The sequence below is a fragment of the Flavobacterium sp. MMLR14_040 genome (assembly GCF_033657265.1).
Lineage (GTDB): Bacteria > Bacteroidota > Bacteroidia > Flavobacteriales > Flavobacteriaceae > Flavobacterium.
Window position 1 is genome coordinate 115344 of sequence record NZ_JAWVWO010000003.1, and the last position, 115343, is coordinate 230686.

A 115343-nucleotide genomic window follows, 5' to 3' on the forward strand; every position below is an offset into this window, starting at 1 on the left:
TGAATAAAAGTTCGCAAAACAAAAGGAGGATTTCCTTTTTTCGAACGATTTGATATAAATAATTTAAAGAGAATCGGGTAAAAGATAAAAGTGATAATCAATGCGGCAAAAACCCCAATTAACGAAACCGAAGAAATAGATCTAAGTGCCGGATGCTCTGCAAAGATCATGGCGCCAATTCCTAAAATAGTGGTGATAACGGCCAAAATTATTGACGTTCTGTAAATCGCAATTTCGTTTTTTCCGTTTGTATATTCTTTTTGAAGCGCACTTGTCATGAAAATACTAAAATCGACACCATGTCCAAAAATCAAAGTGCAGACAATCATACTGAAGATATTCATTTGAATGCCAAAAATGCCCATAATTCCTGCGGTGACAATCCCAGTTAAGGCAATCGGAATACAACTTACAATGACCAATTCGATTCTTCGGAAAAAGAAAAACAAGATCAGAATTACAGCAACAAAAGAATAATTTACCAGCGAATTAAAATCGGTTTTTAAAGTACTAAAAAACGTTTCGTTCATTTGTTGACGGTCAATCGCAATAATATTATTTTTAGCTGTAGCTGATTTTACAAAAGTATCCCGTTGGTTCGGTTTTACTTTTACTAAAGTTGAAATTGTATAAAAACCATTTTTTTCCGTTACAAATTCTTTTAGCTGTAACGCCTGAATTTTTAAATAATCGTTTGCAGCAATTGGTTTGAAATCAAAATTTAAATGCTCAAAAAAGATAGAATAAGTTGTTGGTTTAAAACCAAGTTTTGAACCTTCGGCAATTAATTGAGATTTTAAAAGTTCTTTTTTATTGGTGTTCCAAAAAGAATTCCATTGTTCTATTTTTTGTTTTTGTGCTGCCTGCGAAAGCATAATTCCGCCAACTGAACTGAAATTTAAAATTTTATCCTGCTGTTTTGCTGTAGATAAAGATGAAAAAAGCTGGTTGTTGTTTTGCAAAACTTCTTCCATACTGTTTCCATAAGCAGCAACATAAATGGTTTTTGAAGTTAAACTAGTGCTTTCTTCCAAATCTTTTTCGGCAGCTTTAATTTCCTTCGGAACAAAATTCAATTGAGACAAATCGTTATTGAAGCCAACATTATTATAAGTAAAAAAGCAAACAATGGTAATTAGAACGCAAAAACCAATCAGGAATTTATTGTTGTGAAACGAAAAATGGGCCAGTTTATCGATAACATTTTTCTTATGATCAAAATTATTTTCTTTTGGTTTGTACAAATGCGGCACAATCAAAAGAGAGAAAAATGCCGAAGCCATAACAATCACGGCAGCAAAAATTCCCAAATCATTTAGGGCGTCAGATTTTACAAAAAGCAAACATAAAAACGCAACGGCAGTTGTTGAACTGCTCATAATTACGGGCATCGTAATGTCTTTGTAAAGTGTTTTTACATCGCTGTTATGTTTGTAATGAGTAAGGATATGAATGGAATAATCGATGGTGATTCCTAATAAAATAGAACCAATTCCGAGTGAAATCGCTGAAATAGTTTCTTTTACGAAATATAAAAACGCAACGGCAAACAAAGCGCCAAAAACCGTGGGAAGAAAAATAATAATTGGGATGAATATCTTTCGATAAAATAAAATCAAAATCAACATCAGTGTAAACATCGCGATTGATGTTGTTAAAATAATATCGCTTTTAATTTGATTGGCATTGGCAACGGCAATCAAAGCCGAACCAAAATAACTGATAGACGTTTTGGTTTTATATTGCTGATTTAAATGATCCTGAATCGATTTTAATTTAGCCGCAAAAATGGTGTTTTTTTCTGTTTCACTCGACGGAAGATTTGACGTAATAAAAAGCAATAATTTCTTTTTGTCTTTTGTCATCACAAAACCATTGTCGAGCGTAAAATCGTCGCCAATATTTAATTGTTGTAATTTTTTTAAAGCGATAAATGAAATCCCCAGCGGATCCTGCAGAATAAAATCTTTGGTGATAAATCCTGAAGGTGAAATAATAGATTTGTAATTTCCCTGAACCGTTGCAGCAATACTGTCTTTCTGTAGTTTATTCTGAATCGCTGCATAATCTTTATTATCTAAAAAAAGCGGTAGATTATTATATACAAAATCAATAGTTTCCTGAATGTTTTCTTCGTCAATTTTTCCCTGAATTCCGGTTACGTAAGGTTTACAAGATTTGGCAACGCTGTCTGAAAATGCGGTTGCCATTTGTTTTAAATCTTCGTCTGTTCCGTTTTTATCGAGTTTGAAAATGACGGTGATTTTATCAGCAAAATTAAGTTGTTTGAGGACTTTTGCCGTAACATCCGCTTTGTCATTTGTTGGGATAAGTTTGGTAATATCTTCTTCAAATTTAATTTGAGAAGCAAAAAAACCGAAAGCAAAAAGCATCAAAATGGCCAGAAAAACCGACAAGGATTTTCTTCGGTTTACAAATAAATGAATGGCGTAGAAATAGTGATGCATGATTGTTTATTATTGTTTTTGCCACAGATTACAAGATTAAATTGATTTTATAATGCTGCGTTATTTTGCCACGAATTTCACGAATTTTCACGAATTAATTTGTGTAAATTCGTGAAATTCGTGGCGAAAAAATCTTTTCAAATCATTTTAATCTGGGGCAAAATGTCTATGTATTACTTTTATTAGAACTAAAAACGCTTAAAAGCATGTAACTTAAAAGACCTGACGATAGCGCTAAAACGGATGCTAAAATAAGACTTCCGACGATATATTGTGTGGCATTTTTTTGAATATCGTCGAGCGTAAGTGAACTATCTAAGATTAATGGCGCATCTGCTGAGACAAAAAAGCTTCCCATTTTTAGCGAACCGTAGATAACAAAAGGGATAAAAGGGGGAAAGCTTACATTGGATGCCATATAAGCGATGACTTTATTGAGCTTAAAAATTGTCGCAAAAAATAAGAGCAAAACAGTCTGAAACCCCCAAAATGGGGAAATTCCTATAAAAACGCCCAACGCAATTGCAGCCGATTTTTTAAAATTAGAATCACCGCTTTCTAAAATGTCTTCAAGAAAGAATTTTTTAAAGCCTTTTTTTTTTGCTCTTCTAAAAAAATCTCTCGGTTTGATGTACAGCAAAGCGTTTAAAACCAAAACCGTATTTAAAATACTGATTCTGGTAAAATCCTTAAACGGACGAAAATGCGAAACCCGCTCTGCAGGATCGTATAAAATCTGGATTGGAATGTTTTTTACTACAATTCCTTTCCACGCCGATCGTACAATTACTTCAATTTCAAATTCAAATTTATTGGTGTAAAATTGCTTTGGAATTAATTGGAGCGGATATAATCTAAAACCTGATTGTGTGTCTTCGAGTTTGATTGTGGTTTCGAACCAAAACCAAAAATTCGAAAATTTGTTTCCAAAACTGCTTTTTCTAGGCACATTTTCCTGTGTCATGTTGCGGCTTCCAATCAATAAAGAATTGGGTTTTTTTTGAATTTCGGCAATAAAATTCGGAATGTCAGAGGCAAAATGCTGTCCGTCAGAATCGATTGTGATAGCATATTCGAAGTTCATTTCGATTGCTTTTCTAAAACCATTTCTTAACGCTCGCCCTTTTCCTATATTTTTTGGATGATGAATTTGCGTGAATTGCGAATATTGTTTTAAAATTTCGCTTGTTTCATCAGTAGATCCATCATTAACAATAATGATATTTTGAGTGAAATCTAAAATAGAATCCAGCACTTTTTTTAGCGTTTTGTGATTATTGTAGGTTGGCACAATAACACAAAAATTAGTAGAATTAAGTAATTCCTGCTGAGATAAAGTTGGTTGCATGGGGGGATTTTTTCTTTATCTACTTCACAAATTGCTTCTCTTTTTCAGAGAAACTTTTCGATTGTAAAACAAAGTCTTTTAGATATTCTTTCAAGGCACCGCTTTGTTCTGCATAATGCGTTGTAATGAATTTTTTGTCTTCTTTAATATTCTTTTTATAACCCGTAATTCCAGGTACATCTTCCTGAATACTTAAACGAATCATTCTGATTTCGATATTGTTCGGATCGCTTTTTAAAGTTGCCTCAAGAAGTTTTGCACCTTCTTTAAAACGCGAAATTTTACTTCCTATTAAATTTTCAAACTTAGAATCGACCAAAATTGAAGCTGCTTTGTAGGCCACTAAAATTTTCTCGTCACTGTTTGAAATTCCGGCAAGTTTTTCTGTAAATTCTTTAGCATTTGCTTCTGATTTAGCAACATCAGGATACATTTTTCGGATAGCTGCCAAATCTGGATTTACGGCAAAATTGATCCATAAAAGTAGTGAGAATAGTAATTTCATAATTATAATTTTTTGTACACATTGCTTAATTTCAAGGCAATGGTGTCGTTAAAATAAGTCGTGTTTTTCACTTTAACCAAATCATCTTCGGTTGTAACAATGTCAAGTTCCAGGCGCAATTCCGGAGTTGCCTCGGGATTAATCAGCGCCATGAATTTTACATTCGACAGCGTTTGAATCATCAAAGTACTTTCAGTTATTTTCTCTGTAAGTTCTTTGATAATCTGAATCATGCAAACGCCGGGCATGATAGGATTTCCAGGAAAATGGCCTTTAAAAACATCATGCTTTCCATTGACCAAAATCGTAATTGTATATTTAGAATCAGTTGTTTTTTCTTCTGACAGAACTTTATAAAAGTCTTTTAAAACCATATTTATTTTTTATTTTACTTTAAAGGTATAGCTAATACCAATCTGGAAAACCTGATTTAAAATTAAATCTTCGTAATAATAATTGTCGTCATTATCATATTCAATGCCATCATAGCCATAAATATCAATAAAGCCCTGTTTAAATCTTGCTTCAAATGTTAATCCGTTTGGCAAAGAATAACCCACTCCTGCGATTATAGAAAAATCAAAATCGATAGGATCAAAACCATATCTGCCAAAATTATCACTTGTTTTAAAATCTGCAGATGGACCTGCCAAAATATGAAAACCTTGTCCGCCAAAATGAAATTTAGCCACGGCATCTAATGAAAGATAATTTAATTCATATTTTGCTCTCGTTCCAAAATCAGGATTTTGTTCGCTATAATATCGACCTTCAGAACCTTGTCGCGAATAGGTTAATTCAGGTTGAAGCGTAAAATATCTATTGAATTTTATAGCAACTAAACCGCCGGCATAAAAATCAGATTTTAAACCATTGTCATCAATATTTGTTAATCTTGAAAGATTTAAACCTCCTCGCAAACCTGGGCTAACCGTTACCTGAGCTTGAGATGATAGAATTCCGATAAATAAAATAAAAGCAAGTGTAGTTATTTTTCTCATTTTAATTTTGGTTTAAATTTCTACTCTGATTTAAAATAATTCAATTCAATTTTCAATTTAATATTCTGATGGATAATCTCAATTTTTTCGGCAAAAATATCGTTTTCCGAATTAAAAAGAAGCGTTATTTTTTCTTTTGTTTTCGACGAATTAATGACTTTCTCTAATTTACGATCTTTTTTTGATATAAAAAGATAATTATCTCGTTTTCCGTATTCAGATTTGTAAATATCGTCTGACTCATTTTCAAATTGCTCCTGAATTTGGTAGTCTTTCTTTAAAAGCAAACGAAAATCGTCTCTTAAAGTATTCACCAAAATTTTGCGATCTAACTCAGAAACAATCGAATTGACTTTGAAATCTTTTTCAGAAATTTCAAAATCTAATAACTTGTTTCCAAACTCTGTGGTAAAAACTACGCGATGCGTAGTGTCGTTTATTTTCTTGGCAATAAAAATTCCCGTTAAATCATGACCATAAACCGTAATGTTTGCTTTATAAACATAATCGGTTTTAGAATCTTTAAAATAGGGAACTTCGTAAGATGTTTTGTCTAGTTTTTTGGGAGTATAGTTTTTTGTGACCGAGCCACAGGAAACCATAATAATTGCCAGTAAGCAATTAATTAGTAAAAACTGAATCGTCGATTTTTGCATTGATCACTTTATTTTTAAGTACAATTCTGGTATAATCTTCAGATGATTCCAATAGTTTTACCTGTTCTACAGTAGCTTCTTCTTTATCAAAAGTAAGTTCAATTTGTTTGATGTATTTTTTTAAAGTAGCATCTTTGGGAATAAACTTTGCAATATTTTGTCCTTTCGATTTAAAATACGAAATAGTAAATTCTTTATCGTCAAACATGTTTCCGCTAACACTTCCGATAATTAATTTATTGATGCGGCTAAAAATTTTGCTGTTGCCAATATCGACTGCACTTTTTTTGCCTTCGTCATTAATAAGGATTTTTCCGTTTTTGAAAACGATACTATAATTGTATGGTTTTTTATATTGCCATTGAAGTAAATTAGGTTCCTTAAAAATCATTTTTCCTGATGTTTCAATATCCTTAGATAAAAAATCCAAATGTTTGTACTGAACAAAATCAGTGCTTAAAGTTTTGATTTTTTTAGAAACCACATTTACATCTTCCTTAAAAGATGCAATTTCTGCAGCCGTCATTTTTTGTTCCTGAGCAAACAAATTGCCTGAAATAAATAGAATTAATAGTGCTATTTTAGTTTTCATATTTTGTAAAAATTGTGCTTAAAATATTTTGCCACAGATTCAATGATTTACACAGATTATTTTAACACATAGAAACATAGAATATTGAACTTAAAAAAGGCGTTTCACTTGCATTAACAAACATAGCTATGTGTGAGAAACTAGTTTCTTTTTGATTACTTTTTCAAAAGCATAAAATCTATGTTTCTATGTGTTTAATTAATTTTTATACTACATCCAATTGCTTGAATTAAAATCCGTTTTTATCTGTGTCTTCGCTTTAGCGAATCTGCTTTATCCGCGTTCAATATCATAAGCTTTAAGATTCAAAAGTTCTTCGGTCGAAATCACTTTATAATTGTTTTGCTGTAAAAATTGCAAAAACTGTTCCAATACAAAAACAGAGTGAGGTGCCGTATCATGCAAAAGTACGATTCCGCCGGGAGAAATGCGTTTTATTATGCGATTGAAAATTAAACTTTGATTTTTTGTTCCCCCGTCAAGCGAACGAATATTCCAGCCAATAACTTTATGTCCGGTTTTTTTAAGAGCTCTCCGAATCGAAGGCGTCGTGACTCCGTAAGGCGGACGAAAGAAATTTATTTTTTTTGAAGTATATTTTTCTAAAAGCGCATCCGTTTTTTCAATTTCTTCCCTGATTTTTTTTGCATTATAAAAATCAAAAAAAGGAGAATGGTTGTACGAATGATTTCCAACCAAATGTCCTTCGGCAATAACTTGTTTTAGAATTTCAGGATGGGTTTCAATATTTTTTCCGATACAGAAAAATGTAGCTTTTACATTGTATTTTTTTAGAAGTTCTAAAATTTCCAAAGTAAAAACACTTGGCCCGTCATCAAAAGTAATGGCAATTTTTTTTTCTGTTTCAGATGGATTATTGCAGTATGCTTTTACGTGATAATCAGAAGATATTCGGGCAGAACCAACAGCATTAATTCCTAACCAAATCAAAATAATAAAAACAAACCACCATATATTTATTGCTGTATAAAAATTCAAAAGAAACAATAAAAGCAATAAAAGGACAAAAAATAGTGATATGTTTTTGTGCGTTATCATTTTGAGATTAACGTAAAACTATGATTTTTTCCGTTTAACTGATTGTATAATAAAATGGTTTTATAAGCTGGTTTTTCAACCGAATTCACTTTTATAATTTCCGGAATTTCCTGAGTTTTCAAAACTTTAGCTGCCATCCACAAAGCGAAAGCCGAAGCCGTATCATATTCGCCGCTTAAATGTTTGTAATACAATTGAGGTGTATTTGCAAAAGCATTTTCGCCAAGATTTTTATAATAATTTTCAAAATCTATGTTTCCGTCAAAGCCTAAAACCAAGGCGTCAATATCTGAAATGTCTAAATTATTTGATTTTAAAAAAGATAATGTTTCTGCTTCAACTTCGTTTGCTTCCAAAGTATTTAGAATATTGACATCCAAAATTTCTGCATAAGTAGTTTCTTTTCTTTCATTTTCTAAAACAAAAAAACTAGCGCCTTCTCCATAAACCGCTCCGCTTGTATCAGAATCTAAAAGATTGTAAGGCTGTTGATTGTCTGGTTTTATTCTTCCTGACAATTTAAAAAGTGCCGTTGTATAATCACCATTTTCATCAACTCCGCCAACCAAAACCGATTGCGCTTCGTCTTCTTCGATTTGCATTTTAGCATCAATAAGAGCAGATTCAAAAGAAACAGCCCCGTTTACATATGTAAAATTATACCCTTTGCATTGTTGTAAAAGTGCAATTTGCGCACCAACAGTATTATGCGTAGATTGAATAAAAGATGTTGGTGTTAAAAATTCTTCGTTATTATCTAAAATGTTTTTCAGGAATTTTTCAGAATCTTCGATACATCCTAAACCTGTTCCGGTAATAATGGCGTCTACATTTTCAATATTTGCATCTTTCATGGCTATTGCCGAAGCTACAATTCCGTTTTTTACTCCTTTTGCCATTCTTCGGGCGGCGGCAGGCGAAATAAAATCTTTGTAAACCGGCGGAACGATTTTAAGCACGTTCTCGTCATGATTGTGTACCGCTTCTTCTAAAAAAACAGTATCAAATGTTTTTTGAGTCGAAATACAGCCGATTCCATTTATATATGTTTTTTTTAATTGCATTTTGAAAATATAAGAGTAGAACAATTTCCTCCAAAACCAAAAGAGTTGGATAAAACGTGATCGATATTTTTATTTAGTAATGAAGTTTGTGGCTTCAAATCAAATTCTTCCATTGGCGTTTCAAAATTCAAATTCGGGTAAACCACGCCATTTTGAATGGCCAACACACTGTAAACTGCTTCAATTGCTGCAGCTGCTGCCAATGTATGTCCGGTAAAAGGTTTTGTCGAGCTAAAATCGGGAACTTTTTCATCCTCATAAATTCTCTTTATAGCTCTTCCTTCAGATAAATCATTATTGGGAGTTGCAGTTCCGTGCACGTTGATGTAATCAATTTGAGACGGTTTTAAACCCGAAACTTCAAACGCTTTTTTCATAGCTAAATAAGCGCCATCTCCATTTTCTGAAGAAGCAGTTTGGTGAAAAGCGTCGTTTGCATTTCCATAACCGGAAACACGCGCCAATACTTTTTTATTTTGGTTCTGAACAACTTCATCAGATTCTAAAACCAAATATGCAGCGGCTTCACCAAGATTTAATCCTTTACGGTTATTGTCAAAAGGTTTGTTATAATCATCAGATAAAATCATTAAAGTTTTAAATCCGTTGATGGTAAATTTCGCCAAACCATCAGTTCCGCCCACGATAACGCGATCCAGTTTTCCGGTTTTGATTAAACGAGCACCCAACATAATGGCATTTGCTGCAGAGGAGCAAGCGGTACTTATGGTAGTAACAATTCCCTTTAAACCTAATTCTTCGGCAATCTTATCAGCGACATCTCCTCCATCATGACAAGTAATGTATTTAACAAGTTCAGGATGAGTGAAATAATTGTAATAATGTTTTTCAGTCATGTCCATTCCGCCCACACTTGTAGCCGAAATAAGTCCGGTTCTGAATTCATTTATAGATGTAATTCCTGCATTTTCAACAGCTTGTCTGGCAGCTAAAGTACCAATCATAGCCGTTCTCGAAAAATTATTATCTTCTGTAAGGTTCAATTCGGTAACCAATTCTTCATTGGTTTTTTTAATTTCACCTACTTTAATAATATCGGCGTGAACAGTCGAAATATTATCGATATGGGTAACGCCAATTTTATTTTTAATTAACGAAATATAATTTTCTTCGACTGAATTTCCAATCGAAGAAATAATTCCCATTCCCGTTATAGCAACACCTTTATTCATTTTAGATTTCTGATTTTAGATTGTAGATTATTCAATCTTTGTCAAAGTTTAAAACTTTGACAAAGATTTTTAAAATTTTAATTTAGACTATTGTTTAGGTTTGCAAAAACGAAACCATTGAATTAGAATTTTAAATATTCGCTTTAAGAATCTAAAATCTAAAGTCTAAAATCTACAATACTATTTAGTTCTGTTAGCACTAATATAAGCAGCCATACTTTCTATAGATTGGAAAATGGTTTTTCCTTCTTTAGGGTCAACCAATTTAATACCATAATCTTTATCTAAAATCACGATCAATTCAAGCGCATCAATCGAGTCTAAACCTAAACCGTCTCCAAACAAAGGATCGTTATCAGCAATATCCTCAATTGCAATATCTTCAAGGTTAAGAGTGGTAATGATTTTGTTTTTTAATTCTTCTTTTAATGCTTCCATGATTATTTATATAATGTATTGATAGTTTCGTTTTTATATTTTTCGTTTTCTTCTTTACTAATGGTGCAAAGAAATGCTTTATAATTGTCATTAAAAAATTCAACCCAGCCGCAAAGCACTGTTTCTGCTTTGTTTGAATTCAGTAAAATATTAGAATAATTCGACATAAATTCAGGATTGAAGGCCTCAAATATAAAGAAAGAATTTTCACTTTTCAGCTGATGACGAATACTTATTTCGCCCAGACAAATATTTGGCAGTGTATAAACGAAAACCGCCGGACTCGGAAAATAGTTTTCTTTGTCAGAAATAGATTCCTGATACTTAACATCTGTATCTAAACTCGACGACTTATTGGCCAAAACCAAAGCAATATTATTTTCTTTTTCCGCAGAAATCATTGGACTCAAAAGCAATTCAGATCCTAAAAAAGCTAATTTGCTCAAAGCATCCATTTTGAAAAACTTTGGGTATTGCATGTCAAAATTACGATATGTCTGCTTGGAAAAATCACCGAAATCGGTTGGTTCAATTTTGAATACAGAAGTTCCGTTCAAAACAATTTCGTTGTTTTGGATGGTGATGTAATCTTGTATGTAGGTTTTATTTTGAGTCATTGTTTTTATTTAACACTAATTCCACAAATTGGCACGGATTCTTTTTTGGTTTAAAATTTCACAAATTAATTTAAGAAACCCAAGTTTGATTAATATTTGTAATATGCCATTTACCGGATTTATTTTCAATTGTAATTTCAAATCCTCTTCCACATTTTCCACCTCCGCATGAAGCGCTGGCAATGATAGTTCCCAAAGATTTATTTTTATTAAACTTAATATTAGAAATCTCAATCGTACCAACTGGCATTCCGCTTTTTTTATCTTCTATATTCCAAAATCGTTCTTCGGGAAATTTGGAGGTATATTGAAAATCAAATTTTTTATTATTTTGAAAAGGCGTTAAATCAAATTTATCATTCCTAATTTTATTGTTTACTACAAAATCATAAACGCCAATTAAAATTCTGTTTTTGTCATTTTTAATACTGTCTTGCTCAATCTGATATCTTTTTAATTTTTCATGATATCCGATTGTGTCTTCTTCATTAGTTTTAAAATCTAGCCTTGGCATTTGCGGTGGTTCCATTGTTCTTCGATCCATATAAATAGAATCTACAATTTCCACAAAAACACTATTCAAGACCTCTTTTTCAAAATCAGATTCAGACACTTCTTTCTTTTTACATCCAAAAGATGAAAGAAGGACTAGAGATATAAATATGAATTTTGATAATCTCACTTTTTAATTCAGTTATTTTGAACTTGTAAATTTTCCTTACAAGTTGAAATTTTTCTTGCTGAACTGTTCGGAATTTCCGAACAGTTCAAAAGGATAGTATTTAAACAAAAATTCAAAGAATTTAATCCGTGAAAATTAGTGTAATTCGTGTTTTATTTTATCTTTTCAAAAACCACGGCCGTATTGCAACCTCCAAATCCGGAAGCTGTTTTCAGGAAATAATTAATAGTGGCCTCTTCATTTTTCTCAATAACATTTATCGTTTCGCTTACGCCGATTTCGTCAAAACCCTTCGATTCAAAAAGCATATTTTTATTCGCGGATTCAATGGCAATTACGGTTTCTAATAATCCCGAAGCGCCTAATGTGTGACCGTAAAATCCTTTTAAACTATTTATGGGAGCATTTTGCAAATTTAAACGGCTTAGTGCAATCGCTTCCATTTCGTCATTAAAAGGAGTTGCGGTTCCGTGAGCCGAAATATAATCTAATTTATCGGCATCAATTTGAGCTTCTTTCAACGCATTCTGAATACTTCTAAACAAACCTTCTCCCGTTCTTGACGGACCCGAAATATGATTGGCGTCGTTTATCGAACTGTCTCCAATCACTTTTATTTTAGCGTCTTTGGCTTCCGCCGAAATTAAAACTGCAGCCGTTGCTTCTCCTAAACTTACGCCGGTTCTGTTTTTAGAATACGGTTTACAAGGCAAATCGCTCATCGCCTGAAAAGCATTAAATCCGGATAAAACAAACTCAGAAACTTCGTCGCCGGCAACAACAAAAATGTTATCGTAAAGCTCTGACTGAATCATTCTTTTGGCAACTGAAACGGCTAAAATTCCGGAAACGCAGGCATTTGAAACTACAATTGGCTGTGTTTGGAATCCAAAGAAATCAGCAATATTTTTTGCTAAAACATCTAAATGTGCGTTATTGAAACTTGCTTCAGAATCCTCTTTTAATGCCGTAACATTTCCTTTTGTTGTCGAAAGAATAAAAGCAGTTTTTGAATTTAATTCAATTCCAGAATTTTTGATAATCGGCTCTAGAGCCAAAATCATCATTTTCTCTAAGCGGGAATATTTTTGGTCAGTGCTGATTTTTTCAAAAGCACTGTTTATTTTTTCAGTAAAAATAATAGAGGCGTAGAACGAATTTGGCATTAAAGAAACATCTCCGTGCAATTGAATTCCGGATTCACCACGTAAAATAGCTTCAACATTTGATTGAACATCAAAACCTAGAGGAGTAATGCAATTGGTTTCGGTGATGTATATTTCTCTTATCATTTTATCTTTTTTTCTTGCCTTAAAAATGGGTCACAGATTGTACGGATTAAACAGATTTACACAGATTTTTTTATTTCTTAATTCGTGAAAATTAGCGCAATTCGTGTTTATCTTTTATTTTAATAATCCAACTTTTCGTTTCCATTCTTCATAAAAAGGCGGATTCGTCAACATTAAATTTCCGTCTTTATCTAAAAATACCTGAACCGTTTCTCCTGTACAGGCAACTTCTCCTTTGGCGTCAATTATTCTAAAACGATAAATCATTTTTGCAGCAGGAGTATCGACAACCGTTGTTTCGATTGTGACCACATCGCCGTAGCGCAGAGATAATTTATGTTGGCATTTTGATTCTACAATTGGAGTAGTGTAACCCGTGTTACCAATATCTAAATAAGTAAGTCCGTGTTCGCGTCCAAAAGCTTCTCGTCCATCTTCAAAATAGGTAATATAATTGCCATGCCAAACGATTCCAAGCGGATCAGTTTCGTTAAAACGAATTCTGATTTCGTGAGAAACGGTTAGGGAAGTGGCTTCGTTATACTGTTCTTTTCTTTTTGTCATAAAATAATGCGATGGATGTTGTGATAATAAAAAACAAAAACAATAAACTTATTTTTGGTATGATTTCTAAGAAAGAGGTGTTGCGCAATAAAACATCATAAAAACCTTCTAATGCCCAGTTCATTGGTGATGATTTGGCAATTATCTGCATGATTTTTGGCATCGCAAAAACAGGAACCCAAACACCGCCAATTGCCGCTAAAATAATAACACTTGTCGCGCCAAACGGAGCAGATTGTTCCTGAGTGCTGGCAACGGTTCCTAATAAAATTCCGAAACCGATTGCTGCAAATCCGGAGAATAAGGCAACAATGCTCATCAAAAATAAATGACCTTCGATATTTAACGGAGGCAAACCAATATGCGGAAACAAAAATATTGCTACAGCAACCATCATATAAAACTGAATCATGCAAATGATAGAATATGTAATGGTTTTTCCGATAAAGACAATTAGGTTGGATACCGGATTTGTTCTTAATCGAACAAAAGTTCCCTGCGTTTTTTCTTTTACAATATTAATAGACAACGGAATTACGATAAAAAATATCGCAAAAAGTGTCCAGGCCGGAACGTTATGCTGAACCGAATTTGGCAATACTTCTTTGTTGTTTATTTTCGGAATTATTTCTTTGAAAGTAATGAAACTTTTTTGTTCAAATTTGGCATTTCCTTCTCCCAATTGATTTTGAAAAGTAGTATAAATTGATTTTGTTTCGATTTGAGAAATCATTTTGTCAATCGAATTCATCACAGCATTTTTAAAACTCAATTGAACCGCCGGATCAAAATAAAGTTTTACCTCTTTTTGTTTGATATCTTTTGGAGCCGCTAGTGGAGCGTCGCTACTTGTTAAACCGATGCTGCTCACAATGTTTTCTACATTCTGATCAATTTTTGCCTGTAAATCTGTACTTAAGTTTTCGGGAATTACAATCGCCAACTGAAACTTTCCTTTGTAAACGGCTTCTCTGGCAACATCTTCTGTAATGGGTTTATTGTCTATTTGCGTGACAACACTAAACAACTGACTTTTTTCAAGGTTATCAAAAACAGTTTTAGAAACAGAACCGTTGTCTTTATCGACCAATAAAATCTGAATTTTATTATCGCTAATGGTTTTAAAAGTACTGTCTTGTATTAAGGTAACCGTGATTACAAGTACCAATGGCATGATAAACAAAATAATCAATCCGCCTAAATCTCGTTTTAGCAACAAGAATTCTTTTACAATCGACATCCAAATTTTATTGACCATCTCTAAATTCTTTACCGGTTAATGAAATAAAAACGTCTTCAAGATTTCGTGCTTCATTTGTAGAAGCAATCAAACTTGACGGTGTTCCCTGGGCGTAAATTTGGCCCCGGTCTAAAATGGCAATATTGGTGCAAAAATCTTCGGCTTCAGCCAAATGATGCGATGTATATATAATAGTTGTTCCGTTTTGGTTTAAAAATTTCAAATAATCGATTATAGCATTTTTCGACTGGACATCAACACCAACGGTTGGTTCATCCAAAAACAAAACTTTAGGATTGTGCAAAATACCTGCAATCAGATTAATTCTGCGTTTCATTCCGCCCGAAAAAGTTTCAATGCGTTTGTCGGCAAATTTTAATAATCCCAAAAGGTCTAAAGTTTCAATTACTTTATCTTTTAAGTAAGCGCCTTTTAAGCCATACATACTTCCAAAATAAAGCAAATTTTCGCGTGCCGTAAGGGTAGGATACAAAGCATATTCCTGAGGAACAACGCCAATAATTTTTTTGATTTTTCTGGAATGATTCGCGTAGTTCAAATCATTAATGGTAAAATGCCCCGAAGTTGGTTTGACCAATCCGCAAAGCATGGAAATTAAAGTGGTTTTTCCGGCGCCGTTTGGACCTAGTAAACCAAAAATTTCACCTTCGTTTATGTTTAGCGAAAAGTCGTTCAAAGAATACATTTCTGCATTTTTGTACTTTTTCGAAAGGGATTCTATTTTAATTATTGGCTGCAAAATATATTAGCTAATGGCTTGTTTTAGTTTTTTGAAAAAGATTTCTTCTCTGTTGGCGATATCCAAAAGTTCATCTGCGATGGTATTGTACGCATCTTCTTTTGCACTTCGATTTTTATAAATACGAGAAGCTTCAACGGCAAAATCACGCCATGAATCTCCAATTTGAGTCATTTCTTTCGAAAGTACTTTTAATTCTTCGTTATTTAAAATAACCGATGCTTCCTGTAAAAAAGCCGCATAAATAAAACGGAAACCGCCGCCCCCGGTTCCTATTTCTTCCTGCATACGCACCATTTGTGCCAAATAATGATTGGCTTTTTTAGTACCGTGTTTTATAGGCCATTTTCTAATTTGTTTCGATACAAATTTAATTCCGCGAACACCAACAATTGGCATAGGCGCCAGCATATCGCGACAGGTATTTTTGATTCCTTTAATGATCGCGCTTTTCAAATCAACGTCTTTCGGAATTTGAATTGGATAATACATTTGGCCTCTTGGAGCAAAAGCACCTTTGGCAAAACGAACTTTGTCCAATTCATCATGCGTAAGTGTGGTAACGGTTTCCATAACAGGATCACTCACTAAATAATCGGTTTCGGTTTTTCCGTAAACGACTAAATTGTGTGCGTTAAAATGAAAGCGATATTCATCAGGAAAATAACTTAAATGATACACGCCAACTTGTAATCCGGTTGGAATATTATTTTTTAGATTTTCATCCAATGCTTTGTTTGCATTTGTTGTCGATGAAAATTTTTGTCTTTTTATTTTTAAGTTTAAACGACTTGCCAGTTTATTAAAAATTTGTCCAGGCAAAGTTCTATAACTAATTGCGGGTGCATGATTTACTTTTATAAAAGGCAAATACACAAAAAAAAGTCCAGAACCAATACCAAAAACCATCGGTTCACTAATGTTGAGACCGTTGTTTTTTAACAAATTCGAAGCTACTCCGTTTTCGCAATGAGCAGATTGATGATGTGTGAAATTAACTTGCATTAGTCTGTTTTAATATTTTTTAATTCTTCTACCGAAATGTCAAAAGCATCGGCATATTTTTTTAAAATTTTATCGTTTAATTTAGCAAAATTAGCGGGTTTAAAATGTCTTTTTACACGCCATTTCCAAAGTCCAACGTAACTTGCCAAAATAGTCAAATCCATTTTGTTAAGTTCCATATAATAACAAATCGGACTTGCCTCGCCGGTTTCGACCTGCATTTTTGCTTCGGCGATTCGTTCGTTTATATCGTCAATAGAATTGGAAAGTGCAATTGTTTTTGGCTCCCAGCCTGTACTTAAAGTCGTGGTATAGTTTCCGTTTTCATCGGTTGCATACAAAAGTTCTTTAACGTTGTTTTTAGTTAAGTTGCTTTTGTCCTGCGGTACTTTTTCTTTTTCCATAGCATGTAATTTAATTCTTCAGAAATATAATGCCAATGCAATACATAAACTAATTATTAAAAATCCCAGATTAGCGAGCGCTAAATTTCTTTCTTTTTTTACAAATAAATAAATCATTTCTACGAGCAATCCCAAATAGAACATCTGACTTATTAGAAATATCATAATAAACATTCCCAAACCTCCATCAACATGTTTATGTCCGTTTTCGTCACAAAATTTATGAGGATCGAAGGTGAAATACCAAAATAAAAAAACCGATCCTGTCAGTAAAATCAAAATTCCAATTCGGATCAAAAGATGTAAAATGATCTTTTTAGAACTCATTTACACCGACATTGTTTTTTGAATGAACAAATTAATTTCGCATTCTAAAAGTTTTTTATCGTCTGATAAACTCTGGCAGCTCATCGTACATAAAGTATAATCTTCACCTACGAATTTCGAAACCAAATTTGCTTTGGTTATAATGGTATCACCCACTTTTGGCAATTCGTGTATTTTTAAATTTTTGATTGCGCTGATAAAACCAAGAACATTTACGTTTTCATTTTCGGTTCCGTCATCTTCAAAAAAATATTTTTTACCTACAATTGACGAACAGGTTTGTGCTGTATTTTCGATTAAACCGGCTTCAATAAAAACACCTTTATCAACAAAAATATTGTCGTCTTTTATCAAAAAGATAGTTTCTACAAAGTCTGATTCAATTTCCAAAATTAAATCCACCATAAGCAACGGTGCCCGGTGTGGTAAATAATTCTGAATGTCGACAGCAGCAATATTCATACTTCTATTATTTGGCTAAAACGGTTTTCATTTGTCCTTTAGCGATTTCTTCATTGTTTAAAGTCGTAACGATATCAACCAAAGTAATTCCGCCAAATTCTTGTAAAATAGTTACGGTTGACTGAATTGTATCGTTTATTTCGGGTAATTTTTTTATTTCAATGTCTTTAATAGAACCAATGTATCCTGTTGGAGCAATTTCGTTTCTTAAAAAAAATCCGTAACCGGTATGCAATGCAACAGATTGCGCCATATGTTCGATTAAACCGGCTTCTAAAAAAGTATTATTATCAAAAAAAATATTGTCGTTTTTAATCTGTAATCCCGAAACCAATGAAGTTTCGGTAAACGAATACATTTTATCTACCATAACAAAAGGAAACTTTTGAGGCAGTAAATTTTCGACAGCATTTTTTTCTAAAAGTAAAGTTCTTTCCATTAACAAACGGTTAAATAAGCATACGCAAAAGAAAATCTTCCACTTTCAGGAACAGATAAAAGAATACGATCGCCTTTTTTTAGTTTTCCAGAATTCATCAATTCTTCTACAGCCAAATAAATAGAGGCAGAACCTACATTTCCTACTCTTGAAAGGTTCATAAACCATTTCTCATCAGCCATTCCTATTCCTTTTTCGCTTAATCCTTTTTTTAATCCTTCGACAAAAAAGTTAGATGAAACGTGCGGAATAAAATAATCAACCTGATCTGATGTAATATTATTTTTAGTCATGGCATCATACATACTGTCAGCTCCTTTAGAAAGTATAAATTCGTCCAATAATTTTACGTCTTGTTTAATAGCAAAAACAGATTCGTTTAGCAATTCTTCCGGCTCATAATCGCTCCACGATTTAATCTCACCGTTTTCTAATTTGTCTCCACCGGCATACATACAAGTCTCTAATTCAAAGGCATAAGAAAAAGCTTCCATCCATTCGATTTTTAGGGAAATGTCTCCGCTTGGTTTATTTTCCAATAAAAAAGCTCCGGCACCATCTGATAACATCCAACGTAAAAAATCTTTTTTGAAAGCAATAATTGGCTGCTCTTCAAGGGTTTTTAAGTTGCTTACTTCCTGACTGTATTTTTTAGCAATTAGCCAGGTCGAAACTTTTTCTGATCCTGTACAAACAGCGTTTTTAGAATTTCCTGATCTTACAGACAGGAAACCAAATTTTAATGAATTCATTCCGGCACAACAAACTCCTGTTGAAGAGTTTAATTCTACCGATTTATTTTGAAGTAAACCATGAACCATTGCGGCGTGTGACGGAAGGAAAATATCAGGTGTTGAGGTTCCACAAGAAAGTACTTCTAAATCCTGAGCTGTGAAATTTTCATCAAATAACTGCACAATTGCATTGCGGGTTAATTCGGCATTGCTGTGTGTGCTTTTTCCCGTTTTGTCTACGGCATAATAGCGGCTTAAAATTTTATTATTGCGTAAAATAATACGTCTTGCTTTAGAAGCGGTATCATTAATAAGACCTAAATAACTTTCCATTTCATCATTTGAAACAGCTTCGTTTGGCAAAAATTTTGCGGCTTTGGTAATATATACTTCAAACATAATCTACTTTCGTCTTCTAAACTCCTTTATAATATTGAGTTTCTTTTTTTATGGTTTTTAACTTAATGGGGTATGTAATAAGGTGCAATATATACACTATTGGTGAGATTAACCATATCGCAAGGAATAAATAAACATTAAATACTTTAAGAAGCAGTTTTCTGTTATTTTTATTTTTATAAATCAGATTTGACCATTTATTAAAAATTTTATTCGCTGTTTTGTCAACAGTAACAAGATATGAGCTAATTTTTACCGCACCTATTCCTGTTAATTTTGGTTGTAAATTCCTGAGATTGTCTTGTTGAAACTCAGAAAGCATCACTTTTCCAAATTTTTCCGATTCCTGTATGTCTTTTTCTGAAACTCCCGGTAGTGGGAAAATTCCCAGATATTTTTTCTTTACTCCGGAGAACATCCATTCGACAATCGTAATAACACTAATCAGGTTTCCAACTCTGTCAACCAAAGCTACATTCCCTACTAATTGTGCGTTGGCTTCTTTTAGTAAAACTTTAATTTTTTCCTGAGCCATAATCCACATATTACGAGAACCGCTAATGGTAATAACCGGCGTATCGTTTAATAGTTTTTTTCCGTCGGCACTTTTTAGAAATGAGTTTATCGGAATTGATGGTGACAAATACCAAACCTGATAATGAAAAAGAACCAGGTCAAATTTTGTATTTAAAATTTCTTCCGGTACTGGTTTTAGTTCTCGTGGAATTTGAAGAAAAGATTCCGGAAAAGCATCAAAAAAAGAATCCTTGTCCCACGGAAAGGGGAAGGGTTTTTCTAATTGAATTTCGTGAAATGTCACCTTTATATCTTCTGAATTTAAGAAGGGTTTTGCAATATTTCGTGCAATTTCTTCCAATTGTCCGGATTGGGAGTAATAAACAACAAGAACATTTTTCATTTTAGATTGGTGGCTTTTTGGTTTAGTTGCAAAAGTAATTAATTTTATGAGACAAATTTCCTGATTTTATCGCTTCGTTTTGTATGAACCCAATCGGGCCATGAAGCAGCATCTTCGGCATCATAAATTCTGATTTTTTGGTTTTCATCTTCAATTAATAAATCGTCTGAAGTGCATCCTAAAATGGCTGCAGCGGCTGCAACACCAGAGTACGAAGCACCTGCAACGCCGTGAGATAAAGTACATGAACCGCAAAGAAACAAATTCTCAATTTCGGTTTTGTTTTTATACGCAAAAGGGCCAACCTGATTTAAGGTTTTTTCGGTTCCGTAAACATTTCCTTTTGTCGAATTAATGTAAAACTCGTTTGTTTTTGGAGTTCCTAATTCTGCCTGAATAATATGCTGTTTTGCATTCGGAATTATCTTCTCAACATTATTCAGCAATTTATTAGTGATTTTTTCCTTAAAGATTTTATACTCTTCGTTATGATAATCTTCTAAACCATTAAAATCTTTTAAATGATCGTAATTGACATAAGTAACAATTTCGAAATTATGATATCTTCCGTTAAAACTGGCAGGATCTTTAAGCGTTGTACAACTAATAAAAACGGCAGGAAATGAATCTCCTTCGTCAATATTATTGCTCATTAAATTTTCGAAATTCTCATCGTCATGTTCATCTTTCATCATCCAGATGTTTCCGGAATCTATTTGAAACTGCGTAACGTCAATATCCAATGTCAAAAATAAAATTAGTGATGTAACAGAATATTTTGTTTTCTCTAATTTCTTAATCAGCGATTTACTTAAATGTTCTTTATCAATTAAATTTAAATAAGTGATGGAAGGATCAGCGTTTGAGACAATATTTTTAGCCAGAATTCTCTCGCCATTTTCAAGCTCAACGCCAAATGCTTTTTTATTTTCGATTAAAATTTTCTTGACATTTTGCTTAACCCTTACTTCTCCGTTATGTCTTTTTATTCCGTTTGTCATGGCTTTAACGATTCCGCCACCGCCGCCCATCGGATAAAAACCGCCATCAAAATAATGGTTCATAACAGAACAATGAACAGGAAAACACGCTCTGTTTGGAGGAAGTCCGTGATCGCCGCATTGAATATTGAGAACAGATTTTAACTTCGCATCTTTTACATGCCAGCCAATGACTTTTTTTAGAGGAAATAAGGCAAACTTACCAAAATGTTTGGTTCGGAAAGGAACCGTAATATTTTGCCAGAAACCTTTTAATTTTGGAATCAACTGCAGTTCATACGCTACTTTTTGAACAACAGTAAGATATTCATTTATATTTTTTTCTTCGTGTGGAAAATGAGAAGAAAGTGTTTTTTTAAGATTGTCGATTCCTGCCGGTAAGTCGAAAACTTCATCTCCAATTAAACAATGTTCATAGGCATTTTTGTTCATTCGAAAGAAAACCATGTCGTTTGCAATTCCCAAACCGCGATATAATTCATTAGTAGATTGGCCTTCTTCCATCAATCCTACATAATGAACACCGGGACTAAAACGCTGACCATTTAATGTAAAACTATGACTCCAGCCACCGGGAACGTAATGCTGTTCGAGTACTAAAACTTTTTGTCCTTCTCTTGCCAGACATATTGCAGTTGCTAAACCTCCAACTCCTGAACCGATGATAATTGTGTCAAATTCCTGCATATTCTGTTTTAAGCGTTTTAAGTATGAAAGAATGACTTTTAATTAAAAATTGAGAATTAAAAATTAAAAATTGTTTGGTGTGATCGCAAAGCTCGCAAAGTTTTTATGTAATGCTATGTTTAGAAAACACAAGTTCGCAAAGCTAAATTAATACAAAGCTTTGCGAACTTTGTATTTTTATAAAATCCGATTTGTATAAAAAACTTTGCGGACTTTGCGGTTAAATTATATGTTTATTTTGACTTTAACTGATTCCAGAAATCAAAATAATTAAACCATTGCAACGGATATTTTTGAAGCATAGATTCTACGCTTTCAACATATGATCTTAATAGTGCTTTTTCGTCACGATGTTTTACAACGGCCTCACGTGCGTATAAATGATAGTGTAAGTTGGTTTCTTTCATTACATAAACAAAAACAACCGGAACTTTTAAGCGCGATGCAATTAAAAACGGACCTGCCGGAAAATGAGCTTCTTCGCCTAATATTTTTTCTGACAGCGATTTTGTTCCTTCAAAATAACGATCGCCAGTAAAACAAACCAATTCATTATTGGCCAAAGCTGCATTTATCTCAAAAATATGAGACAAATCATCTTTGATAATGATGAATTTTACGGTAGGTTTTTGAGTAACACTTTCCAGATAATTCTTTATAGCAGAATGTTCTAAATCTGTAGTGACCAGATTAATTTGAAAATCGATGTCGATATCACCTAAAAAATGTTCGGCGATTTCAAAATTTCCAATATGGGCGCTAATTAAAACACCACCTTTTTTTTCTGCTAAAAGGTTTTTTAAAATTTCGATTCCGTCAAATTCGTAGGTAAATTTATTTCGCATTCCTGCCGAAATAGAAATTTTATCAATGATAGTTTGCCCAAAAGTGTAATAACTTTTGAAAACCATTTTTTTAGATTTGAAATTGGAATATTGCAGTCTTTCTTTAAAATAATAAGAAATTGCCCTGTTGCTTTTCTTTAAGAACAAAAAGTAATAAGAAGCAACAAAATAAAGTAACACATAAGCGGACTTGACACCCGCTTTTTGTATTAAAAAAACGAATATTTTATAGCCTAAAACTGTTCCTTTTGATTTGCCATCCCATTGACTCATTAAGCAGTTTTAGCTTTTAGTTTGTTTTCTATAAGGTCGTAGAAAGTTTGAAAAGAGGAAATCCCAACAAAATCAGCTTCAACTAATTTTACACCAAAGGTTGCTTCAATAGAAACAACTAAATCAACATAGTCTAAACTATCTAACCCTAGTGTATCTTTTAAATTTGCGTCTGGTTCAATGTCATCATTGTCTACTTCAAATTCATCAACCAAAAAACCATTAATTTTTTTTATTATTTCTTCTTTATTCATCGCTTCATTTAAACTTTTTAACTACCAGTGCAGAATTGGTTCCTCCAAATCCGAAGGAATTCGACAAAAATATATCAATTTTTCTATTTAACGTAGTTTTAACTAAATTTAATTTAGCAGAGTCTTCGTCTGTGTTTTCCAAATTGATATTGGGAGCTATAAAATCGTGCTGCATCATCAATGTTGAATAGATAATTTCGCTTGCTCCGGCCATCCAGCATTCGTGGCCAGTCATTGATTTTGTGGAGCTTACATAAGGATTACTTTCGCCAAAAACTTCAAAAATAGCTTTTGCTTCATTGCTGTCTCCAACAGGCGTTGAAGTCGCATGTGCATTGATATAATCGATATCGGCAGCTTTTAATTGTGCATCATCAAGCGCTCTTTGCATAGCAGTAGCCGGGCCTTCAACATTTGGAGTCGAAATATGACCGCCGTTTGAAGAGAATCCGTAACCGGCAACTTCTGCAATAATCGTTGCGCCACGAGCAATTGCCGATTCGTAGCTTTCTAATATTAACGTTGCACCGCCACCACTCGGGATTAATCCGTCGCGATCAGCATCAAAAGGTCTTGACGCTTTTTGAGGTTCGCCTTCTCTTGCAGAAAAAACACCCAAACCATCAAAACTGCACATGGCATATTTGTTGATTTCCTGTGCGCCTCCACAAATAATAATATCCTGAAAACCGCTTTTTATTAAAAAATAAGCCAATCCAATAGAATGGGAACCACTTGCACAAGCGGCACTTATGGTAAGATTAATACCACGAAGTTTAAAAATCGTAGACAAATTCATCGTTACTGTTGAATTCATCGATTTAAAAATTGCACCAGAACCAATTAGGGCTGTATCTTTTTTCTCACGAACAATATCTGTAGCATCGATAATAGCTTTTGAGACACTATCATTTCCGTACATAATACCCACTTCGCGATCGTCAAAAAAAGCGTCATCAATATTGGCATTTTTTAGTGCTTCGATGGTAGCCATGTACGCATATTCGGTTTCTTCACCAATACTCATACGTTGTCTTCTGGTCAATAAAGATTTTAAATCAGTTTTAGGCACCATACCCGTTAGGGCTGATTGAAAACCAAATTCTTTTCTTTCAGAATCAAACTGAATACCAGATTTTCCGTTATATAAAGACTCCTTTACTTCATCTAAAGAAGTACCTATACAGGAATAAATTCCCATTCCGGTAATTACAACTCTCTTATTCATGGTCTTTTTATAAGTAATTTTTTAATCCTTAAGTATATTTTTTAAACAAAGTAACCAAAGTTTTTTTAAATCTATTCTTTAATATTTAATCTCGCAAAGACGCTAAGTCGCAAAGGGTTTTCTTTATTCAATTATAAATTAAAATTTTGCGACTTTGCGAGCAATTTTTCGCATTAAAGAAAAAAACTTAAAAATAACTTCGCAAACATAATATTGTTAAGAATATATTCCTCCGTTGATGTTAATAATTTCTCCGGTAATATAGCTTGATTTTTTTGAAATCAAAAAGCTTACCAAATCTGCGACTTCTTCGGCTTCGCCAAAACGATTTACGGGAATTAGTTTTAGTAATTCTTTTTCGTCTAATTGGCTCGTCATATCAGTTCGTATAAAACCTGGCGCAACTGCATTAACAGTAATATTACGTTTTGCAACTTCCTGGGCAAGTGCTTTTGTAGCTGCAACGATAGCCCCTTTTGCTGCCGAATAATTGGTTTGCCCGGCAGTTCCTTTTACTCCCGAAACAGAAACCATATTTACAATTCGGCCATATTTATTGCGCAACATTTTTTGAATAAAAAACTGTGTTACATTAAAAAAGCCGTTAAGGCTTGTATTTACAACGCCGTTCCAGTCTTCGGGAGTCATCCACATAAAAAGACCATCTTTTGTAATTCCGGCATTGTTTACAATTGCTTCAACGATGGCTTCAGGATTGGCGTCCTGCCATTGCGTTAAAGTTGCTTGCACTTGTTCAAAATTAGAAACATCAAAACCTAAGATTTCTCCGGTTGCTCCTAATTTTTGAATTTCCTGCAAAGTTTCTTCTGCAGCAGTTTTGTTCGAATGATAATTAATCAGAATATGATAGTTGGATTCAACCGCTAATTTTTTGCAAATAGCACTTCCAATTCCTCTTGAACCACCCGTTACTAATACACATTTCATTGATGTAAATTTTATTTTTTAGAACACAAAATGTGTTATTTTTTCTTTTTAGTTGCTGGTTTTGATCCTGCTTTAGCTGGTTTTGTTTCCGCTTTTGTTTCCGCTTTTGCTTTTTCAGTAACGACTTCGTTTGGAGTGTTTTTTTCTGCTGTTTTAGAAAATAATTCAGCATTTTCAAACCATTGATTGCCTACAACAGTTCCATCTGGTTTAAGAAATCCCCATTTTCCTTCGTTTTTTACTCTGGCAAGACCATCGATAAATCCTTTGTCTTGTTGTACAAATAGAGCAATGACGAATCCGTTTGAGGTAATACCATATTGTGTTGGAATAACTAATTTTCCTGTTTCATTGATAAAACCCCAATTTTTTTCTTTTATAGGAGCCAGTCCGTTTGAACTGAAAACTTCTGCATCGCTATAAGTTGGCGGAATAACAAATTCTGCTTTTGGGTTTATATATCCCCATTTAGATCCTACACAAACCGGAGCTAAATTTTTTGAGAACGCTTTTGCTTTATCATAAATAGGAGTAATTACCCAATTTCCTTTAAGGTCAATGAATCCAATTTTACCGTTCTTTTTGGCATAAGTGAGATCTTGTGTTTCAAAGTCCCAGATTTTTTCTGCACCATCAACAGCAATAAAATTCCCGGCACTTACAATTCCAAACGTCTTATCTTTTCTTGCCCAGGTTGTGTTTTTAACATAGTTCCCTATTTCGTCATACGAAGGTTCTATGAGTTCCTTACCGGAAGCATTAATGATTCCCCATTTTTTATTGTTTTCAACTCTTGCAAAACCATTTTCAAAGGGTTTTATCTGATCGTATTTTGGTTCTAAAACAACGGCCATTTTTGAATTGATTAATCCAATTTTATTGGCTTGTTTTATAAAAGCAACGCCATTATTAAAATCAAATAATTTTTCGGAAGCAGGCGCTTTAAGGATTTCTCCTTTTGTATTGATATAAACCCATTCCTTATCTTTTTGCACGATAGCAACTCCGCTGTTAAAATCTTTCGCATTTTCAAAAGATGCAGGAATTACCCAGCTTCCTTTAGTATCAATAAATCCCCATTTTCCACCATTTTCCACAGCTGCTAAACCATCAGAAAAGCTTTTTGCAGATTTGTATTGAGGTTCTATTTTAAAAGATCCGTCTTTGGAAATATATCCAATTTTTGAATTCTTTTTAACTAATGCCAATTCCTGACTATTAACAAATTGAATAACGAATAGCAACAAAAAAATAAATGGTTTTTTCATGGTTTTAAAATTCAATATTAATAAAAAAGTAACGCTTAACTATTGATAAGATAATCTTTTACCTGCTGAACAAACGGATACATTACCTGATCTTCCTTAAATACAGGAATGATTTTTCTAACATCGTCGTACCATTTTTTGGTAACCGATGAAATTTTATCTTTTTGCTGTAAATAATCAATCGCCTGAACAATTGTGATTAATTCGATAGCCAAAACTTCAAAAGAATTCTCGATTACTTTTGATGTAATTACTGCCGAATTGGTACCCATACTTACAATATCCTGATTGTCATTGTTGTTCGGGATACTATGAACGTACATTGGGTTTGATAACATCTGGCTTTCTGCCGTTGTTGAGGTTGCAACAAACTGAACTCCCTGCATTCCGAAATTAAATCCTAATGTTCCTAAATTAACAAAGGGAGGAAGAATTTCGTTGATTTTTGAGTTCAGCAAATAATTCAACTGACGTTCTGCCAACATTGTTAATTTGGTAATAACAATTTTTAATTTATCCATTTCAAGCGAAATATAATCGCCGTGGAAATTACCTCCGTGATAAACGTGTTTGTTTTTTACGTCGATAATTGGGTTGTCGTTTGCCGAGTTAAATTCGTCTTCTAAAATAGAAGCAACATTATTTATAGTTTCCAAAACGGGACCTAAAATTTGAGGCACGCATCTTAAAGAATAATACTCCTGTACTTTTTCCTTGAAAATTTCTTCGGTATTTTCTCCAGAATATAAGTGGTCTTCTCTTTTACGTATTAAAGTACTGTCAGAAAGATTGGCTCTCATTTTTGCAGCCACTTCCTGTTGTCCTTTATGACGTTTAGTTTGGTTTAATTCTTCTGAAAAGTGATCGTCATAAGCCTGAACCAATTCATTAATAGCGCAAGAAGCTTTTAATGACCAGTCTAATAATTTATTGGCATGGTGAACGTTTACAACTCCAATTCCAGTCATTACAGATGTTCCGTTAATTAACGCAAGACCTTCTCTAATTTCTACCTGAATAGGTTTTAAACCTTCAATTTCAAAAACTTCTGAAGTTGGTCTTCTGTCGCCTTTATAAAAAACTTCACCTTCTCCAATTAAAACCAAAGCTAAATGAGATAGTTGTACTAAATCTCCACTTGCTCCAACACCGCCGTGTTCAAAAATTAACGGAGTAATATCTCTGTTAATTAATTCGGCCATTAAGTGAATTACAGAAGGGTGAACTCCTGAATTACCTAATGATAAGGTATTTAATCGCGCCAAAATTGCTGCTTTTGCACAAACCGGACTTAACGGTTTTCCTGTTCCTGAAGAGTGGCTTCTGATTAAATTATATTGTAACTGAATCTGATCTGATTCCTTAATTCGATATTGAGCCATTGGGCCAAAACCAGTATTCACTCCATAAATAACTTTGTTTCCAGAAAATTCTTTCAGGAAATTAAAGCTTTCATTTACTCGATTCAATACAACGTCGCTCACAACAACCTTGTTATTTCCAAATATTATGGACTCGAATTCTGCTAAACTTAAATATTCATTAATTGTATTCATTAAATTGTTTTTGGTTGTGCTAATTTAATTTTATTTATCAAAATAATTGTAGTTATTTTGATGATGGCAAATGTAGTTTAATAATTGATAACATTTTTAATATGATAAAGGAGTTTGTAGATGTTTTAGTAATAGGTGCAGGACCATCCGGATGTGTTTCGGCATCTTATCTACACAAAAACAATATTAAGATAAAAGTTGTAGAAAAAACAAAGTTCCCAAGACTGGTTGTTGGCGAAAGCCTTATTCCCAGAGTAATGGATCATTTTGCTGAAGCTGAACTTTTTGAATGTCTTGACGCAATGAATTTTGAAAAAAAACTCGGAGCTCGTTTTATCAGAGGAGAAGAAATTTGTGTTTTTGATTTTAGCCAGAAGTTTGGAGAAGGCTGGGACTGGACATGGCAGGTGCCAAGAGCTGATTTTGACAACACAATGGCTCAGGAAGTTATTAGAAAAGGAATAGATTTGGAATTTGAAACAGAAGTTCTGGAAGTTTCTTTTGAAGGAAAAAATTCTAAAACAATTGTAAAAGATAAGGACGGAAATTTAAAAGAAATCCACGCTAAATTTATTATCGATTCCAGCGGATACGGACGTGTATTGCCAAGACTTTTAGATCTCGATACGCCATCAAAATTAGATCCGCATTCGTCGATATTTACACATGTAAAAGACATCAACAGACCGGAAGGTGAGGAAGGAACTCAAATTTCGTTTGATATTCTGGAAACCGAAGTTTGGTTATGGGTAATTCCTTTCTCTAACGGAAATACAAGTTTGGGAGTTGTTGGACCAACAGATTTTATCAATTCGCTTTCAGAAAATAAAGATAATGCTGAGGCTTTACGAAATGCCATTCAAAAATCTGATTATTATATTAAAAGATTTAAAGGAACCGAGTTTTTGTTTGAACCGGTAAAACTGGAAAATTATTCAAGAGCCGTAAAAAGAATGTATGGTGATGGTTTTGCTTTAACAGGAAACAGTTCTGAATTTTTAGATCCTGTTTTTTCATCAGGAGTTGCTTTTGCGACAGAATCCGGAATGCTGGCAGCAAAATTATACATCAAAGAATCACAAGGAATTCAAGTAAACTGGGAAGTTGAGTTTACAGAATATATGAAGCGCGGAATTGCTGTTTTTACCACTTACGTGAAAGAATGGTACACCGGAAATCTTCAGACTTTATTCTTCCACCAACCGGAAAACCCTGAAGTAAAAGAGAAAATATGTTCTGTTCTCGCAGGTTATGTCTGGAACGAAGAAAATCCGTTTGTTAAGAAACATGATCACGTGATTCAGAATATGGCGTATTTGCTGAATATGCAAAAAGAACAAAACGAAAACCCTAGTGTAAACTAGGGTTTTTTGTTTCTTAAATTTTATTTATAAGCTTTTTTCAGAATCATTTGCGAAAGTGATTTTGCTGTTTTAGCGTATCCTTCTCCAAGTCTTGATTCATTACTATAATTATTTCCCCATTGATCTCCCGGAGCTTCTTCGCTTGTAATTTCCAGCAAAACATTTGATTTATTTGCAGTTTCAACAAACTTTAAATTAGTGCTCACTTTTGCTGGCTGTTTCATTATTCCGGCATCCCAACCCGGATAAAGCCACACTGTTTCAACAATTAAGGTATATGGTGTGTTTAAACCTTCCTGAAAATTTAGATCCTTTTTCTTTTTAGCTAAAACCACATTGGCTAATTCTAAAAATTTTGGACTCCAGATTAATTCCGGTGAAGAGGTCCATCTCTTTTTCCAGGCATCTCCGTTTCCTTTTATTTTCGTATTTAATTCTGCAGTTCTTTCTTCTACATATTGAGCTTCAGATTTTTTTTCTTTCATCATAGTAAAATGACTATAATCAAATTCTACGTTGATTTCTTTTTGGTCTTTCAAAAAATCAAAATTTCCTTTTGCGATATTCATATCCTGAGCAAACGCAGCGCCAGAAATAAACAATAATGATAATACTAGTTTTTTCATAAAATTGGTTAAAAGTTAAGGACCAAATGTAAACGTTTTTTGATAATAAACTATTTTATAAACCATTAATTGTGCGTAAAATAAAATTATTTCAACTCAAATATTTTTTCCATTAAAACCCATTTATCATCCGGTTTTGCCCACGGTAAAGCTTGCTGGAATTTCCACATTAAGTTTTCCCATTCCTGAACTTTTGGGTTAGCAGCATCTGCTTTTGATTTTTTTTCGAATGAAAAGTCAGCATCGGCTTCGATGATCATAAAGAGTCTATTTCCTGTACAATAAATATCCAGAACAGAGATTCCGGTACTTTTTATGCTTTCTGCAATTTCCGACCAAATGTTTTGGTGGAGTGTCTTGTATTCTGCAATTAATGCGGGATCGTCTTTTAGGTCTAGGGCTAGACAGAATTTTTGTGTGGTCATAATATATAGGTAGAAAAAGTTAGGTTATTCAAATAAAGTATCTGAAGAGTAATTTACAAAAAAAAGACCGTCGTTTATAGACAGTCTTTTTATACTTCAAAAAATAATATAGTGAAAAATTATATTACCAAAATTTAACATATAAAGCCACAATAATCAATAATGTAATTACGATTAAAACTGTAGTTTGTGGTTTTACTTTAAACATTTCAGAGTCAATTTCAAACGCTTTAGGATTTACTTTTGGACCAGCGAAACTAATCAAAATCATTGCCAACATGGTGAAGAAGAATGATAATCCCATACAAATATGGAACGGAATTTCGAAAGCACCTTTTCCGTTAGGGTAAGCTGTATATAATAATGTTTCGTTTCCAAATAACATTGGAGCATATTCGTTGAATAATACGGATAATACAAATCCTAATATTACACCTACAATGGCAGCAGTTCCAGTAGTTCTTTTCCAGAACATACCAAGGAAGAACATAGCAAAAACTCCAGGGCTAATAAATCCGGTGTATTTTTGGATGTAAGTGAATCCACCAACTCCGCCAATTCCTAAAATATCATTCCATGTAAATAATACTGCTAAAAGCATTGCAGCAAAAACGGCAATTCTACCAATATTTACCTGTTGTTTTTCGCCAGCTTCTTTTTGAATGTATTTTTTATGAATGTCTAATGTATAGATCGTTGAAATACTGTTTACTTTTCCAGCCAATGAAGCTACAATTGCAGCCGTTAAAGCCGCAACAGAAAGACCTTTTAAACCTGTTGGCAAGAACGTTAATACAGCAGAATAAGCTCCGTCTTTTCCTCCAACCAGTTGAGGTAAATGTCCGTTTTGGTATAAAACGAAAGCTGCGATACCTGGCAACATTACGATTAATGGCATTAATAATTTTAGCATACCTGCAAATAAGATACCTGTACGTGCTGTTTGTAAATCGGCACCAAGAGCTCTTTGTGTAATGTATTGGTTACATCCCCAATAGTTTAAGTTGATGATCCAGATACCTGCAACATACGACATTAAGCCCGGGAAAGTTAAATATTTGTCGATTTCAAGCTGAGATGAAGTTGCAGTTGGTTTTGGAATAATCATTTTGAAATGCTCAGGAGCCTCTCTCATTAAAACTTTAAAGCCTGCAATTGCATTTTCGCCAACGCCAAAATATTGTCCAACAGTTGTAAGTGCAATATAAGAAGTTACCAAACCTCCGATAATTAAAACGGCAACCTGAATAACGTCAGTATAAGCTACAACTTTCATTCCTCCCAGAGAAATAAGCAAAGCAAATAAAGCCAGTCCAACCATAATAACATGAAGATATTCTCCTCCGGCAAGACCATTAATAGCAACAGCTCCTAAATATAATATGGAAGTTAAGTTTACAAATACATATAAAAACAACCAGAAAACGGCCATAATCAATGCAGTCGACTCGTTATAACGTGTTTTTAAAAATTGAGGCATCGTGTAAATCTTATTTTTAAGATATACAGGAATAAACCAAACGGCAACAATAATTAACGCAACAGCAGCAAGCCACTCGTATGCAGCAACGGCAATTCCTAAAAAGAAACCTTCACCACTCATCCCGATGAATTGTTCTGCCGAAATATTTGAAGCGATTAAAGATGCTCCAATAGCCCACCAGGTTAAATTTCCTTCAGCCAAAAAATAAGCTTTAGCATCTTGTTCGTCTTTTTTACGTTTGTGGTAAATCGTATAACCGTAGACCGATACTACGATAAAGTAGATAATAAATACCGCATAATCTGCGAAAGCAAGGTTCTGGTTCATTGTTAGTAGTCTTTTAAAAAATTAGTATAGGGTGATTGTTTGTTTAATTTGTTTTAAAAAGTTTTAATTTCTAAAACTGGTTTTTTTATTGTTTAATTCGATTTTAAATATGATATGTGTTTTTATTCTCTTATTTTTTTATGAAAAAAAGAACGAAAGCCAAAAGTAAAATAAAAATTCAGATTATAGTCACAAACAAATGTGTTTTTTACATTTATAAGAGACGTAATTGTGTTAAATTTATTTTTTTTATTTACTTATGCTTCTTCAAAGCGGCTTTTTTCTTTGTTTTTATAATGTACAGTTGATAATTCTCTTAAAATTTCGGCACTTTTTTCTGGAGTAATATCTCGTTGCGATTCGCCCAACATTTCGTAACCAACCATGAATTTTTTTACGCTTGCAGATCGTAGCAAAGGCGGATAAAAATGCATGTGAAAATGCCATTCAGGATGCTCAAAACCATCGGTTGGTGCCTGATGAATTCCTGATGAATATGGAAAAGAAGTGTTGAATAAATTATCGTATTTTGTTGTTAATTCTTTTAGAATTGTAGCGTAAGCACGAGCTTCCTCTTCTGTAAGATCAGTGATTTTACCAAAAGATCTTTTGCTGATAATCATTGTTTCATATGGCCAGATTGCCCAAAACGGAACCAAAGCCACAAAATGATCATTTTCAATAACAATTCTTTCGCCGGATCTTAATTCGGCCTGAAGGTAATCGGAGAGTAATGTTTTCTGATTTTTATCGTAATAGGCTTTTAAACTGTTATGTGTTTTTTCAACCTGAGTTGGCAATGATGACTGCGCCCAAATTTGTCCATGCGGATGCGGGTTACTGCAACCCATAACACTTCCTTTATTTTCAAAAATCTGAACGTGATTAATGTATTTGATATTTCCTAAATCTGTGTATTCTTTTTGCCATGTTTTAATGATGTTTTCAATTTCATTAATACTCATTTCCGGCAAGGTAAGGTCGTGTCTTGGTGAAAAACAAACCACTCTCGAAATTCCGCGCTCAGGCTGTGCTTTAAAAAAGGTGTGTTTAATATCTTCCTCAAAAATAATTTCATCCTGTTTCATTGCGGCAAAATCATTTTCAAATACAAAACTGTCTTTGTAGTCTGGATTGCTCACTCCGTTTGCACGAACATTTCCGGGGCATAAATAACAGGTTGAATCGTATTTTGGCAATTCTTCTGTTGCTACTGTTTCATTTTGTCCTTGCCACGGACGTTTTGCGCGATGAGGTGAAACTAAAACCCATTCATTAATTAAAGGGTTGTAACGTCTGTGCGGATCTTCGTTAATGTCAAAATTTTTCATTGTAATTGTTGTGGTATTAAAGTAGTGTTGTTCCGTTTGCGATTTTTACATCATAAAATTTTAGTTCGATACCAAATATATCTAAATAAAGATTTGCAAACTTATTTTTCACCTCATTTTCGTGACCTTTTTTTATTAAATTTATGGTACAGCCACCAAAACCACCTCCCATTAACCTCGAACCAATCACGTTATCATCTGCTTTTGCAGTATCTACAAGCATATCCAGCTCTTCACAGCTTACTGCATACTCCTGAGAAAGACCATAATGCGTTTCAAAAAGCAATTGTCCTAAAAGTTCTATATTTCCGTTATCCAGAGCTTCGCAGGCTTTGGTAACACGATTAATTTCTTTAACAACAAAGTGAACTCTTTTAAAAACAGTTTCATTCATTTTATCGCGAATGCTCAAAACCTGTTCTTCTGTACAATCCCTGAAACTTTTTACTTCAGGAAAATTATTTTTTATGATGGATAAACCTTCTTCACATTCAATTCTTCTGGTATTATATTCAGATGTAAAAAGCGAATGTTTTACATTACTGTCAAATAAAACCAAAGAATAATCTTTGAAATTGGCATCGTGATATTCAAATTCAAGAGTATTGCAATCTAATTTTATAACCTTATTTTCAAGACCGTGTACGCTCGAAAACTGATCCATAATTCCGCAATTGATTCCTACCCAATGTTCTGCTTTTTGTCCCATCAAAGCAATATCAACCTTATTAATAGTAAGATTGTAAAGCTCTTTGATTCCGAAAAGCATTCCGCATTCTAAAGCCGCAGAAGAAGATAATCCCGAACCAACCGGAATATTACTGCTAAAAACACAATTAAAACCTTCAAATGAAAAACCATTATCCTGCAATTGCTTAATAACACCACGAATATAATTGGTCCAGACTACATCGGTTAATTGAATTTCCTGTGTTAAATCAATTTCGAATTCTTCATTTAAATCAATGGCAATTACTTTTGATTTTGAAGAATTGCTTTTTTCGAATGCAAAACAAATTATTTTGTCAATAGCGGCAGGCAAAACATAACCGTCATTATAATCTACGTGCTCTCCGATAATATTAATTCTGCCTGGAGAAAGTACAATTTTTTGAGGAGCAGATCCAAAAGATTTCTCAAAAAATGCGGTTGTGTTTTGTATTAAAATGTCATTCATTGGGTAATAAATAAATATTATTTTTTATGATTTTTAGTTTATTTTCTGAAACTGATAAACTGTTTTTTGATGATATTGTTCTCCTTTTTTCAAAACCGAACTAGGAAAATGAGCATGATTTGGCGCATCCGGAAAATTTTGTGTTTCAAAACAAATTCCGCTTGACGGATGATAATCAGCGTTTTCTTTTCCTTTCAAAGTATCAAAACAATTACCGCCTACATACACGTGCACACTTGGCTGATCTGTAAACACATTCATTTTCAAATTGTTTTTTTTGCTGAATAATGTCGCAGCGATTTCATTTTTAGATTCAATTACAAAAGAATTATCAATAACAGCCGGACAATTTTTTGGAGATCTGAAATCAAAAGCATGACCAGAAAGATTGGTGAAATTTCCAGAAGGAATATTATCAGGTTTTGTCTCTAAAATTTTATCAGAATTGACAAACATTTCCTGATCCAAAACTGAAGAATCATGACCGTTGAGGTTAAAATAACTATGATGTGTCAGGTTAATAATCGTATCTTCTGTAGTTACTGCCTTATATTCTAACGTCAATTCGTTTTCTTCGGTTAATGTATAAGTTAAGCCGATTTGTAATTCTCCAGGAAAATTTTCGTCTAAATTTTCACTTAACAAACGCAGGGTTATAGATGGATTTTTACCATGTGTTAAATTAGTAAAAGACCATACTTTTTCCCCAAAACCTTCATTTCCGCCGTGCAAAGTATTGCCGTTGTTATTTCCGGCCAGTTGAAAAGTGGTATCATTTAAAGTAAAACTTCCTTTATTGATTCTTCCTGCATAGCGCCCAACGGTAGTTCCAAAATAAGGCGCACTTGGTAAATTATAAGATTGCAGATAAGCATCCAGATTATCAAAACCCAAAACCACATCTTCCAGTTTTCCGTTTTCAAGAGGAATTTGTAATGAAGTAACTGTCGCACCATAATTGATGATTTGTACTTTCATTCCGTTTTCATTTGATAATTCAAAAGAATAAATCCTCTCTCCGTCAGGCATTAAACCAAACAATTTAGCCGAAGATGTATCTATTAAATGCGATATATGTTTTAAATCCATGAAAAAATTACTAAAAATGAAATCCAAAAATAGAAACATTTTTAAATTTTACATACCAGTACCTACCAGTTTTTAGTATATTGCATAAAAATTCTACTTTCATGAATATAATTTCCATTCAAAATAATCTCGGTCTTCCAAAATATAAACAGATTATTCTTTCAATTGAAAAAGCAATTGAAGAAGAAAAGTTGGTAAAAGGCGACCGGCTGCCGTCGGTAAATAAAGTTTGTCTGGCTTTTAATTTGTCTCGGGATACAGTTTTGTTAGGTTATGACGAACTCAAAAAAAGAGGTATCATTTATGCCATTCCCGGAAAAGGTTATTACGTTAAAAGTGTCGAAACCACTATAAAACAGAAGATTTTTTTACTTTTTGATGAATTAAATAGTTTCAAGGAAGATATCTATAATTCGTTTTTAAAGAACATCGGAAAAAATGTTCAGGTCGATATTTTCTTTCATCATTTTAATGTTCCCGTTTTTCAAAAGCTTATAAACGACAGCAACGGAAATTACACCAAGTACATTATCATGCCCACGAACTTAAACGATATAGCTTATTCGATAAAAACCCTACCAGTAGGTGACGTAATTATACTTGATCAGACCAATCCGGATTTAAAAATATATCCTGCTATTTATCAAAATCATCAAAAAGATATTTTTGAAGGTTTGATAAAAGGAAAATCAAGATTGAATAAATACAAAAAACTGATTTTGATTTTTCCGGGTTTTAGAGAACCATTGGGAATGAAAATTGGCTTTGAGGATTTTTGTACTGAATATGATTTTGAATCTGAAATAATAACCGAATTTACGAACAGAGAAATTACGATTGGTGATCTTTACATTATTCCGAATGACAGAGATTTGGTTCGCGTAATTGAAAATGCCAGGGATCAAAACCTGAAATTGGGAAATGATTTTGGAATTATCTCCTATAATGAAACACCGCTTAAAAAAATTGTAGCAAACGGAATTACTACTATTTCAACTCATTTTGAAGCCATGGGGAAAATTTTGGCAGAAATGGTTTTAAAAGGAAAAAGAGAACAGATAGAAAATAAATCTTCGTTGATAATGCGAAACTCGTTATAAACACAGATTTCACTAATTTTCACGAATTCATATAACCGTAAAGCTTGTGAAATTAACTTCACAAACAAATTCGTGGTAATTAGTGAAATTAGTGTTTGGTATTTGTTTTAATAATTAGTGAAATTAGTGTTTTATTTCACAGTACAAATAAGTTTTGTTTAATAAATCAGTAAGCTTTTAATTAAAAAATAATTTATTGTTTTAATAGAATTATTTTACATACATTTGTAAATGTAAATTCTACACTTATTTTTTATTAATGTGGATTAAAAAGAAAAATAATTTGTTAGTTTTTTAATTAGTAGTTTTATTGAAGGAAAAAACCCTGAAAGATTGTAGCTTTCAGGGTTTGTTTTTTTGTAAAATAGCCACAGATTATAAGATTAAAATGATTTAGAAAATCTGTGAAAATCTTGTAATCTGTGGCTAAAACTTTTGTCTATAAGTTCAGAACAAAATCATTCAATAACTTTTCCTCGTATTTTTCTTTGTTAAAAGTGTAGAGATAAGATCCTTTTCGGGAAGACTGCATATCTTTTTCGTCCAGTTTATTCAGGATTTCCAGAGAATTAATTTTGCTGATAAAGTTTCGTTTATCTAATTCCTTGCTCAAAATGGCTTCATATAATTCTAATAATTGACGCATTGTGAATTTTTCCGGCAGTAATTCAAATCCAATTGGTTTAATCGAAGTTCTGTAACGTAATCTTCTGATTGCATTTTTTACCATTTCATTGTGGTCGAAAATTAAATTTGGTGCTTCGGCAATAGGGAACCATTCTGCATGGTAATTTTTAATAAGTTCTGTATTGTGATTTTCAATATTAATTAATGCATAATAAGAAACTGAAATAGTTCTTTCAACCGGGTCACGATCGATTTCGCTATATGCATACAGCTGCTCCATATATATATCATTCAACCCCGTATAAGTATTCAAAATTCTGATGGCAGCGTTATCCAATACTTCATCGCGTTTTAAAAAACCACCAATTAAGGACCATTTTCCCTTTTCAGGTTCAAAGTCCCTTTGGATAAGAAGAATTTTCAATCCCTGATGATCAAATCCAAAAATGATACAATCTACTGCTAATAAAACCTTATCTGCAGAGCTATAACTGTTTAGCATATTCTATAATTTATTGGTAAATATATAAACTTCCTCATAGGTTTCATAATTTTATTAATGTAGATTTTACACTTACATAATCAATGAGTCAAAAATAGAGTTAAAAAACTGACTTTTAATAAAAAAGAGCATTCAAATTTCCCTTTTTTACTTTTTAAAGACAAAAACAGGATAGTTACAGGATACTTTTTTGAAGAAAACTCAATGGAAAAGAAAAAATCAGCACATTTAAAATAAGTTTTTATTTACAAAAATAATATTTTTTTCATTTTAAATGCTTAAAAAACAGTGCATTCATAAATCTTTTTTTACTACCGTTTTTTTGATTAAAAAAGCGCTTTTTAGTAAAAAGTGTATATTTTACACAATTAACATTCAAAAAACGTTTCTTTTTTAAAATAATGTTAATTTTTTAAATGTTTATTTCACACTTAAATTATGAGATATATTTTTTTTCACTCTTTTTTTTATGATATTAATTTGTTTTTCACTCTTTTTTTTATTTAAATTTACAAATGTAAGATTAACACTTATAATAACCACACTAACCAACCTTAAAATTAACCAGTATGTCAAACCACAAATTATTTTTGTATTGCAATTATTTATTGCCAAAAAAAGAATGGCTTTTAGCAATATTAATGCTGCTATTTTCTGCTAATGATTTGTCTGCTCAAGGCAAAGAAATTAAAGGAATTGTTACTTCGGCACAAGACAATTTGCCTTTGCCGGGCGTGAACATTATGATAAAAGGAACAAAAACAGTTGCTGTAACTGGATTTGATGGCGAATATATAATTAAGGCATCTCCAAATGATGTTTTAGTTTTTTCATTTATAGGATTTCAAAACAAAGAGATAGCGGTAGGCGGTCAGTCAAAAATTGATGCGGCGCTTACTGAAGATACTAACAAATTAAACGAAGTCGTAGTTATTGGGTATGGTACACAAAAGAAATCAGATCTTACGGGATCTGTAAGTGTTGTCAACCTCGAATCGGCTAAAAAAACGGTAACTTATGATGCTGCAAAAATGCTTCAGGGCCAGGTACCGGGAGTTACAGTACAATCATCAGGAGAACCGGGCGGTTTTGTCAATGTAAAAATTAGAGGTATAACTTCATTTACCAATAATAATCCTCTTTTTGTTATTGACGGAATTATGGTTGATGCTCCATACGATTTTGCACCGGGAGAAATAGAATCGATGCAGGTTTTAAAAGATGCTTCTTCGGCAGCGATTTATGGTGTTCGTGGAGCAAACGGAGTTGTAATTATTACAACCAAAAAAGGAAAATCCGGCAGAATGGATATCAAATTTAAATCTATTGTCGGGCTTCAGGATGTAGCCAAAAAATGGGATGTAACAGATCGTGTAGGATATCAAACCATTACTAACGAAGCAGAAAGAAACAGAGATCTCAGAGCCGGAGTTCCCGTAAGTATTGCTCCGGGAAATAATCCGGCAAGTCCTTCTTATATTTCAAATGTCGATACCGATTGGCAGAAAGAAGGTTTACAAACCGGAGTTGTACAAAATCAGACTCTTACATTTGGTGGAGGAGCAGAAAGTATCATGTACAGCTTTAATGTTGATTATTTTAAAAATACCAGTTACTTCAAAACGCCGCAAGATTATGAAAGATTGTCTACCAATTTAAATCTGAACGGTAAAAAAGGAAAATTCAAATACGGGGCAAAAATCGCCTATACACAATCTGATAAAGAAATTTTTAACGAATATAATGTTGGTCAAACCGCTATTAGTGATTTATTGGGCGCTATACCAACAATGCCTGTATATGATTCTAACAGGTTGGGTGGTTACGGAGGTACAGATAACCTGACGCAAAGAGCAATTTCGATGAACCCAATTGGTTATAATAATCTGATTGAAAATACCGGAAAAAGAAACCGCTTTATTGGTGATATCTGGGGTGAACTCGAAATTGTAAAAGGACTTAAATACAAACTCGATGTGAGTTACGACAGAACCGATTGGGAAAACAGAAAATTTATTCCGCCAAGTGATTTAGGATGGTATTATATCACCACAAATGATGAAGCTTCTTTAGATGTTGCCAACGGCAATGAGTTAAGAACTTTCATGAACAATATATTAACGTATGAAGTTTCACTTGGCAAGCACAAAATCGAAGCTTTGGCAGGATGGATTCAGGAAAGAAGAGATAATTACAACCATTGGTCAAAAGGTGTAGGATACGAGCCGGGCGAAATTAGTATGCTTCAATATGCTGATTCGAGAGACGCAGGAGAAACTAAATTTACGATTACAGGAATATCGTATATCAGTAGATTAAATTATTCATATGATGACAGGTATTTGCTTCAGGCCAATTTCAGACAGGATAAAACATCGCTTTTTAGCGAAAAAAATAATTCGGCAAATTTCTATTCCTTTTCAGGAGGATGGAAAATTAGCAACGAAAAGTTTTTAAAATTACCAACCTGGATTAGTAACATCAAACTTAGAGGAGGTTATGGAACATTGGGTAATAATACAATTCCGCAATACTTTTTTGCTTCAACAGTAAACAGTTTCGCTGGTTATGATTTTAATAATGAGCTTGCTCCGGGAACAACCGTAGTTGCAGCACTGGACCCGAATGTAAAATGGGAAAAAACAAGCAGCGCCAACGTTGCATTGGAATTGGGTTTTCTTGACAACGACTTACAATTTACAGCAGAGTATTTTACAAAAAAAGTTACCGATATTTTAGTTAGAGTGCCTTTGCCTTTTTCTACGGGGGCTTTTCCGGCTGAAATTTTTACGAATGCCGGAGATATGCAAAATCATGGTCTTGAGTTTACAGCATCATACAGTAATCATCACCATAAATTTAAATATGATATATCGGCCAATTTCGGAACATTGAAAAATGAAGTGACCAAAATTGGAGTTAAAGGAAATCCGCTTTACGGAGCAGTTTCAAAAACAGAAGTAGGAAGATCTGTGGGAGAACTTTTTGCCTGGGAAGCGATTGGAATTTTTCAAAACGCGGCCGAAGTTACCTCTTCTCCAACCCAAACCGGAGCAGCACCCGGAGATATCAAATTTAGAGATGTAAATAATGATGGAATTATTACCGATGCCGACAGAACTTTTCAGGGTGTATCAATTCCTAAATATGGTTTCGGTTTCAATTTTAGCGCTTCGTATTCAAACTTCGATTTCTCGATGTTCTGGCAGGGAAGTGGCGGAAACAAGGTTTTTAATGCCATGTACCGCAATTTAATGATAGGACAATACACCAATCATCACGTCGATGAATTAAATTATTGGACACCCACCAATACTAATACAAATGTTCCCGCTCCTGTAATTGGCGATCCAAACGGAAATGCCAGAGACTCCAACAGATTTATAGAAAGCGGTGATTATGTGAGACTACAAACGATGGAAATTGGATTCAACATTCCTTTGAATGATAAATTTATTCAAAAAGCCAAAGTTTATATCAACGGTCAAAATTTGCTGACCATCACAAAATATAAAGGTTATGATCCTGATTTTAATAGCGAAGGATTACTGTCAAGAGGATATGACGGAGGATCTTTTCCAAATCCAAGAACAATTTCTTTAGGAGTAGAGGTAAGTTTCTAACTGATTTAACCAATTTAAAACGTATAAAATGAAATATAATATATATAACTATATAGCTGTTTTCTTTTCACTTGCTATGCTTACAACCGGCTGTGTTGAAAATGAAGATTTAGTACAGCTTGATCCAACTAATGATGCAGTAGATTCATTTTGGAAAACAGATCAGGATGCGCTTGAAGGAGTAAACGCCGCTTACGGAAGTTTACTGACAGACGGAACTTACATGCGCAGTACACCGCTTTTATTAGATGCAAAAGCAGATGATGCCCGTACAAATAGCCCGTGGGCATCTATGTACAACGTGGGGCATTTCAATTCAAATGTTGCTGATGCCGCAATTTATGGCTGGGCTTTTGAAACCTATTATCAGGGAATTTATCGCGCTAATCAGGTTTTAACAAATGTGCCCAATATTGCATTTACAGACGAAGCATTAAAAAGCAGAATATTAGGACAAGCCTATTTTTTAAGAGGATTGTACTTGTTTCATGCCGTAAACTTGTTCAAAAATGTTCCTTTACCAACAGAATTAGCTGTTTATTATCCACAAAAAACGCAGGCAGAAGGCTGGGCTCAGGTAATTTCTGATTTTAAAACGGCTGCCGAATTATTACCAACTTCATATGATGGTGTTTCTGGTCTTGATGCAGGTCAAAAAGGACGTGCTACAAAAGGTGCCGCTTTAGGATATTTAGGAAAAGCTTATTTGTTTACCAAAGATTTTACTAACGCCAGAACAACATTCAAACAAGTTATAGATCTTGGAATTTATTCACTGGTTTCAAACTACCGTGATAATTTTACTACTGCTAACGAAAACAATTCAGAATCTCTTTTTGAAGTACAATTTAGCAGAGATGCAGGTGGTGTCGAATTAGGTTGGGGCGGAGCTCCGGCTTCTGGTTGGGGGAAAACTTCGGCAAGAGCCATAACCTATGCACCAAGAGCTTTTGGATGGACAGACGTACAGCCAACATGGGCACTTTTTAATGAATATCAGGAAGAAAAAACAACAGCAAATACAATCGATCCGCGTTTGGATGCTACGATATTTTACAACAAACCGGGAACCAAATTATACGGTAAAGATTTTGCAGAATTTTATGCTTCAAGTCCGGCAGATTTAAATGATTTATTCTGTAGAAAATATCAAAATTCAGATGGAGAATTTGCAGACGAATACGATTGGCGTTCTGGCATCAATGAGCGATTATTGCGTTATGCCGATATTCTTTTAATGTATGCCGAATGTCTAAACGAAACAGGCGATACTCCCGGAGCCTACGGATATATTCAAATGGTACGAAACAGAGTGGGTTTGCCGGATTTGGCTACTGTAAAACCGGGAATGACTCAGGATCAAATGAGAGAGCAGATTGGTCACGAACGATTTTTAGAATTTCCTCTTGAAGGACATCGTTTTGATGATATTCGTCGTTGGGGATGGCTTCAGGATGCCACAAAATTAGAATGGCTTAAATCAAGAGATGCAGAATTTAATTCTTACTTGCCTGGAAGAGAATATTTCCCAATTCCACAACTGGAAAAGGATAACAATCCGGGAATAATTCAGAATGACAGTTATTAAAAAAGTTTTTCAGTCTCAGTTTTCAGTCACAGTTCGCACGGTACTGAAAACTGAAACTGAGACCGGGACTAAAAACTAAATTCAACTTAAATTATAACACAATGAAAACAATAACAGGTTTGGTTTTATTCGCAATATTATTAGGAAGTTGTCAAAATGAAGACATTATTTCTTCAACAGAAGAAACAAATGCTGCAACTCAAAATTCAGAAATTAAAAATATAACAGCAAAAACAGTCAGCGGAAACGTTCCGTCACACGACCCGAGTACCATTATAAAAAGCGGTGTCAATTATTATGTGTTCACCACAGGAGATAATATCCCAATGACATATTCGACAAATTTAACCAACTGGACATGGGGAACCTCAGTGTTTACTGCAACACCAAGCTGGATAACAGGATATGTGCCGGGTTTTACCAAAACATTTTGGGCGCCGGATCTGGCATGGTTTAATAACAGATGGAATATGTATTATTCCTGTTCTACATTTGGGTCTGCAACTTCAGCAATCGGACTGGTAACAGCTCCGTCAATTTCACAAAGTGCCGGAACAAAATGGACAGACAGAGGCGTTGTTGTTGCTTCGTCATCAGCTTCAGATGTAAATGCGATCGATCCCTCAATTTTAGTAGATGGCAGTAATGTTTATATGGCTTACGGTTCCTGGCATGCAGGTATTGGCGTAGTACAAATTAACGTTTCAACAGGAAAACCAACAGGGACAAGAACCATTGTAGCAGGTGGAAATAGTGCTTCGTGGGAAGCTCCCTGCTTAATTAAAGAAGGAAGTTATTACTATATGTTCGTCAACAGGGGGTCTTGCTGTAATGGCGTAAACAGTACTTATTATATTGTTGTAGGTCGTTCAACAAGTCCGTTTGGACCTTTTACAGATAAAAACGGAATCAATTTAAAAAACGGTGGCGGAACAACCGTATTGGCAACACAAGGAAATTATATTGGTCCGGGACATTTATCCAGAATTACAGGAACACAAAAAGGAGCTGTTCATTATTATGATGGAGCCGATAACGGAAATCCAAAACTTGAAATTGTCTATTTTACATGGTCATCAGGATGGCCGGCACTTTCGTATTAAATTTTAATTTGAGAGGGAAGATTCACGACCTTTCCTCTTTATCATCTTATAAACAAATAATTATCCACACATGAAAAAAGTATTTTTAATCACATTCCTTATTAGTATTTGTAGCCAGTTTAGTTTCGCTCAAGGCGGAATTACCGTAGTAACCGTAAAAAATAATGCAGATGCCCCAACCATCAATAAAAACATTTACGGACATTTTGCTGAACATTTAGGACGCTGTATTTACGGAGGATTTTTTGTTGGGGATACTTCAAAAATACCAAACACGAAGGGTGTAAGAAATGATATTATTGCTGCTCTAAAAGATTTAAAAATCCCGAATTTAAGATGGCCAGGAGGTTGTTTTGCAGATACTTATCACTGGAAAGATGGCATTGGACCAAAAGAACAACGACCAACAATCGTAAACCAATGGTGGGGCGGTGTTACAGAAGACAACAGTTTTGGAACACACGATTTCCTTAATTTGTGTGAAGTGCTTGGTGCAGAACCTTATTTATCAGGAAACGTAGGAAGCGGAACCGTTCAGGAATTATCTGATTGGGTTCAATACGCCAATTTTAGCGGTAAAAGCCCTATGAGTGATTTGCGTAAAAAGAACGGAAGAACCGAGCCATGGAAAGTTAAATTCTGGGGAATTGGAAATGAAGCCTGGGGTTGTGGAGGAAATATGACAGCAGAATATTACGCCGGAGAATACCGCAAGTTTGCCACATTCATGTCTGATTGGGAAAATACGGGCGGAATTACCCGTATCGCTTCAGGATCAAACAGTGCTGATTATAATTGGACAGAAGTTTTAATGAAAAATATTCCGCTAAATATGTTGGGCGGAGTAGGCGTACATCATTATGCTGTAATCGATTGGGGTAAAAAAGGAGAGGCCGTTAATTTTACCGAAGAAGGTTATTTTAAAACCATGAAATCAGCTTTAAAAATGGAAGAATTGGTTTCAAAACATTCTGCTATTATGGATAAATATGATCCTGAAAAAAAAGTAGCCATGATGGTTGACGAATGGGGAGGCTGGTATGACGTTGAAAAAGGTACAAATCCTGGATTTTTATACCAACAAAATACAATGAGAGATGCCGTTTTAGCCGGATCAACTTTAAATATTTTCAACAATCATGCAGATAGAGTTCGTATGGCAAACTTAGCGCAATGTGTAAATGTTTTGCAAGCAGTAATCCTGACAGACAAAGCCAAAATGATTACAACGCCAACCTATCATGTTATGAAAATGTACAGCGTTCATCAGGATGCTAAATTGCTGCCGATCAATTTTAATTCTCCAAATTATACTTTTAATGGCGAAACAATTCCTGCGATTTCGGCATCAGTTTCAAAAGATAAAAATGGAGCAATTCATATTTCATTAGTAAATGTAGATGCAAAAAATAAAAACAAAGTCGAAATTGACTTAAAAGATCTTGGGGTTAAAAACTTTACAGGAACCGTTTTAACATCCGGAAAACTTCAGGATTACAATTCATTTGATACGCCGAATAAAATTATACCAACAGTTTTTAAAGGTTTCGAAAACAAAAAAGGAAAATTAGAAATCACAATTCCTCCTTTTTCAGTTGTTGTTTTAGAAGGAAAATAAAAATCTAAAAAGATGAAAAATTCAAATTCTATTATAAAAAAAGCACTCAAATTAGGACTGTTTTTGCTTGCAACGGTTGTTGTAAGTTGTTCTAATGATGATCCTGCTGCAGAAAATCCGGATCCGCCCGTAGTTGTTGATCCACCTGTGGTTACACCAGCTTTTCCGGGACCTGCCTATGCAGATAATTATACTTCAATTTCAAGTTGGGGAAGCAGAACACAATGGAATTTAGCCAACGTACATGATCCATCCGTAGAAAAATCAGGGGAGTATTATTATATGTATCAAACCGATGCTTCTTACGGAAATGCGCATGAAGGCAACGGACATTTTTTCTACAGAAGATCAAAAGATTTAATCAATTGGGAGTTTATGGGGTCTTCAATGACGCAGGCTCCGGCTTGGGTAAAAGATTCCCTAAACAACAAAAGAGCGAGAATGTCGCCTGCCCTTCCTCCTATCGAAAATCCAAATTATGCATATTGGGCGCCGTGCGTTCGAAAAGTAGGAAACAAATTCAGAATGTACTACAGCATTGTTGTAACGAATCCAATTGTGGGAACAGACACTAATACATCATGGTCAGAGCGTGCATTTATTGGCTTAGCTGAAACTGACGATTTGGCTTCAAATAATTGGACAGATAAAGGAATGGTCGTTTGCTCTGAACCCGATGGTGTAAAAAGTTACGTTAGAAACGGAGGAAATGATTGGGATGCTTATTTTAAATTCAATGCCATTGATCCAAGTTTTATCGAAACTCCCGAAGGTGACCAGTATTTAATTTACGGTTCATGGCACTCCGGAATTGCAGCTTTAAAATTAAATCCAACCACAGGAAAACCGGATAAATTACAAACAATCGATGATTACGGAGTGCGAATTGCAGGACGCGGAAATGTAAATACAAACCGATGGCAGGCACTCGAAGGGCCGGAAATTATCTATAATCCCGACACACAATATTATTATTTGTTTTTGGCTTATGATGAATTATCTGTGGCATACAACACGCGGGTTGCACGTTCAAAAAACATTTTAGGGCCTTATTTAACCAATACAGGAATGAGTATTACCACCGGAGCAGAATGTTTCCCGATGTTGACACATCCCTATTCCTTTAAAAATCATACGGGCTGGGTTGGTTTTGCGCATTGCGGAATTTTTCAAAACCCAACAACCAAACAATGGTATTACGCTTCGCAAGCCCGTTTGCCCGAAGGAGTTCCGGGAATTAATGTTTCAAATGCTATAATGATGGGTCATGTTCGCGGTATTCAATGGACAGAAGATGGCTGGCCGGTAGTAGAACCGGAACGTTATGCCGGAGTGCCAACAACCACTTTTGCCGAAGCAAACATCATTGGAACATGGGAACAAATTACAATGAATTATCAATACAAAACCATCCAAAAATCGATAACAATTAATTTAACTGCCGATAAAAAAGTAAGCGGAGATGTTACAGGAACATGGTCCTATGAAGGCACCAAAAAGATCCTGACGATAAATGGAGTAAAATGTAATGTAGTTGATGCCTGGGATTGGGAATCGGCAACCAGAAAAGTAACGCTAAGTTATACGGGGTTAACCACAACAGGATTATCGGTTTGGGGTAAAAAAGTGAATTAGAAATGAATAACAAAATTCCAACAATAAATAACAGATACAGATTTCAAGAAAGTGGTTTGTATGAAAAACTCCAGAGGAGCGCAATGTTTATAGCCAATTATTATTGTCATTGATAAAAGCTCCAGCGGAGCGATATCTAACTTTTTTTAATTGACGAATATGTCACCCCGCTGGGGTTCTTATCAAAAATAAATAGAATTTCTATAAATATTCCGTCCCGCTGGACTATTAAAAAAAAGAGTTCGTTAGAATTAAATAAAAAAATCGGCTTAATCTGCTTGAAAAAACATTTTAGATACTGCTATGATATTTATTTAAAATTAAACAACGCGATATAAATAAATAATGAAAAATATAGTATCACTTTTAATTTTGCTTGCACTCTGTCCAACAGTTCAAAGCCAAATTGATCCGTCAAAATTTAATAATCCAATTATAAAAGATCAGTACACTGGCGATCCTGCAGCATTGGTTTACAAAGACAAAGTATATTTATATGCCGGTCATGACGAAGCGCCAAATGATTTTCATTTTTATAAAATGAACGAATGGGTGGTGTATTCTTCTTCGGATATGAAAAAATGGGAATCGCATCCGGTGCCGTTAAAAGCAGCAGATTTTACCTGGGCAAAAGGGGATGCCTGGGCTTCGCAGGTGATCGAAAGAAACGGAAAGTTTTATTGGTATGTAACCGTTTCGCACGGAACAATTCCCGGAAAATCAATTGGAATTGCAGTTTCAGACAACCCAACCGGACCTTTTAAAGATGCATTGGGAAAAGCTTTAATTACAAATGATATGACAACTCATACCAAAATAAGCTGGGACGATATTGACCCAACGGTTTATATTGATGACAATAATCAGGCGTATTTAATTTGGGGAAACACGGTTTGTCATTATGCTAAATTAAAAGAAAACATGCTCGAATTAGAAGGGCCAATTCAAACAATAGATTTACCACATTTTACCGAAGCACCCTGGATTCACAAACACAAAGGCTGGTATTATTTGTCTTATGCATATGAATTTCCTGAGAAAATTGCCTACGCGATGAGCAAGTCCATTACCGGTCCATGGGAATTTAAAGGCATTCTAAACGAAATTGCAGGAAACAGTAACACCAATCATCAATCAATAATTGATTTTAAAGGACAATCGTATTTTATTTATCACAACGGAGCAAGGATTCCAGATGGAGGAAGTTTCAGAAGATCGGTTTGCGTTGATAAATTATTTTATAACAAAGATGGAACAATGAAAAGAGTGGTAATGACATCTGAAGGAATTCAGTAGGAACAAATTTTCACCATATAAGTTATATAAGTTCATGTAAAAACTGGGCTTAGAAAAACTTATAACTTATATGAATTTAAAACGTTCCAAAAAGAGCCAAACTTAAATTTACTTACATCACTTATATGGTGAAAAACACACAATACATGCATAAAAACATAATCTATACTTTTTATATTATTATGATGCTTACCGCGTCAGTTGCTTTGGCACAGGAAATTGTGGTACACGATCCGGTTGTCATCAAACAAAAAAATACTTATTATTTATTCTGTACCGGAAAAGGAATTAGTGTTTTTAGTTCGAAAGATTTAAAAAACTGGAATAAAGAAGCAGCGGTTTTTACAGAAAAACCAGTTTGGGCAGATGGCGTTGCCGCCGATTTTAAAAATCATATTTGGGCGCCGGATATTTCATTTCATAACAATAAATATTACCTCTATTATTCTGTTTCGGCTTTTGCCAAAAACACATCGGCAATTGGCGTTGCAACCAACATAACCTTAGATCCAAAAGATAAAAATTACAAATGGATTGATCAGGGAATTGTGATTCAGTCACAGCCCAACCGTGATATGTGGAATGCCATTGATCCCAACTTAATTTTTGATGAAAACAATACGCCTTGGTTATCCTTTGGTTCTTTTTGGGAAGGATTAAAAATGGTAAAACTAAATCCGGATTTGAAATCGATTGCACAGCCTCAGGAATGGCACACGATTTCAAAACGCAAAAGAACTTTTGAATTACCAGATTCTGATCCCGGCGATGGCGCTTTGGAAGCTCCATTTATCTTTAAGAAAAACGGCTATTATTACCAATTTCTTTCCTGGGATTTATGCTGTCGCGGAGAAAAAAGTACCTACAAAGTTGTTGTTGGAAGATCTAAAAATGTGACCGGACCTTATATCGATAAAGAAGGAAAACCATTAAATGAAGGCGGAGGCAGTTTAGTAGTTCAGGGCGACGAAAATTACTTTGGCGTAGGCCATAACAGTGCTTATACGTTCGATGGTAAAGATTATATTTTTTACCACGGCTATGAAAAGAAAACCAATGGAACGCCAAAATTAATAGTTAGAGAAATGATTTGGGATGCTGATTTATGGCCCGTTTTGAAATAGAGTATAGAACATAGAGTATAGAACATAGAAATAGAGGCAAGAAGAAAGAATCAAGATTTTGCTACTCGCGATAGCGATCAGGATAAAGCATTAAAATAATCTGCTCGATTTGCCAAATCTGCGAGAAAAAATATTTAAACACATAGAAACATAGATTTTAAAATGGATAAAAAAGAGTTAAAAACAAATCTGGATTTGCACACATAGCTATGTTTCTTTAAGTAAATGAAATGCCTTTTTTTAGCGCCCAAAGACTATGTTTCTATGTGTTTAAACTAAGGTCGATGTTAAAAACAAAATAAAAATCCGTTTTAACCCGCGTCATCCACGTGCCATAAAAACACAAACGAATAACAATGAAATACAATTTAATTACAAAAATTACCCTTTGCGGTTTATTGCTTAACGGCTTTTATGCATCGGCACAAAAAAATAATTTTCAGGTTGATGCTGGTAAAACAGTAACCAAAATTCAGCCAACCATGTATGGAGTGTTTTTTGAAGACATCAATTTTGCTGCCGATGGAGGTTTGTATGCTGAAATGATCAAAAACAGATCTTTCGAATTCGAAACTCCAATGATGGGATGGAGCGAACCAAACAGCGACCGACACAAACTAAATGAGCAATCCGGAATCGCAAATATTATTCAGTATTCTAAAAAAGGAACAAATCATAATTACTGCAGAGTTACGGTAAAAGATGCCAGCGGTTATGAATTGATCAATGAAGGTTTCAGGGGAATGGGAATCAAAAAAGATTTGCATTATAATTTGTCTCTGAAAGCTTCAAAAATATCCGGAGACATTTCGAAGATTAAAATTCAATTCATAGATAAAAATAAAAAGGTTTTAGGTGAAACTTCGATTACGCCAACCTCAAAAGACTGGACAAATTACACCGCACAACTAACCGCAACCGCAACAGAGGCAAAAGCGCAAATCAGAATCACTTTTGAAGGAACCGGAATTATTGATTTAGATGTAATTTCTCTTTTTCCTGAAGATACCTGGAAAGGCAGAAAAAATGGAATGCATGCTGATTTAGTACAATTATTATACGATTTGAAACCGGGATTTTTACGTTTTCCCGGAGGCTGTATTGTTGAAGGTAAAACATTGGCACTGCGTTATCAATGGAAAAAATCGATTGGAAATGTTGAGGAAAGAGAAACCATGATCAATCGTTGGAATACGGAATTTGCACATAAACTGGCGCCGGATTATTTCCAGAGTTTTGGTTTGGGTTTTTATGAATATTTCCAGCTTTCAGAAGATATTGGAGCTTCTCCATTGCCAATTTTAAGTTGTGGAATGGCTTGTCAGTTCAACACAGGAGAATTGGTTCCGATGGATCAAATCGATCCTTATGTGCAGGATGCTTTAGATTTAATTGAATTTGCAAATGGCGACCAAACGACAGCTTGGGGAAAAGTGAGAGCTGATATGGGACATCCAAAACCATTTAATTTAAAATTTATTGGAGTTGGAAATGAGCAATGGGGGCCAGATTATATCGAGCGTTTCAAAGTATTTCAAAAAGCCATCAAATCAAAATATCCAAACATCACAATCGTATCTGGAACAGGACCTTTCCCTGATGGAGATTATTTTGATTACGGCATGAAGGAACTTAAAAAACTGAATGCTGAAATTGTTGATGAACATTATTATAAAAACCCTGAATGGTTTAGAAAAAATGTAACACGTTACGATAATTACGACCGTAAAGGACCAAAGATTTTTGCCGGAGAATATGCAGCTCAAAGTGTAGCCATTGCAAGTCCGGATAATAAAAACAACTGGGAATGTGCTTTCTCTGAAGCCGCTTTCATGACCGGAATGGAACGCAATGCTGAGGTCGTTCATCTAACTTCTTATGCGCCTTTGCTGGCTCACGTTGAAGGCTGGCAATGGACACCGGATATGATTTGGTTCAACAATTTACAATCGTATGGAACGCCAAATTATTATGTCCAGAAATTATTTTCAAACAATAAAGGAACCGATTTAATCAATATTACAAAAGACGGAAAAGCGGTAACGGGACAAAATGATTTGTTTGCATCTGCAGTAAAAGATGTCAATTCTAAAGAAGTAATTCTGAAAATTGTAAACACTGCTGCGACGGCTCAAAATGTTTCAATTGATGTAAAAGGAACAAAATTAGATACAAAAGGAACAGCAATAATTTTAAAAGGAGATGGGCTAAATGATGAAAATTCTTTTGATGCTCCAACGAAAATTAGTCCAAAAGAAAGTGAATTTAAGTTGAAAGGGAGTCAGGTTCAATATGATTTTCCGGCGTACTCGGTTACTGTTTTAAAAATTAAGATGAAGTAATCGCAACAGAATAAATGTATAAGTAACGTTTATTTTCTGTTTTAACCTTAAATGCCTGTTTTGATGCATTATTTGTAAAAAAATCAAGCGCTTATTTTTGTTAAGTGTTTTTTATACACTTATGAATTATTTATAATTATATTTGCGTTATTAAAAATCAATTTCGAATGAAAAATTACGTTATAGGATTGGACTACGGAACAGATTCTGTTCGAGCGATGTTAATAGATACTGAAAATGGGCAGGAGTTAGCATCAAATGTTTCTCATTATAAAAGATGGAAAAACAAACAATATTGTGACGCATCTATAAATCAGTTTCGTCAGCATCCTTTGGATCATATTGAAGGATTAGAAAGCACGATTCAGAATGTTATAAAAGAAAGCAAAGTGGATCCTTCGTTGGTGCGTGGAATTTGTATTGACACGACTGGATCATCACCGGTTCCGGTTACGAAAGACGGAATTCCGCTTGCTTTGACAAAAGGTTTTGAGGAAAATCCAAACGCGATGATGGTTCTTTGGAAAGATCATACTTCAATCAGCGAAGCAAATGAAATCAATGAATTAGCAGTAAGCTGGGGCGGAGAAAACGTAACCAAATATGTTGGAGGAATTTATTCATCAGAATGGTTTTGGGCAAAAATCCTGCACATTGCAAGAGAAGATGAAGCGGTTAGAAATGCAGCACACACGTGGATGGAACACTGTGATTTAATGACGTATTTGTTAATTGAAGATAAAGATTTAAAAACCTTTAAAAGAAGCCGTTGCGCCGCAGGGCACAAAGCCATGTGGCACGAAGACTGGAATGGTTTGCCTCCGGTTGAATTCTTAGAAAAACTACATCCATATTTGGCAACCCTTCGCGGAAATTTATATGATGAAACCTATACTTCAGATTTAGTTGCCGGAAATTTAAGCAAAGAATGGGCAGACCGTTTAGGACTTTCAACTGAAACAATTGTGGCTGTTGGAACTTTCGATGCACACTCTGGAGCGGTTGGAGCTAAGATTGGAGAAAATACTTTGGTTCGCGTTATGGGAACTTCAACCTGCGATATTTTAGTTGGATCAAAAGAAGAAGTAGGAACAAAAACTGTTCGCGGAATCTGCGGTCAGGTTGACGGATCTGTGATTCCGGGTTATATTGGTTTAGAAGCGGGACAATCTGCTTTTGGAGACTTATTGGCCTGGTACAAAGAATTATTGCTTTGGCCAACAGATCATTTATTAACGGCTTCAACCGTTTTAAATGACGCTCAAAAAGAACAATTAAGAGAAGAATTCAGTGATAAATTAATTGTAGAATTGACTAAAGAAGCAGAGAAAATTCCGGTTTCTGAAAGTCTTCCAATTGCTTTGGACTGGATCAACGGAAGAAGAACTCCGGATGCCAATCAGGAATTAAAAAGTGCAATTTCAAATTTATCTTTAGGAACAAAAGCGCCACATATTTTTAAAGCTTTAGTAAACGCAATTTGTTTTGGAGCGAAGAAAATCGTGGATCGTTTTGAAGAAGAAGGAGTGAAAATTGACAGCGTAATCGGAATTGGTGGTGTTGCCCGTAAATCACCTTTTATCATGCAGACTTTGGCAAATGTTTTAAACAAGCCAATTAAAATTGCAGCTTCAGATCAAACTCCGGCTTTGGGAGCAGCAATTTACGCAGCAGTTGCAGCCGGAATTTATCCAAACGTAATTGAAGCAAGTCAAAAAATAGGAAGCGATTTTGACGGAGAATATTTCCCTCAATTAGACAAAGTAGCAGCTTATAATAAATTACTGATTGCTTACGATCAATTAAGTGCTTTTGAAGATCCATCTATTAAAATTACACAAAATGAGTTCTCTTTATAAAGATTTAAAACAAGAATGCTACGAAGCAAATATGCAGTTAAATGCATTGAATTTGGTAGTATATACTTTTGGGAATGTAAGTGCGGTCGACAGAAAAAATGGTGTTTTTGCCATCAAACCAAGCGGAGTTCCTTATGAGGATTTAAAACCAGAAGATATTGTAATTGTCGATTTTGATAATAACATTATTGAAGGAACTATGCGTCCATCTTCAGACACAAAAACACATGCCTATTTATACAAAAACTGGCCAAACATTGGTGGCGTCGCACACACGCATGCAACCTATTCTGTGGCCTGGGCGCAATCACAACAGGATATTCCAATTTTTGGAACTACACATGCCGATCATTTAACGGCTGATATTCCGTGTGCTCCGCCAATGGCAGACGCACTTATCGAAGGAAATTACGAACACAATACGGGAATTCAGATTTTGGATTGTTTCAAAGAAAAAAATCTTTCGTACGAAGAAGTAGAAATGGTTTTAATTGGAAACCACGGTCCGTTTGCCTGGGGAAAAAATGCTGCAAAAGCAGTTTACAACAGCAAGGTTCTTGAAGTCGTAGCCGAAATGGCGTATCTGACTTTACAAATAAACCCAAACGCACCAAGATTAAAAGATTCCTTAATAAAGAAACATTACAACCGCAAACACGGAAAAGATTCGTATTACGGACAGTAGAAAGTTTTGTTTCAGGTTTTGTTTGTTTCAAGTTTCAAGTTGTTGGAACGTGAAACCTGAAACTTGAAACAAACAAAAACAAAAATAAAAAATAACCATTCAAGATTTTCAGATTCCAACAAACTTGAAACCTGAAACTTGAAACAAAATAAACAAAAGATTATGATAGATATCTCTCAAAAAGAAGTATGGTTTGTAGTAGGAAGCCAGGAATTATACGGTGAAGAAACTTTAAGAAAAGTAGCGGAGCATTCGCAAATAATTGCAAAAGGATTAGATGCAACATCTAGTATTCCGGTAAAGGTGGTTTACAAAGATGTGGTAAAATCACCTTCTCAAATTTTAGATGTTTGTTTAGCGGCAAATTCGGCTAAAAACTGTATTGGAATTATTGCCTGGATGCATACTTTTTCACCAGCAAAAATGTGGATTGGCGGATTAAGTATTTTGAAAAAACCATTATGCCATTTGCACACACAATACAATGCTGAAATTCCGTGGGGAACTATCGACATGGATTTCATGAACCTGAATCAATCGGCTCACGGAGATCGTGAATTTGGTTTTATCATGTCAAGAATGCGCAAAAAGCGTAAAGTGGTTGTGGGACATTGGGAAGACGAAAGAGTTCAGAAAAAACTAGGGATTTGGACAAGAGTAGCTTTGGGTTGGGATGAACTTCAAAACTTAAAAGTAGCTCGTATTGGAGATAATATGCGTGAAGTTGCGGTTACGGAAGGAGACAAAGTTGAAGCTCAAATTCGTTTCGGAATGTCGGTAAATGGTTTTGATTCTTCAGATGTTACGAAATATATTGAGAAAGTTACCGATAAAGAATTAAATGATTTATTAGCAGTTTACGAACAATCATATACTTTGACAGATGCTTTAAAAGAAGGCGGAGCGCAAAGAAGTTCATTAGCGGAAGCGGCAAAAATAGAATTAGGTTTAAGAGCTTTCCTTGAAGAAGGAGGCTTTGGCGCTTTTACAGATACGTTTGAAAATTTGGGTGTTTGGAAACAATTACCAGGAATTGCAACACAAAGATTAATGGCCGATGGTTACGGTTTTGGTGGAGAAGGAGACTGGAAAACAGCGGCAATGGTTCGTGCTTTAAAAGTAATGAACGTGGGTCTTGAAGGCGGAACATCTTTCATGGAAGATTACACGTATCATTTCACACCTCAAAAATCATATGTTTTAGGATCACATATGTTGGAAATTTGTCCGTCTATTGCTGACGGAAAACCTTCTTGCGAAGTACATCCTTTAGGAATTGGCGGAAAAGAAGATCCTGCTCGTTTGGTGTTTAATTCACCAGCCGGAGATGCAATTAATGTTTCTTTGGTGGATATGGGAACTCGTTTCCGTTTAATTGTAAACGAAGTTGAGGCGATAAAACCAATGGCAGAATTACCAAAATTACCGGTTGCCAGAGTTTTATGGGATTGTAAACCAAACCTAGATATCGCAGCAACAGCATGGATTTTGGCTGGTGGAGCGCATCACACGGTTTACAGTCAGTCGTTGACAACAGAATATATGGAAGATTTTGCTGATATTGCCGGAATCGAATTATTGGTTATCGACGAAAAAACGACAATTAGAGATTTCAAAGATAAAATTAATGCCAATGAAGCTTACTATCATTTGTTTCAACATGGGCTTTAATTTCTAGGTACAAAGGTTCAAAGCGGCAAAGGTTCAGAGGTTTTTATTTTGATTTATAATTGCTACTTTTAACTTTTAACATCTAACATTTAACCAATTAAAAATATCATTTATGAATGTATTAAAACGTTATATTTTTGGAATTGGCCTGCTGAGTTTGGCTTTCATTTCAGTTCAATGCAAAAACGATAAAAAAATGGATGACACTACAGTTTCTTCAGATAAAAAAGCGACGGTTACAATTGAGAAATCTTCTTATGGAACAACTGCAAAAGGAGAAAAAGTCGACAGTTATAAATTGAAAAACCAAAATGGGATGGAAGTTGACATCATCACTTTTGGCGGAAGAATTACAGATTTAAAAGTACCTAATAAAGAAGGTGTTTCGGAAAATGTTGTAATCGGATTTAATTCTTTGGCACAATACGAAAAAGAAAATCCTTTCTTTGGCGCTTTGATTGGAAGATATGGAAACCGAATTGCTAAAGGAAAATTTACTTTGGATGAAAAAGAATATCAATTGGCAATAAACAATGCTCCAAATGCTTTGCACGGTGGACCACAAGGGTATTTTAATGTTGTTTGGAAAGCCGATGAGGTAAAATCAGGTGATACTGCTTCTTTAAAATTATCTTATTTAAGTAAAGATATGGAAGAAGGTTATCCCGGAAATCTTCAGGTTTTTGTGACTTATACCTTAACAAATGACAATCAGTTAGATGTATTATACGAAGCAAAAACAGATAAGAAAACAGTTGTGAATTTAACACAGCATTCTTATTTCAACTTATCAGGAGATTTTACAAAAACAATCTTAGATCACGAATTAACTTTAAATGCAGATAAAATAGTTCCGGTTGATGCGACTTTAATTCCGACAGGAAAATTAGACGATGTTGCCAATACTCCTTTCGATTTCAGAAAACCAAAATTAATTGGAAAAGACATCGAAGTTAAAAACGAACAGTTAGAAAGAGGAAAAGGATACGATCACTGCTGGGTATTGAACAATCCTGAAAAAGGAAAAACAATCATAGCAAAAGTATATCACGCAGCCAGCGGACGAGTTTTAGAAATGACAACAGACGAACCTGGAATTCAGTTTTACTCTGGAAATTTCCTTGACGGAACTTTACCAATGCCAAATGGCGGAACATTCGCGCACAGAACCGGTTTATGTTTAGAAACAGAACATTATCCGGATTCTCCAAACCAGAAAAACTTCCCGACAACGGTTTTAAACCCGGGAGAAAATTATAAAACTAAAACTACTTTCAAATTCTCTGTTCAGAAATAGTTTTGGAATTATGTTAATTAGTTAGTAATTCTCTAAGAAACCTCGAAAGTTATGCTTTCGAGGTTTTTTTATTTCCAAATAGCGAAATGCATTAAGATTTGTAGAGGCTTTGTTAATTTGTTAAATTATTTCTTACGTTTGTGATATAACTATGATAAAAACCTCTCTTATGAAAAAATCGCTTAAAGCATTACTAATGTTGTTAATGTCTTCATTATTTGGAATCGCAAATGCTCAGGTTCAGATGAATTTTAAATTTGACACGCCTTATGGTAAAAATACCGCTGTTGGGAAATTTGCTGAAATCAATGGAGCTAAAATCTATTACGAAGAATATGGAAAAGGGGAACCTTTATTATTAATTCATGGAAATGGAGGAAGTATTGAATCAATGGGAAATCAAATAGATTATTTTAAAAGTAAATACAGAGTTATTGTTGCCGATAGTAGAGGACAAGGCAAATCGGAGTTGAAAACGGATTCTTTAACATACGATCAGATTACAAAAGATATGGAAGGATTGGTTAATCAGTTAAAACTTGATTCGATAAGTATTATCGGATGGAGTGATGGTGGAATTGTTGGTTTGCAAATGGGTATTTCTGGTAAGTCAAAAATAAAGAAAATTGTGGCTATGGGGGCAAATTTAAGACCTGATGCTACAGCTGTTAATTCATGGGCTACAAATGATGTACAGAACATGAGAAAAATGATTGTGTCAAAAATTAAAGCGAAAGACACTAGTGAGAATTGGAATCTACAAAAACAGCTTGCCGGACTTTTGGTAGATCAGCCTAATATTGCAACTAAAGATTTATCAAAAATTAAAGCAAAAGTGCTTATAATAGCAGGAGATAAAGACATTATTAAAAATGAACATTCGGTAGAAATTTTTGAAAATGTACCTAAGGCACAGTTATGTATTATGCCTGGCGAAACTCATTTTGCACCGGCTTCAAGTCCGGAAGTATTTAATGCATTAGCAAATAAGTTTTTATCAGAACCGTTTAAAAGACCAGATTCAGATTGGACTAAATGGGGTAAATAAAAGCAGATCAACAGAATTGTGTTATTTTAGCCATGAATTTCAAGTTCATGTAATTCGTGGCTAAAAAAAACAAAAAATGACTTTCAAACATATATTCAAAGTAACATTAAATTGGGCTTCAAATCAAATCCAGGAAGATTCAACAAAAAGATTTTATAGCAAAAACCATCAAATTAAAATCGAAGGAAAACCAATTTTAAATGTTTCAGCAGCAAAAGCTTTTAAAGGCGATCCGGAATTATACAATCCAGAAGATTTGCTTTTGAGCAGTTTGGTTTCCTGTCATATGATGTCCTATTTATATGTGTGTTCTCAAAACGGAATAGAAGTTCTGGAATATTCGGATAATGCAGAAGCAACGCTCGAAGTTAATCCAGATGGGAGCGGGCGTTTTGTTGAGGTTAGGTTAAATCCGAAAGTAAAAATTTCGAATTCAGATAAAATTAAATTGGCTTTAGAGTTACACCAAAAAGCAAATCAATTTTGTTTTATTGCGAACTCTTGCAATTTTCCTGTTTTGCATGAGGCGAGTTGTGAAGCAATTTAAATAAATATTAATGTAAAAAACATAGCCCGCGGTTTCAACCGTGGGATACGGTTTGAATATATCGCGTCCCAACGGTTGAAACCGTTGGCAATGTTTATAGCGAAGTGCTTGTATTATCGTGTAGTAAGATTTAGATTCTTCCTAAAACCAAAAAAACCTCTTCCGTTAAGAAGAGGTTTTAAGTACCCGGAGCCGGAGTCGAACCGGCACGGTTTCCCACAGGTGTTTGAGACCAGCGCGTCTACCAATTCCGCCATCCGGGCTTAGCAGACGAAAAAATAATCAATAAATTAATTATTTTAACGCAATAGAATAAGTAATTATGATGTCATAACTGTGCTTATTCCTTTAACACGGTGCAAATGTAAAAAATAAAATTAAATGTTCTACTAAAAATACTTAAATTTTTCCTTTCAGTCTCCAATAAATTTTCTAAATTTGCACCTCGTTAAAACGACGCACACACAACTAACTACAAAACAACAAATTATAATGTCGCACCTAGAACCAGAAGCTAAAATTTTTGCTTGTTCAAAAAGTGTTTATCTTGCAGAGAAAATTGCCGAACAATACGGAATTCCACTAGGCAAAGTAACGATGTCAACGTATAGTGATGGAGAATTTCAGCCATCTTACGAAGAGTCAATCAGAGGATTACGTGTTTTTATCGTGTGCTCAACTTTTCCATCTGCTGATAATTTGATGGAATTATTACTAATGATTGATGCTGCAAAACGCGCATCAGCAAGACATATTACAGCTGTTATGCCTTATTTTGGTTGGGCAAGACAGGATAGAAAGGACAAACCAAGAGTTCCGATTGGAGCAAAGTTAGTGGCAAATTTGCTAACAGCTGCAGGAGCAACAAGAATCATGACAATGGATTTGCACGCAGATCAAATTCAGGGATTCTTTGAAAAACCGGTAGATCATTTATTTGCATCAACCATCTTTTTGCCATATGTGCAGAGTTTAAATTTAGAAAATCTAACAATTGCATCTCCTGACATGGGAGGTTCAAAAAGAGCATATGCTTACTCTAAGTTTTTAGAATCAGATGTAGTAATCTGTTATAAACAAAGAAAAGCAGCCAACGTTATCGACACTATGGAATTGATTGGTGAAGTAAAAGGTCGTAACGTAATATTAGTAGACGACATGATCGATACTGGCGGAACATTAGCAAAAGCTGCCGATTTAATGATCGAAAAAGGAGCATTAAGCGTTAGAGCAATTTGTACACACGCTATTTTATCAGGTGGCGCTTACGAAAAAATTGAAAATTCGAAATTAAGCGAATTAATAGTTACCGATTCTATCCCGTTAAAGAAAGAATCAAAGAAAATCAGAGTAGTGAGTTGTGCACCTCTTTTTGCTGAAGTTATGCACATGGTGCACCACAACAATTCCATTAGTGGAAAATTTATAATGTAAGACGCAATGCGCTTTAGGCTTTAAGCCATAAGCTATTTCACGATTACAAAAAGCTTAAAGCTTATAGCAAATTAGAATATTTATTAATAACTATATTTTTTTACAATGAAATCGATTACAATTAAAGGATCAGAAAGAGAAAGCGTGGGCAAAGTGTCAACTAAAGCCTTACGTAATGCTGGAGCGGTTCCTTGCGTGTTATACGGAGGAAATCAAGCAGTACACTTCTCAGCAGACGCTGCAGCGTTCAAAAACTTGGTTTACACTCCAAACGCACACACAGTTGTGATTGAGCTTGGAAAAGGAAAATCATTCAATGCAATTTTACAAGATATTCAGGTTCACCCTGTATCTGACAAAATCTTACACATTGATTTCTTTCAATTATTTGATGACAAAGAAATCACTATGGAAGTTCCTGTAAAAGTTGTTGGTACATCAAAAGGTGTTCTTGCAGGTGGTGTTTTACGTTTAAACACTCGTAAATTAAAAGTTAAAGCTTTACCTAAAGATCTTCCTGATTTTGTTGAAGCTGACATTACTCCACTTGAAATGGGTAACAAATTATATGTTACTAAAGTAGGTAAACCAGAATACAAAGTGATGCACCCTGAAAATACAGTTGTAGCTCAGGTAAGAATTTCTCGTGCTGCTATGAAAGCTGCTCAAGAAGCTGCAAAAGCTGCAAAAGCTCCTGCAAAGGGAAAGAAAAAATAATTTTTTTTCAAATCAAATATCAAAGCATCAATCGAAAGATTGGTGCTTTTTTGTTTTGTAAAGATTCTGAGTTGCGAAGATGCTAAGGTTCTGAGAAAAGGTCCAAAGGGACAAAGAAGTAAAGTAGCAAAGTAAAATAAATCAGTATAGATCTGTTCAAATCCATGTCATCCGCGTGCCACGCATAGCTTCCATTGCAGTTAAGAATAATTATCTAATTGGCACATTATCCAATTATCTAATTTTTTGAAGCAGAAGTTTGGTTTTTTAAAGACTTGACTTTCCCTGCCATCCGCTATATCTTTTCCTGGCTAAAGAAGCCAGAAAAAGGATGCCGCTGCTGTCAGGGCTAGCCAGGGATTTAGTTTTTATAAGATTCTAAGTTGCTAAGATACTACGTTCCTAAGTTATGAATCTACAGTATTGTCAGGCTGAGCGGAGTCGAAGCCCTTACAAGAAACTCGACAATCTAAATTGAAATACTTTGCGAAACTTCGATTCCACTCAGTCAGGCAAAAAAGGAGCATAAATTAATACTATAAAAAAAACCAGCGCAAATCAGTTCAAATCCGTGTCATCCGCGTGCCATTCTTCGCGTACCTTGTTTAAAACCCTTGCTCACCTTGCGATTAACGACAATACAAATCAAATTATCTAATTGCCACATTTTCTAATTACCAAATTAACCCTATTTTTGTAACATGATAAAATGGATAAACAAACTGTTTTCATCAACACAAAAAGAAGAGAACACAGACAGTATGAAACCGGAGGTTCACGAACATCCAGAAAACAATATAAAAAGCGTGAGTAAAAAATATTTAATCGTAGGACTTGGTAACATTGGCGCCGAGTACGTAAATACCAGGCATAATATAGGATTTAAAGTCCTTGATTTTTTAGCCAAAAAAGAAAGTCTTTCTTTTGAGACCGTAAAATTGGGAGCTTTGGCTGAATATAAATTTAAAGGAAGATCTTTTTTTCTGCTTAAACCAAACACTTACATGAATTTAAGCGGTAAAGCCGTAAAATATTGGATGGATAAAGAAAATATTCCGCTAGAGAATATTTTGGTGATTACAGACGATTTAAATTTATCTTTTGGAACTATCCGAATCAAGCCAAAAGGTAGCGACGGAGGGCATAACGGACTAAAAAATATCAATTTAATATTAAATACACAGCAATATACCCGTTTTAGATTTGGTATTAGTGATCAGTTCAAAAAAGGACAGCAAATTGATTATGTTTTAGGTGATTGGGATGAAGATGAAAAAGCAAAATTACCGGAACGTTTGGAAGTTGCCTCAGAAATTATAAAATCTTTTGGAACTGCGGGTTTAGAAAATACCATGACAACTTTTAATGGAAAATAAAGATTTCCAGTTATTTAGGTATTAAAAAATGAAATAATCGATTAATTAAATTGAATTATAACGAAATAGTATTTTCTATTCCAAAGTTAAATGTTTAAATTTGGGATAAATTATTATAAACCATAAAATCAAATATCATGGCTTTTGAATTACCACAATTACCTTATGCATATGATGCATTAGAACCACATATTGATGCACGTACAATGGAAATTCACCATTCAAAACATCATAATGCATACACAACAAATCTTAACGCAGCTATTGCTGGTACAGATTTGGAAGGAAAAACAATCGAAAACATCTTAATTAACTTAGATAAATCAAACGCTGCAGTTCGTAACAACGGTGGAGGTTTCTACAACCACAATTTATTCTGGACTGTAATGTCTCCAGATGGAGGCGGATTACCAACAGGTGATTTATTAGCTGCAATTGAATCTTCTTTTGGAACTTTTGAAGAGTTTAAAGCAAAATTTGCTAAAGCAGGAGCAACTCAATTTGGTTCAGGATGGGCTTGGTTAACAGTGCAAAAAGGAGGAAAATTAGAAGTTGTAGGTACTCCAAATCAAGATAATCCATTAATGCCGGAAGTTGCTGGTAATGGTGGAACTCCAATCTTAGGAATGGATGTTTGGGAACATGCTTATTATTTAAATTATCAAAACAGAAGACCAGATTACATCGAAGCTTTTTTTAATGTAATTAACTGGACAGAAGTTGCAAGAAGATATGCTTTAGATAAATAGTCTTAAGAAAATAGAAAAAAGAGTAAAGAAAAAAGACGGATGGCTTGATAGCTGTCAGTCTTTTTTTGTTTAATAGTTAAACTTTATGTTCAACAATCTATATTCTCTCTTCTATTCTCTTTCTTCTAAATACAAAATAAAAAAGGTGAAATTTCTTTCACCCTTTTTGCCCCAAATCTACCATATACTTAACCTACTAATGTAATGGTATTATAAAAATAGGATAGTTAAATTGTATCACCAACTATTTTAGATGAAGTGCAAATATAATCGATGAAATGCGTATTTTCTTACTTTGGTTGTTTGCTGAGTTTATTCCAATAAAAAAGGTGAAATTTCTTTCACCCTTTTTGCCCCAAATCTACCATATACTTAACCTACTAATGTTATGGTATAGTAAAGCTATGATAGTTATATTGTTTTCCCAAATATAATAGACGAACTGCAAATAAACTCGATGAAATACGTAATTTCTTACTTTGATTTGTTTTTTTATATGTTTCTTGACTTTATTCCAATAAAAAAGGTGGAATTGCTTCCACCCTTTTTGCCCCAAATCTACCATAAACTTAACCTACTAATGTTATGGTATCCCAAAAGTATCTTAGATGTGCCATTTTGCCAAACATATAGGATGAACGGCAAAAAAAACCGATAAAGTGCACAATTTAACCTTTTGTTAGTATTTTTTTAATACGCTCGTGCGTCTTTACCTTCATAAAAATTCATGAATGCTCTGTTTACAACACGGTTTCCACCAGGTGTTGGATAGTCTCCTGTAAAATACCAGTCTCCAAGATTTTTAGGACAGGCAATATGCAAATCTTCCACTTTTTGGAATATAATTTTTACTTCTGCATTAATTTCTGGAGAACTTAGCATTTCTGCAATTTTATCTGAAATTTCTTCAGGAGTAAATTGGTCATAAATTGCAGTTACATAATTTACAACATCTGTATCAAGATAATTTTCCTGAGCTTTACATTTTGCATAAACTTCATCTACTATATGGTATAGATTTCTTTCTTTTAATAAAGCAAGAGCTGCTCTAAAAGCAACAAGACCTTCTAGTTTTGCCATGTCAATTCCGTAGCAATCAGGGTAACGAATTTGTGGCGCCGATGAAACAATTACAATACGTTTTGGTTTTAAACGATCCATCATTTTAATGATACTCATTTTTAATGTTGTACCACGTACGATACTGTCATCAATAATAACCAAATTATCTGTTGGTTTGATAACGCCGTATGTTACATCATAAACGTGAGCAACAAGATCATCACGACTGCTGTCTTCTGTAATGAAAGTTCTAAGTTTAGCATCTTTAATGGCAACTTTTTCAGTACGGATTTTTACAGCCAGTAATTCTTGCAACGTTTCAGCTGTAAGTGTATTTCTGTTTTCCAGAATATAATTATTTTTTCTCTGATTTAAAAAATCCTGAGCGGCTTCAACCAAACCATAAAATGAAGTTTCGGCAGTATTTGGAATATAAGAGAAAACAGTATTATCTGTATCACTGTCAATTGACTTAAGAACTGCTGGTAAAATTAGCTTTCCTAAGTTTTTACGTTCCTGGTAAATTTCAGCATCACTTCCTCTGGAGAAATAAATTCTTTCGAAAGAACACGCTTTTTTTACAGTTGGTTCCAGAATTTGCTCCATTGAAACTTTTCCGCTTTTCTTGATGATCAAAGCATTTCCCGGCTCAATTTCCTGAACGCTTTCAAAAGGTACATTAAATACGGTTTGAATTACAGGTCGCTCAGAAGCAACAACTACAACTTCATCATCCTGATAAAAATAAGCAGGACGAATTCCGGCAGGATCTCTAAAAACAAAAGCATCACCATGACCTAATAATCCGGCCATTGCATAACCTCCATCAAGATTTTTTGCAGAGCGCGCTAATATTTTTGCAATGTCCAATCGGTCTGCGATTACCGGAGAAGCTTCTCTTTTAGAATAACCTTCTGCTTTACAGTCTTGGTATAATTGCATTACTTCTTTATCCAAGAAATGTCCAATCTTTTCCATTACTGTTACAGTGTCGGCCATTTCTTTTGGATGTTGTCCAAGTTCTACTAAGTTTTCGAAAAGTTCTTTAACATTAGTCATATTAAAGTTACCTGCCAAAATCAAATTACGGTGCATCCAGTTACTTTGACGTAAAAATGGGTGAACACTTTCGATGCTGTTTTTTCCAAAAGTTCCATAGCGAACGTGTCCTAAAAACAATTCTCCTATATAAGGAATGTTTGCTTTTTGAGCGACAACATCATCTGCATATTCCGGATGAGCACCTAACTCTTCATTAATACGATCGTTGATTTGTGCAAAAACATCCTGAATAGGCTGTGCATGATTCGAACGAACTCTGCTGATGTATCGTTGTCCCGGATCAACATCTAGTTTGATGCTTGCAAAACCGGCGCCATCTTGTCCGCGGTTGTGCTGCTTTTCCATCATCAGATACATTTTTTGTATTCCGTAAAAAGCAGATCCGTATTTTTCTTTGTAATATTCAAGCGGTTTTAGAAGTCTAACTAAGGCTATACCACATTCGTGTTTTAACGCGTCGCTCATTGTATTTTGTGTTTGTGTTGTTGTAAGTTGTGTGTATTAACGTAATAAAAAAGCCCCGTGTTATCGAGGCTTTCGGGCATTATATTTCTATGTCAAACTGAGTTAACGACTTAAATTGCTGTAATCGAATCGCTACTTCTGCTTTGCTTAATGTTTCCATCCTTTCTGTTCCAAATTTCTCTACACAAAAGGAAGCTAAATTCGAACCGTAAATTATTGCATTTTTCATATTGCCAAATGAAATGTTTTCGCTTTGCGCAATGAAACCTGAAAAACCACCTGCAAAAGTGTCTCCGGCTCCTGTTGGATCAAAAACATCTTCTAATGGTAAAGCCGGTGCAAAAAAGACTTCTCTATTGTGGAATAAAAGTGCGCCGTGTTCTCCTTTTTTGATCACCACATATTTTGGTCCCAATTCCTGAATTTTAGCAGCAGCTTTTACTAATGAATATTCTCCTGAAAGCTGTCTTGCTTCTTCATCATTGATTGTAATAACATCTACACGTTTAATTACTTCTAATAATTCCGGAAGAGCGCAGTCCATCCAAAAGTTCATAGTATCTAAAACTACTAATTTTGGTTTTTTCTCCATTTGATCCAAAACACTGCTTTGTACTAAAGGATGTAAGTTTCCTAACATGACAACATCAGCATCTTTATAATTTTGAGGAACTTTTGGTTGAAAGTCAGCCAAAACATTTAGTTCCGTAACAAGAGTATCTCTTGAATTTAGATCGTTGTGGTACAAACCACTCCAGAAAAAGGTTTTTCCGCCTTTAACAATTTCGATACCAGAGATATCAATATTTTTTGAAGTTAAAAGATCTAAATGTTCTTGTGGAAAATCGTCGCCAACTACAGAAACAATGGCCGATTGTAAGTTAAAAAATGATGCTGATAAACCAATGTACGTTGCAGCACCACCTAAAATTTTATCTGTTTTTCCGAAAGGAGTTTCAATCGCGTCGAAAGCAACCGTTCCAACAATCAATAATTTATTCATTTTATGAATTTCGAATTAGGGTGCAAAGATACTTCATAAGTTACAATATTGCAACGGTTTAGGTTCGCAAAATTTTCATAAAAAAACAATATCGTTTGCGAGGCCAAAACTATTGTAAATGAATAGATTAAATTAGATTTTTTGGAGTGCTTAAAATATATTTTTTGGATTTAAAAAACAACTATTATTTTTGAATAGTTCTGTGAATGTTTTATCCCAAAAACAGAAAATGAGAAAATCTACAACTCATATTTTTTATCAAAATAATTCTTCAATAAACCAATCTGAATTAAAATCATAAAAGGAACTATTAAAATAGCATACAATATAGTTTTAGAAATATGAATTCCGGAAACAATCGCCGAAATTTTATCAGTATACGATTTTCCTATTTCAAAATTATTTTCTGTTCCAACAAAGTACACATTATAAATAACTAAAAAGGTCAAAGCAATTCCAATAAAAATCCATGTCGTTTTAGAAATCAGTGGCTTGTAAACTTTAGTTTTACTTTTTTCTGCTACCAAAACCTGAGACATTATTTTTGAAGTAAAGTCAATAGATGGCGATTCCAAAGTATCTTCGGCCATCATTTTATCAATCAGATTCTCTATATTTTTATCGCTCTCTTTCATAATACTCTAGTATTTCTGGTTCTAATTGCTTTTTCAAAATTACGGCTAATTTTTGTCGGCTTCTAAATAATTTTACCTTGACATTATTGGCATTAATATTCATGATTTTTCCGATTTCTTCTAAACTCTGATCTTCAAAATAAAATAAAGTTAATAGAAAATTTTCTTCGCTGGGTAATAAATTCAAACAATTCTGAATCGTTTGCTTTCGTTCTTTATCTTCTAAAGCACTCAAAGCATTATCCATTGTTTTAATTAAATGTGCCGAAAATTCATCTATCGAAATATTAAGGTCTTCTTTTTTGTTTTTTTTCAAACGATCTAAACACGTATTATAAGCGACTCTGTAAATCCAGGTCGAAAATTTAGAATCACCTTTAAACTTCGCTAAAGAATTGTAAGCTTTTATAAAAGTGTCTTGTGCAACTTCTTCGGCTTCTTCTCTGTTTTTAACCATTTTGAATGCCAAAGTAAAAATCATATTTTTATAACGGTCTACCAGCACGGCAAACGCATTTGTTTCGCCCTGCAGAATTTTATCGATATAATACTGATCTTCTAAAGTACTCATATTATATAGGACGACAGTTATTGTAATTAGGTTACAATGATTTGAAAATAAATTTCAATTTTTTCAAAGTTCTAAAACCTAATGTTTCCTTTTAATAAAAAGTTCAGTCTTATAGCTTACAATTTATAAATTTTCATTGTGTGCTTTGATAAAATTTAAAAAGATTATCATTTAATTTAAAACGGGAAAGTTTTTTAATAATTATTGTAATAAAACAAAACTTTGTTACTCTGTAACTTCACAAGATTAAAATACTAAGTAGTCCTAATCTTAGAAACCATAAAGGCAATCAAAACCCCAAAAATCCCTATAAAAGCAAAGGAAAATTGCAGTCCGAAATTTTGAGCGATATGACCAATTATTGGGGGTCCCATAAGGAAACCAAGAAAACTTACACTCGAAACTATCGTTAAGGCTTCTCCCGGCGGAACGGTTGGATTTTTTCCGGCCATACTATAAACCGTTGGCACAATTGTAGCAACGCCTAAACCAACTGCCATAAAAGCAATTGTACACGGAATAATATAAGGGAGAAAAACGGCGGTAAAAAGTCCGGCAGAAATCATGACACCACTAATTTGCATGACGCGTTCGCGACCAAATTTATTGATTAATCCGTCGCCTAAAAATCTTCCGCTTGCCATCGTAATCATAAATGAGGTATAACCTAAAACTACCAAAGGTCCTGGCGCCTGTACAATATCTTTAAAATAAACACCACTCCAGTCGAACATTACCCCTTCGCTGGCCATGCTGCAAAAACCTATTACACCCAACCAAAGCAAGGCGCTATCCGGTTTTGTAAATCGTTTTTTAGATTCTGTTTTATTTTTTATTTTTTCTTTGGCTCTGATCAAAAATTTAAAATTAAAAGCGACCATAAGCAATACTACTACGCCCACAATCATAAAATGATGTAATGGAGTAAGATTTAGCGCTAACATTCCTAAACCAACCAAAGCACCTGTGAATCCTGCGAAACTCCACATGCCATGAAATGCCGACATTATTGTTTTTTTGAAAAGTACTTCGGTATAAACACCTTGTGTATTTACAGCAATATTGGCCAAGTTTCCAAAAATTCCGAATAGAAATAAACCCAATGATAGTTGCAATGCTGTTGTTGCCAATCCTAAATTAACCAGACATAAAACGTACATGATTAAGGAGAAAACCAAAATACGGTGACTACCAAATTTGGTGACCATTTTTCCTGAAAAAGGCATGATAATCAACTGTCCAACCGGAAGCGCAAAAAGTATAGATCCTAAATCACCTTCGGTTAAATGCAAGGCGGTTTTGATGTCCGGAATTCGGCTTGCCCAGGTTGCAAAACTCAATCCCATTCCAAAATAAAACATTCCGACAGCAAATCGGATTCGTTTTAAATAAGAGGCTTTTGCTTCTCTAAATACTTTCTTGATTTTTCCTTTGGTCTGGAAAAGTGATAACGGATTAAAATCTATCAAAGCTTACGGTTTTTGGGTTTGGTACTATAAAAATAATAAAAACCTTTTTTATAGACTATTTATCTCTGGCTCTTCCTTCATTTATAACGTTATTGTTTATAAATTGTGAGCTTTTTGCCCACAGATTTGACGGATTAAACGGATTGACGCAGATTTTTTCTTTTGAAACTTTATTATTCAATACAAAAAAGACGCACTATTGTGCGCCTCTATAAATTGCATTGTAGTATAAATAGTTTGTTTTTTGCTACAGATTAAAAGGATTGAAAAAAAATCAAAAATCTGCGTCAATCCGTTTAATCTGTAAAATCCGTGGGCAAATTATTTACAAATCAATAGCTTTTCGTTGCGCATTACTTGCGATTGCAGCTTCGATGATCTGCATTACTTTTACACCGTCTTGTGCGGTAACAGGTTCTTTTTTGTCGTTTGCAATTGAATCGTAAACGCCATCAAAAAACGAAAAATAATTCCCCTGAAGTGTTGGTATTCTGTTGCGAACTAATTCTCCGTTGATTTCTGTATGCAAAAGGCCCTGAAATATCTCAGGCTCTGTTCCCCATTCTTTTAAATTCGGTTTTTTACCGAGTTTCAATTCATCCTCCTGAACGTCACCTCGAGGTTTTAAAAACGAGCCTTTTTTACCATGAATTGTGTAGGCAGGATTGGCTTCTCTAACAAAAAAACTGGCTTTTAAACGGACTCTGAAATCTTCATAAATCAACAATAAATCGATCCAGTCATCTACTAGTGAATTTTCTCTGGTGTAACGAATATCTCCAAAAACCGACTTTGGCGAACCAAACAAACAAACAGCCTGATCGATTAAATGCGGACCTAAATCTTTTAGGATTCCGGCACCATCATTAACGGTTTCTTTGTGTGCTTTTGGACTCAATAATGGGTTATATCTGTCAAAATGAAATTCGGCTTCTATTAAATCACCCAAAACACCATCATTGATTATTTTTTGAATGGTTTTAAAATCACTGTCCCATCTTCTGTTTTGGAAAACGGCTAATTTCAATCCTTTTTCCTTGGCAATTTTGGCTAGCTCCTCGGCTTCGGCAACGGTTGTGGTAAAGGCTTTTTCGACAACGGCATGTTTTCCGGCCAAAAGCACTTTTTTGGCATATTCGTAATGTGTTCCAACCGGCGTGTTTACGATTACCAAATCGACATCGTCTGCCAATAAATCATCGATTGTTGGGTAACTTTTTACGGCTGGGTAATCTTCCTGAATGAGTTTTTTGCTTCTTTCCCATGAACCTAATAATTCAAATCCTTCATGAATATCTAAAAACGGAGCGTGAAAAACTTTCCCCGACATTCCGTATGATAATAGTGCTGTTTTTATTTTTTGCATTTCGTATTTTATTTTTAACCATTAAGAGATTAAGAAAAATTAAGTTCAAAGCTTAATAAAACTTATATATATAACGGCTTAAATTAATTTCGATATTTCTTTTTTTCTAACTATTACAAGAATAAGAAAATTAAGTTCAACGCTTAATGAAACTTAATATCTTAATGGTTCAATTAAAAACATTTATGTTTAGTTAAACTTTGGCGCGTGCGTATTGTTTTGGCCAAAGTATATCTTCGTTTAGCTCTTTGGCGAAATGCAAAGGCAAATTCGGGTCTCTTAGAGATTCTCTGGCAAATAAAACCAAATCGGCCTGATTGTTTTGTAAAATTTCTTCGGCTTGATTTGCTTCTGTAATTAAACCAACAGCTCCGGTTAAAATAGCAGCTTCATTTTTAATTTTTTCTGCAAACTCAACCTGATAACCTGGCTTTAACGGAATTTGCTGATGCGAAACCAATCCGCCTGATGAAACATCAATTAAATCAACTCCTTTTTGTTTTAAAATAGCCGATAGTCTTACCGATTCTTCCGGGCTCCATCCGCCGTCTGCCCAATCTGTGGCTGAAATTCGAATAAATAAAGGTAAATCTGATGGCCATTCTGATTGAACTGCTTCCAGAATTTCTAAAGTAAAACGGATTCGGTTTTCGAAACTTCCACCATATTCATCTGTTCTTGTATTGGTTAATGGCGATAAAAACTGGTGCAATAAATAACCGTGCGCACCGTGAATTTCCAAAACCTGATATCCGGCTTCGACAGCTCTTTTTGTGGCTGATTTAAAATCTTCAATTACTTTTTGAATGCCTGTTTTGTCTAATGCTTCGGGCTGAAAAGGTTCTTCTTCATGATAGGCAATCGCACTTGGCGCAACAGTTTGCCATCCGCCATGAACAAAATCTAACTTTTTATTGCCCATCCACGGAGCCGAAACACTTGCTTTTCGACCTGCATGCGCCAATTGGATTCCGGGAATTGCGTTTTGCGAAACAATAAATTCGTTGATTGTTTTTAGTTTCTCGATATGCTCATCTTTCCAGATTCCTAGATCGGAAGGAGAAATTCTGGCTTCGGGAGAAACTGCTGTGGCTTCCTGAATAATCAAGCCAACTCCGCCGCTGGCACGACTTCCTAAATGAACCAAATGCCAATCGTTTGCAAATCCATCAACGGAGGAATATTGGCACATGGGCGAAATAACGATCCTGTTCTTTAAAGTGATTTTTTTTATAGTAAGCGGAGAAAACAATTTTGAAGCCATAGTTGTAACTTTTAATGAATTTGGGCTACCTATTAGGTACGATAGCGTTTAAAAAAGTAAAGTTAAAGCTTCTTCGTAAAACAAGAAATCTAAATGTTTATTAATTAACAAACATTTAAAACCTTATGTATTATCTTGCACTATCAAATTAAAATAGAAACGTTACTTTTGTGCGTTAAATTACGAACTAAAAATACAAAATGGATATAGTTATCAAACTCTCTCAATTTCTATTGAGTTTATCTTTACTTATTATTCTTCACGAATTAGGACATTTTATTCCTGCAAAATTATTTAAAACAAGAGTTGAAAAATTTTACTTATTTTTTGATGTTAAATATTCGCTGTTAAAAAAGAAAATTGGCGAAACTGAATACGGAATTGGGTGGCTGCCGCTTGGTGGTTATGTGAAAATTTCGGGAATGATTGACGAAAGTATGGACAAGGAACAAATGGCTTTGCCACCTCAACCTTGGGAATTTCGTTCTAAACCGGCATGGCAGCGTTTGATTATCATGTTAGGAGGAGTTACTGTAAACTTTATCCTGGCTTTTATTATATATATCGGAATGGCATTTGCTTACGGCGATACGTATGTAGCCAATTCTGATTTGAAAGATGGTGTTTACATCGAAAATCCTGCGATGATTAAAGCTGGTTTTAGAACCGGTGATAAAATTATTTCTATTGATGGAAAAAAAGTAGAGAATTTTGACAACGATATGAACATGAACGTTATCATGTCGAAACATGTTTTGATTGAAAGAAACGGACAACAACAAACGATCAATATTCCGAATGATTTTGTTGATCAATTGTCTAAACACGAAAAAGGATTACTTGTTGGTATCAGAATGCCATTTGTGGTGGGTAAAGTTGCCGAAGATTCAAAAAATACGGCTTTGAAACCAAAAGATTTAATTGTGAGCCTGAACGGGCAAAAAGTAAAATATTTTGATGAGGCAAAGGTTATTTTAGAGGCTAACAAAGGTAAATCTATTCCTGCGGTTGTATTACGCGACCTAAAAGAAACTCCAATTACTGTAAATGTTTCTAAAGAAGCAAAATTAGGTGTTGTTGTTGGAGGTTTGGATATTAAATCTCTGGAGAAATTAGGCTACTATAAAATAAGCACAAAAGAATACAGCTTTTTCGAATCTATTCCGGTTGGACTTACAAAAGGGAAAGACCAATTAGTAGGTTACGGAAAACAATTGAAAATGATTTTTAATCCTGAAACAAAAGCATACAAACAAGTAGGTGGTTTTGCGGCGATTTTTAACATTTTCCCGACTTCCTGGAGCTGGGAAACGTTCTGGTCAATCACGGCTTTATTGTCAATTATGCTTGGAGTGATGAATTTATTGCCAATTCCGGCACTTGATGGCGGACATGTGATGTTTTTATTATACGAAATAATTAGTGGCCGTAAACCGAGCGATAAATTCCTTGAAAACGCCCAAATGGTTGGTTTCGTTCTACTTATCACATTGCTTTTGTTTGCTAACGGAAACGATATCTACAAGGCAATTGTAGGCAAGTAAAAATATTTGATAAAAAGTGCAAAAATGTTTTTGAGAAATTAAAAATTCAACTATATTTGCACTCGCTAAAAAGAGCAACAACTTCCTCCTTAGCTCAGTTGGTTAGAGCATCTGACTGTTAATCAGAGGGTCCTTGGTTCGAGCCCAAGAGGGGGAGCAACTTTTTTTAGCAAACATATTTACCTTTAAGGTGATTCCTCCTTAGCTCAGTTGGTTAGAGCATCTGACTGTTAATCAGAGGGTCCTTGGTTCGAGCCCAAGAGGGGGAGCTTAAAAAAAAAGACTATCAATCGATAGTCTTTTTTTTTGTTTTATATTCAAGCTTAGTTTTTAACCAATTTGGTGCCCTTCAATGCATTATTACTGATGTTTTCACTTTCAAACATACGCATCATTTCATCAGCCTTATCTTTTTGGTTAATTGCTTTTAATGCCTGTGCGTATCTATAATAATACATTGGCTCTAAATCAGAAGTCATATTAAACAGTTCTTCGTAGTATTTAGCCGCCATAACCAAATCACCATTAAAATAAGCCTTGTCTGCAACTTTTGTAAGCATCATTATAGATTTATACCCTTTGTCTAAAACTTTCACATAGGTATCGATTATGTCTATGCTAATGTATTTTTGTGCCTCGCCAGGAGCAATTACTTCTACGTTGACTGGTTCGATTTTTATAGAGGTGCTATCAACAATACTTTTTGATGTTAATGCTAATGCTGTATTGACTTTTTTTACTTTGGCTTTTCTGTATATAGGTGTTACTGTTCTGGTATTATTTGGTCCCAGATCGTTTGTGTAGACCATATCTAATTTTGAAACTTCGTATTTTGTAATTCTTTTTCCGAAAGTCATATTAATAACTTCTTCCACATAATACCCCACTATAACGAGATCTTCTTTAGGTGCCGTTTCAGCTTTTGAAGCTGCATTTCCGTTTGTAGAAGTCATTGCAATATCATTGGTTGTTTGTCCGTAAATATGAAAAGAAAGAACAGACATAGTTGCTATAAAATATCGTACATAAGCTTTCATAATAGATTAAATAACATTATTGTCAGTGAAAACATTATACAAATATACTGATTTTGAATTACTTACGGTTTGTGTTTTCCGTAAATTGCCTGAAAAACCGTTTAAGTGTAAATTTCTCGCTGTTGTGAAACAAGAAGCATTGGCGCAAGCTTTAGGAACTAAACAATAAGCTATTTTTGCTATTGAAAACAGCGAAACAATCGATGAGGAAAAACTTAAGGCAATTGGTGAAGTTTTAGGCGTGTCGGTTGAAGGAATTAAGAATTTCTCTTAAGAAGCGGTTTTAAATAATATTCAAAATAATTACGAAGGATCTGTTATTAATAGTGGACCTGTAGTAAATCATAATTGCTCATTTAATCCGCTTGATAAGGTTGTTGAACTTTATGAGCGTTTGGTTTTGGCTGAAAAAGAGAAAGTTGAATTTTTGGAGAAGTTGTTGAAAGGGAAGTAGATTTTTTTAAGGAAAATATATTATTTAGACAATAATATATCCTGTATAAAAAATGAAAAATTCACCTGAAAAGAGTTTTTTTTCTATTTATTAGAGTTTTATAACTTCTCATTAATTCGATCTATAACTTTTTCGATATTTACTTTATTTGCATCTATTGAAGATTCCATATACGCATTCACATGTTTCATTAAATTACTAAACTCTCCAAAAGTTGACGGTTTAGCTAAGAATTTGGTATTCTGCATTATAGAAGCTTTTATACTAACCTTATTTATTTCATCTGTTTCAATAAGTAATTCTTGAAGCAAGGATATTAGTTTGTTTTTCATAGTTTGAAATTTTTTATACAAGATAAGTAGCAACATCTATCCATCCAACTACTCTATGAGTAATTATTTCTTTAATGCTATCGTCATCAAATCCATCACATTTATGCCAATTATTAGTATTGACATTATAATATGCGACATATTTAAAAGTAAAATTTCCACCAACATAAGGTCTTTGGATAGAAACTAAATAGGTTCGGGAAATAGTAGGTCTATTTTGAGGGTAATCTATCCAACTCATATTCTATTTTTAATTTACAAAAGATACGAAGATGTTCTGAAAAACAATTAAAATGCCAGCAAAAGATTATGGAATAATGAGGCACTTTTTGAAGAGTGAGAATAAAAATAAACGTTAGGACGCAATATGCCTGCCTAATATTACGTCTACGACAATTGGATTAACAGGATCAATACTGTTTTTTCTTATTGGTAGATCTTCAAAAAAACCCGAGCTTGTCAATTCAGTCGGCATAATTCTTTTAAATGTGTTTTGAGTTATTTCAGCAAGTCTTTCAGGATCAATTTCTTCTAATCTTGCTAGTTGTTGTGTAATCATATCCATAAAATCGTGTTGATATTCACTAAAAGATGAATCATCCCAATCTTCTATAGATATATAAGCCTCATTATTATATAAAATACCACGAATTACATTTATACAAAAGCCCACACATGTTGTTATATCAGGTAAACCCTCTTCTGAATAATAAGTCCCATCACCATTATAAAATGAATCTGTAAATACCCATCCATATTGAGGCTGAGCTTCATCTTGAAGAATTTCACAGAATGCTTTTACATATGTAACTTGAGATGATTCAAATATTGTTAGCTTCTTAATATACAAATTCGTAGGCATTCCATCAGATTCGTTCAATACATCTATTAATACATCAGTACCTGTATAATGAAAAAAGTAAAACTGCTCTTCTAAACAAATTATTAGTCCTGAATGTGAGCCATTACCATTTCTGTTAACAACTATTCCAATAGCAACAAAATCCTCAGAATTATCACAATCACTCAATAGCATTAAGTTTTCTTCAATAAAATTTCTTTCTATAGGCATTAGTATACAGGTTTTTTAGTTTTACTTACAATCAACTCTTCCACTTTAATTAGCAACTCTTCCAAATCAGGATGGTTTTTAAATCTTTTTGAAATTATCAATATCGCCATTAGAGCACTAACCTCTACCGTATCATTTAAAAAAATACGAATAAATTTTCTAGCTTCTGCAAACTCGTTATTTGAGTAAAACTCTTTTAACTTATAATGAATTTTTTTAATAGCTTCCGTTCCATCTAACCTGCTTAATTCAGAAAAAAAACGTTTGAATTCATTAAAAAAATCTCTACCATTAGATTCGTAAATATCACAGTATTGATATTGCATTTTATTATTAGGCCCCATTTTTGCCCACGCAGAAAATCTAAATTCTTTATACAGAAATTGACTTACAATTTGTGCCTGTCTTTCGGTACACGAAATTACATATTTGTCGAAATCTGATATAATATGAAAATTAGGATTATCACCACCGTTACTTTGTAGTTTACCATGAAAAAACTCGATATTAAAATTATTTTCAATATTGTAACGAATTCTTTTCTTACGAAAAGGCACATTAAATGCATCTCTTAATGAAGTATCATTTCCATTATTAAGATATCTTACTTTTACTTCAAACCCTCTATCATTTATTTGTTCTTTGATAGCTTGTAAATTATCAACGTAAAAATTATCACGAGTAGGATCGTTACGAACAACTTTCATAATTGAGGCATGAATATCTTCTATCGTTTCAGATTCTCCTTCTAGAACTGCACAGGCACTTCCTTCAACAAGACCAATTTTTATATCTGGCTTCCCTTCATGAACTGCAATATTGCGTAATGCACTTAATATCTCAATAAGAGCATTTGTACTATTGACGGACAGTCCAGACAGACTTACATCTGTTCCATTATGTTCTTTGTCTATAATAATTTCTATTTTGCTCATTGATTAACAATTAAAAGATGCGGCGAATTTAAACTTTTTTTAGAACTATTCATTATGGATTTCCGTAATTATAAATATAAAACTTTTCTTTCACATTAAATATAACTTTTTTGTCAATCTAAAAATCAGATTTTTGGTGATATACAAAGCAACATAAGTTTTGCAGCACTACAATAATTAAGAATAAATCATAAGTTTATTTATTGAAAATTTTTAATTCTATCATCTTCTCGACCTCAGGAAAGTGATTCTTTAATTCCATCGAATACGATGGAATTAAAATCAGAATTATTGAAAATTCTAAAAAGCATAAGACTAAATATTTCTATAATTAAAAGATATATCAAAAAAAGCGCCACAATCTCTTGCAGCGCTTTTTCTATATCTAAAAACTTAGGATAATTAAACCCCCAACTTCTTAGCAATCTCAGTAGGAATTCCTCCTTTGTTCACCATTAAAGCAGTAGTTTTATATTTTACGAAGTTTTTGGTTACGAACAAGAAACCTTTGTAGTCGTTTGTTTCTCCCCATGAATTTTTTACAATGTAATATTCTCTTCCGGTTTGATCTTTTGCAAGACCAATAATGTGCATTCCGTGATCGTCTGTTGTTGTGTAGTTGTCAAACGCAGCCTGACGCATTTCCGGAGTAATTTCCGGTTCTGGTTTTGGTCCGTTAAACATGTCTGCTTTTTCTTCAGCCGTCATGTCGTCGAATTTCTTTGTTGGTACATAAGCCACACCATTTTTCCAGCTAAAGCTTTTCTCGCTTACATCTGTCGCCCATGCTACTGTATAGCCTTTTTTCAACGCATTGTCGATAACATCGGTCATGTCGTTTACTTTTACGTTGTAAACCTGATCAAACGACCAGTTGTCCGGCACCATCATTGTTGTTTTTTGGTAGTATGGAGCCGTTGTAAAAGATGACATTTCAACGTAATCATCAGGGTTGATTCCTACCACTTCTTTAGCAAAAGATTGTGGTGTATAGTTTTTTCCTTTGTAGGTAAAGTTATCCGGCACTTTTCCTAAATAAGAATCGATAACGGCAGTATATGCTTTTTGCCAGTTTGGCGTTAACTCACCATTTGGGTTTTTAACAACAGCGGCCAAAACACCTTCGATAAGTGCTGCCATTTCACCAAATTTATTTTTATCGGTTCCGTAGTTTAAACCTGTGTACACTTCTCTTGGTACGGCTCCGTATTTTTTATACATATTGGTTACATCGTGCAAAGCACCTCCGTCACCCAAAGTAACCGCGCCATGCATGCGAACATAATTAATTCCTTTTTCAACATAAACGTTTCTGGCAGAGTAAATTTGAGATAATTCTACAGGCTGTTTTCCTAAACGAATCATTTCTGACTCTAAAAAAGAGTTTGTAGCGTAACTCCAGCATGTTCCTGATGAACCTTGTGTTTTTACCGAAGTTGTTCCTAAATTAATTTGTTCTGTGAATTTAAAGTTCTCTTTACTTTTATCACTTGCATTTAACTTTAGTGAGTTAACCAAAACGTCTTGTGCAAAAGAACTGCTGACACCAACAAAAAATGCCGACGCAACAAAAACTGATTTCAACGTAATTTTATACATAATCAATGATTTAAATAGTTGACTAATGAGTCTACTACATTTTATTTTTGTTACAAATCAATTAAATATTACATAATTTGTGTGTTCTGTCTCCGTTAATTTTTTCATAATCTTTTTGTTAAGCTATATTAACTTACAAAATACAACTCATTGAGCGTAATTATTTTTAACACATAGAAACATAACATTTATTGAACTCAAAAAAGGGGTTTCACTTGCATTAACACATCCCGATAGCTATCCTAACGGCCTTGATATAAAAATAAACACGGATTTCACTAATTGGCACTAATTTGTTTGTGAAAGTAATTTCACAAACAAAGCTAACATTGAAATTTGTGCAAATTCGTGACCCGAGCGATAGCGAACGGACGAAGTAAATTCGTGTTTAAAATTGACTTATAAAAAACTATTCCTTGTTTGCTAAATAAGTAGTATTTTGCCTGCTCTAATAATGCCACATCAACCCAGGAATGTACGAACTCCAAAAAGAGAAATACTTAGGTAATACCAAAAAAATCTTCGACAATACGCAAGGAATTGCAGTTGTTGAAACGGAGTATCAAAACAAGGTTTATGAGGGCTGGCATTCGCATAATAATGCACATATTACCCTTTTCCTGAAAGGCGGAACTACCGAGAAACGAAAAAACTTTAGCGAAACATTAGGTCCGGGGTCCTTGTTATTTTATCACAGCGACGAATTGCACCTGAATCAGGACACCCTTTTTCCGTCGCGAAACATCAATATTGAAATAGAAGAAAAGCTGTTGAAAGAACTGCAGATAAGTGAATCGACAATCGAAAAATCGGTTCAAAATGCAACACTTACCAAATTTATAATCCTGAAGATTTTTAAGGAAAGCCTGGTTTCCGACGCTTTTTCCGGCGACACGATCAACATGTTATTTGCACAATTATCAAATTCGAATGCTCATATGGAACGGTTTGAAAAAAGTCCGTTTTGGGTAAAAAGTTTAAGTGAATTACTAAATGATTGCTGGAATGAAAATCCAAACTTGCAGGATCTGGCACAGGTTTTAAATTTAAATCCAATTACGATATCAAAACATTTTCCGAAATATTTTGGCTGTACTTTGGGCGAATACATGCGCCGAATCAAAATAAACCGTTCGCTTTCGCTGATACAATCCAATCCGGGTAATTTAACTGAAATTGCTTTTCAATGCGGATTCTCAGATCAAAGTCATTTTATCAGAACATTTAAAAACCAAACGGGATTTCTACCAAAACAATTTCAAAAATTATAAGAGAGGCAAATTTCATTCTATTTTTTGGTTTTGATACTGTTTACTTTTGTTTCAAATTAAAACCAAATCGAAATGCAAACTCTTACCACAAAACAAAAAATATTCAATTTCCCATTAACCAAAATCATTTTGGCGCTCATTGTTACGATGGCGTTGGTGATTATCGGACAACAAATTATAGGCAAATTATTAGGATTAACTACTCTTGACAGAAACTACAGAAATCTTATTAAAGGATTTTGCGTTTCGGTTCTCGCTTTAACGGGATATATTCTTTTCTTTAAATATTATGAAAAAAGAAAAGTAACTGAATTAGCCACAAACGGTCTTGCCAAAAACCTAATCATCGGAATTTTAATTGGCGTTGTTTTACAATCGCTGACTATTTTGGTTATTTACGCTACCGGAAGTTTTAATATCGTCGCTGTAAATCCTGTATCCTTTATTATTATTCCGGTTACAGTTGCTTTTACAGCTGCTATTCTCGAAGAAATTTTAATTCGCGGGATTCTTTTCAGAGTTCTGGAAGAAAAAGTCGGAAGTTATATTGCTTTGGCTCTTTCGGCTATAATTTTCGGAGCATTGCATTTATCAAATCCAGGTGCAAACTTAGTTTCTGCTTTGTGTGTTTCTATTGAAGCCGGAATATTATTGGGCGCCGCTTTTATGTACAGCAGAAATTTATGGTTTCCGATAGCGATTCATTTTGCGTGGAATTTTATGCAATCGGGTATTTTTGGTGCAATAACATCAGGAAACGAAAAAGCAGAAAGTTTATTGGTTACCAAAATTCAGGGTTCTGTATGGATTACGGGAGGAGAATTTGGTCCTGAAGGAAGTTTTCAGGCGATTATATTTTGTTCGATTGCTTCGGTAATATTACTTTATTTATGTCATAAAGAAAATAAGATCGTAAAACCTTATTGGAAGAAATAGAATTTTTTTTTAACCACAAATTGCACAAATTAGCACAAATTATTTTAAAATTCCCGGTAGTATTATCGGGAATCATTTCTCTTTACTCTTTATTCTATTCTCTTTAAAACTATCTCATCCAATTACTTCCAAAAACAATATAATACGCCCAGTCTTCCGGGCCTTTTGCCACATCAACACCCATTCTTAGTTTGAATTTCCGTGCCAGTAAATATCTGAAACCGGTTCCGTAACTGTATACCACGGGTTTTGCAAAAGCCTGATCCCAATCGTTAAAAGCACTTGCCAGACCACCGTAACCCATAAGGCTCCATCTTCGGTACAAATCCCATCTCAATTCGAGTTCGGTTACGACACTTGTTTTTCCCTGATACCTTGCGGCGGGAATTCCTCTTAAATTAATTCCCGGCAGGAGATAAAAAGGTGGTTTTCCAAAGGCTTGTTCTCCTTCAATTCGGAATCCGCCAATTAATTTTTTGGTTACGGGATAAAATCCAATTGCCGAAAGATTAACGCGCCATGCATCATAATCGCTTCCTATGGCATCGTCTGACCAAAAGAAATCTGATTGTATGCGAATTCCTTTATCGGGTGTAAAAATATTATCGCGACCATCAAACTGAATAGCGCCTCCTAATTGACTAATAGTACTTTTTATATCCTTAGGATCAACAAATGGAGGGGGAAGATCTAGTTCTGGTAATTTTATTTTTGAATTTAAAAAAAGATATTGTGGTCCGGCGCTCCATTTTGGATTGCGAAATTGTTTTAACCATTGTGTATAAAAAATAGTCGATTTAAAATTGAGTTTAAATTCCTGATCGTTTCCGCTGGGCAAATTATTAGCATAAAAAGATAAATTCATATCGCCATAACCAGCCATAACACGATATAATATTCTGGGTTTTATTAAAGTACTGGAACGGAATGCGCCCACCATCCAGCTTTTGTTTTCGGTATACATTCCGATTCCTCCTGTAATATCCGGATTTATAAATCTTTTTTTGCCGTTTTCATCAACAACAGGTGCGTGCTTTTTTAGAAAAACAGGCACAATTGCACCTCCAATTCCGCCGAGAGCCGGTTCGGTTATAATTGTTGGAACTACAATAAAGCCGTGTGCATAAATAATATAATCGCTTAAATCGAATGCGCCGTCGAGAGAATCTTTTACGCTAATATGCGTTTTTTGTCCTTTTATAGTTTGAAATGAAAAAAAGCATATCATAAACATGAAAACCATTCTCTGAATAAATTTTCGTTTTTTAATGATAGAATCGGAAGGTGTATTTCTCATTTCAAGTCATTTAAGATTTATCTTATTTCAACAAAAAAACAGCAACTTAATAGTTATTCTTCTATTACTTTCGCCAGGCTAAACACGTGTGCGAGTGTAAGAAAAAAGGTATTTCCCTGAAAACGGTTTACAGCTTCAAACTCTGAAACCCAACGTAATCCTGCTGAAGTTTTAGAACCTATATGAAAATAGTTTACTTCGGCTCCTATGCCTGCAATTCTGTCTTTTGCAGGTTCAATTACAGCATTACCAACCGGTATTTTGTCGGGTGATATTTTTCCTTGTAAATAATAAATTGCTCCGGCATTAAGTATTCCTTTTGGTGCTGTTTTTTCTGCATTCATCAAATAAAAAGTTTTTCCCAAACCTCCTTCAATGCTTAAAATATCTCCGGTTTTTATATCTGTATCTTTCTTTTTTCCGTTTATTTCATACGCCGCCAATGCCGAAAAATGAAAGTTTTTTTTATCGTTAAAGAATATTGTTGTTCCTGCTGAAAGTTCATTCATAAACATTCCCAGACCCGCATTGTCAGAAGCTCCTGCTGTAAACCTTCCAGTCGGAAGGTATATTTGATAACTAAATACAAAATCGGCTCTTTTGGTATGCCAGCCCAATTGTACAGGCTGTACAAACATATCTGTAAAGGCGAGTGAGTTTTTGGCATCCAGAGAATTTCCCTGAATGGTGTTTGATGCAAAAGCTAATAAAATACTTGCACCATAGTTAGCACCAAAGATTTTAAAGTCGCTTATATAGGATGCTCCGGCTCCTGTTATAAACATCGTGATATCAGGATTTGCAACTGATTTATCTCCGTTTGCATTGCGCAATGAACAAGCATCATAAAGATAACCCGGAACATAAACGCTTAAAGTGTTAGCCGGTGCCTGCGTTCCGGATTGTAAACCCATTGCACCAAGAATGTGTCCGCCTTTAAGCTGAGCATTTCCGGTAAAATATATCAGCAAAAGAAAAAAAGTAAGGATTAATTTTATTGGTTGTCTGCAGGTATTAAAATTTGTTTTCATCTTGTTTATTTTAAAAATTAATGAAACCTGTATTGCTTTTATTATTCAGACTTTTCTAAGATTCTTTTAAATAAAAAGAAGCGCTTTTTTCAGAATTAATTCTGATTATCTTAAAATATTCTGAGGGAGATTTACCTGTATGTTTTATAAAAGCTCTAAAACATGTAGTTCTTGATTTAAATCCGGATCCCCAAGCCATACCTTCAAGCGATAAATCTTTCCATTCGGGATCATTTATTTTGTCTTTAAAAAATTCGATTCTTTTTAAATTGACGTAGTCCTGAAAATGAAGGTTAAATTCTGAATTTATTAAATTAGAAAGATGATGAACAGAGATTCCGGTTTCATCAGATAGGTCACGAATAACAAAATCTTTTTTCAGGAAAAGTTTTTTTGTAGAAAAAATGTAATCCAGTTTTTCGAGATATTCCTGTTTTTTATCGGGAGTTAATTCTTTTACTAACGGCAGACTATTTTTAATTTCTTTTGTTTTTATGACCGATGAAGTATCTGTAACAAAACTAAAATGATTACTTGTTTCTTCACTTGTTTCATTATTAAAATCGTAAAAAACCTGAGGTTTGAAATAAAGCCAGCCTACTGTAAAAATAAGTACTGCAGAAATTAATATATAACAGGAGAAGTCAAGATTGTTAACCTGATTCATCAAAAAATAATGCACAAAAAGTGTAGAAAACAAAAGCAGGATCATCAAATTATAAACTCTTATCCAGCTTAATATTTTTACACGCTGGAAATGATTTTCTTTAAATTTTTTCAAATCATAATTTAAAATCATCATTGTCTGGCAAAAAGCATATAATAACCAAACCGTGAGACTTAACATAGAAAACGGGTTATGTACTTTTACAGAAATATAATCAACTATATGAAGATCAATATAATTGCCAATCCAGACAAAAATGGTTAAACCAAAATAAAGCAGAAAGGGTAAAAAATGCAGCCAATCGTATTTTTTAAATATTTTGCCTGAGAACAAAATCGTTCTGACATACAGAAATGCAGAAGGTGCCACCAGAAAAATAAAGGATTTTGTGATCATAAAAAGATCAGGAAAATGCTTAAAAATAGTAGCTGATAAATAAAAATTATAAACACTAACAACAGCAAGGCTAAACAAAAACAGTCCTAGAAAAAAACTTTTTGAGTAATTTTTTCGTGAAAACAAAACCATAAATGAGGTAGCAAAACCAACCAGTGTCGCTATAAAAAAGAAGAGTGAAAGTACTATATCAACCATATGCTTAAGTTTCAATTGTTAATATTGCTTTAATATGGGGGAATCGGTAAAGATTATACTTGCTTTAAAGCAAGTATAATCTCTTTAACAAATCTTAAAAGGTTTATTTTTTAGCTAAACCAGGAGGAAAGCCTGCCAATATTTTTTTGACAGAACTTGCTATAAATTCTTCGGGATTGTCTGGTTTATTATCAATTTGTGCATTACCTATTCCTTGCCACACTAATTTTTGTGTTTTTGTAGAGACAATATCAATTACCAGAGAACCATCAACATAATCGTAAGTATTAAACGTTGTGGTACCGCCGCCCATCATGGCTCCGCCACCCCAATATCCATATGGACGATACATTCCGCCATAACCATAAAAATCTGAGTTTGCCGTAACAGATTGTTTATTTTTTAAGATAGAAACTGCATTTACTTTTAAGTCGGGAGTACTGCTTTCTGTAAAGCCTTTGGCGATCATTTCAGAACGAATGGCTTTTGTTACACGGTCTACATTTAATTGGTTAACCTGTCCTTCCTGTGCTTTTAAATCATAAACTGCAAAGGTTTTATATTCGGTAAAATTAGCAGCGTGGTCATAATCTGTCGTAACATTTACTGTTGGTGAGCAACTGTAAATTAGTCCCAAAAATAATATTGGGATTATTCTTATAGATGTGATTTTCTTTTTCATCTTATAGTATTTAAATTAATGATTAATTGAGTTTAACTTCTAATTATTTTAAAAAAAATGCTTCAAAACTGTGAAAGAATCTGAAAGGGCGTTTATATGACGGGAGTATGGCGTAAATACCTAAAAAACAAATAATTGCAGAACATCAAAGATAAATCATTTTTTTTAATTCATTTGACCAACAAATAAGCAATTAATTTTTCCTAAGTATAAACTTAAACAAATTAATTGAATATGTAATAAAAATACTTCTTTTTTTATTGTTCAATATTTTCTTGTTGTTAAGAATTTTCTGTTGTTTGTAAAATTTATATTTCTGTCGAAATTGGTAATCTTCCCTCTTTTATTGCTTCCAGCATTTTAGTATAATCGGCATCATTTTGATCTGCATATGAAATAGAAAATTTTGCAATTGCATTGGCAAATTCATTACTGTTTCCTATATAACCGGACAATACTGAAGGATCACCTGTTCGTGCATGCGCTCTTGCTAATGCCCAGCCACAAGCTTTTGCATAATCTATCATATTTCTGGCTTTCATAATTTCGAGAACCGGTTTTACTTTGGCATCCCGAAGCTGGCGGATGTAAAAAAACTTGTTGTGATCATCCTGAGTCCAACCTAAAAGCATATCCGATGCAGATTGCATTAATTTTTGCCCCATAACAATTCGTTCACCCTGATGCTTATACTTATTTTCGATTTTCAGATTTGGTTCTAATACACTTTGTCTGGCTTCTTTAAACTGCAAAAAAATGGGTTCGCCTGTTGCCGACATTAATAAACTTATGCCACAAACTGTTCCCACACTTCCCACGCCTACAACCTTTATTGCAACGTCATGCAGCTTATATCTGCTCAATAAAACCTGTTTATCATCTGATAATGACTCCATATATTGTTTATGCGCAGTTTCTACTTCACGGATAATTTTTTTTCCTTCTTCTTCTGTTGGATGAAAAATCAAAGGGGGATCATCTTTTATTCTGGCACGATACCCATCCTGATAAGTCATTTTTGCAAATTCTTTTTCATGAGCTGTATACTCGGCTGCTTTTTTTATTCGCTTCTGCTGAAATTCTTTTATTTCTTCATCTTCTCCTCTTTCAATAAGTTCTGCCAGATCAATATCGGCATACCAAATTTGAAGTGCTGATAATTTACTGTATTCAAGCATATGCCTTTTGTAACTATCGGCCACATGCCAGGCAAATTCTTTGCAGTTTTTATTCGAGAATTTTCTCCATCTTCCTGCAATTGCAAAACTGCTGGCGAGTCTTTTTATATCCCATTCCCATGGGCCGGGAAATGTTTCGTCAAAATCATTTATATCAAAGACCAATTTTCGTTCAGGAGTTGCAAATCCTCCAAAATTCATTAAATGACAATCTCCACAAAGCTGTAAATGAATGCCTGTATTGGGAGTTTGTGCTAAATCTGACGCCATAATTGCTGCTGCTCCCCGAAAAAATGAAAATGGCGATTCCATCATTCGACTATATCGTATTGGCAGCAAACTTTCGACTCTTCCTACACTGGTTTCAATAAGAATATCAACCGGATTTTTTCTGTTTTCAGATGCCTTCCATTCCTGATGCGCGTTTCGTGCAATAACTTTTCTAATTGCTGTGCCTTTTGCATACCGCTCTGCTTTTGAAGCAACGGGATCAAATAAATTCTCGATTTTATTTTCGAATTTTTCAGGCATACCAAGTGTTTTTTATTTTACTTCTTCAGCATCATCCATTTTCCATGTTTTATCAAAAAACCCTTTTTCCGGGCCATAGAAGCGGGCTAATAATTCAAAGTCTCTTTTAGGATCTGTAGGAACCCAATTTGATTCTTTTCCTTCAGGCGCTTTGGCTCCAAAATATATATCTACAGAACCATCAGCATTTTTCTTTAAACCAGGTGTTGTAGAGGCGCGGCTAAAATATTTCATTCCTAAAATTAAAGCGTGAGTTTCACGGTCATATGCAGTAACCGACCAATATAATCTAACTGGAACTTTGGCTGGTAAATGAAGTTTATATAATTTTGAACCATCCAATGGCTGATTATCTTTATCTCTCGGACTCATTAAATAGTATTGCCCTGCGCCTATATGTTTTGCACTAAAATAAGCAATCGAATAACTTACTGCTCTTTCGTCAACAGGATACATATTAGCTATCTCATAGTTGGCCATAATAGATTTGGCAAAATCAGGAAATGCTGGTAATGACCAATGCGTTCCTTCATAAAACGACTGTCTAAATATTGTTTCATATTTCTTATCAATCCAGCCGTGTGCATCTTTGATTGCTGCATTTAAAATTTCCTGTCTTCTGGCATCGGCGTGAAAAGCTTTTCCCTTTTCTATTCCTATCGATTTTAACTGATCAATCATAACCAAATCTCTTTTTAGCCAAGGCTCTCTTTGTACAAATTGATTCAATATTTCAAAGAAATGAGTGTTGTACGGAATCGTATTGCTAAAGTCAACATTAATCAGATCAACAAAGGTTGTTGCAGGAGGATTATCCGCTTCTGAAAGTGGATAAATTTTCACCTTTTTCCCATATTCAACTGCTCTTTTAACATCATTAGGGCTTCCGTCGGTTAGGTTAGAGCGAAGTATAGCGTAGCCTGTATATGTAGCTGATGGCATTGGTATATATCCTAATGGTATTGCTTCTTTATAATTTGGTGGCAAAATAAGGTATCTGCCTCCTTTCCCTTTATCGATCCCTGCAGGACCAATGTCTTCTATAGCGGTTTGCCAGGCATCATCTAAACTTCCTGTTAATGACGAAACTCCTTCGACTGCCGGAATTTCTAACACCACCGGACCTTGCCTGGTATCAAAAAAAGGATTGATGTAAATTACATCTGGATTTGGTGTTAAAGTCTGATTTTTAGAACTAATTAATCCTGACCAATAAACTACCTGATTATAATCTCCTCTGGCTTTTATGAGACTTTCATGCATTAATTCAGAATTAACGGCTGGCATTCCCCAAATAACAGCTTCAACGGCACGATTATAAATTAACTGTTCTTCAAAATCGACAGGTTTAAATGCGGCTAATTGTGTGGTGTCTTTAGAATCAGAAACTGTTGTTTCATTTTTCTTTGTTGAATTAGTACAAGAAACCAATAAACAAATTATTATAATTAATGCAACTTTTGATTTCATATCTTGTTTTTTAGAATTAATTGGATATATCTCCTATCAACCCGGAAACACAAAAGCCACAACGGCTCTCAATCCCCAGTCAGGTCTTATGTCTGAGTGGCCTATAATTGGTATTAATGGCATAACAGCAAATTGCATTGTTTGACCTCCTAATTTTGTAATGGCTCCAACATTTGGGCTAATCGTTATTAGTGTGGTATTTCCTTCCCAATTTTGTGTAATCTCGGAGCTGATGCCCAAACTTGCACCGCTTTTGTAACTATGAGTTAAGAATATCTGTGTATAAAACTGATTAAAATCAGCTCTGTCTTCATTTCCTGCCACTGACCATATCTGATTGGCAATAAAACCTATCGAAAGCCCTTTTCCCTGATGCATGACCAGAACACTTGGTCCAACTCCAAATTTTTCTGTTCCCAGAAATTTTTCTGTAGCCGTTGGCACTAAAAAAGCAGGACCAACTCCCAAGATAATTCCCTTAGTTTTAGGAGCAAAAAACGCTGTAACTGTTGCATCGCTCAAACCAAACTCATGTGTATTTTCTCCGGTAACATCCTGCTGATCTACCACGGGAAGAATATAACGTGTAATTAAATTTAGATTATCGCTCAATTTAAAAGGAATTACAGGCTGTATATTTATTTGGTATTTTGATCCATTGTACGCACCTATTCCATAAGTTAAATTATTCTGCAAAGGAACACTTATCAAACTTGCCACCGGATTGGCCAGTTTATCTGCCAATTCCTGAGCACTCGATCCTGATTTCTCTTCTTGCGCAGCAACAGCATAACTTAAAAGAAAACAAAATGTAACGTATAGATATTTGTTTGAAATATTAGACAAGAGACTTTTCATGATTTTTCTTTTAGAAGATTTTTTAATCAATATTAAAATCAAAATGGAACAACCACTAAAGCTGTCTCATTTTAATTCTAACGAATTCAAATTATTGATCTGCAAATACTTTTTTCCAATCGTCTTTCATACTGATGACATGATATTTATACTTACCAGCAGTATTTAAGGAAAGGTTATCTTTTTCCTGATATTTATATTCTCTAATAGAATCGTTATGATTTACAAGCATTTGAAAGGAAGGATATTTACTTCCCTGAGAATATCTTAACATGGCAAGATCGCCGGCTCCGCCTTCGTTACCGCAAGCAAAAACAGGTCTTTGACCAATATGTAATTGTATTGCAACTGGTTTTCCCTGTTTATCATTAAACAAGTCTAATGCAGGTTCTCTGGTAATATTATTGGTGGTATCGTCAAATTTATATTTGAAAGAGGTACCCACAACCTGTTCTTTCGGAATTCCGTAAAAATCGGCAGCAATAGCACGCACTACTTCAATTGTTCCTCCTGTGACAATAAAAGTTTTAAAACCGTTTGCACGCAGATAATCTAACAACTCCAATTGCGGCTGATATCTGATTTGCTTTAAAGGAACATTTTTACCGGGATATTTTACTCCGGCAAAAAAATCTTTTGTAGCGGCTTCAAACTCATCTTCTGTCATTCCGGTGTGTGTTGAGGCAACTAAATCTATCAGGGCTTTTTCTCCACCTTTTTCAAAATAGGTTTTGTCTTTTTCAATAACTGCCTTAAAAGGCTGTTTTTGAGCTAAAGCAGGATTTGCTTCGACCATTTTTTTTACTCTGTAAAAAGCAAATAATTCCTGAACAAGAGGTTGCTCTGCCCAAAGTGTCCCGTCATTATCAAAAGTCGCGATTCTATTTCCTTTCGGAATAAAATCAGGGCTTCCTTTCTTAGTCACTTTTGTAACATACGCTATAATTTCTTTTTTTAATGTACCGTCATTCCAGCTTGGCAATGGATCACCGCTGGCTGCAACAACTACTGTACTGTCATTAGAATTAGTACTTGTAGCAGTATCTGTTTTTTTACAAGAAACAAGCAATAATAAAAACAGAGGCACTATATATATATTTCTAGACATGATGATATTATTTAATTGAAAAGAAACAGGACTATTTAAAATCCTGTTTCTTTAAGTTATTATTTCTTTTTTGATGCTGCTTCATCCTCTTTTAACTTAGGAAGCACATTCTTCTCAATATATTTCTGTGCTTTAATATCTTTCATGGCCTCTTCCATAATAGTATAAGCTGAGAAGCTTGGCGGAATTGATCTTGGCGGATATTCTTTAAATGTTTCTGCAAATACAACTACATCTTGTATTGCGCCATACATTAGCTGAACGTGATTCAACTGCCATTCCCAAAAACTGTTTGAAGTGATATCGGCTCTTTCAAAAGGATCCTGATACAAATTAAATATTTTTTGTAGGCGCAGTTTAGTAAAAGGCTCTGCCCAAACTCCCATTGTACCTCCCAAACGTTGTTCTGCAAAAACATATTTATAATCACCTTCTCTCAAACCAACCAATAAGCCATCGTCATCTGTATAGAAAAATTTATCCCTGGCACTTTTTTGCGTTTTGCCACGTAAAAAGTTACTTTGATCAAAACCATCTAAATGCACTTTGTAATTTTTTCCGTTTGCAGTGTAACCTTTTAAAAGTTTATTCACTAAATCCGGCTCACCTACAATTGATGCTAAAGTCGGCATCCAGTCATTGTGAGACATTAATTCCGTTGTAACTTGTCCTGGTTTAATTACTCCCGGCCAGCGTACCAAACATGGAACACGGTACGCGCCTTCCCAGTTAGTGTTTTTTTCTGAGCGAAAAGGTGTCATTGCACCATCAGGCCATGTATTCATATGAGGACCATTATCTGTAGAATAAACCACAATAGTATTATCAGCAATACCTAAATCATCCAATGCTTTTAATATATCTCCAATTGTTAAATCGTGTTCGATCATACCATCAATATATTCACTGTCTCCATGAGTATATTTCCCTCTGTGTTCTGCTCTAACGTGTGTACGAAGGTGCATACGTGTAGCATTGAACCAGCAAAAAAATGGTTTTCCGGCAGCTGTTTGTCTTTTAATAAAATCTATTGCCGCAGCAGATGTTTCATCATCTACAGTTTCCATTCTCTTTTTAGTAAGAGGGCCTGTATCTTCTATTCTTTGTTTTCCAACCCTTCCAAATCGAGGATCTGTGGTTGCATCATCAACATTTGTTGCAGTACATTTTAGTACTCCTCTCGGACCAAACCTTTTCAAATATTCGGGGTCTTTAGGATAATCGGGCAATTCTGGTTCTTCTTCGGCATTTAAGTGATAAAGATTTCCGAAGAATTCGTCAAAACCATTTACTGTAGGTAAGCTTTCGTTTCGGTCACCAACGTGGTTTTTACCAAACTGTCCTGTAACATATCCTAAGTTTTTCATAATGCCTCCAATAGACGGATCTAATTGACTCATTCCCATAGGTGCTCCCGGGAAACCTACTTTTGTAAGTCCGGTACGAAGACCATGCTGTCCTGTTAATAAAGCAGCACGTCCGGCAGTACAGCTTTGTTCTCCATAATAATGTAAAAAACGTAATCCTTCGTTTGCCAGACGATCAATATTAGGTGTTGTATATCCCATTATACCATCACTGTAAGCACTTATATTAGTGGTTCCAATGTCATCTCCCCAAAGTATTAAGATATTGGGCTTTTTTGAATTCTGTGCCTGAATTTCAACTACTGAAAAACATATTAATGCAAATAACATTGCATTCTTAAATCTCCATTTAAAATTTATTTGTTTCATGGTAATAAAAATTTATTAATAATCTTTTTGTATATATGGTAATGTGTAAATCAGAGAATTAATTTCTTAAGTTATGCTAAAGAAAAATGTATTCTTGTTTGTTAACATACAGATTGATTATTTAAGCATGATTACGAGAACTGAAAACAAGAAATTTCTTAACATTTTATTAAGTGTCTCAAAATTAATTAATAAAAAACCGAAAAAATGTATCGAAAGAGGTTCAGGTTGTTTCATTTTATAAAATGAAACGACATAAATGCTTTATTTAGTTGCATTTACACATTCTGTAAAATAAAAAAGGAGACAAAGCAAAAAAAGAGTAAACAGAACACTTTATCATTAGGAAACTATATTGGTAAATTTATATAGTGATTAGGGATTTAATTTTAAAAAATAAAAAAGTATTTAACGCAAAAAAGCCATCTAAATTGATGGCTTTTTTTTATTTTCAAAATGAAAAATTATTCTATTTCAGAAACTCTCATGGTGTTAACCATTCCTTTATCTTTAATTGGCATTGCTGCAAGGTTAATTAAATAATCTCCTTTTACAGCGTATCCTTTTTGAATTGCAATTTCGTTAACATCAGTTACAGTATCATCTGTACTTTCGTCTTTATCGTAGAAGTATGATTTTACTCCCCATAATAAATTCAATTGTGTTAAGATTCTTCTGTTTGAAGTAAATACTAAAATATGTGCTGATGGTCTCCATGCTGAAATTTGAAAAGCTGTATAACCACTATTTGTTAAAGTACAAATTGCTTTTGCTTTGATTTCATTTGCCAATAAAGCTGCCTGATGACAAACTGTTTTAGTAACAAAACGTTTTGTTTTAATTTGTGGCGTGTTTTGCGGAACCTGAATAAGTGGAGAATCCTCAACTGCCTCACAAATTTGAGTCATTTTTTGAATTACCTGTACCGGATAATTACCTGTAGCAGTTTCTCCAGACAACATTACAGCATCTGCTCCGTCCATTACTGAGTTAGCAACGTCATTTACTTCTGCTCTTGTTGGCGTTAAACTTGTAATCATTGTCTCCATCATTTGAGTAGCAACGATAACAGGAATTCTAGCCGTTTTTGCTCTGCGTATTAAATCTTTTTGTACCAATGGCACTTCGTGTGCAGGAAGTTCAACTCCTAAATCCCCACGAGCAACCATAAGACCATCGCAATAAGCAATAATTTTATCTATATTTTCAAGTGCTTCCGGCATTTCAATTTTTGCAACAATTGGAATTTTGTACTCCGAATGCTTAGCAATTAATTCTTGTAAATCTTGTAAATCACGAGGTGTTTTTACAAACGAAAGTGCAATCCAGTCTACTTTTTGTTCAATAGCAAAAATGGCATCTGCAATATCTTTTTCAGTTAAAGCCGGTAAAGAGATTTTAGTGTTTGGTAAATTAACTCCTTTTTTAGATTTTAATTCTCCACCTTGAATTACTTTGGCAACAACTTCTGATTTTTTATCAGTAGAAATAATTTCAAAAATAAGTTTTCCGTCATCAAGCAAGATACGCTCACCCGGATTCACATCATTTGGAAAGTTTTGGTATTTCATGAACACTTTTTGAGCCGTTCCTAAAATATCTTCTGCAGTTGTAAAAGTAATTAAATCACCATCATGTACTACTGTTCCTTCTTCCATTACACCAACTCTAAGCTTTGGCCCCTGCAAATCTCCAAGGATTGCAGTTGTGTAACCAAACTCGTCGTTTAAGCCTCTAATGATATTAATTTTGTCTTTTACTCCTTCGTAATCTGCATGCGAAAAATTGATTCTAAACACATTAACCCCTGCTTCGATCATATCCTTGATAATCTCTCTCGTACTACATGCAGGCCCAAGTGTAGCTACAATTTTAGTTTTTTTGTTTGTTAGCATTTTTTTTAAAAAATTAAATTGTTCTTTGATTTTATTTTATTGGTATCAACAACATAAATAGCTGCGATGCTCTCGATGGTATTTAATTGTTGTTGAATTTCTGAAAAATCAATAGCCTCTTCACTATTCTCTATTTTCAGGAAAAAATCCACCTTTTTAAATTCAGGAAGTAAATGAATTGTTGTTGAAACCTCACTTGTTTCATTGGAAAACAAATTCTGGAAATCATTTGTACTCACTGAAATGATTTCATTTTTATTCTGAATTAGATTCCATGTCACGGCTTTCTCAGAATCATAATAATAAAACCTAGAAAAATTTGCCTCACCTTCCTTAGTCTGAGCATGGATCTCGTTTTTGCTCTTACTTAAGTTGATCGGAAGTTTTTTATTGATAAAATAGGCTAATCTATAATCTTCTATCGAAGTATGAATTGCCATTAAATAATAATCAATTTCGTCAAATTCGTCTAAATCCAATCTATGAATTGCCATATCATGAAAAATCTAGGTGTAAATATACTATTTCTATTGGAGCATCAATAGTTAAGACGCGGTTGTTTTTGTTAATTTATAAACGAAAACGTTATAGCTTTAAGAAAGTTAAAGCATTTTTATGGTTATTTCTTATCTATTTTTTCCTGAAAAGCAAAATAAGCTCTTTGCGATGCCTTTTCTTCAGCCTTCTTTTTTGAAGTAGCTCTTGCTCTAGCAATTACTTTGTCGTCTATACTTAATTTTACACCAAATAAGCGTTGTCCGTCTATACCATTATCTTCAAAAATGTCATAATGAAAGATTCTCTTTTCTTTCTGACACCATTCGATAACCAAACTTTTATAACTAATTACTTTTCCTTCCAGTCTTGCGATGTCAACATAAGGTGTAATGACTCTTTTTTGGATAAACTTTTCGCAAAACGCATAACCGCGGTCTAAATAGATAGCACCAACAAGTGATTCAAAAATATTACCATGAATATTTTCTCCAAAATGCTGTACTGGTACCTTGCTTTCTACAAACCGAACCAGATTTAAGTCTTTGCCTAATTCATTCAAATGCTCACGGCTTACAATTTTAGAACGCATTTTGGTTAAATAACCCTCATCGCCATTTGGTGCTTTGTTAAACAAATGTGCAGCAATCACAGCACTTAACATTGCATCACCTAAAAATTCCAATCGTTCATAATTTATCGCATTTCCTTGCTCATCCAATTTGTTTGAAGATCGATGCGTAAATGCTTTCTTATAAAAATCAATGGAAACAGGCTGAAAACCAAGTATTTTCTGAATAGTGTCAAAAAAAATCCCGTCTTCTTGAGAACGGGATTTTGAAAATATTTTTTTGATAATATTCATAGACAAAACTAGTCAACTAATTTTTTAAACAATACACAGGCATTGTGTCCACCAAAACCAAACGTATTACTCATAGCAACATTTACCTCTCTTTTTTGAGGTTTGTTAAGAGTAAGGTTTAAGGCAGGATCAATGTTTTCGTCAACAACCGTATGATTAATCGTTGGAGGAACAAGGCTGTGTTGCATTGCCAGGATAGAAGCAATAGCTTCGATAGCTCCGGCAGCACCAAGTAAGTGTCCTGTCATTGATTTTGTCGAGTTGATATTGATATTTTTTGCATGATCACCAAAAACAGCGCTGATTGCTTTTAATTCGGCAACATCTCCTAATGGAGTAGAAGTTCCATGAGTATTGATGTGATCAACATCTTCAGGATTCATTCCAGCATCTCTTAATGTATTTTTCATTACCGCAATAACTCCAATTCCTTCCGGATGTGGTGCCGTTAAGTGGTAAGCATCAGATGACATTCCTCCTCCGCCAATTTCGCAATAAATTTTTGCGCCTCTGGCTTTTGCATGTTCATATTCTTCAAGAACCAAAGCTCCTGCTCCTTCTCCTAAAACGAAACCATCTCTGGTTGCATCAAAAGGTCTTGAAGCTGTTTCAGGACTTTCATTTCTTGTTGATAAAGCGTGCATAGAGTTAAAACCTCCCATACCTGCAATAGTAATAGCGGCTTCTGAACCACCAGATACAATTACATCACACATTCCTAAACGAATGTAGTTGAAAGCATCAATTAATGCATTTGCAGAAGATGCACATGCAGAAACTGTAGTATAATTTGGACCCATATAACCATTACGCATCGAAATGTGTGCTGGCGCGATATCGGCAATCATTTTAGGAATAAAAAACGGATTGAATTTTGGCGTTCCGTCTCCTTTAGCATAATAAATTACTTCTTCCTGAAAAGTTTCCAAACCTCCAATTCCGGCTCCCCAAATAACACCAACTCTTGTTTTGTCGATATTATCATCTGTAAGTCCGGCATCTTTAATAGCTTCATCACTTGCTGCAACAGCATATTGAGCGAATTTATCTAATCTACGAGATTCCTTGCGATCCATGTAATCTTCAATGTTGAAGTTTTTCACTTCACAGGCAAATTTCGTTTTATGCTTCTCTGTATCATAATACGTGATAGGAGCGGCTCCGCTAACTCCATTCACAAGTGCCTCCCAGTAATCCTGGATATTATTCCCGATAGGAGTAAGAGCACCTAATCCTGTTACAACAACTCGCTTTAACGTCATAAATATGTATTTTGTACTTTAAACAAATAAAACCCACGCTTTCTTAATTGTATTGTTACTTAAGAGCCATGGGAATTACAATATAAATATATCTTTGTGATTGAAAATCAATCGAAATTTAAATTTTTAAAAAAATAATAACACCCGATCCTTAGAAATTACAAAAATCAAAAGTCAAATTCCAATTGGAATTTGGAATTTCAAAAATTGGTATTTTTAGAAACCGGGTGCAGTATTATTATTTTTTAGCTTCCTCGATATAAGAAATAGCTTGACCAACAGTAGCAATGTTTTCTGCTTGATCGTCTGGAATTTGAATATCAAATTCTTTCTCGAATTCCATAATAAGCTCAACAGTGTCTAATGAGTCAGCTCCTAAATCATTAGTGAAGCTTGCTTCTGTTACAACTTCGTTTTCGTCAACACCTAATTTGTCTACGATAATCGCTTTTACTCTTGATGCAATGTCTGACATAATCTTTAATTTTAGAATTTAATTTGTTGGCAAAAATAAAAAACTTTATTTTAAAACAACTATTTAGTTTATAAATGTGATACTAATTTATAAAATTAATTTCAAGAAAGCCCTTTTAATACTATTTATTTTCGATTTTTATTCCGTTTTTTGCATTCTCAAAATAAACCATATTATGAAAAAAATTGTTGTTTTTGCCTCAGGATCAGGAACTAATGCAGAAAATATTATAAAGTATTTTTCAAAAACTAAAATTGCACAAGTTGTTTCTGTATTTACCAATAATGCTGCGGCAAAAGTCATCGAAAGAGCAAAAAATCATCAAATTCCTGTCGAAATCTTCTCAAAAAACGAACTTTTGGAACGAAACGTACTACAAAAAATACAAAAAATCGACCCGGATCTGATAGTTTTAGCTGGTTTTTTACTCAAGTTCCCCGAAAACATAATTGAACAATATCCAAACAAAATTATAAACATACATCCGGCACTTTTACCTAATTATGGCGGTAAGGGAATGTATGGAATGCACATACACAGAGCTATAATTAATAATAAGGAAAAAGAAACCGGAATCTCTATTCATTATGTAAATGAAAATTACGATGAAGGCGGTATTATTTTTCAGAAAAATGTAGTTCTAACAGAAGATGACACACCAGAAACGGTGGCTGAAAAGATTCACGAATTGGAACAAAAGTATTTTCCGGAGATTATTCAGACGATATTGGAAAAATAAATTTCAATTTTGGATAGTCAAAAAAAATCTAAAATCTAAAATCTGAATTCAGAAATCTACAATCTAAATAAATGGATCACGAAGTACATATATATACTGATGGCGCTGCAAAAGGAAACCCCGGAAATGGTGGCTACGGCGTTGTGATGGAATTGGTTGGAACACCACATAAAAAAGAATTTTACGAAGGTTTTCGTTTGACTACTAATAACAGAATGGAACTTTTGGCAGTTATTGTTGGTTTAGAAAAATTGAAAAACCCAAATATGAAGGTTTTGGTTATTTCAGATTCTAAATACGTAGTCGATTCTGTTTTGAAAAACTGGGTATTAGGCTGGGAAAAAAAGAAATTTGCCGGACGAAAAAACCCTGATTTATGGAAACGTTTTTTAATTGTGTACCGCAAACATCAAGTCGATTTTAAATGGATTAAAGGTCATAACAATCACCCTCAAAACGAACGCTGTGATCAATTGGCCGTTATGGCATCAATGCAGCCTAAACTTTCTGTTGACGAATATTACGAAAACATCGGTTCAAAAATGGAATAAAAATAACGTATCGGGAAAATTATTTCCTGATACGTTATTCAAACTACTAACTTAAAAAAATCTTATTCTTTATCTAAATCTTTGGCGGTTTTAAATCCGGCCAATAAGCCAACTCCGGCCATGATAAAAATGATTGAAGGATAAACAGCGCCGTCGTCTAATGAAGTGTAAGTTGTAATTAATAAGGCAAGGAAAATTCCAACCCCGCTTCCTATTAATAAAAAAGCCAAATTCACAACAAAAACTTTCCACGCAGAACCTCCTTTTCCGGCCCCCTTCAAAAAGATACTGGCATCAACGCCTTTTTCTATAAGAGCCATACGCTCTCTGTTTCTGGTTGAGAAAAAAAGATAGACAATCCCAAAGATCATCGCAAAAAGACTAACCGGTATTAATACTTGTGGTCCCATAATTTTTATGTTTTTATAATTGATTGATACCCATATGACGAGAGGTTTTAATTTAAGGTTACAGATTTTAGTAAAAATTTCAAATTTTTAAAATTCGATAATGAAAACTCAGGAGATAAAGTTTTTGATAATCAGCCAATTATAAGTTTTAAATTTTATTCAAAAAGAACTTGCGAACTCTTGGAGTTTGAGAATTTATTCATTTGATAAAAATATTTAACAAGAAATAACCTATTTATTATTTTTTTATTCTACATTTGAATTTCAGACTATATCCCAAAAATCAATTTTATTCTTTGAATAACGAATCAAAAATGAATGCTAACCAAATTCATTTTCATTCAAAAAACATTGTTCAAAATAAATTGGTTATACATGCGGAAAAACTACTTGCTCTTTTTTATTTTATTGCCTTTTACTTTTGTTTTTGCACAGCAGGAAACAATTATTTCAGGATTGGTGCTGGACGCTAAAACACAAAATCCATTATCAAATGTTGTGGTAAGTATTCAAAATTCATCTATTACAGAACTTACCAAACCAAACGGAAAATTCGAATTACATGTTGCGCTTCAGGGACAGCAATTGCTTTTGTTGCGAAGTCAGGGTTATAAAGATTTGCTTTTAAAAGTTAGTTCAAATCTGGGGATAGTTAATCTTGGAACATTGCAGATGGAAGAAAGTTTTTCTGATGAAATTCCGGGAACATTAATCACCTTATTAGAAAGCGATTTATCAGATGACAATAGTTCATCAGAAATGACTTCGGGACTTTTACAATCTTCGAAAGATGCTTTTATGCAGTCTTCGGCTTTCAATTGGGGTCAGGCACGATTCAGGATTCGTGGTCTTGATAGCGAAAACGGAACCATGATGCTTAACGGAATGACCATGAATAAATTATATGATGGCAGACCGCAATGGAGCAATTGGGGAGGTTTGAATGATGTACTTCGAAATCAGGAATTCTCAATAGGAGCTGCTTCATCAGATTATACTTTTGGCGGAATATTAGGAACGCAACAAATTTCGACAAGAGCTTCATTATACAGAAAAGGCGGCCGGCTTTCTTTTTCCGGAAGTAATACAAGTTATAATTGGCGCGCGATTGGCACTTATGCTTCGGGAATGAATACTAAAGGCTGGGCTTTTGCCGTTTCTGCCGGAAAACGTATTGGGAATGAAGGTTATTTTGACGGAACTAATTTTGATGCAGAATCTTTTTTTATAAGTGTCGAAAAGAAATTAAACAATAAACATTCCTTAAACTTTACCGGATTTTATACTCCAAGTTCACGCGGAAAAAATTCAGCCAATACTGATGAAGTTACACAATTGACAAACGAAAAATACAATTCGTATTGGGGTTTTCAGAATGGAGAAAAACGCAATGCACGAATTAAAAAGGTCGAAGAACCATTGTTGATGCTTAATCATTATTATAAAATAAACGAAAAAGCAAATTTGAACTCAGCTGTAATGTACCAGTTTGGAAAAGTAGGAAACAGTACAATTGATTATCAAAATACAAATAGTCCCGATCCTGTTTATTATCGAAAATTACCTGGTTATTATACTTCACTTTACGCAAAAGACAAGGGTGAGTTTTCGGGAGAATTTACTCCGGATTATGAAAATGCCGAAAAAAGCAAAATTATATTTTTACAGAATTCCCAAATCAATTGGGATGAACTCTATCGTGCAAATCAGAAAGCAATAAAAAACGCTGAAGGAATAATTACAGGTTATGAATCCGGGCAAAGTCATTATGTTTTATATGAAGACCGGACTGATGATAAAACATTTGCAGCCAATACAAACCTGAATATTCAACTTACAGAAAACAGTTCTTTTGACGGCGGTATCACATTTCGGAATTTAAAATCGCATCAATTTCAATATCTTTTAGATTTACTCGGAGGACAATATTTTGAAGATATTGATGCTTTTTATACCGGAAATGAAGCGCAGTCAGATTTACAGAATCCAAATCGTCAGGTAAAAGAAGGTGATACATATGGGTATAACTATAATTTTCTGGCAACAACAATTGAAGCTTTTACACAATTTAAATTCAACTACAAAAAAGTTGATTTCTATTTGGCACAATCTTATTCTGTTTCAGATTATCAAAGAGAAGGATTGTACCAAAATGGAATTTATCCGACTACTTCTCTTGGGAAAAGTCAAAAAGTAAATTTTGAAAATTTTGGTTTCAAAGGCGGATTAACGTATAAAATTTCGGGAAAACAATGGCTGTTTTTTAACGGAATGCATCTTACAAGAGCTCCCTCAATTCGAAATACATTCTCAAATTCCCGTTTAAATAATTCAATTGTTGCAGGTATTGAAAATGAAAATATTAGTAGCGTTGAAGGGAATTATGTTTTTCGCTCACCTAAACTTAAAACTCGAATTACAGCGTATTACACTTTAATAGAAAACACAGCGAAAACTTCCTTTTTTTATGCAGAAGGGATTTTTGACAGAGGTGTGAGTTATAATAATACAGACGCTTTTGTGAGTCAGACATTGACGGGACTTGATAAGAAGAACATTGGATTGGAACTGAGTTTTGAATATCAAATTTCATCAACATTAAAAAGTACTATATCTGTGGGTTACGGCAATTATACTTATGCAAGTAATCCGAATGTTTCGATAACAAATGATGCAGATGCAGCCAAAGGAGACCGGCAAACTTTTGATTTTGGAGAATCATATCTTAAAAATTATAAACAATCCGGAATGCCTCAACAGGCTTATTCATTAGGATTAGAATATCGTGATCCTAAATTTTGGTGGCTTGCAGCGAATATTAACTATTTAACAGAAAGCTATATTGATGTTTCGCCAATTGCCAGAACAGCCAGGTTTTATAAAAACTCAGTAAGCGGATTAGTTTTTCCTGAAGCAACAGAAGAGCGTGCATTGCAATTATTGAAACAAGAAAAATTCAATCCCATTTCATTACTCAATATATCAGGAGGTAAATCCTGGCGTATTTATGGCAAAAATATCGGACTTTTTATTAGTGTGAATAATGTTCTTGATTGCACTTATAAAACAGGAGGTTTTGAGCAGGCCCGAAATGCCAATTTCAGAGCTCTTAATCAGGATATTTCAAGCGGAACACCATCGTTTGGACCTAAATATTATTATGGATACGGAAGAACCTATTTCGTCAATCTTGCTATCAATTTATAAAACTTAAAAAAAATAGATCTTTATGAAAAACAGATTTTTAAATTCATTTTTTGCTTCATTATTTCTCATTCTTTGTTCTTGCAGCAGTGAAGTTGAAATTCCTAAATTAGGGTGTACACAGCCAGATTTAACAATAAATCAAACAGTTGAAAAGGTTAAAAATATTTCTGGATCAACTCCTAAAGTATATAGTTATGATGATGTGATCGAGGCTTACGTAGTATCAAGCGATGAAGGTGGAAATTTTTTTAAAACAATTTCCTTTCAAACATTAGCCACAGAAAAAATACCGGCTATAGGATTTAGTGCGCCCGTTGATGTAACAAACACTTACATAGATTTTCGCATCGGAAATAAAGTTTATATAAAGCTTAAAGATCAATTTACAGATTCGTATTATGGTGCATTGCGTATTGGAAGTTTATATGTAAGTAACGCCGGCGACCCAACGATTGGAAGAATTTCGCAAAATGATTATAAAAATGTTCTGAATGCTTCCTGTAATGTTATTAATGAAGATCAGTTAGTACAGCAAGTTTCAATAGAAGAAGCACTAAATGAGAGTAAATTAAATACATTAATAGAGTTAAAAGATGTTCAGTTTGCAGAAGCCGCAATTGGCAGACATTATTTTGAGGAATCGAATAATGTTGGCGGTGCTACTAACTGGAATTTAAGCGATAAAACAGGAAATCAGCTTATCTTTAGAACTAGCAGTTATGCCAATTTCGCTGGTAATATTGTGCCCGATGGAAGTGGAAAGGTTCGTGGTATATTGACAAAATTCGGCTCAGATTATCAGTTAATGCCGAGATTTGCATCTGATATTGTAATGACAGGAAAAAGAAGCGTTCCGTTATTTTCTGAAGATTTTCAATCGGTTAAAAACAATGTCAATTTTGCTCTTGCAGGTTGGAGTAATATTGTAGAAAAAGCATCAAAGTTGTGGAAAAGTATGCTGTATGCCGGTAACGGATATGCTGAGTTTAATACCACTAGTACAACTGCTGCGGAAAATATTGCATGGCTTGTTTCTCCTAAAATTAATCTGAAAGGTTATAAAAATGCAGTCTTATCTTTTAGAAGTGCTCAACATGATTTAAAAGTAGATTCGCCTTTAAACTCTTTAGAAGTTTATATATCAACCAATTTTGACGGATCAAGTATTAGTAAAGCAAAATGGACAAAACTAGAAGCGAGATTCCCTTCGTTGTCATCGCCGGCTCGTGAATTTATGAGTTCAGGGGGAATTGATTTATCTGCTTATTCAGGAAATATTCATATTGCTTTTAAATACATTGGTTCTGGCAAAGACAAAACGCTTAATGGTGCTTTTATGGTAGATGATGTTAAGATTTTTGGAGAAAAAGAAGAATTAGTTTTTTAATAGTGAAATTAATTGGCTGACTTTTAGTTGATTTGGTAAAAAATTATAGTTTTTAAACTACAAACTGTTAAAATTTGATAGAATTTTGTATTTTGGTCATCCCAAATTGATACAAAATACTATGAAAACCTATTTTATTGCCATCATGATGATGGTTTTTCCATGCTTAGTGCAAAGTCAGGATCAGGACAAACCTGTTCAATTAAAACAGATTAACATTGTAAAAACAAATTACCAAAACTTTAAAGACGGTGAAATTGTAAACAAAACAGTCGTGTTTAAAGATGGTAAAATCCAAACAATCACTACTTCAGATGTCGTGCAACATTTCTTTTATAACCCAAAAGGATTGTTGGATATGACAGTAAAAGACAAAGTAGGAAGCGATTGGAAAGAAGTCGTAAATTACACCTATAATGCTGACAACAACATTACAAAATTTGTGAAAAAATATCAGGAAGGCAGTGATTATATTACTAAGACTGTAACTTTTACTTATGAAGGAGCAAGAATAAAAGTAATTACTAAAAAAAGTACCAATCACCAGAATATTCTTGAAGACATTGAATATATTGTTGAAAACGGAATTATTGTAAGACGTACTTCGCGTGATAGAAACAAAGCTATTATTGGTAAAATCGAATATGCTTACACCAATGATAATGTTGTAAGACACAGAGGTTTGGTGGGAGATAAAATTTCTAAAACATTTACTTTTGATGACAAAAAATCTGTAGATCAATTAATTGTTCAGAATTTATTTGGCGATAATTATAAAGTAATTGTTCCAATGATTTCTTATCACGAAGATGAATTTGCTTTTGAATCAATTTCATACAACAACGAAACAAATTTTAGTCCTTCATCAACGGTTTTGGTGGGTGTAAGCAAGAAATACAAATACAATAAATCAAATTTTCCAATTTCTTGTTCCCAACTTGAAGAGAACGGAATTGTAAAGACAGAAAAGACTTTTATTTACGAATAAATAGGTCTCTTAAATATATTTTCAAGCCATTTAAAAGTTAAGTTTCATTTAGAATAAACTCTTTATGAACCTTAATTTTTAAATGGTTTATTTTTTATCGGAAATCAAATTCTTAAATAGAACTTAAAAACAAAATTCTATAAGCTTAATAGCTTACAAATCATTAAATTTGCACCTTATTCAAAGCTATGTTAGAAAAAGAAGTTATAAATTTTGAAAGAACAGCCATTGTAGGTATTGTTACTCAAAACCAAAGTGAGGAAAAACTTAACGAATATCTTGACGAATTAGAGTTTTTAACTTACACCGCTGGTGGTGAAGTCATAAAACGTTTTTCGCAGAAAATGGAACGCCCGAATCCGAAGACTTTTATGGGTACTGGTAAAATTGAAGAAATCAATCTTTTTGTAAAAGAAAACGACATATCGACTCTAATTTTTGATGACGAATTATCGCCATCTCAACAAAAGAATATTTCGAGAATTATTGATTGTAAAATCTTAGACAGAACCAATTTGATTCTGGATATTTTTGCACAAAGAGCCGAAAGCTCTTACGCAAGAACACAGGTAGAATTGGCGCAATGTATCTATTTATTACCAAGACTTTCCGGTTTATGGACGCACCTTGAGCGCCAAAAAGGAGGTATTGGTATGCGTGGTCCTGGTGAAACGGAGATTGAAACGGATAGACGTATTGTACGTGACAGAATTTCGTTGTTGAAGGATAAAATCAAAACAATCGATAAACAAATGGGTGTTCAGCGTAGTAATCGTGGTGCGATGGTGCGTGTGGCTCTGGTTGGTTATACCAATGTTGGAAAATCGACTTTGATGAATGCCGTTGGTAAAAGTGATGTTTTTGTTGAGAATAAATTATTTGCAACTCTTGATACAACAGTTCGAAAAGTGGTAATTAAAAACTTGCCATTCTTATTGTCAGATACGGTTGGATTTATTAGAAAATTACCAACACAATTGGTTGATTCTTTTAAAAGTACATTGGATGAGGTTCGGGAAGCCGATTTGTTGTTGCATATTGTAGATATTTCACATCCCGATTTTGAGGATCATATCGAGTCTGTAAACCAGACTTTGCAGGATATTAAAGCTCATGAAAAACCGGTTATTATGGTTTTTAATAAAATTGATGCTTACAAACATTTGACGATTGATGAGGATGATTTAATGACGGAGAAAACCCCAAGACATTACACACTCGACGAATGGAAAGCAACATGGATGCATCGTTTAGGTGAAGATAATGCCTTATTTATTTCGGCTACTAATAAAGAGAATTTTGAGGAATTTAGAGAACGTGTTTACGAAGCTGTTCGCCAGATTCATATTACTAGATTCCCTTATAATAAGTTCTTGTATCCGGATTATAAAGACGCAATCGAAAAAGAAGAAGAAGATCAGGAATAAAATATTTCTTTACCGCAAAGAGCGCAAAGGTTTTATATAAAAAGAAAGTGATTCCTAAATAAAAAGTTCTCAAAGCTAAATCAACATAAAGCTTTGCGAACTTTTTATTTATGATACTTTCTAATAAAAATCTTTGCGCTCTTTGCGGTAAAATATTACAAGCATTAAAATCCGAAATTAATTCCCAAACCAAATACTTCTCTTGTCTGGAAACCCTGAAATGCATTGTCGTCATAAATGGCCTGGAATGATAAATTGGCCGATAAATATTTGTTTACTTTCATGACGATATTTAATGAGTAGTCAATATCTACATTTTGTGGATCTTCAAGATAATTTGAATATAAGTTTAAAGTGTTTTCGGCAGTTACGTTTGTCATGATTGCCAATTTATAATAAAGGGAAGAATAAAAACCTAATTCGTAACGCATTGTTTTATTGGCATCAACTCCAAAATAATCTCCGTCAACATATGGCAAGCCAGTTCCCGGATCAATTCCCGATGTGTAAGCACCGTCTACAAAGGTAAATTTAGATGTTAATGGGGCAAAATTTATTTTTAAGTTAGCATCTTTAGTCCAATAAATACCAGGGCCCGTTGTAAGATAACCAGGAGACATAAATTTGGTGCTTTCTGTTCTTATTTCTTTACCGTTTTCATCCTGACCGTAAATGTATCCTGTGGTAAATTGTGTTCTAAAATTCAGAAAATAAGAATAATACCATTGACCAAAGGCTTTTTTACCAACAATTGAATTGATCTCTAAGCGGTCATCTGTTTTCTTTTCGAAATCAGCATTTCTGGTTTGCAGAAGACCATATGAAGCTAATATTTTGTTGTCCCAGGTTAAATCATCTTTTTTGTAGTTGAAATCGTAGTTGATTCCAAGTGTTCCTGAAAAGCTGTCTTCTCCTCCGGCTATCCAATTATTGAAACTTGATTGATTTAATAAAAGCGATACAGTTCCTTTGGTTTTCCAACCTTCGCCTTCAATTGTATCATTTATTTTTTTTACTGCTTTTTCAGTATTTTGAATTAATTCTTTTTCAGTATTTTGGGCTTGAGCAAAAGTAAAGTTTAATAAAATGAAGGCTAATATCGTTATCTTTCTCATCGTATCTAGTTTAAGTGTATATTAACAAATATACTAAAAACCGTAGAAAAGTTAAGGATTTATTAAGCAGAAAAGAAAGTTATTTCTTAGATTCTTTGTATAAAGGTACTGCAGAACAGGCTTCTCCATACATAATACTTCTGGCAAAAGGCTGCAAATATGTAGTAGCCAAAATATAAGCTCGCATAGGAACAGGTTTTCTGGAACAGCCTTTTACAATTACAGGTTTGTTTTTGTAGGCCGAATAATCAATTGTAGGTAAAATTTCTTCGTATAAACTTCCGTCAAGATCTTCGATCGTTCCGTTAACCACTTTTTTGGCATAAGGAGCCAGTTGTACTGCCACTAAAATTAAAGCCCAAGCCGGAACAATTGCATCTGTACTGCAATGAACAGCCACGTATTGATCCTGATATTGCGACCAATCATGATTTTTTAAATGCTCTCTAAAGTCTTTTTCTTTCAATAAAAAACCTTCTAAAAGCCATTGTGAAATATCGATTTGCACACGATGTCCTTTTGGATAATAATCTTCAAGATCAAAAACTTCCAAAGCGCTATTAGCGACTTTATTGATAATTTCTTCCATATGAAAAGTTAGTTTCAGGTTTCAAGTTTCAGGTTGTGTAACTTGAAACTTGAAACCTGAAACAAATTTTTATTAAAGCATTCCTAATTCTAATTTTGCTTCTTCGCTCATTAAATCTTTGCTCCACGGTGGATCAAAAGTTATTTCAACATCAACATCTTTGATGTGTTCTATTGTTTTTACTTTTTCTTCCACTTCTCTCGGTAAACTTTCAGCAACCGGGCAGTTTGGAGATGTTAATGTCATCAGGATTTTTACTTCGTAATCTGTATTCACCATTACGTCATAAATTAATCCTAATTCATAAATATCAACAGGAATCTCAGGATCGTAAATACCTTTTAAAACTTTTACAATTGATTCTCCTAATTCGTTTGTGTCTATTTCTTGTTCCATAATTTTTGTTTTTTTCTCACCATATAAGTAATATAAGTTCATTTAATCTGGAATCTTAATATTATTATATACTTTAATTTTTTATTTAATCTTCTAGCCAGCGATATAATTCGTTGACATATGTTTTTTGTCCTTCGTGATAAATATTTGTTACGTTGAAATTTATCATTAATCCTATTGGTGATTGTAAAAGTTTCATATAAGACATCAATTTGGCAATATGAATTGGTATAATTTGATCAACTGATTTGAGTTCAAGAACTAAACAATTTTCAATGAATAAATCACATCTTAAATCAGATTCTAATTGTAATCCTTTATACTCGACTGGAATTACTAATTCAGATTGAAAATTAATACCTTTAAGAGACAGTTCTTTAATCATACATTGATGATATATATTTTCTAAAAGTCCTGCTCCAATATTTTTATGAACTTCAATTGCTGCTCCGTTAACATGATAAATTAAATCCTTTAAATATTTCTTTGTTATCATTTACTTTTTTAGCAATAATAAGAAATAAAAAAAGAAAGATTAAACTTACTTTTTATTTTTTTTACCATATAAGTGTTACGTTAATCTGATCAATAGACTTAAAATATTTATAATCCTTATATGATTTTTTAAATTAAGAATTTTAATAAACATAAAGCTTACATTTCTAATATGAACTTATATGGTTAAAAATTAAAACCTAATTATTCTTAGCATTAAATGCCAAAGCATACATTTTGATGTTTTTAATCATTGATACCAAACCATTTGCACGAGTTGCAGACAGATGTTCTTTTAAACCAATTTCATCAATAAAATCAGTATCGGCATCTATAATATCTGCTGCTTTTTGATTGGAGAAAGCACGAATCAAAATCGCGATAATTCCCTTCGTTAAAATGGCATCACTATCAGCAGTAAAAACAATTTTATCATTGTTTTCTTCGCCGTGTAACCAAACTTTTGACTGACAGCCTTTGATTAAATTCTCGTCGGTTTTATATTTTTCTTCGATTAATGGAAGGCTTTTTCCTAATTCGATGATGTACTCATAACGCTGCATCCAATCATCAAACATCGAAAATTCATCTATTATTTCGTTTTGTATTTCTTTTATTGTCATAACTATTCTTTCGTAAAATCAGTCAGCAAATTAACCAGTTTCTCAATTTCCTTTGGAGGAAAACCATTGTCAAAACCTTTCGTTTCGTATGTTTTCTGATTCTGGGTTATTTTTAAATTTCCAATTGCGGCACCGTCGTAAAAACGTTTCTCAGTTGGTGCTTTTAAATTCGGAATGCTATCTAAATTTATTTTTTCAAATTCGGAAACAATTTTATTCCACTTTGCAGTATCTATTTTGCTTTCTACAGCTTCTCCACCTCTGGTGTTTGTGATTGAAACAGTTTGATTTTTAACTACTACTGTTTTGTATAACCCTCTTGAAACAGCTGAATATTCTATTTCGGTTGATGTCATATCTGCTTTTTTTTGGCTTGAACAACCAGTTCCAATACAAATAACTAAGAGCAATAAAGATATTATTTTCATAAAAATGTTTTTTTAGCTTAACATGGTTTGTGCTTTCTTAACAGCTTCTACCATTTGGTCAATTTCTTCTTTTGTGTTATAAAATGAAAACGAAGCACGAATGGTTCCCGGAATACAGAAGAAGCTCATAATAGGCTGTGCACAATGATGACCGGTTCTAACGGCAATTCCTAATTTATCGATAATCGAACCAATATCGTATGGATGAATTCCATCAATATTAAACGAAACTACCGAAGCTTTATTTTTTCCGGTTCCGTAGATTTTCAGACCTTCAATTTCAAGTAAACGTTTTGTAGCGTACTCTAAAAGTTCATTTTCGTATTGTTGAATATTTTTAAATCCAACATTGTTTAAATAATCAATGGCAGTTCCTAAAACAATTCCTCCGGCGATATTTGGAGTTCCGGCTTCAAATTTATGAGGAAGATCAGCGTAAGTCGTTTTCTCGAAAGTTACTTCTTTGATCATTTCGCCACCGCCTTGATAAGGAGGAAGTTTATTTAACCATTCTTCTTTTCCGTATAAAATTCCCGTTCCCGTTGGTCCACACATTTTGTGTCCGGAAAAAGCATAAAAATCACAATCTAATTCCTGAACATTAGGTTTTAAATGTGGAACAGCCTGTGCACCATCAATTAAAACAGCAGCGCCAACAGCGTGTGCCTTATCAATAATATATTTGATCGGATTAATAATTCCCAGAGCGTTCGAAATATGGTTAACGGTTACCAATTTGGTTTTTTCTGAAAGCAAAGCATTAAAAGCTTCTATAATCAGTTCGCCATTTTCGTTTATCGGAATCACTTTTAAAATGGCACCTGTTTTTTCGCATAACATTTGCCAAGGCACAATATTACTATGATGCTCTAAAGACGAAACAATAACTTCGTCACCCGGTTTTAGAATTGAAGCAAAACCATTAGCTACCAAATTGATTCCGAATGTTGTTCCCGAAGTAAAAAGGACTTCATGAGCAAATTTTGCATTTATATGGTCTTTCACTTTGCCACGAGAAATCTCGTAAGCATCAGTAGCTAATTGACTTAAAGTATGAACACCTCGGTGAATGTTGGCGTTTATTTCCTGATAATATTTGACTTCGGCATCAATCACAATTTGTGGTTTTTGCGAAGTTGCTCCGTTGTCGAAATATACTAATGGTTTTCCGTTTACTTTTTGTGTAAGAATTGGAAAATCAGCTCTTATTTTTTGAATATCTAGCATGTCTTATTTAGAAAAAATCTATTTACAAAAGTACTAAAACTAAATTGGTTTCTCCATGAAAACTATAATTTCCTTTTATGGTACCATCGATTGCAGGAGTAAATATCAATTATGTAATTTTAATTCTATTTTTTTTGATATATGAAATGTAATTCAAAATTGACTCCTAAAATCGTGACCATAAATTAATTATATTGCATTAAAAATAGTTGCATCATTTATGAAAAAATTTCTAAAATTACTCGTTCTCGTTTTAGTTCTCGCATTTCTGTATTTCGGATTTACAACTTATCCAAAGTTGGATTTAATTTCTGGGTTTTCAGCCAAAAGCATTGCTTCGGGACATTTTATTGATAATCGTTCGAAAGAATTAATCGAAAAAACAGACAATGATATTGACATGATTGATTTGGCAGCAAATTCAATTAACGATGCCGGAAAGTTTGCGACTTCTAATGTTTATGGATTAAAAGAAAGAAAAGCAATTTACAGAGAAGGCCTGGGAGCGACTTTGATTAATGACGATTATGATATCTCGAAACCTTATTTATTACCAAAACGCACAAAGTTAGTTAATAATCTTCCTTTTCCTTACGGGAATAATGAACCAAAAGATACGCTTTTTGCGAATGTCGATTATTCGAAATTAAAGAATGCCGTAGAAAATGCATTCGATAAAACGAGAGGAAAATCAAAACGTACGCGAGCGGTTGTGGTTTTATATAAAGACAAATTGATTGCAGAAAAATACGATACCGGTTTTAATAAAGACAGTAAAATTTTAGGCTGGTCGATGACAAAAAGTATTACGAGTTCGGCTTTTGGAGTACTTCAAAAGGAAGGGAAAATTGATATTTATAAACCGGCACCAATTACAGAATGGCAAACTGACGATCGCAAAATTATCACGATAAATGATTTGCTTCATATGAATTCCGGTTTAGAATGGGAAGAGAATTACAGCACGATTTGCGATGCCACAAAAATGCTTTTTCAGGCCGAAGATATGGGAAAAGTACAAATGGACAAACCAGCGCAGTTTAAGCCAAATACACATTGGAATTACTCATCTGGAACCACCAATTTATTATCCCGAATTTTAAGAAACCAGTTTAAAACGCAACAAGAATACCTTGATTTTTGGTACAGCGCCGTAATCGACAAAATTGGAATGAATTCGATGATAGTTGAACAGGATATGAGCGGAACTTTTGTAGGTTCCTCTTACGGATGGGCAACGCCAAGAGACTGGTCAAAATTTGGATTATTATATTTAAGAAAAGGAAATTGGAATGGTGAACAAATTCTTGACGAAAGCTGGGTAAAATACACAGCAACTCCAACCAATACTTCTGAAGGAAAATATGGAGCACAATTTTGGCTAAACGCAGGAGGGAAATTTCCTGATGTTCCGCGTGATATGTTTTATTGCAGTGGATATCAAGGTCAAATGGTAGCGATTATTCCGTCTTTAGATATGGTAATTGTGAGAATGGGAGTGAGGGAAGGAGATAAAAGTTTTGACTTTAATGGGTTTTTGAAGGAGGTAATTTCTTCAGTGAAAAAATAAAATTTTACCGCAAAGACGCAAAGTAAAAAGCGCAAAGTTCGCAAAGTTTTGTAATAAACCTTTGCGAACTTTGTGTAACCTTTGTGACTTTGTGGTAAAACTAAACTACAAATCAAATCCTAAATTCACACCTAATTTCATGGCAATGATTTTAGTAATTCTTTGCTTTAATTCCGGTATTTTAATGCTTTCGATAACGGCATTTGAGAATGCGTACATCAATAAAGCTTTTGCTTCTTTTTTAGGGATTCCACGAGATTGCATGTAGAACATTGCTGTTTCATCAAGTTGTCCAACAGTACAGCCGTGAGAACATTTTACATCATCTGCAAAAATTTCTAATTGTGGTTTTGCATTGATGGTTGCTTTGTCACTCAATAAAATGTTATTGCTTTTTTGGAAAGCATTTGTTTTTTGAGCTTCTTTTTCTACCAATACTTTTCCGTTGAAAACTCCGGTTGAGCGATCAGAGAAAATTCCTTTATAATCCTGGAAACTTTCGCAGTTTGGAGCTGCATGGTTTACCAAAGTATAATGGTCAACGTGTTGTTTGTCATTTAATATGGAAATTCCGTTAAGTGTACTTGTCAATCTTTCACCAAAATGATAGAAGTTCAAGTTGTTACGCGTCAAATTTCCTCCAAAAGAAAATGTGTGGACAGAAGCGTGACTTTCTTGTTGTTGAGAAACATACGTATTATCAACTAAGTTCGCTTCGCTATTGTCATTTTGAATTTTGTAATAGTCAACAATCGCACGTTTTTGAGCAAAAATCTCTGTAACCGAATTGGTTAAAACCGGATTTTCGTTCAAACTTTGGTGACGCTCGATAATCTGAACATGTGAATTTTCGCCCACAATAACCAAATTTCTTGGCTGAACCATCAATGCAGCTTCATTTCCTGTAGAGAAATACATGATTTCGATAGGTTTATCAGCCACTTTCTTTTGCGGAATATTGATAAAAGCTCCTTCAGATGCAAAAGCCGTATTTAACGAAGTTAAACTTTCGTCTTTGCTTGCAATTTGGTTGAAGTAGGTATCAATTACCATTTTATATTTTGGTTTTGTCAATGCCGATGACATTAAACAAACATCGATTCCGTCGTGTGTTGTAGAAGACAAATGTGAGCTGAAAACACCATCAATAAACACTAATTTATAAGTGTCGATTTCGTGTAAAAAGTATTTTTTTACCTGATTAAATTCAATTGCATTTTCCTGCTTAGGAAAAACCGTAAAGTCATTTTTTAAGATGGCATTTAGCGATGTATATTTCCAAGCTTCTTCTTTCTTGGTTGGGAAACCTTTATTTTCGAAGTTTTTTAAGGCATTTGTGCGTATGTCATGCAAATCTGAATGTACATCGACACGCTCTTCAAAAGCCATAAAAGACGATACTAATTTTTCTTTTAAATCCATTTCTGTAGTTGTTTCCTTCGGAGTTTCAGGTTTCAAGTTTCAGGTTGATCTACTGGAACTTATTTCCTTTGAACTCTTTTTTATTGAGATAAGTGATAAAGTTTTTTATTTTACCACTTAAGTTTTCATAATCTGTTTTTAAAACTTCAAATTTTTGTTCTGAAATATATTCAAAATCAAAAACTCTATAAAGCTGAGATCTTGTTTCTCCAGCTGAACCTTTTGCGATTGATAGAAATTGTCGAAATTCTAAATTGCCATCTCTTTCAAAACCTTCAGCAATGTTATCCATTACTGAACCTGAAGAAGCTTTTATTTGATTTTTAAATCTGAAATCCGATTTTAATTCTGTTTCAATTGCAATAAGATGAATTTCTTTTGCTAATCGTCGAGCTTCTCTCCAAATTTCTAAATCCTCAAATCGAGTTATTGTTGCCATAATTTCTGTTTTATAATTTTAAGTTTAAACCTACAAAATATAGTTTAACTTGAAACTAAAAAAACATGAAACCTGAAACAAAAATTTTAGTTTTCTGCTTTAATCCAGTCGTATCCTT

Annotated in this window: 106 protein-coding genes, 3 tRNA genes and 1 pseudogene (2 of these 110 cut by a window edge); 33 read left to right on the top strand and 77 right to left on the bottom strand. The window is 34.0% G+C overall.

Features of this window, described 5'->3' with window-relative positions:
- The 31 genes from SD960_RS05690 to SD960_RS05840 all read right to left on the bottom strand — a co-directional run.
- Positions 1–2468, bottom strand: partial view of a 1-acyl-sn-glycerol-3-phosphate acyltransferase gene (locus SD960_RS05690; protein ID WP_318801380.1) — the 5' portion only. The gene continues 1210 nt to the left of window position 1, outside the view; 2468 of the gene's 3678 nt are visible here — the first part of the coding sequence; the start codon lies at positions 2466–2468; the stop codon falls past the left edge of the window.
- A gap of 166 nt (positions 2469–2634) precedes the next feature.
- Positions 2635–3816: a DUF2062 domain-containing protein gene (locus SD960_RS05695; RefSeq protein ID WP_318801381.1), complete on the bottom strand. Its 1182-nt coding sequence runs from the start codon at positions 3814–3816 to the stop codon at positions 2635–2637.
- Between the two features lie 19 nt (positions 3817–3835).
- Positions 3836–4321 (bottom strand): hypothetical protein, encoded by a 486-nt coding sequence (locus tag SD960_RS05700; protein WP_318801382.1) that lies wholly within the window; start codon positions 4319–4321, stop codon positions 3836–3838.
- A gap of 2 nt (positions 4322–4323) precedes the next feature.
- Complete coding sequence (locus SD960_RS05705) at positions 4324–4695, bottom strand: 3-hydroxyacyl-ACP dehydratase (protein WP_318801383.1); 372 nt, start codon at positions 4693–4695, stop codon at positions 4324–4326.
- Positions 4696–4704: 9 nt separating this feature from the next.
- The gene (locus tag SD960_RS05710) at positions 4705–5322 is read right to left on the bottom strand and encodes a porin family protein (RefSeq protein WP_318801384.1); all 618 of its coding nucleotides are present in this window, start codon (positions 5320–5322) and stop codon (positions 4705–4707) included.
- A 20-nt stretch (positions 5323–5342) separates the two neighbouring features.
- Positions 5343–5978: a hypothetical protein gene (locus SD960_RS05715; protein ID WP_318801386.1), complete on the bottom strand. Its 636-nt coding sequence runs from the start codon at positions 5976–5978 to the stop codon at positions 5343–5345.
- Complete coding sequence (locus SD960_RS05720) at positions 5944–6570, bottom strand: outer membrane lipoprotein carrier protein LolA (RefSeq protein ID WP_318801387.1); 627 nt, start codon at positions 6568–6570, stop codon at positions 5944–5946. Before SD960_RS05720 ends, SD960_RS05715 begins: the two co-directional genes overlap by 35 nt.
- Positions 6571–6843: 273 nt before the next feature.
- Positions 6844–7629, bottom strand: coding sequence for a polysaccharide deacetylase family protein (locus SD960_RS05725; RefSeq protein ID WP_318801388.1), 786 nt, complete (start codon positions 7627–7629; stop codon positions 6844–6846).
- The gene (locus SD960_RS05730) at positions 7626–8693 is read right to left on the bottom strand and encodes a beta-ketoacyl synthase N-terminal-like domain-containing protein (RefSeq protein ID WP_318801389.1); all 1068 of its coding nucleotides are present in this window, start codon (positions 8691–8693) and stop codon (positions 7626–7628) included. The genes SD960_RS05725 and SD960_RS05730 overlap by 4 nt, the downstream gene beginning before the upstream one ends.
- Positions 8684–9886, bottom strand: a complete 1203-nt coding sequence (locus SD960_RS05735; protein ID WP_318801390.1) for a beta-ketoacyl-[acyl-carrier-protein] synthase family protein — start codon at positions 9884–9886, stop codon at positions 8684–8686. Before SD960_RS05735 ends, SD960_RS05730 begins: the two co-directional genes overlap by 10 nt.
- A gap of 180 nt (positions 9887–10066) precedes the next feature.
- A complete protein-coding gene (locus tag SD960_RS05740; protein WP_042564839.1) occupies positions 10067–10324 on the bottom strand; it encodes a phosphopantetheine-binding protein in 258 nt (85 codons plus the stop codon).
- 2 nt (positions 10325–10326) lie between these two features.
- Positions 10327–10941: a 3-oxoacyl-ACP synthase gene (locus SD960_RS05745; RefSeq protein ID WP_318801391.1), complete on the bottom strand. Its 615-nt coding sequence runs from the start codon at positions 10939–10941 to the stop codon at positions 10327–10329.
- A gap of 70 nt (positions 10942–11011) precedes the next feature.
- Complete coding sequence (locus tag SD960_RS05750; RefSeq protein ID WP_318801392.1) at positions 11012–11623, bottom strand: hypothetical protein; 612 nt, start codon at positions 11621–11623, stop codon at positions 11012–11014.
- 152 nt (positions 11624–11775) lie between these two features.
- Positions 11776–12915, bottom strand: coding sequence for a beta-ketoacyl synthase N-terminal-like domain-containing protein (locus SD960_RS05755; protein ID WP_318801393.1), 1140 nt, complete (start codon positions 12913–12915; stop codon positions 11776–11778).
- 114 nt (positions 12916–13029) lie between these two features.
- Positions 13030–13479 (bottom strand): acyl-CoA thioesterase, encoded by a 450-nt coding sequence (locus SD960_RS05760; RefSeq protein WP_318801394.1) that lies wholly within the window; start codon positions 13477–13479, stop codon positions 13030–13032.
- The gene (locus tag SD960_RS05765) at positions 13454–14737 is read right to left on the bottom strand and encodes an ABC transporter permease (protein ID WP_318801395.1); all 1284 of its coding nucleotides are present in this window, start codon (positions 14735–14737) and stop codon (positions 13454–13456) included. The genes SD960_RS05760 and SD960_RS05765 overlap by 26 nt, the downstream gene beginning before the upstream one ends.
- Positions 14727–15425, bottom strand: a complete 699-nt coding sequence (locus SD960_RS05770; RefSeq protein WP_318801396.1) for an ABC transporter ATP-binding protein — start codon at positions 15423–15425, stop codon at positions 14727–14729. Before SD960_RS05770 ends, SD960_RS05765 begins: the two co-directional genes overlap by 11 nt.
- Positions 15426–15485: 60 nt before the next feature.
- Positions 15486–16484 (bottom strand): BtrH N-terminal domain-containing protein, encoded by a 999-nt coding sequence (locus SD960_RS05775; protein ID WP_318801397.1) that lies wholly within the window; start codon positions 16482–16484, stop codon positions 15486–15488.
- The gene (locus SD960_RS05780; RefSeq protein WP_318801398.1) at positions 16484–16888 is read right to left on the bottom strand and encodes a hypothetical protein; all 405 of its coding nucleotides are present in this window, start codon (positions 16886–16888) and stop codon (positions 16484–16486) included. The genes SD960_RS05775 and SD960_RS05780 overlap by 1 nt, the downstream gene beginning before the upstream one ends.
- An 18-nt stretch (positions 16889–16906) precedes the next feature.
- On the bottom strand, positions 16907–17215 hold the full coding sequence (locus SD960_RS05785; RefSeq protein ID WP_318801399.1) for a hypothetical protein: 309 nt from the start codon (positions 17213–17215) through the stop codon (positions 16907–16909).
- Positions 17216–17677: an ABC transporter permease gene (locus tag SD960_RS05790; protein WP_318801400.1), complete on the bottom strand. Its 462-nt coding sequence runs from the start codon at positions 17675–17677 to the stop codon at positions 17216–17218. It lies immediately after the preceding gene.
- A 7-nt stretch (positions 17678–17684) separates the two neighbouring features.
- Entirely contained in the window at positions 17685–18116 is a 432-nt protein-coding gene (locus SD960_RS05795) for a hypothetical protein (RefSeq protein ID WP_318801401.1), read from the bottom strand.
- Complete coding sequence (locus SD960_RS05800; protein ID WP_318801402.1) at positions 18116–19249, bottom strand: beta-ketoacyl-ACP synthase III; 1134 nt, start codon at positions 19247–19249, stop codon at positions 18116–18118. Before SD960_RS05800 ends, SD960_RS05795 begins: the two co-directional genes overlap by 1 nt.
- A 16-nt stretch (positions 19250–19265) precedes the next feature.
- Entirely contained in the window at positions 19266–20168 is a 903-nt protein-coding gene (locus SD960_RS05805) for a dialkylrecorsinol condensing enzyme DarA (protein WP_318801403.1), read from the bottom strand.
- 44 nt (positions 20169–20212) lie between these two features.
- Positions 20213–21889 carry an NAD(P)/FAD-dependent oxidoreductase gene (locus tag SD960_RS05810; protein ID WP_318801856.1) on the bottom strand — a complete coding sequence of 559 codons (1677 nt, stop codon included), beginning with the start codon at positions 21887–21889 and terminating at the stop codon, positions 20213–20215.
- Positions 21890–22089: 200 nt separating this feature from the next.
- Positions 22090–22974, bottom strand: coding sequence for a lipid A biosynthesis acyltransferase (locus SD960_RS05815; RefSeq protein ID WP_318801404.1), 885 nt, complete (start codon positions 22972–22974; stop codon positions 22090–22092).
- Complete coding sequence (locus SD960_RS05820) at positions 22974–23228, bottom strand: acyl carrier protein (RefSeq protein ID WP_318801405.1); 255 nt, start codon at positions 23226–23228, stop codon at positions 22974–22976. The genes SD960_RS05815 and SD960_RS05820 overlap by 1 nt, the downstream gene beginning before the upstream one ends.
- Positions 23229–23232: 4 nt before the next feature.
- Positions 23233–24456 carry a beta-ketoacyl-[acyl-carrier-protein] synthase family protein gene (locus SD960_RS05825; protein WP_073394505.1) on the bottom strand — a complete coding sequence of 408 codons (1224 nt, stop codon included), beginning with the start codon at positions 24454–24456 and terminating at the stop codon, positions 23233–23235.
- A 216-nt stretch (positions 24457–24672) separates the two neighbouring features.
- The gene (fabG, locus tag SD960_RS05830; protein ID WP_318801406.1) at positions 24673–25404 is read right to left on the bottom strand and encodes a 3-oxoacyl-ACP reductase FabG; all 732 of its coding nucleotides are present in this window, start codon (positions 25402–25404) and stop codon (positions 24673–24675) included.
- 35 nt (positions 25405–25439) lie between these two features.
- A complete protein-coding gene (locus SD960_RS05835) occupies positions 25440–26672 on the bottom strand; it encodes a WG repeat-containing protein (RefSeq protein ID WP_318801407.1) in 1233 nt (410 codons plus the stop codon).
- Positions 26673–26707: 35 nt separating this feature from the next.
- The gene (locus SD960_RS05840) at positions 26708–28228 is read right to left on the bottom strand and encodes an HAL/PAL/TAL family ammonia-lyase (protein ID WP_042564821.1); all 1521 of its coding nucleotides are present in this window, start codon (positions 28226–28228) and stop codon (positions 26708–26710) included.
- A 101-nt stretch (positions 28229–28329) separates the two neighbouring features.
- Here SD960_RS05840 and SD960_RS05845 point away from each other — a divergent pair, with 101 nt between their 5' ends.
- Positions 28330–29592 (top strand): NAD(P)/FAD-dependent oxidoreductase, encoded by a 1263-nt coding sequence (locus SD960_RS05845; protein ID WP_318801408.1) that lies wholly within the window; start codon positions 28330–28332, stop codon positions 29590–29592.
- Positions 29593–29612: 20 nt separating this feature from the next.
- Here SD960_RS05845 and SD960_RS05850 read toward each other — a convergent pair whose 3' ends face one another.
- The 6 genes from SD960_RS05850 to SD960_RS05875 form a co-directional block, all read right to left on the bottom strand.
- A complete protein-coding gene (locus SD960_RS05850) occupies positions 29613–30218 on the bottom strand; it encodes a hypothetical protein (RefSeq protein WP_318801410.1) in 606 nt (201 codons plus the stop codon).
- 86 nt (positions 30219–30304) lie between these two features.
- Positions 30305–30643 carry an L-rhamnose mutarotase gene (locus SD960_RS05855; RefSeq protein WP_318801412.1) on the bottom strand — a complete coding sequence of 113 codons (339 nt, stop codon included), beginning with the start codon at positions 30641–30643 and terminating at the stop codon, positions 30305–30307.
- 124 nt (positions 30644–30767) lie between these two features.
- A complete protein-coding gene (locus SD960_RS05860) occupies positions 30768–32453 on the bottom strand; it encodes a sodium/sugar symporter (RefSeq protein ID WP_073394511.1) in 1686 nt (561 codons plus the stop codon).
- A 257-nt stretch (positions 32454–32710) separates the two neighbouring features.
- Complete coding sequence (locus SD960_RS05865; protein ID WP_318801415.1) at positions 32711–33784, bottom strand: UDP-glucose--hexose-1-phosphate uridylyltransferase; 1074 nt, start codon at positions 33782–33784, stop codon at positions 32711–32713.
- A gap of 16 nt (positions 33785–33800) precedes the next feature.
- The gene (galK, locus tag SD960_RS05870; protein WP_318801418.1) at positions 33801–34961 is read right to left on the bottom strand and encodes a galactokinase; all 1161 of its coding nucleotides are present in this window, start codon (positions 34959–34961) and stop codon (positions 33801–33803) included.
- Positions 34962–34994: 33 nt separating this feature from the next.
- Positions 34995–36050 carry an aldose epimerase family protein gene (locus tag SD960_RS05875; protein ID WP_318801420.1) on the bottom strand — a complete coding sequence of 352 codons (1056 nt, stop codon included), beginning with the start codon at positions 36048–36050 and terminating at the stop codon, positions 34995–34997.
- A 101-nt stretch (positions 36051–36151) separates the two neighbouring features.
- Here SD960_RS05875 and SD960_RS05880 point away from each other — a divergent pair, with 101 nt between their 5' ends.
- Positions 36152–37150 (top strand): GntR family transcriptional regulator, encoded by a 999-nt coding sequence (locus SD960_RS05880; RefSeq protein WP_318801422.1) that lies wholly within the window; start codon positions 36152–36154, stop codon positions 37148–37150.
- A gap of 439 nt (positions 37151–37589) precedes the next feature.
- Here the strand turns inward: SD960_RS05880 and SD960_RS05885 are convergent, their stop codons facing one another.
- Entirely contained in the window at positions 37590–38279 is a 690-nt protein-coding gene (locus SD960_RS05885) for an NUDIX hydrolase (RefSeq protein ID WP_042564814.1), read from the bottom strand.
- A gap of 569 nt (positions 38280–38848) precedes the next feature.
- On the opposite strand from SD960_RS05885, the gene SD960_RS05890 reads away from it, so the two are divergent.
- The 14 genes from SD960_RS05890 (at position 38849) to SD960_RS05955 (ending at position 59715) form a co-directional block, all read left to right on the top strand.
- Positions 38849–41902, top strand: a complete 3054-nt coding sequence (locus tag SD960_RS05890; protein ID WP_318801425.1) for a TonB-dependent receptor — start codon at positions 38849–38851, stop codon at positions 41900–41902.
- A gap of 28 nt (positions 41903–41930) precedes the next feature.
- Positions 41931–43490: a RagB/SusD family nutrient uptake outer membrane protein gene (locus SD960_RS05895; protein ID WP_318801426.1), complete on the top strand. Its 1560-nt coding sequence runs from the start codon at positions 41931–41933 to the stop codon at positions 43488–43490.
- A gap of 101 nt (positions 43491–43591) precedes the next feature.
- Positions 43592–44593 carry an arabinan endo-1,5-alpha-L-arabinosidase gene (locus SD960_RS05900; protein WP_318801427.1) on the top strand — a complete coding sequence of 334 codons (1002 nt, stop codon included), beginning with the start codon at positions 43592–43594 and terminating at the stop codon, positions 44591–44593.
- A 70-nt stretch (positions 44594–44663) separates the two neighbouring features.
- Positions 44664–46211 (top strand): alpha-N-arabinofuranosidase, encoded by a 1548-nt coding sequence (locus tag SD960_RS05905; RefSeq protein ID WP_318801428.1) that lies wholly within the window; start codon positions 44664–44666, stop codon positions 46209–46211.
- Positions 46212–46223: 12 nt separating this feature from the next.
- Positions 46224–47846 carry an arabinan endo-1,5-alpha-L-arabinosidase gene (locus tag SD960_RS05910; RefSeq protein WP_318801429.1) on the top strand — a complete coding sequence of 541 codons (1623 nt, stop codon included), beginning with the start codon at positions 46224–46226 and terminating at the stop codon, positions 47844–47846.
- Between the two features lie 345 nt (positions 47847–48191).
- Entirely contained in the window at positions 48192–49142 is a 951-nt protein-coding gene (locus SD960_RS05915; RefSeq protein WP_318801430.1) for a glycoside hydrolase family 43 protein, read from the top strand.
- Positions 49143–49288: 146 nt separating this feature from the next.
- Entirely contained in the window at positions 49289–50266 is a 978-nt protein-coding gene (locus tag SD960_RS05920) for an arabinan endo-1,5-alpha-L-arabinosidase (protein ID WP_318801431.1), read from the top strand.
- Positions 50267–50622: 356 nt separating this feature from the next.
- Entirely contained in the window at positions 50623–52608 is a 1986-nt protein-coding gene (locus SD960_RS05925) for an alpha-L-arabinofuranosidase C-terminal domain-containing protein (protein WP_318801433.1), read from the top strand.
- Positions 52609–52775: 167 nt separating this feature from the next.
- Complete coding sequence (locus SD960_RS05930) at positions 52776–54467, top strand: ribulokinase (protein WP_318801434.1); 1692 nt, start codon at positions 52776–52778, stop codon at positions 54465–54467.
- Positions 54451–55152, top strand: coding sequence for an L-ribulose-5-phosphate 4-epimerase (locus SD960_RS05935; protein WP_042564807.1), 702 nt, complete (start codon positions 54451–54453; stop codon positions 55150–55152). The genes SD960_RS05930 and SD960_RS05935 overlap by 17 nt, the downstream gene beginning before the upstream one ends.
- A gap of 162 nt (positions 55153–55314) precedes the next feature.
- Positions 55315–56823, top strand: coding sequence for an L-arabinose isomerase (gene araA / locus SD960_RS05940; protein WP_318801436.1), 1509 nt, complete (start codon positions 55315–55317; stop codon positions 56821–56823).
- Positions 56824–56935: 112 nt separating this feature from the next.
- Positions 56936–58120, top strand: coding sequence for an aldose epimerase family protein (locus tag SD960_RS05945; protein ID WP_318801437.1), 1185 nt, complete (start codon positions 56936–56938; stop codon positions 58118–58120).
- A 169-nt stretch (positions 58121–58289) separates the two neighbouring features.
- Entirely contained in the window at positions 58290–59168 is an 879-nt protein-coding gene (locus SD960_RS05950; RefSeq protein WP_318801438.1) for an alpha/beta hydrolase, read from the top strand.
- Between the two features lie 76 nt (positions 59169–59244).
- Positions 59245–59715, top strand: a complete 471-nt coding sequence (locus tag SD960_RS05955; protein WP_318801439.1) for an OsmC family protein — start codon at positions 59245–59247, stop codon at positions 59713–59715.
- A gap of 183 nt (positions 59716–59898) precedes the next feature.
- Here the strand turns inward: SD960_RS05955 and SD960_RS05960 are convergent.
- Positions 59899–59978 (bottom strand) — tRNA-Leu (locus tag SD960_RS05960).
- A 229-nt stretch (positions 59979–60207) separates the two neighbouring features.
- On the opposite strand from SD960_RS05960, the gene SD960_RS05965 reads away from it, so the two are divergent.
- The 4 genes from SD960_RS05965 (at position 60208) to SD960_RS05980 (ending at position 63991) form a co-directional block, all read left to right on the top strand.
- Positions 60208–61149: a ribose-phosphate pyrophosphokinase gene (locus SD960_RS05965; protein ID WP_264535778.1), complete on the top strand. Its 942-nt coding sequence runs from the start codon at positions 60208–60210 to the stop codon at positions 61147–61149.
- A 105-nt stretch (positions 61150–61254) separates the two neighbouring features.
- Positions 61255–61866 carry a 50S ribosomal protein L25/general stress protein Ctc gene (locus SD960_RS05970; RefSeq protein ID WP_055097594.1) on the top strand — a complete coding sequence of 204 codons (612 nt, stop codon included), beginning with the start codon at positions 61255–61257 and terminating at the stop codon, positions 61864–61866.
- Between the two features lie 701 nt (positions 61867–62567).
- A complete protein-coding gene (gene pth / locus SD960_RS05975) occupies positions 62568–63242 on the top strand; it encodes an aminoacyl-tRNA hydrolase (RefSeq protein WP_318801440.1) in 675 nt (224 codons plus the stop codon).
- Positions 63243–63379: 137 nt separating this feature from the next.
- A complete protein-coding gene (locus SD960_RS05980) occupies positions 63380–63991 on the top strand; it encodes a superoxide dismutase (protein ID WP_115844428.1) in 612 nt (203 codons plus the stop codon).
- Positions 63992–64681: 690 nt separating this feature from the next.
- Here the strand turns inward: SD960_RS05980 and SD960_RS05985 are convergent.
- The 7 genes from SD960_RS05985 to SD960_RS06015 form a co-directional block, all read right to left on the bottom strand.
- Complete coding sequence (locus SD960_RS05985; protein ID WP_318801441.1) at positions 64682–66580, bottom strand: amidophosphoribosyltransferase; 1899 nt, start codon at positions 66578–66580, stop codon at positions 64682–64684.
- A gap of 79 nt (positions 66581–66659) precedes the next feature.
- Complete coding sequence (locus SD960_RS05990; protein WP_318801442.1) at positions 66660–67583, bottom strand: PfkB family carbohydrate kinase; 924 nt, start codon at positions 67581–67583, stop codon at positions 66660–66662.
- Positions 67584–67822: 239 nt separating this feature from the next.
- Positions 67823–68218, bottom strand: coding sequence for a hypothetical protein (locus tag SD960_RS05995; RefSeq protein WP_318801443.1), 396 nt, complete (start codon positions 68216–68218; stop codon positions 67823–67825).
- On the bottom strand, positions 68202–68789 hold the full coding sequence (locus SD960_RS06000) for an RNA polymerase sigma factor (protein WP_318801445.1): 588 nt from the start codon (positions 68787–68789) through the stop codon (positions 68202–68204). Before SD960_RS06000 ends, SD960_RS05995 begins: the two co-directional genes overlap by 17 nt.
- Positions 68790–69043: 254 nt before the next feature.
- A complete protein-coding gene (locus SD960_RS06005; protein ID WP_318801446.1) occupies positions 69044–70258 on the bottom strand; it encodes an MFS transporter in 1215 nt (404 codons plus the stop codon).
- Between the two features lie 325 nt (positions 70259–70583).
- Entirely contained in the window at positions 70584–71624 is a 1041-nt protein-coding gene (locus SD960_RS06010) for a Gfo/Idh/MocA family oxidoreductase (protein ID WP_318801447.1), read from the bottom strand.
- A 193-nt stretch (positions 71625–71817) separates the two neighbouring features.
- Positions 71818–72888, bottom strand: a complete 1071-nt coding sequence (locus SD960_RS06015) for an NADH:flavin oxidoreductase/NADH oxidase (RefSeq protein WP_318801448.1) — start codon at positions 72886–72888, stop codon at positions 71818–71820.
- Positions 72889–73088: 200 nt separating this feature from the next.
- On the opposite strand from SD960_RS06015, the gene rseP reads away from it, so the two are divergent.
- The 3 genes from rseP to SD960_RS06030 all read left to right on the top strand — a co-directional run bounded on the left by rseP (position 73089) and on the right by SD960_RS06030 (position 74701).
- Complete coding sequence (gene rseP / locus SD960_RS06020; RefSeq protein ID WP_318801449.1) at positions 73089–74432, top strand: RIP metalloprotease RseP; 1344 nt, start codon at positions 73089–73091, stop codon at positions 74430–74432.
- Between the two features lie 83 nt (positions 74433–74515).
- Positions 74516–74589: transfer RNA gene (locus SD960_RS06025), tRNA-Asn, on the top strand.
- Positions 74590–74627: 38 nt separating this feature from the next.
- Positions 74628–74701, top strand: a tRNA-Asn gene (locus tag SD960_RS06030).
- Between the two features lie 54 nt (positions 74702–74755).
- On the opposite strand, the gene SD960_RS06035 is transcribed toward SD960_RS06030, so the two are convergent.
- Positions 74756–75469, bottom strand: coding sequence for a hypothetical protein (locus tag SD960_RS06035; protein ID WP_318801450.1), 714 nt, complete (start codon positions 75467–75469; stop codon positions 74756–74758).
- Positions 75470–75554: 85 nt separating this feature from the next.
- Here SD960_RS06035 and SD960_RS06040 point away from each other — a divergent pair.
- Positions 75555–75923, top strand: a pseudogene (locus tag SD960_RS06040) (helix-turn-helix domain-containing protein).
- 98 nt (positions 75924–76021) lie between these two features.
- Here the strand turns inward: SD960_RS06040 and SD960_RS06045 are convergent.
- The 5 genes from SD960_RS06045 to SD960_RS06065 all read right to left on the bottom strand — a co-directional run bounded on the left by SD960_RS06045 (position 76022) and on the right by SD960_RS06065 (position 79861).
- A complete protein-coding gene (locus SD960_RS06045) occupies positions 76022–76255 on the bottom strand; it encodes a hypothetical protein (RefSeq protein WP_318801451.1) in 234 nt (77 codons plus the stop codon).
- 13 nt (positions 76256–76268) lie between these two features.
- Positions 76269–76496 (bottom strand): hypothetical protein, encoded by a 228-nt coding sequence (locus SD960_RS06050; RefSeq protein WP_318801452.1) that lies wholly within the window; start codon positions 76494–76496, stop codon positions 76269–76271.
- Between the two features lie 114 nt (positions 76497–76610).
- A complete protein-coding gene (locus SD960_RS06055; protein ID WP_318801453.1) occupies positions 76611–77327 on the bottom strand; it encodes a hypothetical protein in 717 nt (238 codons plus the stop codon).
- Positions 77327–78262 (bottom strand): hypothetical protein, encoded by a 936-nt coding sequence (locus tag SD960_RS06060; RefSeq protein WP_318801454.1) that lies wholly within the window; start codon positions 78260–78262, stop codon positions 77327–77329. The genes SD960_RS06055 and SD960_RS06060 overlap by 1 nt, the downstream gene beginning before the upstream one ends.
- Positions 78263–78664: 402 nt before the next feature.
- The gene (locus SD960_RS06065; RefSeq protein WP_318801455.1) at positions 78665–79861 is read right to left on the bottom strand and encodes an aminopeptidase C; all 1197 of its coding nucleotides are present in this window, start codon (positions 79859–79861) and stop codon (positions 78665–78667) included.
- Positions 79862–80334: 473 nt separating this feature from the next.
- Between SD960_RS06065 and SD960_RS06070 the strand changes: the two genes are divergently transcribed.
- Positions 80335–81132, top strand: coding sequence for a helix-turn-helix transcriptional regulator (locus SD960_RS06070; protein ID WP_318801456.1), 798 nt, complete (start codon positions 80335–80337; stop codon positions 81130–81132).
- Positions 81133–81204: 72 nt separating this feature from the next.
- Positions 81205–82068, top strand: a complete 864-nt coding sequence (locus SD960_RS06075; RefSeq protein ID WP_318801458.1) for a type II CAAX endopeptidase family protein — start codon at positions 81205–81207, stop codon at positions 82066–82068.
- Between the two features lie 109 nt (positions 82069–82177).
- On the opposite strand, the gene SD960_RS06080 is transcribed toward SD960_RS06075, so the two are convergent.
- From SD960_RS06080 to SD960_RS06145, 14 genes are all read right to left on the bottom strand, one after another.
- Positions 82178–83365, bottom strand: a complete 1188-nt coding sequence (locus SD960_RS06080; RefSeq protein WP_318801459.1) for a hypothetical protein — start codon at positions 83363–83365, stop codon at positions 82178–82180.
- Positions 83366–83418: 53 nt separating this feature from the next.
- Entirely contained in the window at positions 83419–84396 is a 978-nt protein-coding gene (locus SD960_RS06085; protein ID WP_318801461.1) for a transporter, read from the bottom strand.
- Between the two features lie 55 nt (positions 84397–84451).
- The gene (locus SD960_RS06090) at positions 84452–85459 is read right to left on the bottom strand and encodes a helix-turn-helix domain-containing protein (RefSeq protein ID WP_318801462.1); all 1008 of its coding nucleotides are present in this window, start codon (positions 85457–85459) and stop codon (positions 84452–84454) included.
- A 301-nt stretch (positions 85460–85760) separates the two neighbouring features.
- Positions 85761–86339 carry a DUF4136 domain-containing protein gene (locus SD960_RS06095; RefSeq protein ID WP_318801463.1) on the bottom strand — a complete coding sequence of 193 codons (579 nt, stop codon included), beginning with the start codon at positions 86337–86339 and terminating at the stop codon, positions 85761–85763.
- 308 nt (positions 86340–86647) lie between these two features.
- On the bottom strand, positions 86648–88048 hold the full coding sequence (locus SD960_RS06100; protein ID WP_318801465.1) for a DUF2252 domain-containing protein: 1401 nt from the start codon (positions 88046–88048) through the stop codon (positions 86648–86650).
- Positions 88049–88060: 12 nt separating this feature from the next.
- On the bottom strand, positions 88061–89518 hold the full coding sequence (locus tag SD960_RS06105; RefSeq protein ID WP_318801466.1) for a DUF1254 domain-containing protein: 1458 nt from the start codon (positions 89516–89518) through the stop codon (positions 88061–88063).
- A gap of 36 nt (positions 89519–89554) precedes the next feature.
- The gene (locus SD960_RS06110; RefSeq protein WP_318801467.1) at positions 89555–90376 is read right to left on the bottom strand and encodes a hypothetical protein; all 822 of its coding nucleotides are present in this window, start codon (positions 90374–90376) and stop codon (positions 89555–89557) included.
- A gap of 91 nt (positions 90377–90467) precedes the next feature.
- A complete protein-coding gene (locus tag SD960_RS06115; RefSeq protein ID WP_318801468.1) occupies positions 90468–91484 on the bottom strand; it encodes an HAD family hydrolase in 1017 nt (338 codons plus the stop codon).
- A gap of 59 nt (positions 91485–91543) precedes the next feature.
- Entirely contained in the window at positions 91544–93220 is a 1677-nt protein-coding gene (locus SD960_RS06120; protein ID WP_318801470.1) for an arylsulfatase, read from the bottom strand.
- A 464-nt stretch (positions 93221–93684) separates the two neighbouring features.
- A complete protein-coding gene (pyk, locus tag SD960_RS06125) occupies positions 93685–95115 on the bottom strand; it encodes a pyruvate kinase (protein WP_318801471.1) in 1431 nt (476 codons plus the stop codon).
- Positions 95116–95120: 5 nt separating this feature from the next.
- Complete coding sequence (locus SD960_RS06130) at positions 95121–95609, bottom strand: IPExxxVDY family protein (RefSeq protein ID WP_042564775.1); 489 nt, start codon at positions 95607–95609, stop codon at positions 95121–95123.
- Positions 95610–95734: 125 nt separating this feature from the next.
- Positions 95735–96475, bottom strand: a complete 741-nt coding sequence (rnc, locus tag SD960_RS06135; protein WP_073394550.1) for a ribonuclease III — start codon at positions 96473–96475, stop codon at positions 95735–95737.
- A gap of 8 nt (positions 96476–96483) precedes the next feature.
- On the bottom strand, positions 96484–97737 hold the full coding sequence (fabF, locus tag SD960_RS06140; protein WP_115844398.1) for a beta-ketoacyl-ACP synthase II: 1254 nt from the start codon (positions 97735–97737) through the stop codon (positions 96484–96486).
- Between the two features lie 238 nt (positions 97738–97975).
- Positions 97976–98212, bottom strand: coding sequence for an acyl carrier protein (locus SD960_RS06145; protein WP_007137004.1), 237 nt, complete (start codon positions 98210–98212; stop codon positions 97976–97978).
- A gap of 175 nt (positions 98213–98387) precedes the next feature.
- Here SD960_RS06145 and purN point away from each other — a divergent pair, with 175 nt between their 5' ends.
- On the top strand, positions 98388–98951 hold the full coding sequence (gene purN, locus SD960_RS06150) for a phosphoribosylglycinamide formyltransferase (RefSeq protein WP_318801577.1): 564 nt from the start codon (positions 98388–98390) through the stop codon (positions 98949–98951).
- 71 nt (positions 98952–99022) lie between these two features.
- The gene (gene rnhA, locus SD960_RS06155) at positions 99023–99502 is read left to right on the top strand and encodes a ribonuclease HI (RefSeq protein ID WP_318801578.1); all 480 of its coding nucleotides are present in this window, start codon (positions 99023–99025) and stop codon (positions 99500–99502) included.
- Positions 99503–99564: 62 nt separating this feature from the next.
- On the opposite strand, the gene SD960_RS06160 is transcribed toward rnhA, so the two are convergent.
- Positions 99565–99912, bottom strand: coding sequence for a DUF6249 domain-containing protein (locus tag SD960_RS06160; RefSeq protein WP_318801579.1), 348 nt, complete (start codon positions 99910–99912; stop codon positions 99565–99567).
- A 375-nt stretch (positions 99913–100287) separates the two neighbouring features.
- Between SD960_RS06160 and SD960_RS06165 the strand changes: the two genes are divergently transcribed.
- The 4 genes from SD960_RS06165 (at position 100288) to hflX (ending at position 106921) form a co-directional block, all read left to right on the top strand.
- The gene (locus SD960_RS06165; RefSeq protein ID WP_318801581.1) at positions 100288–103119 is read left to right on the top strand and encodes a TonB-dependent receptor; all 2832 of its coding nucleotides are present in this window, start codon (positions 100288–100290) and stop codon (positions 103117–103119) included.
- Between the two features lie 22 nt (positions 103120–103141).
- Complete coding sequence (locus SD960_RS06170) at positions 103142–104506, top strand: DUF5689 domain-containing protein (protein WP_318801582.1); 1365 nt, start codon at positions 103142–103144, stop codon at positions 104504–104506.
- Between the two features lie 121 nt (positions 104507–104627).
- Entirely contained in the window at positions 104628–105494 is an 867-nt protein-coding gene (locus tag SD960_RS06175; RefSeq protein ID WP_318801583.1) for a hypothetical protein, read from the top strand.
- A 188-nt stretch (positions 105495–105682) separates the two neighbouring features.
- Complete coding sequence (gene hflX, locus SD960_RS06180) at positions 105683–106921, top strand: GTPase HflX (protein ID WP_318801584.1); 1239 nt, start codon at positions 105683–105685, stop codon at positions 106919–106921.
- A gap of 164 nt (positions 106922–107085) precedes the next feature.
- On the opposite strand, the gene SD960_RS06185 is transcribed toward hflX, so the two are convergent.
- The 7 genes from SD960_RS06185 to SD960_RS06215 all read right to left on the bottom strand — a co-directional run bounded on the left by SD960_RS06185 (position 107086) and on the right by SD960_RS06215 (position 111794).
- On the bottom strand, positions 107086–108036 hold the full coding sequence (locus tag SD960_RS06185; protein WP_318801586.1) for a DUF3078 domain-containing protein: 951 nt from the start codon (positions 108034–108036) through the stop codon (positions 107086–107088).
- 79 nt (positions 108037–108115) lie between these two features.
- The gene (locus tag SD960_RS06190) at positions 108116–108625 is read right to left on the bottom strand and encodes a DUF2480 family protein (RefSeq protein WP_318801588.1); all 510 of its coding nucleotides are present in this window, start codon (positions 108623–108625) and stop codon (positions 108116–108118) included.
- A gap of 72 nt (positions 108626–108697) precedes the next feature.
- A complete protein-coding gene (locus SD960_RS06195; RefSeq protein ID WP_053472865.1) occupies positions 108698–109021 on the bottom strand; it encodes an SUF system Fe-S cluster assembly protein in 324 nt (107 codons plus the stop codon).
- Positions 109022–109106: 85 nt separating this feature from the next.
- Complete coding sequence (locus tag SD960_RS06200; RefSeq protein ID WP_318801594.1) at positions 109107–109517, bottom strand: GxxExxY protein; 411 nt, start codon at positions 109515–109517, stop codon at positions 109107–109109.
- A gap of 199 nt (positions 109518–109716) precedes the next feature.
- Positions 109717–110139 (bottom strand): SufE family protein, encoded by a 423-nt coding sequence (locus SD960_RS06205; RefSeq protein WP_318801596.1) that lies wholly within the window; start codon positions 110137–110139, stop codon positions 109717–109719.
- A gap of 2 nt (positions 110140–110141) precedes the next feature.
- On the bottom strand, positions 110142–110567 hold the full coding sequence (locus SD960_RS06210) for a hypothetical protein (RefSeq protein WP_042564761.1): 426 nt from the start codon (positions 110565–110567) through the stop codon (positions 110142–110144).
- Positions 110568–110579: 12 nt separating this feature from the next.
- Positions 110580–111794 carry a cysteine desulfurase gene (locus SD960_RS06215; RefSeq protein WP_318801599.1) on the bottom strand — a complete coding sequence of 405 codons (1215 nt, stop codon included), beginning with the start codon at positions 111792–111794 and terminating at the stop codon, positions 110580–110582.
- Positions 111795–112014: 220 nt separating this feature from the next.
- Between SD960_RS06215 and SD960_RS06220 the strand changes: the two genes are divergently transcribed.
- Positions 112015–113364: a serine hydrolase gene (locus SD960_RS06220; RefSeq protein WP_318801601.1), complete on the top strand. Its 1350-nt coding sequence runs from the start codon at positions 112015–112017 to the stop codon at positions 113362–113364.
- Between the two features lie 105 nt (positions 113365–113469).
- On the opposite strand, the gene sufD is transcribed toward SD960_RS06220, so the two are convergent.
- The 3 genes from sufD to sufC all read right to left on the bottom strand — a co-directional run.
- Positions 113470–114786 carry a Fe-S cluster assembly protein SufD gene (sufD, locus tag SD960_RS06225; RefSeq protein ID WP_318801858.1) on the bottom strand — a complete coding sequence of 439 codons (1317 nt, stop codon included), beginning with the start codon at positions 114784–114786 and terminating at the stop codon, positions 113470–113472.
- Between the two features lie 49 nt (positions 114787–114835).
- Positions 114836–115225, bottom strand: a complete 390-nt coding sequence (locus tag SD960_RS06230) for a four helix bundle protein (RefSeq protein WP_318801604.1) — start codon at positions 115223–115225, stop codon at positions 114836–114838.
- Positions 115226–115311: 86 nt separating this feature from the next.
- Positions 115312–115343: the final stretch of a Fe-S cluster assembly ATPase SufC gene (gene sufC, locus SD960_RS06235; protein ID WP_042564756.1), read on the bottom strand. It continues 715 nt past the right edge of the window; only the last 32 of its 747 coding nucleotides appear in the window; its start codon lies off the right edge, out of view; it ends in the stop codon at positions 115312–115314.

Coding starts and splice junctions, on each gene's coding strand:
- SD960_RS05695 (WP_318801381.1), bottom strand. CDS start 3,816: ATGCAACCAACTTTATCTCAGCAGGAATTACTTAATTCTACTAATTTT.
- SD960_RS05700 (WP_318801382.1), bottom strand. CDS start 4,321: ATGAAATTACTATTCTCACTACTTTTATGGATCAATTTTGCCGTAAAT.
- SD960_RS05705 (WP_318801383.1), bottom strand. CDS start 4,695: ATGGTTTTAAAAGACTTTTATAAAGTTCTGTCAGAAGAAAAAACAACT.
- SD960_RS05710 (WP_318801384.1), bottom strand. CDS start 5,322: ATGAGAAAAATAACTACACTTGCTTTTATTTTATTTATCGGAATTCTA.
- SD960_RS05715 (WP_318801386.1), bottom strand. CDS start 5,978: ATGCAAAAATCGACGATTCAGTTTTTACTAATTAATTGCTTACTGGCA.
- SD960_RS05720 (WP_318801387.1), bottom strand. CDS start 6,570: ATGAAAACTAAAATAGCACTATTAATTCTATTTATTTCAGGCAATTTG.
- SD960_RS05725 (WP_318801388.1), bottom strand. CDS start 7,629: ATGATAACGCACAAAAACATATCACTATTTTTTGTCCTTTTATTGCTT.
- SD960_RS05730 (WP_318801389.1), bottom strand. CDS start 8,693: ATGCAATTAAAAAAAACATATATAAATGGAATCGGCTGTATTTCGACT.
- SD960_RS05735 (WP_318801390.1), bottom strand. CDS start 9,886: ATGAATAAAGGTGTTGCTATAACGGGAATGGGAATTATTTCTTCGATT.
- SD960_RS05740 (WP_042564839.1), bottom strand. CDS start 10,324: ATGGAAGCATTAAAAGAAGAATTAAAAAACAAAATCATTACCACTCTT.
- SD960_RS05745 (WP_318801391.1), bottom strand. CDS start 10,941: ATGACTCAAAATAAAACCTACATACAAGATTACATCACCATCCAAAAC.
- SD960_RS05755 (WP_318801393.1), bottom strand. CDS start 12,915: ATGATAAGAGAAATATACATCACCGAAACCAATTGCATTACTCCTCTA.
- SD960_RS05760 (WP_318801394.1), bottom strand. CDS start 13,479: ATGACAAAAAGAAAAGAACAGTATAACGAAGCCACTTCCCTAACCGTT.
- SD960_RS05765 (WP_318801395.1), bottom strand. CDS start 14,737: ATGGTCAATAAAATTTGGATGTCGATTGTAAAAGAATTCTTGTTGCTA.
- SD960_RS05770 (WP_318801396.1), bottom strand. CDS start 15,425: ATGTATTCTTTGAACGACTTTTCGCTAAACATAAACGAAGGTGAAATT.
- SD960_RS05775 (WP_318801397.1), bottom strand. CDS start 16,484: ATGCAAGTTAATTTCACACATCATCAATCTGCTCATTGCGAAAACGGA.
- SD960_RS05780 (WP_318801398.1), bottom strand. CDS start 16,888: ATGGAAAAAGAAAAAGTACCGCAGGACAAAAGCAACTTAACTAAAAAC.
- SD960_RS05785 (WP_318801399.1), bottom strand. CDS start 17,215: ATGAGTTCTAAAAAGATCATTTTACATCTTTTGATCCGAATTGGAATT.
- SD960_RS05790 (WP_318801400.1), bottom strand. CDS start 17,677: ATGAATATTGCTGCTGTCGACATTCAGAATTATTTACCACACCGGGCA.
- SD960_RS05795 (WP_318801401.1), bottom strand. CDS start 18,116: ATGGAAAGAACTTTACTTTTAGAAAAAAATGCTGTCGAAAATTTACTG.
- SD960_RS05800 (WP_318801402.1), bottom strand. CDS start 19,249: ATGTTTGAAGTATATATTACCAAAGCCGCAAAATTTTTGCCAAACGAA.
- SD960_RS05805 (WP_318801403.1), bottom strand. CDS start 20,168: ATGAAAAATGTTCTTGTTGTTTATTACTCCCAATCCGGACAATTGGAA.
- SD960_RS05815 (WP_318801404.1), bottom strand. CDS start 22,974: ATGAGTCAATGGGATGGCAAATCAAAAGGAACAGTTTTAGGCTATAAA.
- SD960_RS05820 (WP_318801405.1), bottom strand. CDS start 23,228: ATGAATAAAGAAGAAATAATAAAAAAAATTAATGGTTTTTTGGTTGAT.
- SD960_RS05825 (WP_073394505.1), bottom strand. CDS start 24,456: ATGAATAAGAGAGTTGTAATTACCGGAATGGGAATTTATTCCTGTATA.
- fabG (WP_318801406.1), bottom strand. CDS start 25,404: ATGAAATGTGTATTAGTAACGGGTGGTTCAAGAGGAATTGGAAGTGCT.
- SD960_RS05835 (WP_318801407.1), bottom strand. CDS start 26,672: ATGAAAAAACCATTTATTTTTTTGTTGCTATTCGTTATTCAATTTGTT.
- SD960_RS05840 (WP_042564821.1), bottom strand. CDS start 28,228: ATGAATACAATTAATGAATATTTAAGTTTAGCAGAATTCGAGTCCATA.
- SD960_RS05845 (WP_318801408.1), top strand. CDS start 28,330: ATGATAAAGGAGTTTGTAGATGTTTTAGTAATAGGTGCAGGACCATCC.
- SD960_RS05850 (WP_318801410.1), bottom strand. CDS start 30,218: ATGAAAAAACTAGTATTATCATTATTGTTTATTTCTGGCGCTGCGTTT.
- SD960_RS05855 (WP_318801412.1), bottom strand. CDS start 30,643: ATGACCACACAAAAATTCTGTCTAGCCCTAGACCTAAAAGACGATCCC.
- SD960_RS05860 (WP_073394511.1), bottom strand. CDS start 32,453: ATGAACCAGAACCTTGCTTTCGCAGATTATGCGGTATTTATTATCTAC.
- SD960_RS05865 (WP_318801415.1), bottom strand. CDS start 33,784: ATGAAAAATTTTGACATTAACGAAGATCCGCACAGACGTTACAACCCT.
- galK (WP_318801418.1), bottom strand. CDS start 34,961: ATGAATGACATTTTAATACAAAACACAACCGCATTTTTTGAGAAATCT.
- SD960_RS05875 (WP_318801420.1), bottom strand. CDS start 36,050: ATGGATTTAAAACATATATCGCATTTAATAGATACATCTTCGGCTAAA.
- SD960_RS05880 (WP_318801422.1), top strand. CDS start 36,152: ATGAATATAATTTCCATTCAAAATAATCTCGGTCTTCCAAAATATAAA.
- SD960_RS05885 (WP_042564814.1), bottom strand. CDS start 38,279: ATGCTAAACAGTTATAGCTCTGCAGATAAGGTTTTATTAGCAGTAGAT.
- SD960_RS05890 (WP_318801425.1), top strand. CDS start 38,849: ATGTCAAACCACAAATTATTTTTGTATTGCAATTATTTATTGCCAAAA.
- SD960_RS05895 (WP_318801426.1), top strand. CDS start 41,931: ATGAAATATAATATATATAACTATATAGCTGTTTTCTTTTCACTTGCT.
- SD960_RS05900 (WP_318801427.1), top strand. CDS start 43,592: ATGAAAACAATAACAGGTTTGGTTTTATTCGCAATATTATTAGGAAGT.
- SD960_RS05905 (WP_318801428.1), top strand. CDS start 44,664: ATGAAAAAAGTATTTTTAATCACATTCCTTATTAGTATTTGTAGCCAG.
- SD960_RS05910 (WP_318801429.1), top strand. CDS start 46,224: ATGAAAAATTCAAATTCTATTATAAAAAAAGCACTCAAATTAGGACTG.
- SD960_RS05915 (WP_318801430.1), top strand. CDS start 48,192: ATGAAAAATATAGTATCACTTTTAATTTTGCTTGCACTCTGTCCAACA.
- SD960_RS05920 (WP_318801431.1), top strand. CDS start 49,289: ATGCATAAAAACATAATCTATACTTTTTATATTATTATGATGCTTACC.
- SD960_RS05925 (WP_318801433.1), top strand. CDS start 50,623: ATGAAATACAATTTAATTACAAAAATTACCCTTTGCGGTTTATTGCTT.
- SD960_RS05930 (WP_318801434.1), top strand. CDS start 52,776: ATGAAAAATTACGTTATAGGATTGGACTACGGAACAGATTCTGTTCGA.
- SD960_RS05935 (WP_042564807.1), top strand. CDS start 54,451: ATGAGTTCTCTTTATAAAGATTTAAAACAAGAATGCTACGAAGCAAAT.
- araA (WP_318801436.1), top strand. CDS start 55,315: ATGATAGATATCTCTCAAAAAGAAGTATGGTTTGTAGTAGGAAGCCAG.
- SD960_RS05945 (WP_318801437.1), top strand. CDS start 56,936: ATGAATGTATTAAAACGTTATATTTTTGGAATTGGCCTGCTGAGTTTG.
- SD960_RS05950 (WP_318801438.1), top strand. CDS start 58,290: ATGAAAAAATCGCTTAAAGCATTACTAATGTTGTTAATGTCTTCATTA.
- SD960_RS05955 (WP_318801439.1), top strand. CDS start 59,245: ATGACTTTCAAACATATATTCAAAGTAACATTAAATTGGGCTTCAAAT.
- SD960_RS05965 (WP_264535778.1), top strand. CDS start 60,208: ATGTCGCACCTAGAACCAGAAGCTAAAATTTTTGCTTGTTCAAAAAGT.
- SD960_RS05970 (WP_055097594.1), top strand. CDS start 61,255: ATGAAATCGATTACAATTAAAGGATCAGAAAGAGAAAGCGTGGGCAAA.
- pth (WP_318801440.1), top strand. CDS start 62,568: ATGATAAAATGGATAAACAAACTGTTTTCATCAACACAAAAAGAAGAG.
- SD960_RS05980 (WP_115844428.1), top strand. CDS start 63,380: ATGGCTTTTGAATTACCACAATTACCTTATGCATATGATGCATTAGAA.
- SD960_RS05985 (WP_318801441.1), bottom strand. CDS start 66,580: ATGAGCGACGCGTTAAAACACGAATGTGGTATAGCCTTAGTTAGACTT.
- SD960_RS05990 (WP_318801442.1), bottom strand. CDS start 67,583: ATGAATAAATTATTGATTGTTGGAACGGTTGCTTTCGACGCGATTGAA.
- SD960_RS05995 (WP_318801443.1), bottom strand. CDS start 68,218: ATGAAAGAGAGCGATAAAAATATAGAGAATCTGATTGATAAAATGATG.
- SD960_RS06000 (WP_318801445.1), bottom strand. CDS start 68,789: ATGAGTACTTTAGAAGATCAGTATTATATCGATAAAATTCTGCAGGGC.
- SD960_RS06010 (WP_318801447.1), bottom strand. CDS start 71,624: ATGCAAAAAATAAAAACAGCACTATTATCATACGGAATGTCGGGGAAA.
- SD960_RS06015 (WP_318801448.1), bottom strand. CDS start 72,888: ATGGCTTCAAAATTGTTTTCTCCGCTTACTATAAAAAAAATCACTTTA.
- rseP (WP_318801449.1), top strand. CDS start 73,089: ATGGATATAGTTATCAAACTCTCTCAATTTCTATTGAGTTTATCTTTA.
- SD960_RS06035 (WP_318801450.1), bottom strand. CDS start 75,469: ATGAAAGCTTATGTACGATATTTTATAGCAACTATGTCTGTTCTTTCT.
- SD960_RS06045 (WP_318801451.1), bottom strand. CDS start 76,255: ATGAAAAACAAACTAATATCCTTGCTTCAAGAATTACTTATTGAAACA.
- SD960_RS06050 (WP_318801452.1), bottom strand. CDS start 76,496: ATGAGTTGGATAGATTACCCTCAAAATAGACCTACTATTTCCCGAACC.
- SD960_RS06055 (WP_318801453.1), bottom strand. CDS start 77,327: ATGCCTATAGAAAGAAATTTTATTGAAGAAAACTTAATGCTATTGAGT.
- SD960_RS06060 (WP_318801454.1), bottom strand. CDS start 78,262: ATGAGCAAAATAGAAATTATTATAGACAAAGAACATAATGGAACAGAT.
- SD960_RS06065 (WP_318801455.1), bottom strand. CDS start 79,861: ATGTATAAAATTACGTTGAAATCAGTTTTTGTTGCGTCGGCATTTTTT.
- SD960_RS06070 (WP_318801456.1), top strand. CDS start 80,335: ATGTACGAACTCCAAAAAGAGAAATACTTAGGTAATACCAAAAAAATC.
- SD960_RS06075 (WP_318801458.1), top strand. CDS start 81,205: ATGCAAACTCTTACCACAAAACAAAAAATATTCAATTTCCCATTAACC.
- SD960_RS06080 (WP_318801459.1), bottom strand. CDS start 83,365: ATGAGAAATACACCTTCCGATTCTATCATTAAAAAACGAAAATTTATT.
- SD960_RS06085 (WP_318801461.1), bottom strand. CDS start 84,396: ATGAAAACAAATTTTAATACCTGCAGACAACCAATAAAATTAATCCTT.
- SD960_RS06090 (WP_318801462.1), bottom strand. CDS start 85,459: ATGATCACAAAATCCTTTATTTTTCTGGTGGCACCTTCTGCATTTCTG.
- SD960_RS06095 (WP_318801463.1), bottom strand. CDS start 86,339: ATGAAAAAGAAAATCACATCTATAAGAATAATCCCAATATTATTTTTG.
- SD960_RS06100 (WP_318801465.1), bottom strand. CDS start 88,048: ATGCCTGAAAAATTCGAAAATAAAATCGAGAATTTATTTGATCCCGTT.
- SD960_RS06105 (WP_318801466.1), bottom strand. CDS start 89,518: ATGAAATCAAAAGTTGCATTAATTATAATAATTTGTTTATTGGTTTCT.
- SD960_RS06110 (WP_318801467.1), bottom strand. CDS start 90,376: ATGAAAAGTCTCTTGTCTAATATTTCAAACAAATATCTATACGTTACA.
- SD960_RS06115 (WP_318801468.1), bottom strand. CDS start 91,484: ATGTCTAGAAATATATATATAGTGCCTCTGTTTTTATTATTGCTTGTT.
- SD960_RS06120 (WP_318801470.1), bottom strand. CDS start 93,220: ATGAAACAAATAAATTTTAAATGGAGATTTAAGAATGCAATGTTATTT.
- pyk (WP_318801471.1), bottom strand. CDS start 95,115: ATGCTAACAAACAAAAAAACTAAAATTGTAGCTACACTTGGGCCTGCA.
- SD960_RS06130 (WP_042564775.1), bottom strand. CDS start 95,609: ATGGCAATTCATAGATTGGATTTAGACGAATTTGACGAAATTGATTAT.
- rnc (WP_073394550.1), bottom strand. CDS start 96,475: ATGAATATTATCAAAAAAATATTTTCAAAATCCCGTTCTCAAGAAGAC.
- fabF (WP_115844398.1), bottom strand. CDS start 97,737: ATGACGTTAAAGCGAGTTGTTGTAACAGGATTAGGTGCTCTTACTCCT.
- SD960_RS06145 (WP_007137004.1), bottom strand. CDS start 98,212: ATGTCAGACATTGCATCAAGAGTAAAAGCGATTATCGTAGACAAATTA.
- purN (WP_318801577.1), top strand. CDS start 98,388: ATGAAAAAAATTGTTGTTTTTGCCTCAGGATCAGGAACTAATGCAGAA.
- rnhA (WP_318801578.1), top strand. CDS start 99,023: ATGGATCACGAAGTACATATATATACTGATGGCGCTGCAAAAGGAAAC.
- SD960_RS06160 (WP_318801579.1), bottom strand. CDS start 99,912: ATGGGACCACAAGTATTAATACCGGTTAGTCTTTTTGCGATGATCTTT.
- SD960_RS06165 (WP_318801581.1), top strand. CDS start 100,288: ATGCGGAAAAACTACTTGCTCTTTTTTATTTTATTGCCTTTTACTTTT.
- SD960_RS06170 (WP_318801582.1), top strand. CDS start 103,142: ATGAAAAACAGATTTTTAAATTCATTTTTTGCTTCATTATTTCTCATT.
- SD960_RS06175 (WP_318801583.1), top strand. CDS start 104,628: ATGAAAACCTATTTTATTGCCATCATGATGATGGTTTTTCCATGCTTA.
- hflX (WP_318801584.1), top strand. CDS start 105,683: ATGTTAGAAAAAGAAGTTATAAATTTTGAAAGAACAGCCATTGTAGGT.
- SD960_RS06185 (WP_318801586.1), bottom strand. CDS start 108,036: ATGAGAAAGATAACGATATTAGCCTTCATTTTATTAAACTTTACTTTT.
- SD960_RS06190 (WP_318801588.1), bottom strand. CDS start 108,625: ATGGAAGAAATTATCAATAAAGTCGCTAATAGCGCTTTGGAAGTTTTT.
- SD960_RS06195 (WP_053472865.1), bottom strand. CDS start 109,021: ATGGAACAAGAAATAGACACAAACGAATTAGGAGAATCAATTGTAAAA.
- SD960_RS06200 (WP_318801594.1), bottom strand. CDS start 109,517: ATGATAACAAAGAAATATTTAAAGGATTTAATTTATCATGTTAACGGA.
- SD960_RS06205 (WP_318801596.1), bottom strand. CDS start 110,139: ATGACAATAAAAGAAATACAAAACGAAATAATAGATGAATTTTCGATG.
- SD960_RS06210 (WP_042564761.1), bottom strand. CDS start 110,567: ATGAAAATAATATCTTTATTGCTCTTAGTTATTTGTATTGGAACTGGT.
- SD960_RS06215 (WP_318801599.1), bottom strand. CDS start 111,794: ATGCTAGATATTCAAAAAATAAGAGCTGATTTTCCAATTCTTACACAA.
- SD960_RS06220 (WP_318801601.1), top strand. CDS start 112,015: ATGAAAAAATTTCTAAAATTACTCGTTCTCGTTTTAGTTCTCGCATTT.
- sufD (WP_318801858.1), bottom strand. CDS start 114,786: ATGGATTTAAAAGAAAAATTAGTATCGTCTTTTATGGCTTTTGAAGAG.
- SD960_RS06230 (WP_318801604.1), bottom strand. CDS start 115,225: ATGGCAACAATAACTCGATTTGAGGATTTAGAAATTTGGAGAGAAGCT.